The 113,353-nt window shown below is 72.4% G+C and carries 101 protein-coding genes, 1 tRNA gene and 5 pseudogenes (1 of these 107 cut by a window edge); 74 read left to right on the top strand and 33 right to left on the bottom strand.

Going from position 1 to position 113,353, the window contains the following annotated elements:
• The 3 genes from ACIPXB_RS28170 to ACIPXB_RS28160 form a co-directional block, all read left to right on the top strand.
• Nucleotides 1-890: the 3' portion of a LysR family transcriptional regulator gene (locus ACIPXB_RS28170; RefSeq protein ID WP_401454259.1), read on the top strand. The gene continues 46 nt to the left of window position 1, outside the view; only the last 890 of its 936 coding nucleotides appear in the window; its start codon lies off the left edge, out of view; the stop codon is at nt 888-890.
• A gap of 228 nt (nt 891-1,118) precedes the next feature.
• Nucleotides 1,119-2,033, top strand: coding sequence for a hypothetical protein (locus ACIPXB_RS28165; RefSeq protein WP_401454258.1), 915 nt, complete (start codon nt 1,119-1,121; stop codon nt 2,031-2,033).
• A 1-nt stretch (nt 2,034) separates the two neighbouring features.
• Nucleotides 2,035-2,958: a PadR family transcriptional regulator gene (locus ACIPXB_RS28160; protein ID WP_401454257.1), complete on the top strand. Its 924-nt coding sequence runs from the start codon at nt 2,035-2,037 to the stop codon at nt 2,956-2,958.
• Between the two features lie 288 nt (nt 2,959-3,246).
• On the opposite strand, the gene ACIPXB_RS28155 is transcribed toward ACIPXB_RS28160, so the two are convergent.
• From ACIPXB_RS28155 to ACIPXB_RS28140, 4 genes are all read right to left on the bottom strand, one after another.
• Entirely contained in the window at nt 3,247-3,807 is a 561-nt protein-coding gene (locus ACIPXB_RS28155) for a Clp protease N-terminal domain-containing protein (protein ID WP_401454255.1), read from the bottom strand.
• Complete coding sequence (locus tag ACIPXB_RS28150) at nt 3,807-4,016, bottom strand: helix-turn-helix domain-containing protein (RefSeq protein WP_401454253.1); 210 nt, start codon at nt 4,014-4,016, stop codon at nt 3,807-3,809. The genes ACIPXB_RS28155 and ACIPXB_RS28150 overlap by 1 nt, the downstream gene beginning before the upstream one ends.
• 59 nt (nt 4,017-4,075) lie before the next feature.
• Entirely contained in the window at nt 4,076-5,038 is a 963-nt protein-coding gene (locus tag ACIPXB_RS28145) for a zinc-binding dehydrogenase (RefSeq protein ID WP_401454252.1), read from the bottom strand.
• 183 nt (nt 5,039-5,221) lie between these two features.
• Entirely contained in the window at nt 5,222-6,424 is a 1,203-nt protein-coding gene (locus ACIPXB_RS28140; RefSeq protein WP_401454250.1) for an NADP-dependent malic enzyme, read from the bottom strand.
• Between the two features lie 537 nt (nt 6,425-6,961).
• On the opposite strand from ACIPXB_RS28140, the gene ACIPXB_RS28135 reads away from it, so the two are divergent.
• Genes ACIPXB_RS28135 through ACIPXB_RS28125 form a run of 3 tightly spaced genes read left to right on the top strand, consistent with a single transcriptional unit; the run spans nt 6,962 to nt 9,661 of the window.
• On the top strand, nt 6,962-7,921 hold the full coding sequence (locus tag ACIPXB_RS28135) for an ABC transporter substrate-binding protein (protein ID WP_401454249.1): 960 nt from the start codon (nt 6,962-6,964) through the stop codon (nt 7,919-7,921).
• Between the two features lie 37 nt (nt 7,922-7,958).
• Entirely contained in the window at nt 7,959-8,900 is a 942-nt protein-coding gene (locus ACIPXB_RS28130) for an amino acid ABC transporter permease (protein WP_401454248.1), read from the top strand.
• On the top strand, nt 8,900-9,661 hold the full coding sequence (locus tag ACIPXB_RS28125) for an amino acid ABC transporter ATP-binding protein (RefSeq protein ID WP_401454247.1): 762 nt from the start codon (nt 8,900-8,902) through the stop codon (nt 9,659-9,661). Before ACIPXB_RS28130 ends, ACIPXB_RS28125 begins: the two co-directional genes overlap by 1 nt.
• A 96-nt stretch (nt 9,662-9,757) precedes the next feature.
• Here ACIPXB_RS28125 and ACIPXB_RS28120 read toward each other — a convergent pair whose 3' ends face one another.
• Nucleotides 9,758-10,543, bottom strand: coding sequence for a methyltransferase domain-containing protein (locus ACIPXB_RS28120; RefSeq protein ID WP_401454246.1), 786 nt, complete (start codon nt 10,541-10,543; stop codon nt 9,758-9,760).
• A gap of 94 nt (nt 10,544-10,637) precedes the next feature.
• Here ACIPXB_RS28120 and ACIPXB_RS28115 point away from each other — a divergent pair, with 94 nt between their 5' ends.
• Nucleotides 10,638-11,267, top strand: a complete 630-nt coding sequence (locus tag ACIPXB_RS28115) for a CGNR zinc finger domain-containing protein (protein ID WP_401454244.1) — start codon at nt 10,638-10,640, stop codon at nt 11,265-11,267.
• Here the strand turns inward: ACIPXB_RS28115 and sodX are convergent.
• Nucleotides 11,171-11,578 (bottom strand): nickel-type superoxide dismutase maturation protease, encoded by a 408-nt coding sequence (gene sodX / locus ACIPXB_RS28110; RefSeq protein WP_401454243.1) that lies wholly within the window; start codon nt 11,576-11,578, stop codon nt 11,171-11,173. The genes ACIPXB_RS28115 and sodX overlap by 97 nt on opposite strands.
• 161 nt (nt 11,579-11,739) lie before the next feature.
• Here sodX and sodN point away from each other — a divergent pair, with 161 nt between their 5' ends.
• Nucleotides 11,740-12,135, top strand: a complete 396-nt coding sequence (sodN, locus tag ACIPXB_RS28105) for a superoxide dismutase, Ni (protein WP_008741558.1) — start codon at nt 11,740-11,742, stop codon at nt 12,133-12,135.
• 84 nt (nt 12,136-12,219) lie between these two features.
• Here the strand turns inward: sodN and ACIPXB_RS28100 are convergent, their stop codons facing one another.
• Entirely contained in the window at nt 12,220-12,405 is a 186-nt protein-coding gene (locus tag ACIPXB_RS28100; RefSeq protein ID WP_266382947.1) for a DUF6104 family protein, read from the bottom strand.
• A gap of 136 nt (nt 12,406-12,541) precedes the next feature.
• Here ACIPXB_RS28100 and ACIPXB_RS28095 point away from each other — a divergent pair, with 136 nt between their 5' ends.
• The 7 genes from ACIPXB_RS28095 to fxsT all read left to right on the top strand — a co-directional run bounded on the left by ACIPXB_RS28095 (nt 12,542) and on the right by fxsT (nt 25,217).
• Nucleotides 12,542-14,623, top strand: a complete 2,082-nt coding sequence (locus ACIPXB_RS28095) for a trypsin-like peptidase domain-containing protein (protein WP_401454240.1) — start codon at nt 12,542-12,544, stop codon at nt 14,621-14,623.
• A 97-nt stretch (nt 14,624-14,720) separates the two neighbouring features.
• Complete coding sequence (locus ACIPXB_RS28090) at nt 14,721-15,731, top strand: AAA family ATPase (protein ID WP_401454239.1); 1,011 nt, start codon at nt 14,721-14,723, stop codon at nt 15,729-15,731.
• 6 nt (nt 15,732-15,737) lie between these two features.
• Nucleotides 15,738-19,064, top strand: coding sequence for an SAV_2336 N-terminal domain-related protein (locus ACIPXB_RS28085; RefSeq protein ID WP_401454237.1), 3,327 nt, complete (start codon nt 15,738-15,740; stop codon nt 19,062-19,064).
• Nucleotides 19,065-19,168: 104 nt separating this feature from the next.
• Nucleotides 19,169-19,363 carry an FxSxx-COOH cyclophane-containing RiPP peptide gene (gene fxsA / locus ACIPXB_RS28080; protein WP_401454235.1) on the top strand — a complete coding sequence of 65 codons (195 nt, stop codon included), beginning with the start codon at nt 19,169-19,171 and terminating at the stop codon, nt 19,361-19,363.
• 261 nt (nt 19,364-19,624) lie between these two features.
• Nucleotides 19,625-20,908 carry an FxsB family cyclophane-forming radical SAM/SPASM peptide maturase gene (locus tag ACIPXB_RS28075; protein WP_401454234.1) on the top strand — a complete coding sequence of 428 codons (1,284 nt, stop codon included), beginning with the start codon at nt 19,625-19,627 and terminating at the stop codon, nt 20,906-20,908.
• Nucleotides 20,905-22,146 carry an aKG-HExxH-type peptide beta-hydroxylase gene (locus ACIPXB_RS28070; protein ID WP_401454233.1) on the top strand — a complete coding sequence of 414 codons (1,242 nt, stop codon included), beginning with the start codon at nt 20,905-20,907 and terminating at the stop codon, nt 22,144-22,146. Before ACIPXB_RS28075 ends, ACIPXB_RS28070 begins: the two co-directional genes overlap by 4 nt.
• A gap of 65 nt (nt 22,147-22,211) precedes the next feature.
• Nucleotides 22,212-25,217 carry an FxSxx-COOH system tetratricopeptide repeat protein gene (gene fxsT, locus ACIPXB_RS28065; RefSeq protein WP_401454231.1) on the top strand — a complete coding sequence of 1,002 codons (3,006 nt, stop codon included), beginning with the start codon at nt 22,212-22,214 and terminating at the stop codon, nt 25,215-25,217.
• Between the two features lie 131 nt (nt 25,218-25,348).
• On the opposite strand, the gene ACIPXB_RS28060 is transcribed toward fxsT, so the two are convergent.
• From ACIPXB_RS28060 to ACIPXB_RS28040, 5 genes are all read right to left on the bottom strand, one after another.
• Nucleotides 25,349-29,191 carry a multifunctional oxoglutarate decarboxylase/oxoglutarate dehydrogenase thiamine pyrophosphate-binding subunit/dihydrolipoyllysine-residue succinyltransferase subunit gene (locus tag ACIPXB_RS28060; protein WP_401454230.1) on the bottom strand — a complete coding sequence of 1,281 codons (3,843 nt, stop codon included), beginning with the start codon at nt 29,189-29,191 and terminating at the stop codon, nt 25,349-25,351.
• A 258-nt stretch (nt 29,192-29,449) separates the two neighbouring features.
• On the bottom strand, nt 29,450-30,532 hold the full coding sequence (locus tag ACIPXB_RS28055) for an ATP-binding protein (RefSeq protein WP_401454229.1): 1,083 nt from the start codon (nt 30,530-30,532) through the stop codon (nt 29,450-29,452).
• Nucleotides 30,529-31,269 carry a response regulator transcription factor gene (locus ACIPXB_RS28050; RefSeq protein ID WP_401454227.1) on the bottom strand — a complete coding sequence of 247 codons (741 nt, stop codon included), beginning with the start codon at nt 31,267-31,269 and terminating at the stop codon, nt 30,529-30,531. Before ACIPXB_RS28050 ends, ACIPXB_RS28055 begins: the two co-directional genes overlap by 4 nt.
• A 59-nt stretch (nt 31,270-31,328) precedes the next feature.
• Nucleotides 31,329-32,015 (bottom strand): spermidine synthase, encoded by a 687-nt coding sequence (locus ACIPXB_RS28045; RefSeq protein WP_401454226.1) that lies wholly within the window; start codon nt 32,013-32,015, stop codon nt 31,329-31,331.
• A gap of 77 nt (nt 32,016-32,092) precedes the next feature.
• Nucleotides 32,093-32,566, bottom strand: a complete 474-nt coding sequence (locus ACIPXB_RS28040; RefSeq protein ID WP_401454224.1) for a hypothetical protein — start codon at nt 32,564-32,566, stop codon at nt 32,093-32,095.
• A gap of 36 nt (nt 32,567-32,602) precedes the next feature.
• Here ACIPXB_RS28040 and ACIPXB_RS28035 point away from each other — a divergent pair, with 36 nt between their 5' ends.
• The 4 genes from ACIPXB_RS28035 to dnaN all read left to right on the top strand — a co-directional run bounded on the left by ACIPXB_RS28035 (nt 32,603) and on the right by dnaN (nt 37,062).
• On the top strand, nt 32,603-34,045 hold the full coding sequence (locus ACIPXB_RS28035; protein ID WP_401454223.1) for a hypothetical protein: 1,443 nt from the start codon (nt 32,603-32,605) through the stop codon (nt 34,043-34,045).
• A 102-nt stretch (nt 34,046-34,147) separates the two neighbouring features.
• Nucleotides 34,148-34,996: a sulfurtransferase gene (locus ACIPXB_RS28030; RefSeq protein ID WP_401454222.1), complete on the top strand. Its 849-nt coding sequence runs from the start codon at nt 34,148-34,150 to the stop codon at nt 34,994-34,996.
• Between the two features lie 64 nt (nt 34,997-35,060).
• Nucleotides 35,061-35,861: a DUF4097 family beta strand repeat-containing protein gene (locus ACIPXB_RS28025; RefSeq protein ID WP_401454221.1), complete on the top strand. Its 801-nt coding sequence runs from the start codon at nt 35,061-35,063 to the stop codon at nt 35,859-35,861.
• Between the two features lie 76 nt (nt 35,862-35,937).
• Entirely contained in the window at nt 35,938-37,062 is a 1,125-nt protein-coding gene (gene dnaN / locus ACIPXB_RS28020; RefSeq protein ID WP_401454220.1) for a DNA polymerase III subunit beta, read from the top strand.
• A gap of 71 nt (nt 37,063-37,133) precedes the next feature.
• Here dnaN and ACIPXB_RS28015 read toward each other — a convergent pair.
• Nucleotides 37,134-37,340 (bottom strand): annotated as a pseudogene (locus tag ACIPXB_RS28015) (DNA alkylation repair protein); the annotation flags it as partial.
• A gap of 152 nt (nt 37,341-37,492) precedes the next feature.
• Here ACIPXB_RS28015 and lon point away from each other — a divergent pair.
• Complete coding sequence (gene lon, locus ACIPXB_RS28010; protein WP_401454219.1) at nt 37,493-39,889, top strand: endopeptidase La; 2,397 nt, start codon at nt 37,493-37,495, stop codon at nt 39,887-39,889.
• Nucleotides 39,890-40,111: 222 nt separating this feature from the next.
• The gene (locus ACIPXB_RS28005; RefSeq protein ID WP_401454217.1) at nt 40,112-40,552 is read left to right on the top strand and encodes a MarR family winged helix-turn-helix transcriptional regulator; all 441 of its coding nucleotides are present in this window, start codon (nt 40,112-40,114) and stop codon (nt 40,550-40,552) included.
• A 69-nt stretch (nt 40,553-40,621) separates the two neighbouring features.
• On the opposite strand, the gene ACIPXB_RS28000 is transcribed toward ACIPXB_RS28005, so the two are convergent.
• Nucleotides 40,622-41,398, bottom strand: a complete 777-nt coding sequence (locus ACIPXB_RS28000) for a hypothetical protein (protein WP_401454216.1) — start codon at nt 41,396-41,398, stop codon at nt 40,622-40,624.
• A gap of 465 nt (nt 41,399-41,863) precedes the next feature.
• Here ACIPXB_RS28000 and ACIPXB_RS27995 point away from each other — a divergent pair, with 465 nt between their 5' ends.
• The 5 genes from ACIPXB_RS27995 to ACIPXB_RS27975 are packed head-to-tail and all read left to right on the top strand — an operon-like array spanning nt 41,864 to nt 47,644.
• Entirely contained in the window at nt 41,864-44,875 is a 3,012-nt protein-coding gene (locus ACIPXB_RS27995) for a nitrate- and nitrite sensing domain-containing protein (protein ID WP_401454215.1), read from the top strand.
• Entirely contained in the window at nt 44,872-45,366 is a 495-nt protein-coding gene (locus ACIPXB_RS27990) for a roadblock/LC7 domain-containing protein (protein ID WP_401454214.1), read from the top strand. The genes ACIPXB_RS27995 and ACIPXB_RS27990 overlap by 4 nt, the downstream gene beginning before the upstream one ends.
• Nucleotides 45,363-45,767: a DUF742 domain-containing protein gene (locus tag ACIPXB_RS27985; RefSeq protein ID WP_401454213.1), complete on the top strand. Its 405-nt coding sequence runs from the start codon at nt 45,363-45,365 to the stop codon at nt 45,765-45,767. The genes ACIPXB_RS27990 and ACIPXB_RS27985 overlap by 4 nt, the downstream gene beginning before the upstream one ends.
• Before the next feature lie 19 nt (nt 45,768-45,786).
• Nucleotides 45,787-46,377, top strand: a complete 591-nt coding sequence (locus ACIPXB_RS27980) for a GTP-binding protein (RefSeq protein ID WP_401454286.1) — start codon at nt 45,787-45,789, stop codon at nt 46,375-46,377.
• Between the two features lie 16 nt (nt 46,378-46,393).
• The gene (locus ACIPXB_RS27975; protein ID WP_401454212.1) at nt 46,394-47,644 is read left to right on the top strand and encodes a styrene monooxygenase/indole monooxygenase family protein; all 1,251 of its coding nucleotides are present in this window, start codon (nt 46,394-46,396) and stop codon (nt 47,642-47,644) included.
• Here the strand turns inward: ACIPXB_RS27975 and ACIPXB_RS27970 are convergent.
• The 3 genes from ACIPXB_RS27970 to ACIPXB_RS27960 all read right to left on the bottom strand — a co-directional run bounded on the left by ACIPXB_RS27970 (nt 47,605) and on the right by ACIPXB_RS27960 (nt 49,650).
• On the bottom strand, nt 47,605-48,744 hold the full coding sequence (locus tag ACIPXB_RS27970) for an NlpC/P60 family protein (protein WP_401454211.1): 1,140 nt from the start codon (nt 48,742-48,744) through the stop codon (nt 47,605-47,607). The two genes, ACIPXB_RS27975 and ACIPXB_RS27970, sit on opposite strands and share 40 nt — an antisense overlap.
• A gap of 109 nt (nt 48,745-48,853) precedes the next feature.
• Entirely contained in the window at nt 48,854-49,261 is a 408-nt protein-coding gene (locus tag ACIPXB_RS27965) for a hypothetical protein (RefSeq protein WP_401454210.1), read from the bottom strand.
• Nucleotides 49,261-49,650 (bottom strand): DUF6325 family protein, encoded by a 390-nt coding sequence (locus ACIPXB_RS27960; protein ID WP_401454209.1) that lies wholly within the window; start codon nt 49,648-49,650, stop codon nt 49,261-49,263. The genes ACIPXB_RS27965 and ACIPXB_RS27960 overlap by 1 nt, the downstream gene beginning before the upstream one ends.
• 96 nt (nt 49,651-49,746) lie before the next feature.
• Between ACIPXB_RS27960 and ACIPXB_RS27955 the strand changes: the two genes are divergently transcribed.
• Together ACIPXB_RS27955 and ACIPXB_RS27950 are read left to right on the top strand one after the other, a co-directional pair.
• On the top strand, nt 49,747-51,141 hold the full coding sequence (locus ACIPXB_RS27955) for an FtsW/RodA/SpoVE family cell cycle protein (RefSeq protein WP_401454207.1): 1,395 nt from the start codon (nt 49,747-49,749) through the stop codon (nt 51,139-51,141).
• A complete protein-coding gene (locus ACIPXB_RS27950; RefSeq protein ID WP_401454205.1) occupies nt 51,138-52,598 on the top strand; it encodes a penicillin-binding transpeptidase domain-containing protein in 1,461 nt (486 codons plus the stop codon). The genes ACIPXB_RS27955 and ACIPXB_RS27950 overlap by 4 nt, the downstream gene beginning before the upstream one ends.
• 67 nt (nt 52,599-52,665) lie before the next feature.
• Here ACIPXB_RS27950 and ACIPXB_RS27945 read toward each other — a convergent pair whose 3' ends face one another.
• The gene (locus tag ACIPXB_RS27945) at nt 52,666-53,778 is read right to left on the bottom strand and encodes a ferritin-like domain-containing protein (protein WP_401454204.1); all 1,113 of its coding nucleotides are present in this window, start codon (nt 53,776-53,778) and stop codon (nt 52,666-52,668) included.
• A gap of 184 nt (nt 53,779-53,962) precedes the next feature.
• Between ACIPXB_RS27945 and ACIPXB_RS27940 the strand changes: the two genes are divergently transcribed.
• Genes ACIPXB_RS27940 through ACIPXB_RS27930 form a run of 3 tightly spaced genes read left to right on the top strand, consistent with a single transcriptional unit; the run spans nt 53,963 to nt 56,031 of the window.
• Entirely contained in the window at nt 53,963-54,892 is a 930-nt protein-coding gene (locus ACIPXB_RS27940) for a diiron oxygenase (RefSeq protein WP_401454203.1), read from the top strand.
• Between the two features lie 29 nt (nt 54,893-54,921).
• Nucleotides 54,922-55,737, top strand: a complete 816-nt coding sequence (locus tag ACIPXB_RS27935) for a TetR/AcrR family transcriptional regulator (RefSeq protein ID WP_401454202.1) — start codon at nt 54,922-54,924, stop codon at nt 55,735-55,737.
• Nucleotides 55,738-55,755: 18 nt separating this feature from the next.
• Nucleotides 55,756-56,031 carry a hypothetical protein gene (locus tag ACIPXB_RS27930; RefSeq protein WP_401454200.1) on the top strand — a complete coding sequence of 92 codons (276 nt, stop codon included), beginning with the start codon at nt 55,756-55,758 and terminating at the stop codon, nt 56,029-56,031.
• Nucleotides 56,032-56,113: 82 nt separating this feature from the next.
• On the opposite strand, the gene ACIPXB_RS27925 is transcribed toward ACIPXB_RS27930, so the two are convergent.
• The 3 genes from ACIPXB_RS27925 to ACIPXB_RS27915 form a co-directional block, all read right to left on the bottom strand.
• Nucleotides 56,114-57,391, bottom strand: a complete 1,278-nt coding sequence (locus ACIPXB_RS27925; protein WP_401454199.1) for a histidine kinase dimerization/phospho-acceptor domain-containing protein — start codon at nt 57,389-57,391, stop codon at nt 56,114-56,116.
• On the bottom strand, nt 57,388-58,158 hold the full coding sequence (locus ACIPXB_RS27920) for a hypothetical protein (RefSeq protein WP_401454198.1): 771 nt from the start codon (nt 58,156-58,158) through the stop codon (nt 57,388-57,390). Before ACIPXB_RS27920 ends, ACIPXB_RS27925 begins: the two co-directional genes overlap by 4 nt.
• Before the next feature lie 189 nt (nt 58,159-58,347).
• On the bottom strand, nt 58,348-59,007 hold the full coding sequence (locus ACIPXB_RS27915) for a hypothetical protein (RefSeq protein WP_401454196.1): 660 nt from the start codon (nt 59,005-59,007) through the stop codon (nt 58,348-58,350).
• 190 nt (nt 59,008-59,197) lie between these two features.
• Here ACIPXB_RS27915 and ACIPXB_RS27910 point away from each other — a divergent pair, with 190 nt between their 5' ends.
• On the top strand, nt 59,198-59,986 hold the full coding sequence (locus ACIPXB_RS27910) for a nuclease-related domain-containing protein (RefSeq protein WP_401454194.1): 789 nt from the start codon (nt 59,198-59,200) through the stop codon (nt 59,984-59,986).
• A 283-nt stretch (nt 59,987-60,269) separates the two neighbouring features.
• Here the strand turns inward: ACIPXB_RS27910 and ACIPXB_RS27905 are convergent.
• Nucleotides 60,270-61,229, bottom strand: a pseudogene (locus tag ACIPXB_RS27905) (Ku protein); the annotation flags it as partial.
• 125 nt (nt 61,230-61,354) lie between these two features.
• Here ACIPXB_RS27905 and ACIPXB_RS27900 point away from each other — a divergent pair.
• The 3 genes from ACIPXB_RS27900 to ACIPXB_RS27890 all read left to right on the top strand — a co-directional run bounded on the left by ACIPXB_RS27900 (nt 61,355) and on the right by ACIPXB_RS27890 (nt 65,516).
• The gene (locus ACIPXB_RS27900) at nt 61,355-62,521 is read left to right on the top strand and encodes a tyrosine-type recombinase/integrase (RefSeq protein ID WP_401454192.1); all 1,167 of its coding nucleotides are present in this window, start codon (nt 61,355-61,357) and stop codon (nt 62,519-62,521) included.
• Between the two features lie 908 nt (nt 62,522-63,429).
• Nucleotides 63,430-65,004, top strand: a complete 1,575-nt coding sequence (locus ACIPXB_RS27895) for a tyrosine-type recombinase/integrase (protein WP_401454191.1) — start codon at nt 63,430-63,432, stop codon at nt 65,002-65,004.
• A gap of 5 nt (nt 65,005-65,009) precedes the next feature.
• Complete coding sequence (locus ACIPXB_RS27890; RefSeq protein WP_401454189.1) at nt 65,010-65,516, top strand: DUF6262 family protein; 507 nt, start codon at nt 65,010-65,012, stop codon at nt 65,514-65,516.
• Nucleotides 65,517-65,571: 55 nt separating this feature from the next.
• Here ACIPXB_RS27890 and ACIPXB_RS27885 read toward each other — a convergent pair whose 3' ends face one another.
• A complete protein-coding gene (locus ACIPXB_RS27885; RefSeq protein WP_401454188.1) occupies nt 65,572-65,925 on the bottom strand; it encodes a hypothetical protein in 354 nt (117 codons plus the stop codon).
• A 169-nt stretch (nt 65,926-66,094) separates the two neighbouring features.
• Between ACIPXB_RS27885 and ACIPXB_RS27880 the strand changes: the two genes are divergently transcribed.
• Complete coding sequence (locus tag ACIPXB_RS27880; RefSeq protein ID WP_401454187.1) at nt 66,095-66,652, top strand: YrhB domain-containing protein; 558 nt, start codon at nt 66,095-66,097, stop codon at nt 66,650-66,652.
• Nucleotides 66,653-66,745: 93 nt separating this feature from the next.
• On the top strand, nt 66,746-67,777 hold the full coding sequence (locus ACIPXB_RS27875; RefSeq protein ID WP_401454185.1) for a Ku protein: 1,032 nt from the start codon (nt 66,746-66,748) through the stop codon (nt 67,775-67,777).
• A 99-nt stretch (nt 67,778-67,876) separates the two neighbouring features.
• Here ACIPXB_RS27875 and ACIPXB_RS27870 read toward each other — a convergent pair.
• Nucleotides 67,877-68,002 (bottom strand): annotated as a pseudogene (locus ACIPXB_RS27870) (Ku protein); the annotation flags it as partial.
• Nucleotides 68,003-68,057: 55 nt separating this feature from the next.
• Here ACIPXB_RS27870 and ligD point away from each other — a divergent pair.
• Nucleotides 68,058-68,942: a non-homologous end-joining DNA ligase gene (gene ligD, locus ACIPXB_RS27865; RefSeq protein ID WP_401454183.1), complete on the top strand. Its 885-nt coding sequence runs from the start codon at nt 68,058-68,060 to the stop codon at nt 68,940-68,942.
• Nucleotides 68,942-69,841, top strand: coding sequence for an ATP-dependent DNA ligase (locus ACIPXB_RS27860; protein ID WP_401454285.1), 900 nt, complete (start codon nt 68,942-68,944; stop codon nt 69,839-69,841). The genes ligD and ACIPXB_RS27860 overlap by 1 nt, the downstream gene beginning before the upstream one ends.
• 113 nt (nt 69,842-69,954) lie before the next feature.
• Here ACIPXB_RS27860 and ACIPXB_RS27855 read toward each other — a convergent pair whose 3' ends face one another.
• Together ACIPXB_RS27855 and ACIPXB_RS27850 are read right to left on the bottom strand one after the other, a co-directional pair.
• Nucleotides 69,955-70,317 carry a DUF6479 family protein gene (locus ACIPXB_RS27855; RefSeq protein WP_401454181.1) on the bottom strand — a complete coding sequence of 121 codons (363 nt, stop codon included), beginning with the start codon at nt 70,315-70,317 and terminating at the stop codon, nt 69,955-69,957.
• Nucleotides 70,318-70,456: 139 nt separating this feature from the next.
• Nucleotides 70,457-71,443 carry an XdhC family protein gene (locus ACIPXB_RS27850; RefSeq protein ID WP_401454180.1) on the bottom strand — a complete coding sequence of 329 codons (987 nt, stop codon included), beginning with the start codon at nt 71,441-71,443 and terminating at the stop codon, nt 70,457-70,459.
• A 283-nt stretch (nt 71,444-71,726) separates the two neighbouring features.
• Between ACIPXB_RS27850 and ACIPXB_RS27845 the strand changes: the two genes are divergently transcribed.
• The 7 genes and pseudogenes from ACIPXB_RS27845 to ACIPXB_RS27815 form a co-directional block, all read left to right on the top strand.
• Complete coding sequence (locus ACIPXB_RS27845) at nt 71,727-73,040, top strand: phosphoribosyltransferase family protein (RefSeq protein ID WP_401454179.1); 1,314 nt, start codon at nt 71,727-71,729, stop codon at nt 73,038-73,040.
• A 156-nt stretch (nt 73,041-73,196) separates the two neighbouring features.
• Nucleotides 73,197-73,607 carry a hypothetical protein gene (locus ACIPXB_RS27840; protein ID WP_401454177.1) on the top strand — a complete coding sequence of 137 codons (411 nt, stop codon included), beginning with the start codon at nt 73,197-73,199 and terminating at the stop codon, nt 73,605-73,607.
• Entirely contained in the window at nt 73,604-74,764 is a 1,161-nt protein-coding gene (locus tag ACIPXB_RS27835; RefSeq protein ID WP_401454176.1) for a hypothetical protein, read from the top strand. The genes ACIPXB_RS27840 and ACIPXB_RS27835 overlap by 4 nt, the downstream gene beginning before the upstream one ends.
• 5 nt (nt 74,765-74,769) lie before the next feature.
• On the top strand, nt 74,770-75,087 hold the full coding sequence (locus ACIPXB_RS27830; RefSeq protein WP_401454175.1) for a hypothetical protein: 318 nt from the start codon (nt 74,770-74,772) through the stop codon (nt 75,085-75,087).
• The gene (locus ACIPXB_RS27825) at nt 75,084-75,698 is read left to right on the top strand and encodes a hypothetical protein (RefSeq protein WP_401454173.1); all 615 of its coding nucleotides are present in this window, start codon (nt 75,084-75,086) and stop codon (nt 75,696-75,698) included. Before ACIPXB_RS27830 ends, ACIPXB_RS27825 begins: the two co-directional genes overlap by 4 nt.
• Before the next feature lie 67 nt (nt 75,699-75,765).
• Nucleotides 75,766-76,764, top strand: a complete 999-nt coding sequence (locus ACIPXB_RS27820) for a sensor histidine kinase (RefSeq protein ID WP_401454171.1) — start codon at nt 75,766-75,768, stop codon at nt 76,762-76,764.
• A gap of 126 nt (nt 76,765-76,890) precedes the next feature.
• Nucleotides 76,891-77,445, top strand: a pseudogene (locus ACIPXB_RS27815) (response regulator); the annotation flags it as partial.
• 123 nt (nt 77,446-77,568) lie between these two features.
• Here the strand turns inward: ACIPXB_RS27815 and ACIPXB_RS27810 are convergent.
• Nucleotides 77,569-78,429 (bottom strand): haloalkane dehalogenase, encoded by an 861-nt coding sequence (locus tag ACIPXB_RS27810; protein ID WP_401454169.1) that lies wholly within the window; start codon nt 78,427-78,429, stop codon nt 77,569-77,571.
• Between the two features lie 243 nt (nt 78,430-78,672).
• Nucleotides 78,673-79,089, bottom strand: coding sequence for a nuclear transport factor 2 family protein (locus ACIPXB_RS27805; protein ID WP_401454167.1), 417 nt, complete (start codon nt 79,087-79,089; stop codon nt 78,673-78,675).
• 210 nt (nt 79,090-79,299) lie between these two features.
• Between ACIPXB_RS27805 and ACIPXB_RS27800 the strand changes: the two genes are divergently transcribed.
• Nucleotides 79,300-79,998 (top strand): helix-turn-helix domain-containing protein, encoded by a 699-nt coding sequence (locus ACIPXB_RS27800; protein WP_401454166.1) that lies wholly within the window; start codon nt 79,300-79,302, stop codon nt 79,996-79,998.
• Nucleotides 79,999-80,049: 51 nt separating this feature from the next.
• On the opposite strand, the gene ACIPXB_RS27795 is transcribed toward ACIPXB_RS27800, so the two are convergent.
• Both ACIPXB_RS27795 and ACIPXB_RS27790 read right to left on the bottom strand, forming a co-directional pair.
• A complete protein-coding gene (locus ACIPXB_RS27795) occupies nt 80,050-80,253 on the bottom strand; it encodes a DUF397 domain-containing protein (RefSeq protein WP_401454164.1) in 204 nt (67 codons plus the stop codon).
• Nucleotides 80,250-81,134 carry a helix-turn-helix domain-containing protein gene (locus ACIPXB_RS27790; protein ID WP_401454162.1) on the bottom strand — a complete coding sequence of 295 codons (885 nt, stop codon included), beginning with the start codon at nt 81,132-81,134 and terminating at the stop codon, nt 80,250-80,252. Before ACIPXB_RS27790 ends, ACIPXB_RS27795 begins: the two co-directional genes overlap by 4 nt.
• Nucleotides 81,135-81,300: 166 nt before the next feature.
• Here ACIPXB_RS27790 and ACIPXB_RS27785 point away from each other — a divergent pair, with 166 nt between their 5' ends.
• Nucleotides 81,301-81,924 carry an ATP-binding protein gene (locus tag ACIPXB_RS27785; RefSeq protein WP_401454160.1) on the top strand — a complete coding sequence of 208 codons (624 nt, stop codon included), beginning with the start codon at nt 81,301-81,303 and terminating at the stop codon, nt 81,922-81,924.
• A gap of 200 nt (nt 81,925-82,124) precedes the next feature.
• Here ACIPXB_RS27785 and ACIPXB_RS27780 read toward each other — a convergent pair.
• A pseudogene (locus ACIPXB_RS27780) lies at nt 82,125-82,320 on the bottom strand (transposase); the annotation flags it as partial.
• A 253-nt stretch (nt 82,321-82,573) separates the two neighbouring features.
• On the opposite strand from ACIPXB_RS27780, the gene ACIPXB_RS27775 reads away from it, so the two are divergent.
• Nucleotides 82,574-84,862 carry a collagenase gene (locus ACIPXB_RS27775; RefSeq protein ID WP_401454158.1) on the top strand — a complete coding sequence of 763 codons (2,289 nt, stop codon included), beginning with the start codon at nt 82,574-82,576 and terminating at the stop codon, nt 84,860-84,862.
• A gap of 257 nt (nt 84,863-85,119) precedes the next feature.
• On the opposite strand, the gene ACIPXB_RS27770 is transcribed toward ACIPXB_RS27775, so the two are convergent.
• Nucleotides 85,120-85,191: transfer RNA gene (locus tag ACIPXB_RS27770), tRNA-Arg, on the bottom strand.
• 107 nt (nt 85,192-85,298) lie between these two features.
• Between ACIPXB_RS27770 and ACIPXB_RS27765 the strand changes: the two genes are divergently transcribed.
• The 25 genes from ACIPXB_RS27765 to ACIPXB_RS27645 all read left to right on the top strand — a co-directional run bounded on the left by ACIPXB_RS27765 (nt 85,299) and on the right by ACIPXB_RS27645 (nt 111,154).
• On the top strand, nt 85,299-85,775 hold the full coding sequence (locus ACIPXB_RS27765) for a response regulator (RefSeq protein ID WP_401454283.1): 477 nt from the start codon (nt 85,299-85,301) through the stop codon (nt 85,773-85,775).
• A 9-nt stretch (nt 85,776-85,784) separates the two neighbouring features.
• Nucleotides 85,785-86,780, top strand: a complete 996-nt coding sequence (gene nrtL, locus ACIPXB_RS27760; RefSeq protein WP_401454157.1) for an ArgS-related anticodon-binding protein NrtL — start codon at nt 85,785-85,787, stop codon at nt 86,778-86,780.
• Between the two features lie 18 nt (nt 86,781-86,798).
• Nucleotides 86,799-88,190, top strand: coding sequence for a diaminopimelate decarboxylase (gene lysA / locus ACIPXB_RS27755; protein WP_401454155.1), 1,392 nt, complete (start codon nt 86,799-86,801; stop codon nt 88,188-88,190).
• 129 nt (nt 88,191-88,319) lie between these two features.
• Entirely contained in the window at nt 88,320-89,609 is a 1,290-nt protein-coding gene (locus ACIPXB_RS27750) for a homoserine dehydrogenase (RefSeq protein WP_401454154.1), read from the top strand.
• 6 nt (nt 89,610-89,615) lie between these two features.
• Nucleotides 89,616-90,686 (top strand): threonine synthase, encoded by a 1,071-nt coding sequence (gene thrC, locus ACIPXB_RS27745; RefSeq protein ID WP_401454152.1) that lies wholly within the window; start codon nt 89,616-89,618, stop codon nt 90,684-90,686.
• 283 nt (nt 90,687-90,969) lie between these two features.
• Nucleotides 90,970-91,896 (top strand): homoserine kinase, encoded by a 927-nt coding sequence (gene thrB / locus ACIPXB_RS27740; protein WP_401454150.1) that lies wholly within the window; start codon nt 90,970-90,972, stop codon nt 91,894-91,896.
• A 415-nt stretch (nt 91,897-92,311) separates the two neighbouring features.
• Nucleotides 92,312-94,411, top strand: a complete 2,100-nt coding sequence (gene rho / locus ACIPXB_RS27735) for a transcription termination factor Rho (protein WP_401454149.1) — start codon at nt 92,312-92,314, stop codon at nt 94,409-94,411.
• Nucleotides 94,412-94,661: 250 nt separating this feature from the next.
• Nucleotides 94,662-95,756, top strand: a complete 1,095-nt coding sequence (locus ACIPXB_RS27730) for an LCP family protein (RefSeq protein WP_401454147.1) — start codon at nt 94,662-94,664, stop codon at nt 95,754-95,756.
• 197 nt (nt 95,757-95,953) lie between these two features.
• Nucleotides 95,954-96,172 carry a 50S ribosomal protein L31 gene (rpmE, locus tag ACIPXB_RS27725; protein ID WP_046909139.1) on the top strand — a complete coding sequence of 73 codons (219 nt, stop codon included), beginning with the start codon at nt 95,954-95,956 and terminating at the stop codon, nt 96,170-96,172.
• A 122-nt stretch (nt 96,173-96,294) separates the two neighbouring features.
• Nucleotides 96,295-97,374 (top strand): peptide chain release factor 1, encoded by a 1,080-nt coding sequence (prfA, locus tag ACIPXB_RS27720; RefSeq protein ID WP_401454146.1) that lies wholly within the window; start codon nt 96,295-96,297, stop codon nt 97,372-97,374.
• 78 nt (nt 97,375-97,452) lie between these two features.
• Nucleotides 97,453-98,298: a peptide chain release factor N(5)-glutamine methyltransferase gene (gene prmC / locus ACIPXB_RS27715; RefSeq protein ID WP_401454145.1), complete on the top strand. Its 846-nt coding sequence runs from the start codon at nt 97,453-97,455 to the stop codon at nt 98,296-98,298.
• A gap of 49 nt (nt 98,299-98,347) precedes the next feature.
• Nucleotides 98,348-98,995 (top strand): L-threonylcarbamoyladenylate synthase, encoded by a 648-nt coding sequence (locus ACIPXB_RS27710; RefSeq protein ID WP_401454143.1) that lies wholly within the window; start codon nt 98,348-98,350, stop codon nt 98,993-98,995.
• A complete protein-coding gene (locus ACIPXB_RS27705; protein ID WP_401454142.1) occupies nt 98,992-99,624 on the top strand; it encodes a protein-tyrosine-phosphatase in 633 nt (210 codons plus the stop codon). Before ACIPXB_RS27710 ends, ACIPXB_RS27705 begins: the two co-directional genes overlap by 4 nt.
• Nucleotides 99,625-99,730: 106 nt before the next feature.
• The gene (gene glyA / locus ACIPXB_RS27700; protein WP_401454141.1) at nt 99,731-100,960 is read left to right on the top strand and encodes a serine hydroxymethyltransferase; all 1,230 of its coding nucleotides are present in this window, start codon (nt 99,731-99,733) and stop codon (nt 100,958-100,960) included.
• Between the two features lie 116 nt (nt 100,961-101,076).
• Entirely contained in the window at nt 101,077-102,462 is a 1,386-nt protein-coding gene (locus ACIPXB_RS27695) for an MraY family glycosyltransferase (RefSeq protein WP_401454139.1), read from the top strand.
• Nucleotides 102,463-102,726: 264 nt separating this feature from the next.
• Complete coding sequence (locus tag ACIPXB_RS27690; protein WP_401454138.1) at nt 102,727-103,173, top strand: hypothetical protein; 447 nt, start codon at nt 102,727-102,729, stop codon at nt 103,171-103,173.
• A gap of 210 nt (nt 103,174-103,383) precedes the next feature.
• A complete protein-coding gene (gene atpB, locus ACIPXB_RS27685) occupies nt 103,384-104,220 on the top strand; it encodes a F0F1 ATP synthase subunit A (protein ID WP_401454281.1) in 837 nt (278 codons plus the stop codon).
• 73 nt (nt 104,221-104,293) lie between these two features.
• Nucleotides 104,294-104,542 carry a F0F1 ATP synthase subunit C gene (locus tag ACIPXB_RS27680; RefSeq protein WP_401454137.1) on the top strand — a complete coding sequence of 83 codons (249 nt, stop codon included), beginning with the start codon at nt 104,294-104,296 and terminating at the stop codon, nt 104,540-104,542.
• A gap of 37 nt (nt 104,543-104,579) precedes the next feature.
• Complete coding sequence (locus tag ACIPXB_RS27675; RefSeq protein WP_401454135.1) at nt 104,580-105,125, top strand: F0F1 ATP synthase subunit B; 546 nt, start codon at nt 104,580-104,582, stop codon at nt 105,123-105,125.
• Nucleotides 105,122-105,937, top strand: coding sequence for a F0F1 ATP synthase subunit delta (locus tag ACIPXB_RS27670; RefSeq protein WP_401454134.1), 816 nt, complete (start codon nt 105,122-105,124; stop codon nt 105,935-105,937). Before ACIPXB_RS27675 ends, ACIPXB_RS27670 begins: the two co-directional genes overlap by 4 nt.
• A gap of 129 nt (nt 105,938-106,066) precedes the next feature.
• Nucleotides 106,067-107,662, top strand: coding sequence for a F0F1 ATP synthase subunit alpha (gene atpA / locus ACIPXB_RS27665; protein WP_401454132.1), 1,596 nt, complete (start codon nt 106,067-106,069; stop codon nt 107,660-107,662).
• Nucleotides 107,663-107,682: 20 nt separating this feature from the next.
• On the top strand, nt 107,683-108,600 hold the full coding sequence (locus ACIPXB_RS27660) for a F0F1 ATP synthase subunit gamma (RefSeq protein ID WP_401454131.1): 918 nt from the start codon (nt 107,683-107,685) through the stop codon (nt 108,598-108,600).
• Nucleotides 108,600-110,042 carry a F0F1 ATP synthase subunit beta gene (gene atpD / locus ACIPXB_RS27655; RefSeq protein ID WP_401454129.1) on the top strand — a complete coding sequence of 481 codons (1,443 nt, stop codon included), beginning with the start codon at nt 108,600-108,602 and terminating at the stop codon, nt 110,040-110,042. Before ACIPXB_RS27660 ends, atpD begins: the two co-directional genes overlap by 1 nt.
• Nucleotides 110,043-110,185: 143 nt before the next feature.
• On the top strand, nt 110,186-110,560 hold the full coding sequence (locus ACIPXB_RS27650; protein WP_401454127.1) for a F0F1 ATP synthase subunit epsilon: 375 nt from the start codon (nt 110,186-110,188) through the stop codon (nt 110,558-110,560).
• 147 nt (nt 110,561-110,707) lie between these two features.
• Nucleotides 110,708-111,154 (top strand): DUF2550 domain-containing protein, encoded by a 447-nt coding sequence (locus ACIPXB_RS27645; protein WP_401454125.1) that lies wholly within the window; start codon nt 110,708-110,710, stop codon nt 111,152-111,154.
• A gap of 87 nt (nt 111,155-111,241) precedes the next feature.
• Here the strand turns inward: ACIPXB_RS27645 and ACIPXB_RS27640 are convergent, their stop codons facing one another.
• Nucleotides 111,242-113,131, bottom strand: coding sequence for a glycosyl hydrolase family 18 protein (locus tag ACIPXB_RS27640; protein ID WP_401454124.1), 1,890 nt, complete (start codon nt 113,129-113,131; stop codon nt 111,242-111,244).
• Nucleotides 113,132-113,353: the final 222 nt, after the last annotated feature.

Raw genomic sequence — 113,353 nt, 5'->3', positions numbered from 1 at the left:
ACGCCGGCAGTCTGCACAAGGCGGCGCGGCAGCTCGGCGTGAGCCAGCCCTCCCTGACGACCCAGCTGCGCCGCATCGAACGGGCCCTGGACGGCGAGCTGTTCCTGCGCGAGCGCACCGGCTGCCGCCCCACTCCCTTCGGGCGCACCGTACTGGGCCGGGCGCGCCCTCTGGTCGCCGAGATGGCCGCACTGGTGGCCGAGGCGCGGGCGCAGGCGCGCGGGCCGCGGCTGCGCATCGGGTCGACGGCCAGCCGCGCCCTGCCCGGCTGGTTGCGCCGGTTGCACCGGCGCCTGCCGGACACCGAGACCACGCTCGTCGTCGACGTGTCGGCCAACGCGCTGCTGCGGATGGTCGCCGCCGGGCAGCTGGACGTGGCGTTCGTGCACGAGGTGGAGGGCTCGCCGCTGCGGGTCCCGGCGGGGCTGGAGGTGCGCGTCCTGGTGGAACGCGAACCGCAGTTCGTCTCCATGTCCCGCGACCATCCGGCGGCCCGGCAGGCGGTGGTGTCCCTGCGCGACCTGGCCGCCGACCGCTGGACGGTGGACCCCTCGGTCGACGGCGAGTGGGACGGCCTGCGCCGGGTCCTCGCGGGCGCGGGCCTCGATCCGCCGCTGCTGCACGCCGACTACCACACGGCGGCGTCGCTGATCGTCTCGGGCGAGGCGGTGGCGCCGTGCCAGCCGACGTCCGGCCCGCGCGAGGACATGGCCATCCGGCCGCTGGCCGGGGATCCGCTGGCGGTACGGCTGCTGCTGGCGACGCTGCCGGGGGCGTACGCGGACGTGTACGCGGACCTGAGGGCGGCGTACCGGGAGGCGGCGCTGCGGACGGGGCCGTACCGGGCGTGGCTGCGGCGTACGGGCAGCCCGCTGCTGGAGGCGGCGTAACCCGGACGGCCGGGTCCGCGCCGATCGTCCGCCCGTCCGCCCGTCCGCCCGTCCGCCCGCCGGGCCCGCCCGTCGGCCTGCCCGTTCGCGCGCCGGGCCCGCCGGTGATCTCCCCCCTCGTGACGTTCGCGTTGTATCGCGACCTCGCTTGACTTCCCCCAGCCGCGATATATCGTGTTGTTCAGAAGACGCGATATGTTGCGAGGACGTACGAGGAGGACCAGCACCATGGCAGAGCAGTCGACCTGGTCGCTAGCCGGGCCCGAGAACCTCACCTTCGAGGAGCCGGTGGCGGACCTCCGCGTCCGTATCGTCGGCGGCACCGTCAACGTGGTCGGCTCCGAGGAGGGCCCGGTCCGGCTGGAGGTGGCCGAGGTGGACGGGCCGCCGCTGCAGATCGTGCAGGAGGCGGGCGTCCTGACCATTTCCTACGAGGACCTCCCCTGGAACGGCTCCAACGGCTTCGTGAAGTGGCTGGAGGCCAAGCCCTGGAAGCAGTGGTCCGGTGGCGGCGGCCGCAAGGCCTGGGAGCGCAGCGCCGCGATCACGCTGACCGTGCCCGCCGCCACGCGCGTCCAGGTGGCCGCCGTCGGCGCCACCACCTTCGTCTCCGGCATCGCCGGCGGTACCGAGGTCGCGGGCGTGTCCGGCGACACCACGCTGGTCGGCCTGTCCGGCCAGGTCCGGGCGCACACCGTGTCCGGCGGCGTGGAGGCCCAGGCGGTCACCGGCGAGCTCGGCTTCCACTCCGTCTCCGGCGGGCTGACCGTCGTCGACGGCGCGGGCGTGCGCGTACGGGCGGACTCGGTCAGCGGGGACATGCTGCTCGACCTCGATCTGGACCCGGCGGCCGCGCGTCCGGTGGACATCGCGCTCAACTCGGTCTCCGGGCAGGTCGCGATCCGGCTGCCCCACCCGGCCGACGCCCGTGTCGAGGCCAACACCGCCACCGGCGGCGTCGCCAACTCCTTCGAGGACCTGCGGGTCTCGGGCCAGCTGGGCGCCAAGCGGATCACCGGAACCCTGGGCGCCGGCACCGGCACCCTGCGGGCCACCACCATCTCGGGTGCCATCGCCCTGCTGCGCCGCCCCCAGGACGGGGACGCCGGCGCCCCCCTCTCGCTCGACAAGAAGGTGCTCTGACATGCCGCCCGTCTTCGCCCACGGCCGCCTCCGCCTGTACCTGCTGAAGCTGCTGGACGAGGCCCCTCGGCACGGGTACGAGGTGATCCGCCTGCTGGAGGAGCGGTTCCAGGGCCTGTACGCGCCGTCCGCCGGCACCGTCTACCCGCGCCTGGCCAAGCTGGAGGCCGAGGGCCTCGTCACACATGCCAGTGAGGGCGGGCGCAAGGTCTACTCGATCACCGACGCGGGGCGGGCGGAGCTCGCCGACCGCGGGGGAGAACTCGCCGATCTGGAGCTGGAGATCCGCGACTCGGTCTCCGAACTCGCGGCGGAGATCCGCGACGACGTCCGGGGCGCCGCCGGTGACCTGCGGCGCGAGATGCGGGCGGCGGCCTCCGCCTCGCAGACGCACGTGGAGGACGAGTCCTGGCGGATCGCCAAGGAGGAGCTGCGCCGGGCCAAGCAGGAGTGGAAGGAGCAGGCCCGCCGGGCGAGGGACGAGAGCCGGCGGGCGCGCGAGGAGGCGCAGGCGGCGCGAGCGCAGGCGAAGGAGGCCCAGGACCGGGCGCGGGAGGAGGTCCAGCGGATCGCGGGGCAGCTCCAGGACCAGTTCGCGCGGTCGGGCCTGTCGGACCTGACGGACAAGCTGGGCGCATGGCTGGGCGCCACGGGCATGGGCGCCGCCACGGGCACCGGCGCCGCCACGGGCACGGGCGCTGCGGGTACGGCGTCACGGCCGGCCGCCGCCACCGACTGGGCGGCGGACGTACCGCGCGGCGAGAGCCCGGCGCGCGACCTGGACCGGCTGCTGGACCGCTTCCGCGACGAGGTCCGCGACGCCGCCCGCGACCACGGTGTCTCGGGCGCCCAGGTGGACGCGGCCCGCGACCGCCTCGCCGCCGCCTGCGCCGACGTGACGGCGATCCTGGGCACTCCGCGCTGAGCGTGGCCGCGGCTGCCGCCCCGGCATCCGCCACCCCGGGCCCCGGTAGGCGTACGGCGGCCGGCCCGACCCGGCCTCCGCGTGTCCGGCGTCCGGCGCACCGCGATCCGCCCGGCGCCCCCGCGGCGACCGCGGGCCGTTCCCGGGGGCGCGGGCCGATCGGGCCTCCGGTCCGGCGCGCCGGACCGGTACCCGGCGGGCCAGGGTGGAGTGGCGGCCGGCCGTCGCCCGCCCTGGCGGGGCTCGTGGGCGGCTCCCTCCCCCCGGCCCCGGCCGTCGGCGGGCGCGTCAGGTCAGGGTGGTCTCGGCGTGGGCGTACGTGATGCCCTGGTCCGTCAGGACATCGGCGGGGGCGCCCGGGTGGGCCAGGAGGGCCAGCAGCAGGTGCGGTGCGCCGATGACGTTGTCCTTGCGGCCCAGCGCGATCCGCAGCGAACGCTCCAGGACGTGCTTGGCCCCCGTGCCGAACGGGACGTGCCCGCCGGTCCTCGCGGCCGGCGGGCGGCCCAGCGCCGAGCGCAGCGAGGAGCCCAGCGTGCGCCGGGCCGGGCCGGCCGCCAGCGCGCCCACGCCGTGGGTCTCCTCCACCCGCGCGACGATCTCGCCGACGTCGATGCCCAGACCCGCCAGGGCCTCCTCGTCCGCCCTGGACAGCCCGCCCCGGCGCCGGGCCAGCGCCAGGCCCTCGGTCACGGCGGTCCGGTCCACGCCCAGCGGGTCCAGCACGCCCCGCGCCAGCAGCGCCAGCAGGAGGTGCTCCTCGGTGACGTACGCCGCGTCCAGCCGCCGCGCCTCCTCGACCGCGCCGTGCACCACGTCCCGGGCGCCGGCGGAGAACCGCTCGAACATCACAGCCTCCCGTACTTCTTGTGCACGGCCTGCCGGCTGACGCCCAGCTCCGCCGCGATCTCCTGCCAGGACCACCCCCGCGCGCGGGCGCTGCGCACCTGTACGGCCTCCAGCTGCTCCAGCAGCCTTCGCAGGGCCGCCACGGCGCGCAGGCCCACGCGCGGGTCGCCGTCACCGGCCCGCTCGGCCAGATCCGTTGCTTCCGTCATGCCTGTCAATTTAGGTTGACGAAAGGGGCCCGTCAACCCTGGTTGACGGGGGCGGGCTGTCAGACCGTCAGGACCACCTTCCCGAACAGGTCTCCCGTCGCGAGCTTCTCGAAGCCCTCCCGCGCCCGGTCCAGCGGCAGGGTCTCGTCGATCACCGGCCGGACCCCCGTCGCCGCGCAGAACGCCAGCAGGTCCTCCAGCTCGTCCTTCGAGCCCATCGTCGACCCGACGACCTTCAGCTCCAGGAAGAAGATCCGGGTCAGCTCCGCGTGCGCGGGCCGGTCGCCGCTCGTGGCACCCGAGATCACCAGCGTGCCGCCCGGCCGCAGCGACTTGACCGAGTGCGACCAGGTGGCGGCGCCCACGGTCTCGATCACCGCGTCCACCCGCTGCGGCAGCCGCGCCCCCGGCTCGAACGCCTCGGCCGCGCCCAGCTCCACCGCCCGCTTGCGCTTGGCCTCGTCCCGGGAGGTGGCGAACACCCGCAGGCCGGCCGCCTTGCCCAGCACGATGGCGGCGGTCGCGACACCGCCGCCGGCGCCCTGGACCAGGACGGAGTCGCCCGGCCGTACACCGGCGTTGGTGAAGAGCATCCGGTACGCCGTCAGCCACGCGGTCGGCAGGCAGGCGGCCTCCTCGAAGGACAGCCCGGCCGGCTTGCGCAGCACGTTCCACGCCGGGACGCTCACCTGCTCGGCGAAGGTCCCCTGGTAACGCTCGGTCAGGATGGACCGGGGCTCGTCCGGGCCCACCCCGTGCCCGGTGGCACCGATCACGGAGTGCAGGACGACCTCGTTGCCCTCCTGGTCGATCCCGGCGGCGTCGCAGCCGAGGATCATGGGGAGCTTGTCCTCGGCCAGGCCCACCCCGCGCAGCGACCAGAGGTCGTGGTGGTTCAGGGAGGCGGCCTTGACGTTCACGGTCACCCAGCCGGGGCGGGCCTCGGGGGCCGGGCGCTCGCCCAGCTCAAGGCCGCTCAGCGGCTGGTCACGGTCGATACGGGCGGCATAGGCAGCGAACATGCGGCGACGCTACCGCCCGGTAAGGCAGCGGTTCCAGACCTTCCGGCCCCTCCAGGGGTGAGTTCTTCGTCGCAGTGGAGCCGTCATCGTGCGGGTCCCGTGCGGCGTCCCCGTGCGGCGCCCTCGCCCCGTACGCGAGAAGGCCCGGACGGGTCCGTCCGGGCCTTCTGGCGGCAAGCGGTGTTACGGGCGGCGCGCCACGCCGTCCGCGCGGGCCGCGGCGGCGACCGCCGCGGTGACCGCCTCGGCCACGCGCTCGTCGAAGGGCGACGGGATCACGTAGTCGGCGGCGAGCTCGTCATCCACGACGCCGGCGATGGCGTCGGCGGCGGCGATCTTCATGTTCTCGGTGATCCGCGAGGCGTGGACCTTGAAGGCGCCCGCGAAGATGCCCGGGAACGCGAGCACGTTGTTGATCTGGTTCGGGAAGTCCGAGCGGCCCGTGGCCACGACGGCCGCGTACTTGTGCGCGATGTCGGGGTGGACCTCCGGGTTCGGGTTGGCCATGGCGAAGACGAAGGCGTCCTTCGCCATCGAGGCCACCGCCTCCTCCGGCACCGTGCCGCCGGAGACGCCGATGAACACGTCGGCGCCCGCCAGGGCCTGCTCCAGGGAGCCGGTCAGGCCGGTCCTGTTGGTCAGGCCCGCGATCTCCGCCTTGACGTCCGTCAGGTCGGAGCGGTCCGCGGAGACGACGCCCTTGCGGTCGGTGACGCAGACGTCGCCGATGCCCGCGTCCACCAGGATCTTGGCGATGGCGATGCCCGCCGCGCCGGCGCCCGAGATCACGGCACGCAGGTCCGCGAGCGTACGGCCGGTCAGCTTGGCCGCGTTGCGCAGGGCCGCCAGGGTGACGATGGCGGTGCCGTGCTGGTCGTCGTGGAAGATCGGGATGTCCAGCGCCTCCTGGAGGCGCCGCTCGATCTCGAAGCAGCGCGGGGCGGAGATGTCCTCCAGGTTCACCCCGCCGAAGGACGGAGCGAGACGGATGACCGTCTCGATGATCTCCTCGGTGTCCTTGGTGGCGAGCGCGATCGGGACCGCGTCCACACCGCCGAACTGCTTGAAGAGGATGGCCTTGCCCTCCATCACGGGGAGGGAGGCCTCCGGGCCGATGTCACCGAGTCCGAGCACGGCCGTGCCGTCGGTGACGACGGCGACGACGTTGGACTTCCAGGTGTAGTCGTTGACCAGGTCCGGGTTCTCGGCGATGGCGCTGCACACCTTCGCCACGCCCGGCGTGTACGCCAGGGACAGGTCGTCCTTGTTCCGGACCGGAACGGTGGCCTGCACGGCCATCTTGCCGCCCCGGTGCAGCGCGAACGCCGCGTCCGGGTTGTTGTCCGTCGCGCTGTCGCTGCGAGGATTGACGATCTCCGCTGCCACTTGATGTGACCCCTTAAGTCTTTGATTCATTGAGGGTGGCCACCTCCTGGTTAAGGGGTGGGCGGGCACCGCGTCCGTACTCCGCGTCGGCGGTTGGCCCGCCTCCGCGAAGGGGAGGTTCGTACGCGCGGGCGCGCCGCACACGCGCCCTGAGCCCCGGATGAGGGGTGTAAGGATCTGTTCTACCCGAAGAACGCTCACCCAGACGAGTCGATTCCTGCTCGACCGCCCGCCCCTTGTCCCGGTTTTGGCGAAAAGTCCAAACCTTGCTGTCCAATACGCGAGACGCGCCGCGGGCCGACCGGAGGAATTGGCGCCGAAGCCCCTGGTCACAGCAGTTTCTGCGGTCTCGAACGGGGCCACCCGCAGGCATGTTGGGCATCTCGGACGGCCCGTTATCCGATTTTGACCTGACGGGCACCCTGAATACGGCAATCCGAATGGCAAGATGCGTCAATCACACAAGGTCGTGACACTCGAAGGTGCGTGCTCGACCACTATCGGACGCTTTTCCACCCCTGTCGGAGGAACCAGCTCATGACCGCTAGCACCACCCGTCGTACGACCGCCGCCCGGTCCCGGATCGCCGCGGTCGGCGCCATCGCGGTTGCCGGCGCCCTCGTCCTCACCGGTTGTGGCGACCAGACCGACAAGGGTTCCTCGACCCCCTCGGGTGCCGCGAACAACAGCGCTCCGCTCTTCTCCAAGCTCCCGAAGAAGATCCAGGACGCCGGTGTGATCAAGGTCGGCACGGACGCGACGTACGCGCCGATGGAGTTCACCGAGGGCGGCAAGATCGTCGGCGTGGACCCGGACATCGCGGCGGCCCTGGAGAAGCAGCTCGGCGTCACGTTCAAGTTCGAGTCGGGCACCTTCGACACCCTGATCAGCAGCATGCAGACCGGCCGGAGCGACATGGTCATGTCGTCCCTGACCGACACCAAGGCCCGTCAGGACGGCCTGGACGACAAGGGCGCCAAGACCGGTGCCGGTGTCGACTTCGTCGACTACTACGCCTCCTCCACCGCCATCCTGGTCAAGAAGGGCAACCCGGAGGGCATCAAGACCCTCGACGACCTGTGCGGCAAGAAGGTGGCCGTCCAGCGCGGCACCACCTACGAGACCTCCGCCAAGACCCAGGCCGAGAAGTGCAAGGCGGACGGCAAGGGCGAGCTCACCATCGAGTCCTTCCCGACCGACGCCGAGGCCCAGACCCGCGTCAAGGCCGGCGGCGCCGTCGCCGACCTGAACGACGCCCCGGTCGCCGCGCACATCGCGAAGACGGCGGGCGGCGGCAACGACTTCGAGGCCGTCGTCACCCAGAGCGAGCCCGGCCTGTTCGGCATCGCCGTCGACAAGAAGAGCACCGACCTGCGCGACGCGCTCAAGGCGGCCATGGACGCCATCATCAAGGACGGCACCTACAAGGCCGCTCTGGACAAGTGGGGCGCGGGCTCCGGCGCCGTGACCGAGGCCAAGATCAACGCCGGTTCCTGACCCCCGGGTTCCACCGCAGCACTGAAGGGCAGTCACTGTGACTGACAAGCTCGACAAGGTCCCGGGCCCGGCGGACACCCCGCCGGCCGGGGCCGTCCCCCCCGAGGCCATCCGCGCCATCCCGGTCCGCCACTGGGGCCGCTGGGTCAGCGGCATCGTGGTCGTGGCCCTGGCCGCCGCGCTCGTGTACGCCTTCTCCCAGGGCAACGTCCGCTGGGCGACCGTGCCGGAGAAGCTGTTCGATCCCACCATCGTCACCGGCATGCTGAAGACGGTGTGGATCAGCGTCGCCTCGATGGCCCTGGGTCTCGTGCTCGGCGTGGTCTTCGCCGTCATGAGGCTCTCGAAGAACCCGGTGACCAGCACCATCGCCTGGTTCTACATCTGGTTCTTCCGGGGGACCCCGGTCTACGTCCAGCTCCTCATCTGGTTCAACCTCGCCCTGATCTTCCCGATCCTGAACCTCGGGTTCTACAAGGACGAGATGACCCAGGTCATGACGCCGTTCCTGGCCGCCCTGCTGGGCCTCGGCCTGAACGAGGGCGCGTACATGGCGGAGATCGTCCGCGCGGGCATCCAGTCCGTCGACGAGGGCCAGACCGAGGCCGCGCACGCGCTGGGCATGAAGCAGACGCAGACCATGCGCCGCGTGATCCTGCCGCAGGCGATGCGCGTGATCGTGCCGCCGACCGGCAACGAGTTCATCAACATGCTCAAGACCTCCTCGCTGGTGATCGCCGTCCAGTACGCCGACCTGCTGCGCGCCGCGCAGGACATCGCCTCGACCTCGTTCGCGGTGATGGAGATGTTCTTCGTCGCCTCGATCTGGTACCTCGCGCTGACCAGCGTCTTCTCGGTCGGCCAGTACTACCTGGAGCGCCGCTACGCCCGTGGCGCGCTGCGCACCCTGCCGCCCACCCCGCTGCAGAAGATCAAGGCGAACCTCTCCCGCTTCTCGAACCGCAAGGCGGTGGCCTGATGACTGCCATGGTGAAGGCCGAGGGCGTCCACAAGTCCTACGGTGCGGCGCACATCCTCAAGGGGATCGACCTGGAGGTCGCCCCGCGTGAGGTCTTCTGCCTGGTCGGCCCGTCCGGCTCCGGCAAGTCGACCTTCCTGCGGTGCATCAACCACCTGGAGCAGATCAACGCCGGCCGGCTGTACGTCGACGGGAACCTCGTCGGCTACCGCCAGAAGGGCGACAAGCTCTACGAGCTCAAGGCCAGCGAGGTCGCGGCGCAGCGCAAGGACATCGGCATGGTGTTCCAGCGCTTCAACCTCTTCCCGCACATGACCGCCATCGAGAACGTGATGGAAGCGCCGGTCATGGTCAAGGGCGAGTCCAAGGCGGTGGCCCGCGAGCGGGCCATGCGGCTGCTGGACCGGGTCGGTCTGGGCGACAAGGGCGGGAACTTCCCCTCCCAGCTCTCCGGCGGCCAGCAGCAGCGCGTGGCGATCGCCCGTGCGCTGGCCATGGAGCCGAAGCTGATGCTCTTCGACGAGCCCACCTCGGCGCTGGACCCGGAGCTGGTCGGTGACGTCCTGGACGTCATGCGGGACCTGGCCGAGTCGGGCATGACCATGATCGTGGTGACCCACGAGATGGGCTTCGCCCGCGAGGTCGGCGACAACCTGGTCTTCATGGACGGCGGTGTCGTGGTCGAGTCCGGCCACCCGCGCGACGTCCTGACCAACCCGCAGCACGACCGGACCAAGGCATTCCTGTCCAAGGTGCTGTAGTGCGGTGAACCGCGCGTGACGCGTCCGAAGGGGCGGTACGGAAGATCCCGTACCGCCCCTTCGGCGTACCCGCCCCGCGCCTGCTTCGGACGTCGCCTACTTCAGGGCCAGGACGAGCCCGTCGGACGGCGAGCACCACACCGTGCGGGCCTCGTCGAAGCCGGCCTCGCGCAGGGTACGGGCGTGCCAGTCGGCGGTGGGGGTGTCACCGTCGGCGTGCTCGCCGTAGATCGCGAACCGCTCGGCGGTGGGTCCGGCCAGCACCGGATCGGCGGCCGCCAGCGCCCACCAGTCGCGCCAGTCGACGGCTCCCGCGGCCCGGGCCCGGTCCATTCCGGCGTGCCGGTGGGCGTGCTCGGCGGCGTTGATGCGCGGGGTGGCCGGGTCGGGCATGTGGTCGGCGTTCATGAACACGCCGCCGGTCCGCACGAGCGGCGCGAGCCGCCCGTACAGCGCCGCGAGGTCCGCGGTGGGCAGCCAGTGCAGGGCCGTGGCCGTCAGGACGGCGTCGTAGCTCGCGTGGGGCAGGAGCGCGGGCCAGTGCGGGTCCTTGAGGTCGGCGGTGACGAAGGTGACGCGGGGGTCGCCGGCGAAGTGGCCGCGGGCGATCGTGAGCAGCGCGGGGTCCAGATCGACACCCGTACTCGTGGCATCCGGGAACCGCCGGAGCACGCGGTCCGTAATACTTCCCGTACCGCACGCCAGATCCAGCACCCGGGGGGCCGTACCCACCAGTGCCTCGACCATGTCCAGCATCACCCGGAACCGTTCCTCGCGGTCCGGCATGTACCACTCCTGCTGGCGGTCCCAGCTGTCCTGCCAGGCCTGCCAGTCGGTCGTCGTGCCCGCCGTGCCCGTCGCGTCGTTCGCCGTACCGGTCATCGCGCACCCTCCGTACGTAATACCCTCGAATACGTATCAGCCGTTACCTGATCCGCTACCGACCGACCCTAGACCGCAGCCGTAAGGACTACAAGTGGAACTGGCCCATTACTCGGACTATGCCGTGCGCCTGGTCAACACCGAGGAGCCGGCCCGCAACAAGGACACGCTCACATCCGTGGACGCCGTCCGTGCCCTCTTCGGCGCCAGCGCTCAGATGGCCCGCCGGGTCACCGACGCCGACGTCACCCGCTTCCGCAACGTGCGGGGCCGGCTGCGTTCGGTCTTCGAGGCCGCCGACTCCGGCGACCACGTGCTCGCGGTCGACCGGCTGAACTCCCTGCTCATGGAGTTCCCCGTCAGCCCGCAGATCTCCGGCCACGACTACCTCGACGACGAGGGCCGGCCCAACTGGCACATGCACCTGGCCGACCACCCCTCCAACGCCACGGCAGGGTACGCCGCCATCGCCTCCATGGGCCTGGCCTTCCACCTCACCGAGCTGGGCGCCGACCGGCTGGGCCTGTGCCAGGCACCGCCGTGCCGCAACGCCTTCCTCGACACCTCCACCAACCGCTCGCGCCGCTACTGCTCCGACCGCTGCGCCACCCGGGCGAACGTCGCCGCCTACCGGGCCCGCAAGCGACTGGAGGCCTCGGGATCCGGCCGCAGCACGCGCAGCGCGGACGCCGCCCAGGAGACGCGGGCCCTGACGGACCGCTGACCGGGTCTGCGCGGCCGGTACCGCAGCCGGGCGACGGCCAGGACCAGCTCGTCCGGCACCGTCCCGTAGTCCTCGCTGTCGCCCGTGGCGTTGAAGCCGTTGTCGCCCAGCACCCACCAGCCGCCGGGCCGCCGCTCGGCGGCGCGCTTGACCACGACGAGGTCCTGCTGGAGCGGGTGGCGCAGCAGGACGACGTCACCCGGACGCACGGGCGCGCCGTACCGGACGAACAGCCGGTCGCCCTCGTACAGCGTCGGGACCATCGACGGTCCGTACACCTCCACCACCACGAACGGCACACGCAGCCGCATCCGCCACCTCCTGATTCCGTCACGGGCGTTCCGTACGTTCGCTCACGCCGCCCGACCCGACCCTGGACTTTTGTCCCAAGCCCACGGGGGCGCTCGCGAAATCCGCCTTCTCACGGAGTAATCTCCCCCTTGAGAAGACGATCACGAGGAGGACAGGCTCAATGCTTTCCCGCCTTTTCGCCCCCAAGGCGAAGGTCAGCGCCCACTGCGACCTGCCGTGCGGCGTGTACGACCCTGCCCAGGCCCGCATCGAGGCCGAGTCGGTCAAGGCCGTCCAGGAGAAGTACCAGGCCAACGAGGACGCGGACTTCCGCGCCCGCGCCATCACCATCAAGGAGCAGCGCGCCGAGCTCGCCAAGCACCACGTCTCGGTGCTGTGGAGCGACTACTTCAAGCCCCCGCACTTCGAGAAGTACCCGCAGCTCCACACCCTGGTCAACGACACCCTCAAGGCCCTCTCGGCCGCCAAGGCGTCGAACGACCCGGCGACCGGCCAGAAGGCCCTGGAGCTCATCGCCGAGATCGACCGCATCTTCTGGGAGACCAAGGCGGCCTGACGCCAGGGTCGTCCCGCACCGCACCCGGTCCGCCCGGCGCCCGTACGGCGCCCTGGGCGGGCCGGGTGCGGTGTTTCCCGCTCCCTACTCCTCGTCGTCGTCCTCGTCGTCGAGGCGCGCCAGCCACGTGGCCAGCCGCTCGACCGGGACCTCGAAGTCCGGGTTGAGGTCGACGAAGGTGCGGAGCTGCTCGGCGAGCCACTCGAAAGTGATCTCCTCCTCGCCGCGCCGCTTCTCCAGCTCCTCGATGCCGCGATCGGTGAAGTACAAGACAGGCTCCGTAGGTCATGGGTGATTCCAGGCCAGGATAAGCCGGGCGGCTCCCGGACCTCGCCCGCCGCTGGGCCCGGCGCTAGCCTTGACTGACTCAACACGTGGGGCACAGGGGCCGGTTGGGGGGCGGGGGATGGCGGAAGGGCGCACGGGCGGGGCCGCGCGCGCCTACGAGCTCCTGGAACCCCTCGTCCTGGCCGCCACCGTACGCGTCCACGCGCCCCCGGACGGGTATGCAGACCCTGGGACCGGCCGCACCTGGGGGAGCGGTTTCTTCATCGCCCCCGGCTGGGTCCTGACGTGTGCGCACGTGGTGGGTGAAGGGGGTGCTGGGGTGCGCTTGGCGGGCCGTGAAGTCGGCATCACCTTCTCCTCCGGGGACGACGGCGCCACCGGCACCGTCGCCGGCCGCGTGGAGTGCGTCCTGCCCGAGAGCCTGGACCGGCGCCGTCCCGCAGACCGACCCGGGCGCGGGCTGTGGGAACTGCCCGACCTGGCCCTGATCCGGGTCCTCGCCCCCGTCTCGCACGCCTGCGTGTGGCTCACCGACCGGGCCAGGGCGCCGCGCTTCGAGGAGGTCGCCTACTTCGGCTGCACCGAGGACCTCGGCGTCCCCGAGATCACCGGCCGCACCACCCGGCTGCGCGGGGCCGCCGGGGCCGGGGCCGCCATCCGGCTCGGCGCCGACGACGAGATCGTGCCCGGCATGTCCGGCGGGCCGGTGGTCGACCTCGCCCGCGGCGAGGTCGTCGGCGTGGTCAAGGCACGGCGCCAGGAGGGCGGCGGCGGCCTGGCGGTCTCCGTCGTCCAGCTGCGCACCCTGCCGATGGCCGCCCGTACCCAGATCGGCCTCTACCGGCGCGTCATGCAGGCCCACGACCTGCACCACTACGACCAGCACCTCAGCGACGTCGACAGCCGCCGCACCTGGACCGACATCCACGGCGAACTCCCCGCGGGCGAGCAGTACGGCACCCGCCGCCGGCTCACCCCCGGCGAGCGCACCACCCTGTGCGGGCTGCTGGCCGAGCTGCCCGCGCCCGGCTCCTCCGAGACCGTACGCCGCCTGGTCGAGGCCGCCCGCGGCGAGGAACCCGACACCACCGCCCCCGCCCCGCTGACCTGGCGCGACGGCCTCGGCCTGCTCTACGACCCGCCGGGCGGGGTCAGCGAGGCCGCCGCCATGCTGCGCTACGCCACCGACGTCAGCGTCGCCGACCACCGCGAGCCGCCCGCGCCCGGCGCCGACGAGGAACTGTGGGACTGGGTACGGGCCACCGCCGAGCGGCTCTGGCGGCCGCTGCGCCGGGAGCTGGGCGAGCGCCACGACAAGGGGCTGGCCGCCCGCGACCGGCGACGGCGGGCCGGCGCCGGCCGGGTGGTGCCCGGCCCCGCCCGGGCCCCCGAGGCGCTGCCCAGCGGGCCCTCCGCGCTGCTGGAGATCTGGGCGCACGGCTGGGAGGACGTCTACGACTGGCGGGTCTCGGTCCTCCTCGGCCCCGACCGCCCCGAAGAGTCCACCCCGGTCGACGCCGGGGTCCGGGCCACCCGGGCCGCCCTGCCCGCGACGTTACGGGCCCCGCTCGCCGAGGCGTTCCGCCGCTGCGACTCGCTGGAGGCGGCGGCCCTCCTCGAAGTCGCCGTCGAGCCCGAACTGTTCACCCTCGACGTCGACGCCTGGGCGGCCGGCGGCGAGGTGCCGCTGGGCGTGCAGCGCCCCGTCGTCTTCCGCCACCCGGCCGGAGCGCCGCCGCCCACCGAGGCCGAGGCCCACCGGGCCGCCGACCGCTGGGCCCGGGTGATGGCCGGGCCGCTGCTGGACGAGCGGGCGGACTGCTCGCGCGGGCGGCCGCGCAGCCCGTCGTACGCCTGGCTGGACAGCCTGCCCGACAACACCGTCCCCGTGCACTGCCGGCGGGCCGACCGCGATCCGGCGCTGGGCTCGCTGCACGCCGCCCAGCGCGCCGGGTACGGGGTGGTGCTGTGCCGGCGGCCGCCGCCCGGCGAGCTGTCCTGCGCCGCCTTCCACCGCGGGCTGCGCGAGGAACTCACCGAGGCCGGCCGGGGCGGACTGCTGCCGCTGCGCCTGCAGTCGCTGCGCGGCCGGGTCCACGGCCGCGACCCGGACGCCTACTGGTCGGCCGGGCTGGGGCTGGTCTGGTCCGACCCCGCCCGCCCGCTGCCGTACGACGAGCCGCTCCAGGGGGACCTGTGACCGGCACCCCACCCGTGACGGGGGCGACGCGCCGCCCCGCGGACGCCGGACCCGCCGCAGACCGCGCCGGAAGGCGAACCGGACGAGGGAGACCCCGATGAACGAGGAGTGGCTCATCTACCGGGGCGTCGGCGAGCCCCACGACGGGATCGACGCCCTGCCGCCCGCCCCGCCCTGGCGGGACTTCGACGGCGGACCGCCCGTGGAGCCCGGCCCGGTCGCCGCCGCCCCCGACAGCGCCGCCGCCCGCCGGCTCGGCGCGCACCGGCACGCCGCCGAACTGCACCGGCCGGAGCCGGAGGAGCTGGAGGCCATCAACGCGGCCCTGTACCTGCGGCGGCCGCTGCTGGTCACCGGCTATCCCGGAACGGGCAAGTCCACCCTCGCCCACGCCGTCGCCCACGAGCTCGGGCTCGGCCGCGTCCTGCGCTGGCCGGTGGTCTCCCGCACGGTGCTCCAGGAGGGCCTCTACCGCTACGACGCCATCGCCCGCCTCCAGGACGTACAGATCGCGGCGGGCGGCGGCGCGGCCGGCGGGGCGCCCGGGATCGGGAAGTACATCCGGCTCGGGCCGCTGGGCACGGCCCTGCTGCCCACCGAGCGGCCGCGGGTGCTGCTCATCGACGAGCTCGACAAGAGCGACATAGACCTGCCCAACGACCTGCTGAACGTCCTGGAGGAGGGCGAGTACGCGCTGCCCGAGCTGGAGCGGGTCGCCGACCGCGAGCCCGAGGTGCAGGTGCTCACCGACGACGGCGCCAAGGTCACCGTCCGCGACGGCCGGGTGCGCTGCCGCGCCTTCCCGTTCATCATCCTCACCAGCAACGGCGAACGGGACTTCCCCGCCGCCCTGCTGCGCCGCTGCATCCAGCTCAAACTCGGCCAGCCCGGCGAGAAGCGGCTGGCGACGATGGTCAAGGCGCACCTGGGGGAGGAGGCGGCGCAGCTCGGCGCCGACCTGATCCGGGAGTTCCTGACCCGCTCGCAGACCGAACTGGTCGCCGCCGACCAGTTGCTCAACGCCATCTACCTCACCCACTACGCGGCGCCGCCCACCCGGGAGGACCTGGCCGACCTGCTCATCCAGCGCCTCGACCGTTCGAGGTGAGGGGCCGTGTCCACGCCCGCCCCCGGAGCCGGCCCACCGCCACCGGCGGACCCCGGCCCCGGCATCCGTGAGCTGGCCGCCGCGCTGCGGGCGGCCGGACTCGACCCGTCCGCCGAGGAACTGGCCGACGCCCTGTGGCTGGCCGGCCACGCGCACACCGCCGCCGCCCGCGGCGCCGCCGGCCCGCCACCGGCCCCGCCCGGGACCGGCCCACGGCGGGACGACACCCCCGCACGGGAGCGCGGCCGGCCCTACGGGCGGCGGCCCGCGGCCCCGGAGCCCCCGCCGGCCGCCGAGGACCCGCTGAGCCTGTACGTGCCCGGCCGCCCCGGCACCCACCCCGACCCCGAACCCGACCTGTCCAGCGGCACCGCCGTGCCCGTACGGGTGCCGGCCGCCGCCGCGCTGCCGCGCATCCTGGAGATCCAGCGGGCCCTGCGCGCCCTCCAGCGGCACCGCCCGCCCGCCCCGCCCGCCCGCGTCGTGCTCGACGAGGACGCCACCGCCGAGGCCAGCGCCCGCGCCCTGGGCCTGGCCGTCCCGGTGCTGCGGGCCGAGACCCGCCGCGAGGCCACCATGCGGCTGGTGATGGACGCCTCCCCCTCGATGGCCGTGTGGCAGGACATGTTCGAGGAACTGCGCGGCGTGTGCGAGCGGCTCGGCGCCTTCCGCGACGTCCAGGTGCACCACCTGCACCGGCTGCCCGACGGCACCCCCGCGGTCGGCCGCGGCCCCCGCCCCGAGCAGGGGCTGCGCTCCGGCGACCAGCTGCGCGACCCCACCGGCCGGGTGCTGACCATGGTCGTCAGCGACTGCGCCGGCCCGCTGTGGCGCGAGGGCGCGGCCCAGCGGCTGCTGTACCGGTGGGCCCAGTGCGCGCCCTGCGTGGTCGTCCAGCCGCTGCCGCAGCGGCTGTGGGCCCGCAGCTGGCTGCCCACCGAACGCGGCACCCTGGCCCGGGTCGAGGGCGGCGGCGGACGGCTGCGCTTCGGCCCCGACCGGCCGCCGCGCGCCGGGCGCCCCACCGGCGGCCTCACCGTGCCGGTCCTGCCGCCCAGCGCCACCGCGCTCGGCGCCTGGGCCCGGCTGGTGGCCGGGCTCGGCACCGGACCGGTGCCCGCCGAGGTCGGCCGGGTGCTGGCCGACCATCCCGCGGCGCCGCTGCCGCCGCCGCGGGCCGTACGCCCGCCGCGCGAACTGGTGCGCCGCTTCCGCTCCTCGGCCTCGCCGCGCGCCGTACAGCTGGCGGTCTACCTGTCGGCGACCCCGCTGACCCTGCCCGTCATGCGGCTGGTGCAGCGCACGATGCTGCCCGACTCGGAGCCCTCGGACCTGGCGGAGGTCCTGCTGAGCGGGCTGCTGCGGCGCGCCTCGGAGGACTGGTTCACGTTCGCGCCCGGGGTGCAGGACGTGCTGCTGGGGCCGCTGGGGCGGGACGAGGCCGCGCTCGTCCTCAAGCACTGCTCCGAGTACGTCCTCCAGCACTTCGGGCGCGGGGTCCGCAACTTCCCGGCGCTGGCCGTCTCCCAGCTCACCGGCGCCCCGCTGCCCGCGGCCACCGTCCCCGAGACCGACGAGCAGGACCCGGCGGCCGCCCGGCTGCCGGCCGCCCGGCTCCCGCAGGCGTTCGCGCAGGTCTCGGCCAAAGTCGTACGGCGCTACCTGCCCGGCCCGCCCGGCTCGGCCGACGCCGCCGAGGAGACCGGCGCGGCGCCCCCCGCCCCCTCCCGGGCCTGGGCGGTGCGCACCGCGCGGGCCCGGGTCGCGGCCCACGACCGGGACGGGGACACCCGCCCCCTGCACGAGGCGGTGGCCGTGCTGCGCCGCGCGGCCGGCGCCCCGCCCGGACCGGGCGACGCCCCGGGCGAGGCCGAGTTCGAGCTCGCCGGGACCCTGCTGCGGCTGTGGGCGCTGCAGCGCGACCCGGAACTGCTCGCCGAGGCCGAACGCACCGTCCGGGCGGTGGCCCACCTGCCCGGCATGGTCCGGGCCCGCGCCGTGCTGGGACGGGTGCTCCACGAGCGGGCCCGGGACCCCGCCGCCGAGGACGTCGAGGAGCTGCTGGCCGCCGCCGACCGGGAGTTCGCGGCCGTGGCCGCCGTACCGGACCTGGAGCGCGAGCTGCGCCTGGACTGCGCGGTCCGCAGGGCCCGCACCCTGACCCGGCTGAGCGAGCTGCGCGACGACCCGGCGCCCCTGCGCGAGGCGCTGGCCGCCCTGGAGGCCGCCGACCGGGGCGAACGCGAACGCGGCGGCAAACCGGACGCCGCCCTGCACCTGGCCCTGGGCCGGGTGCTGCTGGCCCTCACCGACCGGGCCACCGGCCCCGAGCAGCGGCTGCCGCTGGCCGAACGGGCCGCCGCCCGGCTGGAGACGGGGCTGGCGGCGCTGCTGCGCGCCCGGCCGGGGACCACCCCGGCGCGCACCCCGGCGGGTACGGATCCGGACCGGGACGGGGACCACAGCGACCGGCTGGAGCGGGCCCGGGCCCGGCTGGACCTGGCGGCCGCCCTGCGCCACCTCCCCGAACGCCTGGACGAGGCCCCCGGCCAGCTGGCCCTCGCCCTGGACGAGGCCGCCGGCGAACCGGAACTGCGGCTGGCCGGCCTGGTCTGCCTGGCCCGCGTGCACCGGGCCCGCCACGCCCGCGACCGGAACCCGGCGGCCCTGGAGGAGGCGGCGGAGGCGTACGCGCGGGCCCGGCGGCTGATCCCGCGCGACGCGGAGGCGTACGGGGAACTGCTGCCCGAGTGGGGCGACGTGCTGCTGGACCGGGCCCGGGCGGCCGACGGCCGGCGCTTCACCTCGGCCGCCGTGCGGGTGCTGCGCGACAGCCGGGCCGCCGTCCCGCAGACCGACCCGCGCGCGGGCCGGCGGCTGCTGCGGCTGGCCGTGGGACTGCGGCTGCGGTACGCGTACGAGGGCGACCTGGTGGACCTGCGGGAGGCGGAGTACCTGCTGGAACTGGCCGTCCGGCACAGCCGCTGCCCGCTGGAGCAGGCCCGCGCCTGGCGCGAGCACGGCGACGTCCAGCAGGAGATCCACGCCGCCACCCGGGCGCCGGACCGGCTGGACCGGGCCGCGGACTCCTACCGGCGGGCGTGGCGGGCCGCGCTGGCCGCCGAGCGCGAGGACCGCCGGGACACCGCGCTGGGCCTCGCGGCGCGGGTCCAGGAGCTGCGCGGCGAGGTCCTCGAACGCCTGGCCAGGCCCCGCGCGGCCCTCGACGCCTACCGGGCCGCCCTCGACCTGTGGGCCCGGCTGCCCGGTCCCGACCCGGTCCGGCGCGACGCGGTCCGGGCCCGTATCGAGGCCCTGGAGGCGGGCCTCTGAGCGGCCGCCACGACAGCCGGCGCCGCCGTTTCCCGTCCGCGGGCGCCGGGAAAGGGGAGGGGACCGTCGCACACGCGATCCAACAGGGGGCAGAGGAACAGATGGTGACGAAGTACCAGAAAGGACCGGGGGCGCGGGCCGCACAGTGCCCGGCCCCGCTGCCCGACCTGTCCGGCCTCGACCTCGCCGCGCTGCGGGGCATCGACCACCCCGTCCTCGCCGAGGTCATCGAGGGCATGGTCGAGCGCGTCACGCATCCCGCCGAGATCCTCAACGCCTTCGACTCCGGGGTCGACTGACGCGCCGCCCCGCCCGCCCGCAGGTCACGGGTTGACCACTTTCCGCCGTTAGCCGCGGCCGTCCGAAGGGCAGGGATGGACCGTCCGCTGCGGGAGGAACAGGCGATGAGGCACACGACCACACGCGATGCCGTGTTGCCCACGCCCACGTCCGCCCCCACGTCCGCCCCTGCGTCCGCCCCTGCGTCCGCCCCTGCGTCCGTGCCCACGCCCAGGTCCGCGCCCGCGTCCGGGTCCGCGTCCACGGCCGACCCGCACCGCGTGCACGCACCCTGGCCGTACGCCCGGCTCGACGTCCCCGCGTTACGGGCCGCCGGCCACCGCCCGTACCCGCTGCGGCAGTTCGTGCTCAAGACGCACAGCCGGTGCAATCTCGCCTGCACCTACTGCTACGTGTACGAGATGGCCGACCAGGGCTGGCGCGCACAGCCGCCCGTCATGGCCGCCGCGACCGTGGCCCGCACCGCCGAGCGGATCGCCGAGCACGCCGCCGCGCACGAGCTGCCGCGCGTCGACCTCGTCCTGCACGGCGGCGAACCGCTGCTCACCCCGCCCGCCACCCTCGCCGCGCCCGTCGAGGCCGTCCGGGCGGCCCTCGCCCGCACCGCCCCGCGCACCCGCGTGACCGCCACCGTGCAGACCAACGCCACCCTGCTCACCCGCTCCCGGCTGGACGCCCTGGCCGCGGCCGGCATCCGCGTCGGCGTCAGCCTCGACGGCGGACTGCCCGCGCACAACGCCCGCCGCGTCGACCGCGCGGGCCGCCCCGGCTTCCCCGCCGCCGCGCGCGGCCTGCGGCTGCTGGCCCGGCACCCGGAGAGCTACGCCGGCGTCCTGAGCGTCGTCGACCTCGCCCAGGACCCCGTGGAGACGTACGAGTCCCTGCTGGCCTTCGCCCCGCCGAGCATCGGCCTGCTGCTCCCGCTGGCCAACTGGAGCACACCGCCGCCGGGGGCCCGCCCCGGCGCCATCCCCTACGCCCACTGGCTGACCGCCGTCTTCGAGCGCTGGTGGCACGACCGGGAGCGCCGTACCCGGATCCGCCTCTTCGAGGAGATCATCGCCCTGCTGCTCGGGCTGCCCGCCGCCACCGAGACCCTGGGCCTGGCCCCCGCCACCACCGCCGTGGTCGAGACCGACGGCAGCATCGAGCAGGCCGACTCCCTGAAGTCCGCCTACGAGGGAGCCGCCCGCACCGGGCTGCACGTGGACGCCCACTCCTTCGACCGGCTGCTGGACCACCCCGGTCTCGCCGCCCGCCAGCTCGGCCGGGCCGCCCTGGCCGACGCCTGCCGGGCCTGCGAGATCGTCGAGATCTGCGGCGGCGGGCACTACCCCCACCGCTACCGGGCCCGCGAGGGCTTCCGGCAGCCCTCCGTCTACTGCGCCGACCTCCAGGCCCTGATCCGGCACATCGCGGCCGCCGTGCACCACGCCGCCGCCGGTCCCGCAGGTCCCCGGGCCGGCGCAGGTCCCCGGACGGGCGGCCGCCCCCGGACGGGCGGCGCAGGACACGGGACCGAGCGCCCGAGGGCCGCCTCGTGACCGCGCACCCCCTGCCCGGCTTCACCGTCGGCGCCCCGCTCCTCGCCGCGCTGGCCTCCACCGAGCCCTCCCCGGAGGGGACGGCGCTGGTGCGGGGCGTGCGGTGGTCCAAACGGCTCGTGCTGCTGCGCGGGGTGCTCGACGCCGCGCCCGGCGGCGAGAGCGCCGAACACTGGGCGCTGCTGGAGGAGGCCGAGCGCCGCGACCCCGCCGCCGTGCGCGACGTCCTGCACTACCCGTCCACCGGGGTGTGGGCCGAGGAGACCCTGCGCCGACTGCACGCCCGCCGCGGCCCCGCACCCGACCTCGGCCACCTCGGCGCCCTCGCGGTGGCCGCGGCCCTGCGCGCCGGACTGGAGTTCAAGGCCACCCTGCGGCCCGCCCAGGGGCGCCTGGCCCTGCCCACCCTCGGCATCCTGCGCCCGGCCCGGCCCGGACCCCAGGTCCTGACCGAGCGCTCCTGGGACCCCGAGGACCCCGCCGTCCTCGCCCTGCACACCCTGCCCGGCGGGCACGCCGCGCTCGACGACCTCGACCCGTACCGGGCGTCCGCCGCCGCCCCCGTACGCCCCGCCCGGCGGCTGACCCCGCGCGGGCACAAACGCTGGGACACCCAGTGGGCCGGCGCCCTCACCCTGCTGGAGCGCTACGACACCGTGCGCGCCGGGGAGGCCGCGGCGCTGCTGCGCAGCATCGTGCCGCTGGCCGGCGGATCCCGCTCCACCGGCGCCACCCTGCCCGCCGCGCCCGGCTCCGTCCTCGCCCGCGGCCAGGCCCCGCCCGCCCTGGCGGCCACCCTCGTCCACGAGGTCCAGCACGGCAAACTCGCCGCCCTCGGCGACCTGCTCGCCCTGCACACCGCCGACCGCACCCCCTGCTACTGGGCGCCCTGGCGCGCCGACCCGCGTCCGCTCGAGGGACTCCTGCACGGTACGTACGCCCACCTGGCCCTCGCCGGGTACTGGCAGCGGGCCGCCCTCTACGGAGCCCGCGGCGCGTGGGCCCAGCACGCCCGCTGCCGGGCCCAGGTCGCCGCCGTCCTGCCCGTGCTGCGCGCCGCACCCCAACTCACCAGGGTGGGGCGGCAGTTCATCGAGGCCATGGCGGACGCGGAGCGGGCCATGGACGAGCCCGCACCGCCCGGCGACCAGTACCTCACCGCCCGCCGCGCCGTCGCCCGGGAGCGCCGCGCCTGGTACGAGGCACACCCCGAACTCGCCGTGTCCGCACCGGGTTGAGCCGCTCCCGGCTGCGGTAAGTTCTCAACCCCGTCCACCGCCCGGATTCCCAGGGAGACGGCCGCATGACCACCAGCCGGCAGGACCGCGACGCATCCCCACCCCCCTCGCCCCAGCGCTTCACCATCAGCTTCGCGGGCTTCAACCGGCCCTGGGCCGTGTGGATCGCCCACCGCCTGGAGGAGCACGGCCACCGGGTCGCCCTGCAACGCTGGGACCCCCAGCGCAGCCCCTCGCTCACCGAGGCCCTCGACGACCTCGCCCGGGCCGGCGGCAAGATCCTCGTCGTCCTCAGCGAGCGCTACTTCTCCGTCGGCACCCACTCCGAGGACGAGTGGAACACCGCCCTGCGGCACATCACCGAAGCCCACCCCGACAAGTTCGCCGCCGTCTGCCTGACCGACTCCCCGCTGCCCACGGCCGTGGCCGTCCTGGAGAAGGCCGACCTGTGGGGCCTGGACGCGTACGAGGCCGAGTACCGGGTGCTGCGCCGGCTGGAGCTGCCCACCGAGCGGATCGGCACCGAGACCGGCCGCCGCGGCCCCCGCTTCCCCAACGACCCGCCCGAGATCTGGGGCCGCGTCCCGCGCCGCAACCCGCGCTTCACCGGCCGCAACGACGTCATCGGCACGCTGCGCGCGGCCCTCACCGACGCCCCGCCCGGCGCCGCCACCGTGACCCTGCTGGGCCTGTCCGGCGTCGGCAAGACCCAGGTCGCCACCGAGTACGCCTACCGCTTCGCCTCCGAGTACGACGTGGTGTGGTGGGTGCCCGCCGAGGACCGGCCGACCCTGCGCGAGCGGCTCGCCGAGCTCGCGGCCGCCCTGCACCTGCCGCGCGGCGCGGGCAGTTACGGCGAGCAGATCCGGGCCGTGCTCGAAGCGCTGCGGCGCGGGACGCCGTACAACCGGTGGCTGCTGGTCTTCGACGGCTGCGACAACCCCGACGACCTCACCGACCTGCTCCCCGCCGGCGCGGGCGACGTGATCATCACCTCGCGCAACCGCGAATGGGCCTCCCGCCACACCAGCCTCGTCGAGGTCCCCCTCTACGCCCGCCCCGAATCCATCACCTTCATCCGCCGCCGCGCGCTGCGGCTGACCTCCGAGGAGGCCGACCAGCTCGCCGAGGCGCTGGAGGACTACCCCCTCGCCCTCGACCAGACCGCCGGCTGGCTGGCCGACTCGCCCCTGACCGTCGGCGACTACCTGGCCCTGCTCCAGCGCCGGCTGGACTCGCGGGAGGCGGTCACCGTCTCCGACGACTACCCGCTGCCCTTCCCCACCGCGCTCGCGATACTCCTCAACAACGTGCGGGAGAACTTCCCCGACGCGCTCGCGCTGCTGCGGCTGTTCGTGTTCTTCGCACCGGGCCCGGTCCCGCTGCGGCTGCTGCGCGAGTTCCCCGCCGACGACGTGCCCGAACAGCTCGCCGGGCTGATCAACGACCAGATCCGGTGGAACGCCGCCCTCAACAAACTGGTGCAGTTCTCCGTGGTCCGCCTGGAGTACTCCGACCTCGCCGTCGAGGAGGGCGGCGGCGGCCTGGAGACCGTCCAGCTGCACCGGATGGTGCACGGCATCGTCCGCGAGAACCTCTCCGAGGAGGAGTCCGCGCCGCTCGCGCGGGCCGTACGGCAGGTGCTCGCCGCCGCCGACCCGGGCCGGTCCTCGGACTCCCGGCAGTGGCCGCGGTTCGCCGAGCTGATCCCGCACCTGGAGCCGTCGGGCGTCCTGACCAGCTCCAACCCGCGGATCCAGACGTTCCTGCTGAACTGCCTGCGCTATCTGATCCTGGCCGGGGAGTACCGCACCTGCCTGCGGCTGGCGGAGGCGACCGACCACGTCTGGCGGGCCATGCTCGGCGACGACCACGACAAGGTGCGCGAGCTCAGCTACCACTACGGCGGGGCGCTGCGCAATCTCGGACTGTTCCGGCCCGCCGAGACCCTCACCCGGGCCGTCGCGGACCGGCTCCAGGCCGAACGGGGCGACCGGGACCTGGAAACCCTGCGCGCCACCAGCGCCTACGGCGGCGTCCTGCTGTGCATCGCCAAGTTCGAACCGGCCAAGGTGCTGTTCGAGCAGGGGCTGACCACCTACCGGGAGCTGCTGGGCGAGGACCACCCCACCACGCTCAACGCCCAGAACAACCTGGCGGCGACCTACCGGCTGCTGGGCCGCTACCAGGACGCGTACGACCTGGACCTGGACACCCTGCGGCGGCGCGAGCGGGTGCTGGCCGCCCACCACATCTCGACGCTGTCCTCCGGCATCGCGTGCGCGATGGGGCTGCGGCTGATGGGCCGCTACCGGGAGGCGCAGACCCGGCAGGAGCAGGGGCTGCGGCTCAACACCCAGGTGCTGGGCCTGAACCATCCGCAGACCCTGCGCGCCGAGCACAACCTGGGCATGTGCCTGCGCCGCTCCGGGGACATCCCCGGGGCCGGGCACCGGCTGCGGACGGTGTGGGAGCGGGCGACGCGGGTGTTCGGCGCGGACTACCCGTGGACGCTGATGGTGGCCTCGGACTTCGCGACGTACCTGCGCGAGTACGGCGACATCGAGGAGGCGCGGCGGATCTCGGAACAGGTGGTCCGCGCCTACCAGTCGCAGCTGGGCCTGGCCCACCCGTACAGCATCGGGACGGTGGGCAACCTGGGGCTGGTGCTGCGGGCGCAGGGCGAGCGGGAGGCGGCGCTGAGCCTGTGCGAGCAGGCGCTGGTGGGGATGCGGGGCGCGCTGGGGGAGCGGCACCCGTGGACGCTGGGGTGCGCGCTGAACGCGGCGGGCTGCCGGAACTTCACGGAGCGGCTGGACGACGCGCTGGACCTGAGCCGGGAGACGCTGCGCACGACCGAGCGGGTGCTGGGGCCGGACCACCCCATGGCGCTGAGCGCGCAGATCTCGCTGGCGGCGGACCTGCGGGCGCGGCAGCACCTGGAGGAGGCGGCGAAGCACGAGGACCAGGCGCTGAAGGCGCTGGCGCGGACGCTGGGCACGCAGCACGTGCACACGATCTCGGCGCGGCAACGGGTGCGGCCGTACTGGGACTTCGAGCCGCAACCGTAGCGTTCCCGGTGGGCGGGGTGGGGTGGGGCGGGGGCTGCCCCGGGCCCGCGCGCCTCGGACGCCGGCGGGGCTGGAATGGGTGCCGGAAGGCCCGGCTTCCCCTTGGGGGAGCCGGGCCTTCCGGGTTTGCGTCAGGCTTCGAAGACCTCGTTGATCAGCTGGGCCTGCTCGGCCTGGTGGCGCTTGGCCGAGCCGACCGCCGGGCTGGAGCCGTGCGGGCGCGAGATGCGCCGCAGGCGCTCGCCCGCCGGGACGTCCGCGCCGACCGCCAGGTCGAGGTGGTCGATCAGGTTGAGGGCGATGAAGGGCCACGCACCCTGGTTCGCCGGCTCCTCCTGCGCCCAGATGTACTTCGCGGCGTTCGGGAACTTCGCGATCTCCGCCTGGAGCTCCGCGCCCGGCAGCGGGTACAGCCGCTCGATGCGGACGATCGCGGTGTCCGTGATGCCGCGCTTCTCGCGCTCGGCCTCCAGGTCGTAGTAGACCTTGCCCGCGCAGAAGACGACCTTGCGGACGGCCGCCGGGTCCACCGTGGTGTCACCGATGACCGGACGGAACGAACCGCTCGTGAACTCCTCCGCCTTCGACGCCGCCGCCTTCAGACGCAGCATCGACTTCGGGGTGAAGACGATCAGCGGCTTGTGGTGCGGGTTGTGGACCTGCCAGCGCAGCAGGTGGAAGTAGTTCGACGGGAGCGTCGGCATGGCCACCGTCATGTTGTTCTGCGCGCAGAGCTGGAGGAACCGCTCGGGGCGGGCCGAGGAGTGGTCCGGGCCCTGGCCCTCGTAGCCGTGCGGGAGGAGGAGCGTCACACCGCTCGTCTGGCCCCACTTCTGCTCGGCCGAGGAGATGAACTCGTCGACGACGGTCTGCGCGCCGTTGACGAAGTCACCGAACTGCGCCTCCCACAGGACCAGCGCGTCCGGACGGGCCAGCGAGTAGCCGTACTCGAAGCCCATCGCCGCGTACTCCGACAGCAGCGAGTCGTAGACGTTGAAGCGGGCCTGGTCGTCCGACAGGTACAGCAGCGGGGTGTAGTCCTCGCCGGTCTCCCGGTCGATGAGGACCGCGTGGCGCTGGCCGAAGGTGCCGCGGCGGGAGTCCTGGCCGGACAGCCGGACCGGGGTGCCCTCCATCAGCAGCGAACCGAAGGCCAGGGTCTCGCCCATGCCCCAGTCGATGGTGCCGTCGTCGATCATCGCCGCGCGGCGCTGCAGCTGCGGCAGCAGACGCGGGTGGACGGTGACGCCGTCGGGGATGCTGACCTGGGACTCGGCGATCCGCTTGACGGTCTCGACGGAGACCGCCGTGTTCACGGCCACCGGGAACTCGGCCTGCGCGGCCGGGACGGGGGCGCCGACGGCGGGCTGCGCGGCGGCCTCGCGGACCTCCGCGAAGACCTTCTCCAGCTGGCCCTGGAAGTCCTGGAGCGCCTGCTCGGCCTCTTCCAGGGTGATGTCGCCGCGACCGATGAGGGACTCGGTGTACAGCTTGCGCACCGAGCGCTTCTTGTCGATCAGGTCGTACATCAGCGGCTGCGTGAAGGCCGGGTTGTCCGACTCGTTGTGGCCGCGGCGGCGGTAGCAGATGAGGTCGATGACCACGTCCTTGTTGAACGCCTGGCGGAACTCGAAGGCCAGACGGGCAACGCGGACGACAGCCTCGGGGTCGTCGCCGTTCACGTGGAAGATCGGCGCCTCGATCATGCGGGCCACGTCGGTCGCGTACATCGAGGAACGCGAGGACTCCGGGGCGGCGGTGAAGCCGACCTGGTTGTTGATGACCACGTGCACGGTGCCGCCGGTGCGGTAGCCGCGCAGCTGCGACATGTTCAGCGTCTCGGCGACGACACCCTGGCCGGCGAAGGCCGCGTCGCCGTGGAGCGCGAGCGGGAGGACGGTGAAGTCCGTACCGCCCTTGTTGATGACGTCCTGCTTGGCGCGGGCGACACCCTCCAGGACCGGGTCGACCGCCTCCAGGTGCGAGGGGTTGGCGACCAGCGAGACCTTGATCTGCTCGCCGTCCAGGCCGGTGAAGGTGCCCTCGGCGCCCAGGTGGTACTTCACGTCGCCGGAGCCGTGCATCGACTTCGGGTCGAGGTTGCCCTCGAACTCGCGGAAGATCTGCGCGTACGACTTGCCGACGATGTTGGCGAGCACGTTCAGGCGGCCGCGGTGGGCCATGCCGATGACGACCTCTTCCAGGCGCGCCTCGGCCGCGGAGTCGATGACCGCGTCGAGCAGCGGGATGACGGACTCGCCGCCCTCCAGGGAGAAGCGCTTCTGGCCGACGTACTTCGTCTGCAGGAAGGTCTCGAAGGCCTCCGCCGCGTTCAGGCGGCGCAGGATCCGCAGCTGCTCCTCGCGCTCCGGCTTGGAGTGCGGGCGCTCGATGCGGTCCTGGATCCAGCGGCGCTGCTTGGGGTCCTGGATGTGCATGAACTCGACGCCGGTGGTGCGGCAGTACGAGTCGCGCAGCACGCCGAGGATGTCGCGCAGCTTCATCATCGACTTGCCGGAGAAGCCGCCGACCGCGAACTCGCGCTCCAGGTCCCACAGGGTGAGGCCGTGCTCGGTGATGTCGAGGTCGGGGTGCTTGCGCTGCTTGTACTCCAGCGGGTCGGTGTCGGCCATGACGTGGCCGCGGACCCGGTAGGAGTGGATCAGCTCGAAGACGCGGGCGGCCTTGGTGACGTCGTCGTCGTGGCTGGCGTCGATGTCCCGGAGCCAGCGGACCGGCTCGTACGGGATGCGCAGCGACTCGAAGACGTCGTCGTAGAAGCCGTTTTCGCCGAGCAGCAGGTTCGCGACGATCCGCAGGAACTCGCCGGAGGCCGCGCCCTGGATGACCCGGTGGTCGTACGTGGAGGTCAGGGTCATGACCTTGGAGACGGCCAGCTTGTTCAGGGTGTCCTGCGAGGTGCCCTGGAACTCGGCGGGGTAGTCCATGGAGCCGACGCCCATGATGACCGACTGTCCGGGCATCAGACGCGGCACGGAGTGGACGGTGCCCAGGCCGCCGGGGTTGGTGAGGGAGACCGTCACACCGGTGAAGTCGTCCATCGTCAGCTTGCCGACGCGGGCGCGGCGGACGATGTCCTCGTAGGCCTGCCAGAACTCGAAGAAGTTGAGGGTCTCGGCCTTCTTGATGCCGGCGACGACGAGCTGGCGGTCGCCGTTGGGCTTGACCAGGTCGATCGCGAGGCCGAAGTTCACGTGCTCCGGCTTGACCAGGGTCGGCTTGCCGTCCTTCTCCGCGAAGGAGTAGTTCATCGACGGCATGGCCTTGATCGCCTGCACCATCGCGTAGCCGATCAGGTGCGTGAAGGAGATCTTCCCGCCCCGGGCGCGCTTGAGGTGGTTGTTGATGACGATCCGGTTGTCGAACAGGAGCTTCACCGGGACGGCGCGGACGGACGTGGCCGTCGGCACCTCCAGGGACGCGTTCATGTTCTTCGCCACCGCGGCGGCCGGGCCGCGGAGCGTCACGAGCTCGGGGCCCGCGGGGGCCTCGGTCGCGGGCGCGGCCTTGGGGGCGGCGGCGGGAGCGGGGGCGGCAGCGGCCGGTGCGGCGGCCGGGGCCTGGGAGGTGACAGTCACAGCAGGGGCACCAGAGGGAGTGGCAGGAGCAGGGGCAGGAGCTGACACAGGCGAAAGGGTCGGCGCGGCGCCGGCCGCCCCCGTGGCGGCGGCGTCGGGGACCTGCGGGGCCTCGGCGGTGGCGGCCTGTGCGGAGGCGCCGTCCTTCGAGACGTCCGCGGACTTCTCGGCCGTCACCGGAGCGGCTGCGCCACCCGGCTTGTAGTCGGCGAAGAAGTCCCACCAGGCCCGGTCGACCGAATTCGGGTCCTGGAGGTACTGCTGATAGATCTCGTCGACGAGCCACTCATTGGCGCCGAAGCCTGAGGCAGGGTTCTTCCCGCCCTCTGCTGCTTCGGTCGTGGTGCTCGAGTTACTGGGGGACTGTGGCGACACGGCGGCAACCGCCCTCTTCCGCTTCACAAGGTATGGACAGCGGGAATAAAGGCTACGCCTCTCGGGCGGTGTGATGCAGGCCGGGCGGGACTTACGTCGCGCAGGTCACACCGAACGGCGGGTTTCATCGGGGGGAATGGCGGGAAACCAGCCTGGTTCGGGTAGGAGTCATCGTGGTTGCGGCCCTGTGGCTTCGCACCCCTGACGGATCCCGGGCACGTGTGGCCGAGATCATCTCCTTCCGACTCGAACCCTACGTCAACCAGCGGCCCGGGCGGTGCCGGGAAGGGTGACAAGGATTCGGCAGCCTCGTGACGATTCGGCCACGCGGATGTCACCGCCGTGCAGCCCGACCGCCCAGCGGGCGATCGCCAGGCCCAGTCCGGTGCCGCCGTCGCCGCCGCCGGCGCTGCCCCGGTTGAACCGCTCGAAGACCCGGTGCCACTGGTCCGGCGGGATGCCGGGGCCCTCGTCGAGCACCTCCAGCGTCAGGCCGCCGGGCGCCTCGCCGCCGCGGGCCCGTACGGTGACCCGGCCGTGCGGGGGGCTGTGCTTGACCGCGTTGTCGATCAGATTGGCCACCACCTGGTGCAGCCGCTCCGCGTCCGCGTGCGCGGTCAGATCGGTCGGGAAGACGTCCAGGTGCAGATGGACGTCGTTACGGGTGTGCCCGCCCGAGCCGGAGGCCAGGCCCGGCCGCCCCGCGGCCGCCAGCCCCGACTCCTTCAGCACGCCCGAGAGGTACGGCCAGACCTCGAAGCGCCGCGCCCGCAGCGGCACCACCCCGTGGTCCAGCCGGGACAGGTCCAGCAGGGTCTCCACCAGCCGGCCCAGCCGCTCGGTCTGCTTCAGGGCGGTGTGCATCGTCTCCGGATCGGCGGCCGAGACCCCGTCCACGACGTTCTCCAGTACGGCGCGCAGCGCGGCGATCGGCGTGCGCAGCTCGTGGGAGACGTTGGCGACCAGCTCCTTGCGGTGCCGGTCCACGGCCTCCAGGTCGTCGGCCATGAGGTTGATCGTGGCCGCGAGGTCGCCCAGCTCGTCCCGGCGCCCCGCGCCCCGGACGCGGCGGGTGAAGTCGCCGTGCGAGATCGCGCGGGCGACGCGGGTCATGTCGTCCAGCGGCGCCGTCAGGCTGTGCGCCACGAACTGGGTGATCAGCATCGAGGCGATCACCGAGAAGACCGTGATGAAGCGGAGCTCGGTCTCGGTGCGCAGGGCGACCAGCAGCAGCCCGGTCGTGATGAAGACCGAGACCACGACCAGCGTGCCCAGCTTGGTCTTGATCGAGAAGGGCGAGAAGGGCCGCAGCCCGGACCCGGACGGCCGCTGCCCGCTCACGGCTGCGCCGGGGTCTCCAGGGCGTACCCGACGCCGTGGACGGTGCGGATCCGCTCGGCTCCGATCTTGCGGCGCAGGGCCTTGATGTGGCTGTCGACGGTCCGGGTGCCGGAGGCGTCGGCCCAGTCCCAGACCTCGGCCAGGAGCTGCTCGCGCGAGAGCACCGCGCGCGGGGTGCCGGCCAGGCACACCAGCAGGTCGAACTCCGTGGGCGTCAGGTGCACGTCCTCGGCCTGCACCCGGACCCGGCGCTGCGCGTGGTCGATCTCCAGGTCGCCCAGGCGCAGCGTGGACCCGCGCGGGGCGGTGGCGGCGATCGTCGCCCGCTCGACCCGGCGCAGCAGCACGTGCACGCGGGCGGCGAGCTCGCGCATGGAGAACGGCTTGGTCATGTAGTCGTCCGCGCCGACGCCCAGCCCGACCAGCATGTCGGTCTCGTCGTCACGGGCAGTGAGCATGAGGACCGGTACCGGCCGCTGGGCCTGGACCCGCCGGCACACCTCCAGCCCGTCGAACCCGGGCAGCATCACGTCGAGGACGAGCAGCTCCGGCAGCCAGCTCTCGGCGGCCGCGACGGCCGCCGGGCCGTCGGCGGCCGTCTGCACCTGGAACCCCTCGGCGCGCAGCCGCGCGGCGATGGCCTCGGCGATCGTCCGGTCGTCCTCGACGACGAGCACCCGCCGCTGGGCGCCGGGTGTGGCCGCCGCGCCGACGTGCGTGGTGTGTGTCTGTTCCATCGTCCCGCCCCGGTAGTCCGCGTGATGGGGTGCAGCGTAGAGGAGGCACCGGCCAGCGGCTATGCGGGGTTCCGGCCGAGATGGATCACGTCCGGGACACCTCGGGCAACGGGCACCTCTTCCGTCCGTACCGAACTGAATCCGGCATTCCGCATGGCGTCCTCGAAGGCGTCGGACGGCTGCGCGGACCATACGGCGAGCACGCCTGCGGGCTTCAACCGGCGGCGGCAGGCGGCCAGTCCGGCGGGGGAGTACAGGGCCCGGTTGTCCTCGGTGACCGTCCAGTCGGGGCCGTTGTCGATGTCCAGACAGAGGGCGTCGTAATGGTCCGTGGTCTCGTGGAGATGAGTGACCAGATCGGTATGCAGCAGGGTGACGCGGGGGTCGGCCAGCGCCCTGCCCGTGAGCCCGGCGAGGGGGCCGGCGCGGTGCCAGTCGATGATGGCGTCCTCACGCTCGGCGACGGTGATCCGCGCCCAGCCGGGCTCCGGCCGGGCGGCGGCGTGCGCGAGGGAGAACCCGACGCCGAGCCCGCCGATCAGGAGCGCGGGGCGAGCGGCCGCGGTCTCGGCGGCGGCCACGTCGACCAGTAACCGCTCCGAGCGGCCGTCCGAGGTGTCCATCAGGAAACAGCCGTTGGCGATGATCTCGTACGTGTCGCCGCGGCGGCGCAGCACCACCTCGCCGTGCGGGCCCTGGCGGCGGTCGAGGGTGACGGGCGCGGCAGTGGGGACGGGGACTGTCATGGGCGGCTCCTCCCTGTGACCGGCCGGTCACTCGCCTTCCCAACGAAGGCCGGCGGCCGGTTGTTCCGGCCCGGTCCCTACCGGTGGCGCCGCACGGGTTCCTGCGCGGTCGCGAACGAGGGGAGCGCGTCCAGGACCGCGCGCAGCCGGACCGGGATACCGGCGGAGTCCGCCACCACCTCGTGGCCGTCGTGCACGAAGGCCCAGGTGCAGCCGTCGAAGACGGGCCGCCCGCCCAGCAGGGTGCGGGGCAGCGTGGCGAAGCCGGCGTCCCGCAGGGCCGTGCGCAGCCGGCCGAGCCCGGCGCCGCTCAGCCGGCCCTCGCCGACCGTACGGGCGCGGCCGTCCAGCCGGGTCCACGAGCCGTCCCCCTTGACCAGGAGGCTCCTCTGCTTCCCGGCGAAGCCGCCGCTGCGCGTGACGGTGACCAGGCGCTGGTCGGCCCGCGTGGCGGCGGGGGCCGGCGCCGGGCTCCCGGGCGCGGTCCCGGTCGGTGTCGGTGTCGGGCTCGGGCTCGGGGCGGCGGTCGCGGCCGGGGCGGAGCTCAGCACACCCCACCTCCGCAGAGAGCAGGCCGGACCCCGAGTATGGAGTCCCCACACCCGTACGGAAAGCACCCGGAGGCCGCGATCAGCAGGAACCGCCTGTGGCGCCCGCTGCCTCCGGTACCCGCCCCGGCCGCCGTCCTCGCCCTCGCCCTGCCCTTCGTCCTCGCGCTCGCCCTCGGCCTGTGGGGCCTGGACCGCGGGGGCAGCATGTGGCGCGACGAGTCCGTCACCTGGCAGGTGGCCCACCGGCCGGTCGGCGCGCTGGCGGAACTGCTGGGGCGGGTGGACGCGGTCCACGGCCTGTACTACCTGCTCATGCACGAGGTCTTCGCCCTCTGGGACGGCGGGCCGGCCGCCCTGCGGCTGCCGTCCGTGCTGGCCACCGCGATCGCCGCGGCCGGGGTCGCCGCGATCGGGCTCCGGCTGGCGGGGCCGCGGGCCGCGCTGTGCGCGGGCACGGTGTACGCCCTGCTGCCGCCGGTGCAGATGTACGCCCAGGAGGGCCGCTCGTACGCGCTGGTCGCGGCCGCCGTCGTGTGGGCCACCTGCCTGCTGCTGCGCGGGCGCTGGGTGGCGTACACGGTGCTGCTGGTCCTCGCGTGCTGGCTGCACGAGTTCGCCGTCCTCGCGCTGCTCGCGCACGCCGTGGCCGGCCGCCGGGTGCGGGCCTGGCGGTGGTCCGCCGCGGTCGTCGTGGCGCTGCTGGCGCCGCTGGCCTGGGTCAGCACCGGGCAGGCGGCCCAGCAGCTGGGCTGGCTGGGGCGGCCCTCGTGGGCGGACTGGGCGGCGTACGCGGTGGTCGCGGGCCTTTGCCTGCTGCTCGCCCGGGGCGCCGGCCGGGAGCTCGTCACGATCGCACTGCCGCTGGCGCTGCTGCCGCCCGGTCTGCTGCTGGTGGTCTCCCTGGTCCACCCGCTCTACGTCGACCGGTACGTCCTCTACGCGCTCGCCGGTCCCGCCCTGCTGGCCGGGGCGCGGGCGGCCCGGGTGGACCTGCGCGGGCGGGCGCGCCGGGCGTGGGCGTGGGCGGCGGTCGCGGCCCTGCTGGTGCCGCTGGGCTGGTGGTCGGTGTGGCTGCGGACGCCCGAGAGCCGCAAGGACGACGCGTACGCGGTGGCCGCCGCGGTCCGGGAGCGGGCACGGCCGGGCGACGCGGTGCTGTTCCTGCCGGCGCGCCGGCGCGAGTGGCTGCTGTCCTCGCCGGACGTGTACGGCGGGCTGCGCGACCTCGCGCTCGACCGGACCCCGACGCACTCGCGCAGCCTGTGGGGCACCGAGCTGGGCGCGGCGGAGCTGCGGGGCCGGCTGATGGCGGCACCCCGGGTGATCGCGCTGCTGGACCCCGTGGGCCAGCCGGTGGACCCGTACCCGCGGGAGGCGGTCAAACGGCAGACCCTGGCCACGCACTTCGACCTGTGTTCCGTCACCGAGGTGCGGGGGGCGCGCGTCGCGCTCTTCGCCCGGCCGGGCACCTGCCCGTAGCGGGTCCGGGGCCGGCGGGTGGTCATGGATCATCGGGGTCCTCGGGGTGAGGATGGTGCCGAGGACCGGCGACGCGGCCGGTCGACGAGGGGGAGGTGGGCGATGACGACGTCCGACGACACGGTGCCGGGGCCGCTGGTGGGGACCGACTGGCTGGCCGAGCGGCTGGGGCGGCCCGGACTGGTCGTCCTCGACGCCTCCGTCGGAGCGCACCGGGGGGCCGGGCGGCGGATCCCCGGGGCGCGGCCCTTCGACCTCGACGGGGCCCTGTCCGACCACGCCGGCGCCGTCCCGCACACCATGCCGGGCGCACAGCAGTTCGGCGAGGCGCTGCGGGCGCTCGGGGTGGACGACGCGGCCACCGTCGTCGTCTACGACGGCGCCGGGATCTACTCCAGCGCCCGCGCCTGGTGGATGCTGCGCGCGATGGGCTTCGACCGGGCCGCGGTCCTCGACGGCGGGCTGCCGGCCTGGGAGGCCGCCGCACTGCCCGTCGAGGACGTGCCCGCCGCGTACGACGGCCCGCGCGGCGACTTCACCGCCCGGCCCCGGCCCGGGCTGATCGTGGACGCCGGGGCCGTGGCGCGGGCCCTGGCCGACCCCGCCGCCCTGGTCCTGGACGCGCGGACCCGCGGCCGCTTCGAGGGCACCGCCCCCGAGCCCCGGCCCGGACTGCGCGGCGGCCACATGCCGGGAGCGGCCGGCCTGCCCTTCGGCGAGCTCCAGACCGAGGACGGCCGGATGCTGCCGCCCGACCGGCTGCGGACCGCCTTCGCCGCGCTCGCCGGGGACCGCGAGCGGCTCTACTTCAGCTGCGGCTCGGGCGTCACGGCGTGCGTCCTCGCGCTCGGTGCCGACCTCGCCGGCTACCGGGAGCTGGCCGTGTACGACGGCTCGTGGAGCGAGTGGGGCCTGCCGTCGTCCGCGCGGCCGGTGGCCACCGGGGGTTAACCCCACCCGGGGGCCGGGCACCTGCCCCATCGGCGCGGGGCGGCCGCGCGGGAACACTGGACGCATGACCACTCGTCGCGCGTCCGCGTCCGTACCCGCATCCGCATCCGGCACGGCATCCGCATCCGGCACGGCACCCTTACCCGCCACCGCCCTGGCCCTGGCCCTGGCCGGCGCCCTCACGCTGACCCTGACCGGCTGCTCCCTCCTCGACGAGCGCAAGCGGATGACGGCCGACGCGACGGTCACGGAGGCCGTCAGCGCCGTCGAGGTGACCGGCGCCCGCTCCGGCTCGGTGGAGGTGACGACGGGTACCGGACCGGGCGTCACCATCGGCCGTACGGTCCACTACTGGGGCAGCGCTCCCCGGCCCACCGAGCGGCTCGACGCCGGCACCCTGAAGCTGGCGGTCGACTGCTCCGACTGCGCCGTCGACTACCGGCTCGCGGTGCCGGCGTCCGCCAGGGTGACGGTGGACAGCGACAGCGGCCGGATCTCGGTGACCGGCGTCGCCGCGGCCGATCTGCACTCCGACTCGGGCTCGATCCGGGCCGAGGGCGTCACCGGCCCGGTCCGCCTGGACACCTCCTCGGGCTCCATCACGGGCTCCGCCCTCGCCTCCCCGTCCGCGCGGGCCACCTCCGGGTCGGGCGACATCCGGCTGGACTTCACCGCGGCCCCGTCCGCCCTGACGGCCACGGCCGGTTCGGGCGATGTGACCGTCCGGGTGCCGGGGGGCACGTACCGCGTCGACACCCGCAGCGACTCGGGCGACCGCAGCGTCTCCCTGCCCTCCGACCCCTCGGCCCCGTCCTCCCTGACGCTCCGTACGAGCTCGGGCGACATCTCCCTCGCGGCCCGCTAGCCGTCCGCGGGCCCGTTGTCAGTGGCGGGGCCTACCGTGCGAACACCGAGTGGGACGGGTCGACGGGGGTGGCGCGATGGAGTTCAGGATCGGGCGGGCGGAGCTGGCGGGGGCCGTGGGGTGGGCGGCGCGGGCGGTGCCCGCGCGCACGCCGGTGCCCGTGCTGGGCGGGCTGCTGCTGGACGCCCGCGAGGGGCGGCTGCGGGTGTCCGGGTTCGACTACGAGGCGTCCGCGCGGGTCGAGGTGCCCGCCGCCACGGCGGTGGAGGGCGGCGTGCTCGTGCTGGGGCGGCGGCTGCTCGACATCTGCAAGGTGCTGCCCGAGGGGGAGGTGACGTGCGTCCTGGACGGGGCGCGCTTCACGGTGGAGGGCGCCGAGGGCACCCGGTTCGGGCTCTCCACGCTGCCGCGGGAGGACTACCCGCCGCGGCCGGCCCTCCCGGCGGTCCGCGGCGCGGTGGACGCGGCCGCGTTCGCGGAGGCCGTCGCGCAGGTGGCGGTCGCCGCCGGACGGGACGAGGCGCTGCCCGTGCTCACGGGGATCCAGGTCCGGCTGGACGGCGCGGAGCTGACGCTGGCCGCCTCCGACCGGTACCGGTACGCCGTGCGCACGCTGGCCTGGCAGCCGGGGGACCCCGGCTCCGACGCCGTGGAGGTGGTGGTCCCGGGCCGGCGGCTCGCCGAGATCGCCCGCTCCCTGGCGAAGTCCGGGCCGGTCCGGATCGGCTGCGAGGGCGGCCTCATCGGCTTCGAGGCCGGTGGCCGGGCCGCCACCCTGCGGCTGCTGGAGGGCCGGCTGCCGCGGTACGACAAGCTGTTCGCGCTGGACGGCGCCGCCGTCGCCGTCACCGGGCGCGCGGCGCTCGCGGACGCCGTCCGCCGGGTCGCCGTGGTCGCGGAGCCGAACAGCCCCGTCCGGCTCGACTTCCGCGGCGACGGCAGTGTCCTGCTCCGGGCCGGGTACGCGGACGACGTCGCCTCACAGGCGCTCGCGGCCACCCTGACCGGCGCGGACGCCATGGCCGTGGCCTTCAACCCGGCGTACCTGCTGGACGCCCTCACCTCCTTCACCGGCCCGGACGTCCGCTTCGACCTCCAGGGCCCGGGGCAGCGCGTCCTGCTCGGCACCGGCACCGGGGACGCCGGCACCGGCGACACCGGCCACCGGCACCTGCTGATGTCCGTCCGTCAGCTCGACTGACGCCGCACCATCTCGGCGATCCAGGCGGGCGCGTACGGGGAGGTGCGGTTCGGGGGAGCCGGATAGTCCTTGAGCGCCACCAGCCGTGCCGCGCTGTCGTCCGTCGCCCACAGCTCGCGCGCCAGGTCCTGTTGCGTCTTCAGCGGCTTGGCGAGCGCACGCAGCTTGGTGAGGTTCACCCCGTGGTCGTCGCCGTGGCGCTCGTTCACCGCGCGCGTCTTCGGGTCTTCCAGCGCGGCCAGCTCGGCCCTGACCTGCGCCACCGTCGGTCCGGTCACCCCGGGCCTCCTGTCCGTCGGGCAGAGCGGTCCCTGCGCGGCCGGCCTACGACGGAGGCGTGTTCGCCGCGGGCGAACGGGGGTTGGGGAACATGGGGAGGCGCACCTGCATTGAGTCTGCATAGCTCAACTTCACTGCCGGAGGGAAGATCATGGCTTCGACGTCCGTAACGCTCACTCTGCCCGTGCTGCCGCTTGACGACGAGGTCGTGCTGCCCGGAATGGTGGTTCCGCTGGACCTGTCCGACGCCGAGGTACGGGCGGCCGTGGAGGCCGCCCAGGCGGCGGCCAGGACCGGCAAGCCGCGGGTCCTGCTCGTGCCGCGCGTCGACGGCACGTACGCCGCGACGGGCGTGCTCGGCACCGTCGAACAGGTGGGGCGGCTCTCCGACGGCGACCCGGGCGCCCTCATCCGCGGGCGCGGCCGGGTCCGTATCGGCGCCGGCACCACCGGCCCCGGCGCCGCGCTCTGGGTCGAGGGCGAGACCGTCGAGGAGCGCGATCCCGACCCGCTGCCCGGCGCGGTCACCGAGCTCGTCAAGGAGTACAAGGCACTCGCCACCAGCTGGCTCAAGAAGCGCGGCGCCTGGCAGGTCGTGGACCGGGTCCAGGGCATCGAGGGCGTCTCCGCCCTCGCCGACAACTCCGGCTACTCCCCGTTCCTCACCGTGGCCCAGAAGGTCGAACTGCTGGAGACCGCCGACCCCGTCGCCCGCCTGCGGCTCGCCGTGAAGTGGCTGGGCGAGCACCTCGCCGAGCAGGACGTCGCCGAGTCCATCGCCAAGGACGTGCAGGAGGGCGTGGACAAGCAGCAGCGCGAGTTCCTGCTCCGCCGTCAGCTGGACGCCGTACGCAAGGAACTGCGCGAGCTGAACGGCGACGCGGAGGGCGAGGAGTCCGACGACTACCGGGCCCGCGTCGAGGCCGCCGACCTCCCCGGGAAGGTCCGCGAGGCGGCCCTGAAGGAGGTCGAGAAGCTGGAGCGCGCCAGCGACCAGTCCCCCGAGGGCTCCTGGATCCGCACCTGGCTGGACACCGTCCTCGAACTGCCCTGGAACGAGCGCACCGAGGACGCCTACGACATCCAGGGCGCGCGGGCGGTGCTCGACGCCGAGCACGCGGGGCTGGAGGACGTCAAGGACCGCATCACCGAGTACCTGGCGGTGCGCAAGCGGCGCTCCGACCGCGGCCTGGGCGTCGTCGGCGGACGGCGCGGCGGCGCCGTGCTCGCCCTGGTGGGCCCGCCCGGTGTCGGCAAGACCTCGCTCGGCGAGTCCGTGGCGCACGCCATGGGCCGCACGTTCGTCCGGGTCGCCCTGGGCGGCGTACGCGACGAGGCCGAGATCCGCGGCCACCGGCGGACGTACGTCGGCGCCCTGCCCGGCCGGATCGTGCGGGCGATCAAGGAGGCCGGCTCGATGAACCCGGTCGTCCTGCTCGACGAGATCGACAAGGTCGGCTCGGACTACCGGGGCGACCCGGCGGCCGCCCTGCTGGAGGTCCTGGACCCGGCGCAGAACCACACCTTCCGCGACCACTACCTGGAGGTCGAGCTCGACCTCAGCGACGTGGTGTTCCTGGCCACGGCCAACGTGCTGGAGGCCATCCCCGAGGCACTGGCCGACCGGATGGAGCTGGTCCGGCTGGACGGGTACACGGAGGACGAGAAGGTCGTCATCGCCCGTGACCACCTGCTGCCGCGCCAGCTGGAGCGCGCGGGCCTGGGCGCCGACGAGGTGAGCCTGGGGGAGGACGCGCTGCGCAAGCTGGCCGGGGAGTACACCCGGGAGGCGGGCGTGCGCACCCTGGAGCGGACCATCGCGCGGCTCCTGCGCAAGGTGGCCTCCCAGCACGAACTGGGCGAGCGCGAGCTGCCCTTCGCCATCGGCGAGGGAGACCTGCGCGGCCTGATCGGGCGGCCGCACCACGTGCCGGAGTCCGCGCAGGACCCGGCCGAGCGGCGCACGGCGGTGCCGGGCGTGGCCACCGGCCTCGCGGTCACCGGCGCGGGCGGCGACGTGCTGTTCGTGGAGGCCTCGCTGGCGGATCCGGAGACGGGCGCGGCCGGACTGACGCTGACCGGCCAGCTGGGCGACGTGATGAAGGAGTCGGCGCAGATCGCGCTCAGCTTCCTGCGCTCGCACGGCGCCGAGCTGGAACTGCCGGTCGCCGACCTGAAGGACCGGGGCGTGCACATCCACTTCCCGGCGGGCGCGGTGCCCAAGGACGGCCCGAGCGCGGGCATCACCATGACCACGGCGCTGGCCTCGCTGCTGTCCGGACGGCAGGTCCGCACCGACGTGGCCATGACCGGCGAGGTCTCGCTGACCGGGCGGGTGCTGCCGATCGGCGGGGTCAAGCAGAAGCTGCTGGCCGCGCACCGGGCCGGGTTGACCACCGTGATCATCCCGAAGCGGAACGAGGCCGACCTGGACGACGTACCGGCCCAGGTGCTGGAGGGGCTGGAGGTGCACCCGGTGACGGACGTGCGCCAGGTGCTGGAGCTGGCGCTGACCGAGGCCGACGTGGCGGTCACCACGGCGGCCTGATCCGGCGGGCATCCGCCGCGGCCCAGGCGGTCCCCGCGCGTACGGCCACGGCGGGCGGTCCGGCGCGCGACCGCCACGGCGTGCGCGCACGGCACACCACCGGCACGGCGTGTGCGCCCGACACGGCCCGGGACCCGCGGCGGCGGGGCCCGGGCCGCGTGCTGCGAAACTGGGGCCGAGCCGGGCCGGCCGGGCCCGCACCACCACGGACGGGAGCAGGACGTGCACGGGAGCGAAGACCAGGAGTTCCTCGCGCTGGAGCGGGAGCTGTCCGTCTTCCTCCGGCGCGCCCGGGCGTCCTCGGGCGAGATGGCCCGCGAGCTCCACCCCGGGCTGGAGCCCGCGGCGTACGGCCTGCTGGTCCGCCTGGAGGCGGCCGGCCGCCAGCGCGCCACCGAACTGGCCGCCTACTTCGGCGTCGGCAAGGCCACGATGAGCCGCCAGCTGCGCGCCCTGGAGGACCTCGGCCTGATCGCCCGTGACCAGGACCCGGCGGACGGCCGGGCCTTCCTGGTCGGCCTCACGCCCGAGGGCCGCGACCGCTTCCTCGCGGTCCGCGACGCGCGCCGGGAGCGGTACATGCGCAAGCTGGCCGACTGGGACCGCGGCGAGGTCGCGGAACTGGCCCGCCTGCTCAACCAGCTCAACCAGGGCTCGGAGTAGCCCCGCGTCCGGGGGCACCTCCCAGCCGTAGCCGGGGGAGCAGGATCCGGAAGAGCCGGAAGCGACGGCCTACAGCTCCGCGTACGCCGCCGAGGCGTCGTCGTGGCGCTTGGAGCGGCCCGGCGGGCGCAGGGGGTCCGACTCGATCGTGCGGACCCGGTCGATCAGGCCCTGCGCGCCCTCCTTGCGCAGCACGCCCAGCAGTTGCGCCCAGTCGCCCTCCCCGAACGTGTCCGTCCACCGGCTCGCGCCGTCCGTCAGCGCGGCCAGCGCCCGTACCCGCGTGCGCGGGATCCGGCCGGTCACGGCGCGGGCGGCGACCGCCGGGTCGGCCGCGGCGGTGAAGAAGCCGCCCTCCGCGTTGCGCAGCGCGTCCGTGGCGGCCACCGAGCGCAGCACCTCGCGCGGGACCCGGTCGAGCCGGTCGTCGAGGACCGCGGTCACCTCGCCCTCCGGCGATTCGAGCAGCAGCACGGAGTCGGACAGGACGAGGTGCTCGACGGACACGTCGTCCCAGCGGACCATCACCACCGTTGCCTGAGGCGTGCGGACGTGAGAAAGGTCACACCCGTCCCGGTGGGTGTCGGCCGTCGCGCGGATCGCCTCGGCCAGGACCGCCGCCAGGGGCATGTCCCGTCGCGATCCGGACAGTTCGGTCAATCGGCCGCCCAGCCGGGCCGTGAACCACGGCACGCCGTGCACGCAGCCGTCGTCCCCGCGCGGTGGCGTGACGCCGTCCAGCGCGACCAGCACACCGCCGGTCCCGGACGCGGGTGTCGAGGCCGACAGCCAGTCCTGGTTGGGGTGTTCCGCGTCGCCGGGCGCGGAGGCGAGATCGATGCGCATGCGGACAGTCTGCCCGGGGATGTCCGGGCGCCGACGGGCGCGACGGGGCGCCGCAGCGGCGGGACGGACGCCGGCGCCGGCAGGTACGGACCAATGCGCCGGAACGGAGGGGTAAGGGGCCGCGCGGATGTGCGCGGGCATACTGCCAAGGGCCCCGGGATCTTTCAACCGTCGGCCCGCGGCGGGGCCCTGACGGGGGTCCGGCCGAGTTGTTCGCCAACTCATCCGTGATGTTCACTCGTTCGAGTGGCCGGGCGGGCGATGGGCGGCTCTCTCCCCAACACACTGCGAAGGTCTGAAGCGGTACGAGCGGGCAGGGGGCGTTTACTTGTTGACCGGCCGTTACCTCGGCCACACGAGTAGACGATTCACGGCACGACCACACGTACAGGATGGCGAGCACCGGTGCAGAAGAAGCGGTCTCGGAAGAACGGCACCGCGCATGCCGAAGGACGCACCGTACGGGTGCGTCGCAGGCTGGTCATCGGCGTCGCCGTCGCCGGCCTCGCCGTACTGGGGGCGGGCGCCCCGGCCGTCGTTTCGGCCACGGCCGATCTGAACGACGCCCAGGCGCTGGTCACCAGCGCCGAGCGGTCCCGCCACGCCCTCACCCTCGGCCACCTCCTCGCCGACGAGCGCGACGCCGTCACCGAGTACGCCGCCAAGGGCCGCCCCGCCGCCGGCAAGGCCGCCGTCCAGGAGCGCGCCGCGCGCGCCGACCGGCAGCTCGCCGAGGTACGGGCCGACGCCGACGAGGAGCTCGGGCAGGCCCTCGGCCGCATCCCGGCCGTACGGGCGGAAGCCGTCGACGGCAAGGGCACGCCCCTGGCCGCGCACCAGGCCTACTCCGCCGTCATCGCCGACCTGCTCGCCCCCGGCGCCCGCCTGGCCGACCGGACCCCGCCGCGCGCCGACGCTGCCCTGGCCACCGGACGGCCGCTCGGCCCGCTGGGCCAGGCCGTCGACCAGGCCTCCGCCACCCGTGGACTGCTGCTCGCCGCGCTGGCCGTGCCCCGCGCCGAGCAGCCCTCCGGCACCGCCGCCACGGACGAGCTGACCACCGCCGCCCAGCGCGCGCGGGTACGGGAGCAGGCCGCCCTCGACGACTTCACGCGGACCGCCCGGCCCGACGTACGCCAGACGCTGGCCGCGACCGTGACCGGCCCCGAGGTGAAGTCCGCCGACGACTGGCTGGGCCGCCTCACCGAGCGGCCGACGCTCTCCACCGCCGACCGCAAGGCCGACGCGGGCGCCGTCGGGAGCGCCCTGACCGCGCGCATCGACCGGATGCGCTCGGTGGAGTCCACGCTCGCCACCGAGCGCGCCGAGGCGCTGGCCCAGCTGCGCGACGACGACGTGAGCGCCCTGGAGATGCTGGTCGCCGGCCTGGGCGTGCTGTTCCTGGTGGTCGTGGGCGTCACCACGGCGGTCGCGCGGTCCCTGACCCGGCCCCTGTCGGTGCTGCGGCGCGGCGCCGCCCGGCTGGCCACTGCCGAGGGCTCGGTCGAGCCCGTGCGCTTCACCGGCCGCAACGACGAGTTCGCGGACGTGGTCCGCTCGCTGAACGCCGTGCGCGAGCAGACCGTCGCCCTGCACACGAAGATCGCCGGGATGGACGCCGACCGGCGCCGCCTGATCGGCCGCAACGAGGCGCTGAGCCAGGGCCGTACGGCGCTGGAGGCGGAGCTGGAGCAGCTGCGGACCGGGCTGGAGGAGCACCGCCGCATCATGTCCACGACCTCGGTGTCGCTCTCGCTGCGCACCCTCGGCCTGGTCGAGCGCCAGTTGACGGTCATCGAGGAGCTGGAGTCCAGGGAGCAGGACCCCGACCGGCTCGCGACGCTGTTCCGGCTGGACCACCTGGCCACGGTGATGCGCCGCCACAACGAGAACCTGCTGGTCCTGGCGGGCCAGGAGCACGGTCACGGGCACGCGGACCCGGTACCGCTGGTCGACGTCGTCCGGGCGGCGGTCAGCGAGATCGAGCGGTACGAGCGGGTCGACCTGCGGGCGCTGCCGTCGTACACGCAGGTGGCCGGGCACGCCGCGGACGACCTCTCGCACGTGCTCGCCGAACTGCTGGAGAACGCCACGACCTTCTCGCCGCCCGAGGCGAAGGTCAAGGTCACCGGACGGCTGCTGGACACCGGCGACGTCGTGCTGTCCGTCGTGGACGAGGGCATCGGCGTCACCGAGGACCGGCTGGAGTCGCTCAACGCCCGGCTGTCCTCGCCCGACGCGTACGACGCGGAGCCCGAGTCGGAGCACGGGCTGGGCCTCGGCCTGTACGTCGCGGGCCGGCTCGCCGCGCGCCACGGCGTCACCGCGGAGCTCCGGGCGGCGCGGCACGGGGGCACCGAGGCCCTGGTGGTCGTCCCGGCCGGGCTGCTCCCGGACGGCCCGCCGGTCTCCCCGGTGCACACCCTGGCGACGCCGGGCGGCACGGCGTACCGGCTGCCGGGCGTGGTGGCGGAGGCGAACGAGAACACCCTCCAGCCGAGGCTGCGCCCGCGGACGGCCCCTGCCGCCGAACCGTCGGCCACGGCGGACCCCGAAGCCACCGCCGCCATCGAGGCCGACCTCGCCGAACTCGCCGGCACCCCGGAGTCCGAGCTCCTGGCCCGGATGGTCCCGACGGCCGGGACGGCCCCGGCGGCGCAGGCGGCCGCGACGGGCACGCCCGAATCCGAAGCCGTAGGTGACGCCAGCGCCGATGCCATCGCCGGTGCCGACGTCGAGCCCGAGCCCGAGCCCGAGTCCGAGCCGGCCGCCGACGCCGCGTCCGAGGAGGGCCCCGAGGCCCGGCTCGCGCCCGAAGCCGCCGTACCCGCCGACGCCGCCGTACCCGCCTTCGCGCCGGAGCCGGACGGGCCGCTGCCGCCCGCCGAGCAGGTGTTCACGGCGGAGCCCGAGACGCACACGCGCGCTCTCGGACCCGAGGCGGGCGAGGCGGACGAGACGGACGGGACCGGCAACGCGCACGGCGCGGACGGTCAGCTGCCGCCCGCCGGCGCGGTGTTCACCGCGGGCCGTGCGGCCGGGGCCGGGATCGTCGTGGACGAGGGGCTCTCGCTGCTCGCCGCCGACCGCCGCGCCGTACCCGAGCCGGAGCCGGCCGCGCACGCCCAGGCCGGCGACGAGTCCGAGGGCTGGGTGCCCCGGCAGGGGAGCCACCCCGAGCCCGCCGAGGACGACGCCCCGCGCGCCGGTACCGTCACCGCCAAGGGACTGCCCAAGAGGACGCCCCGCGCCGTCCCCGCCGGCCGCGAGAAGCCCGTACGCCCCGAGCCGCGCAAGGTGGACGCCGAGGACCTGCGGCGCCGCCTCGGAGGCTTCGCCCGGGGGACCCGGGACGGGCGGCGCGTCGTCGAGGCCGAGCTGGCCGGGGAACGCGGCCGGCCGCCCGGCGAGGGGCAGGGGCAGACCGGCCAGGGGCAGACCGACCAGGGGGACACGGCACAGGAGGCACGCACATGACCGCGCCCAGTACGTACGGACTGAGCACCCAGGCCCGCAACCTGCAGTGGCTGCTGACCGACCTCGTCGAGGAGGTGCCAGGGATCGTCTCCGTCGCGGTCGTCTCCTCGGACGGGCTGCTGCTGCTGTCCTCCGACCCCGACCCCGTCGCGGCCGCCGGTGACGACGAGCAGGGCGCGCAGCCGCCCCGCGGGCCCCGCGGCGCCAGCGCCGACCTGGCCACCATCGTGTCCGGGCTCGGCAGCCTCACCACCGGCGCCGCCCAGCTCATGGACGGCGGGGCCGTCAAGCAGACCATGGTGGCGATGGAGCACGGCTCCGTGTTCGTCATGGTCATCAGCGACGGCTCGCTGCTCGGCGTGCACGCCACGCCCGACTGCGACATGAGCGTCGTCGCCTACCACATGTCGCTCTTCGTGGGCCGTGCCGGCCACGTCCTGACCCCCGAAGTCCGCAGTGAGCTGCGTCAGTCCATGGAGAACGCCAAGTGAGGACACCGGCTCCCGCACGCCTGCCGATACGCGGGGCGGACCGCCGCCCCGCGCGCGTCCGCCCGTACTCGCTCACCGGTGGCCGTACCCGCCTGCCCCGCGTCCTGCTCGTCGAGACCTTCGTCGCCACCCTGGACACCGAGGAGAAGAAGTCCGACCGCGTGCCCGAGATGCGGGCCATCGTCGAGGTCTGCCGCCGCATGCGCACGGTCGCCGAGATCGCCGCGCTGCTGAAGCTGCCGCTCGGCGTGGTGCGCGTCCTGGTCTGCGACCTCGCCGACCAGGGCAGGCTGCGCGTCTACGGCTACGGCTCCGGCTCCGGCTCCGGCTCCGGCCACGGCACCGGCCGCCCCGACCGCGCGCTGCTCGAAAGGGTGCTCAGTGGGCTCCGCCGTCTTTGATCCGCAGCTGCTGGCCGACATGCCCGACGAGGCCGTCCAGCCCTGGCAGTACGACCGCTCCCGCGCCCCCGTCGCCGTCAAGGTGCTGGTCGCGGGCGGCTTCGGCGTCGGCAAGACCACCTTCGTGGGCTCCGTCTCCGAGATCGCCCCGCTGCGCACCGAGGCCCTGATGACCGCGGCGAGCGCGCCCACCGACGACCTCTCCGGGACCCCGGACAAGAACACCACCACCGTCGCGATGGACTTCGGCCGCGTCACCCTCGACGACGACCTCGTCCTGTACGTGTACGGCACCCCCGGCCAGGAACGCTACTGGTTCATGTGGGACGACCTGGTGCGCGGCGCGGTCGGCGGCATCGTGCTGGCCGACACCCGCCGGCTGACCGACTGCTTCCCCGCCCTCGACTACTTCGAGGGCTGCGGGCTGCCGTACGCCGTCGCCGTCAACCACTTCGAGGGCTCCCGCTCGTACGAGCCGGAGGACGTGCGCGAGGCGCTGACCGTCCCGGACTCCGTACCCGTCGTGATCATGGACGCGCGCAGCCGGGAGACGGTCGTCGAATCCCTGCTGACCCTCGTCGGCCACGCCCTGGACCACACCCCCGAATAGAGATCTGAGTTCCGCCATGCGCACGATACTTGTCGTGGGGGCCGGCCAGTCCGGTCTCCAGCTCGCCCTCGGACTGCAGGCCAAGGGCTACGACGTCACCCTCATGTCGAACCGGACGCCGGACGAGATCCGCGCCGGCCGGGTGATGTCGACGCAGGTCATGTTCGACGCGGCGCTCCAGCACGAGCGGGACCTGGAGATCGACTTCTGGGCGGCCCACGCCCCGCGGATCGAGGGCATCGGCGTCTCCGTCGCCGCCCCCGACTGCTCCCGTGCCGTCGACTGGCTCGGCCGGCTCAAGGGGTACGCGCAGTCCGTCGACCAGCGCGTGAAGATGGCCGGCTGGCTCGACACGTTCGCGCAGCGCGGCGGACGGGTGGTGATCCACGGCGCGACCGTCTCCGACCTGGACTACTTCTCCCGTACGTACGACCTCACCCTCGTCGCCGCCGGCAAGGGCGAGCTGGTCTCCCTGTTCGAGCGGGACGCGGCCCGTTCCCCGTACGACGCCCCGCAGCGCGCGCTCGCGGTCTCCTACGTGCACGGGCTCGGCCCGCGCCCGGAGCACCCCGGTACCGAGGCGGTCCGCTGCAACCTGGTGCCCGGCATCGGCGAACTGTTCGTCATGCCGGCGCTCACCCTCTCCGGCCGCGCCGACATCCTCTTCTGGGAGGGCATCCCCGGCGGTCCGCTGGACGTGTTCGCGGGGATCAAGGACCCGGCCGAGCACCTGGCGGTGACGCTGGAGCTGATGGAGAAGTTCACGCCCTGGGAGTACGCGCGGGCCGCGGACACCGAACTGACCGACGCCGGCGCCACGCTGGCCGGCCGCTACGCGCCCGTCGTGCGCAAGCCGGTCGGGCGGCTGCCCGGCGGCGGGGTGGTGCTCGGTGTCGGGGACGTGGTCGTCGCCAACGACCCGATCACCGGGCAGGGCGCGAACGCGGCGGCCAAGTGCGCCGCGTCGTACCTCTCCTCGATCCTCATGCACGGCGACAAGCCGTTCGACGAAACGTGGATGAAGGCCACCTTCGACCGGTTCTGGTTCCAGACGGCCAAGCCCGTCACCCAGTGGACCAACGCCATGCTGGGCCCGCCGCCGGAGCACGTGACGGACCTGATCGGCGCGGCCGGGCAGCTGCAGCCGGTGGCGGACCGATTCGCGGGCGGCTTCGACAACCCGGCCGACTTCGACGACTGGTTCTACGACCCGCAGGACGCGGCGGACTACCTCGCCGAGGTGTCGGGGGCCTCCTCGGCCGAGTAGCCGTCGTCGGAGCCGGCCGAGGCGGACTCGGGCAGCACGGCAGGGGTGTAGCGGGCGAGCGGCAGCCCGTCCGGGTCGGGGCGCACCGCCCCCAGCAGCGGGTTCGCCGCGATGGGGGACACCTTGACCGCGGCCCCCGGGCGCGGCGCCTGGATGACCTTCCCGTCTCCGGCGTAGATCGCCACATGGGTGGCCTTGGGGAAGTAGACGACCAGGTCCCCGGGGCGCAGCTCGTCCAGCGGCACCCGGGGCAGCTGCGCCCACTGCTCCTGGCTGGTGCGCGGGATGGCCCGGCCGGCGGCCGCCCAGGCCTGCGAGGTCAGCCCCGAGCAGTCGAAGGCGGCCGGTCCCTCGGCGCCCCACACGTACGGCTTGCCCAGCTGCGCGACGGCGAAGCGGAGGGCGGCGCCACCGGCGGCGGTCGGGGCGCGCCGGACCGTCCCCAGCCGCCCGGAGGCCTCCAGCGCCCGCTGCGCGCCCATGGTGACGCTGCGCTCCTTCGCCGAGAGCGCCGTCAGCTGCTCGGTGGTGAGCGAGGCGAGCAGCCGCTCGACCTGGCCCAGCTGGGCGCGCGCCTCGTCGCGGTACTGCTTCTTCCGCGCCGCCAGGGTCTGCTGGGTGCCCAGTTCCCGGCGGGCCCGGGCCGCGAGCGCGTCGGCCCGCTGCTCGCCGCGCGTCAGCCGGCCGATCACGGCGGCCCGGTGCGCGGCCTCGCGGACGGCGAACCGGCGCTCGTCGAGCGCGGCCTGCGGGTCGCCGGACAGCAGGATGCGCGCGTACGGGGAGAGCCCGCGGGACGCCTGGTACTGCTCGCGGGCCAGCCGGCCGGCCGCGGCCCGCTCCCGGTCGAGCGCGGTACGGGCCGCGCCCAGCTCCGAGGTGAGCCGCCGCTCCTCGCCCGCGCGGGCGGTGAGGGCGATCTCGGTGGCCTTGTAGGCCTCGGCGGCCTCCTCGGCCCGCTGGTAGAGGCCCTGCAACTGGACCAGCAGCCGGCCGACGTCCTGGACACCCGCCCCGGGCTCGGCGGTCGCCGCGGGCACGGGGAGGGTCGCGGCCAGGGCGGCGGCGACACAGACGGCGCGCAGCGCTCGACGTGACATGTCATCACCTCCGAGCCCGGATCGTGCCATGTCCGGTACGACAAACAGCCCATCCGACCCGGCCCCGCCGCACCGCTCACCCGCCCGGCGTACGGGGTGCGGGTGCCGGTCAGCCGCGGAGCAGGCGGGTCTTGGCCGCCGCGAACTCCTCGGGGGTCAGCAGGCCCTCGCGGGCCAGGGCGGCCAGCCGGAGCAGGCGGGACGTGAAGTCGTCGCCGGCTTCCGTGCCGGTGCCGGTGCCGGCCGGCGGCGCCGGCTCCGGCGCCTCCCGCGGTCCGGCGCGGCCGGCCGACGCCCAGGGGCCGGCCGACCACACCTCCTCGTACGGGGCCTCGGGTTCCGCCGGCTCCCAGGGGGGCGGGGATCCACCCGGTCCCTCCGGCGGCTCCGGCTCCGGCTCCGCCACCTGCGCCGCGTCCCACACGTACGCGCCGCGCGCCAGCAGGCCGCGCAGCAGCGGCCGGCCGGCCGGGCGCCGGGCCGGCTGGACGACCGCGCCGACCGGGCGGATGAACATCAGGAGACCCCCAGCCGTTCGGCCGGGATGCGCACCGACCCCGCGATCCGGCCGCCCGCCGCGCGCACGGCGATCGCCGCGTCCTCGGCCCAGACGTGCTCGACCACCAGCAGCAGCGCGCAGGAGCCGCGCTCCAGCAGGTCGGAGGCCTCCTTGACGTCCTCCGGGCCGATCAGGGGAGCCGCCTCCCGGTGCGTGAGCAGCCCCTGGAGCTCCACGAACTCGTCGAACTCCGCCGCCAGTACCTCGCCCGCCGCCGTCTTGGTGGCCACCAGCCCGTCGATCAGCCGCACGTTGCCCGTCTTGCGCAGTCCCATCACGGCCGCGACCGCCGGCACCCGCAGCTGCTCCTCCGGAAAGGCGAGCACGATGAACTCCACCGGTCCCACGTCCCCGACACCCCCGTTCCCGATCGATTCTGACGACTCTTCGGCAGAGTAAGACATAACGGGGCAAAGACTACGTACGCTTGCTACGTTTCCGATATGACCGCATTGACGGCAAAGGCGGCGGATCCCGCGCCGCGGCCGGGCGACGCGCCCCGCGCCCGGCAGCGCGGCGTCGAACTGACGCTCCTCGTCGGGGCCGTCCTGATCGCCGTCCTCGGCCACCTCTCCGTCGGCCTCGCCACCGTCGGCCACATCCCCGCGCAGTCCTCCCGCTACGCCGCCGGACTCGCGGCCGCCGCCCTCCTCGCGCACCTCGCCGTACGGCTCTTCGCCCCGTACGCCGACCCGCTCGTCCTGCCCATCGCCGTCCTGCTCAACGGGCTCGGGCTGGTGCTGATCCAGCGGCTCGACCTCGCCACCCCCGGGCAGCCCGGCGCCGGCGGCCAGCTGCTCTGGTCGGGGCTCGGGGTCGCCCTGTTCGTGCTGGTCGTGAGCCTGCTGCGGGACCACCGGGTGCTCCAGCGGTACGCGTACCTGTCGGTGGCCACCGCCCTGGTGCTGATGCTGCTCCCGGTCTTCTTCCCGGCCGTCAACGGCGCCCGCATCTGGGTCCGCGTCGGCGGACTCTCCTTCCAGCCCGGCGAGTTCGCCAAGATCCTGCTCGCCGTCTACTTCGCCTCCTACCTGGCCGCCAACCGCACCGCCCTCGCCCTCACCGGCCGCCGGATCTGGTGGAAGCTGCGGCTGCTGCCCGGCCGGGTGCTCGGGCCGATCCTGGCGATCTGGCTGCTCAGCGTCGGCGTGCTGGTCCTGGAACGGGACCTGGGGACCTCGCTGCTCTTCTTCGGGCTCTTCGTGATCATGCTGTTCACCGCCACCGGGCGGATCGGCTGGATCGCGATCGGGCTGCTGCTCTCCGGCCTCGGCGCCTACGCCGTCGGCACGTTCGAGCCGCACGTCCACGGCCGGGTCGAGGACTGGCGGAATCCCTTCGCCTCCATCGAGGAGGGCCACGGTCCCAGTCAGCTCGCCCAGTCGCTGTTCGCCTTCGGGGCCGGCGGACTGCTCGGCACCGGGCTCGGCGAGGGCCAGTCCTTTCTCATCGGCTTCGCCGCCAAGTCCGACTTCATCCTGGCCACCGCCGGCGAGGAACTGGGCCTCGCCGGCCTCAGCGCCATCCTGCTGCTCTACGGGCTGCTGGTCGACCGCGGCTTCCGGGCGGGCCTGGCGCTGCGCGACCCCTTCGGGCGGCTGCTCGCCACCGGGCTCGCCTCCATCGTGGCGCTCCAGGTGTTCGTCATCGCGGGCGGGGTCACCGGACTGATCCCGCTGACCGGCATGGCCATGCCGTTCCTCGCCCAAGGCGGTTCGTCCGTCGTCACCAACTGGATCATCGTGGCGCTGCTGGTCCGGGTCAGCGACAGCGCCCGGCGGCCGCTGCCCCGGGAGACAGGTCCGCAGCCGACAGGGGAACCGGAGGGCCCGCCGTGATCCGCTACATCCGCTGGTGCGCGTACTTCTGCGCCCTCCTGCTCGCCGCGCTGCTGGTCAATGTCGCCCGCGTACAGGTCTGGGAGGCCGCCGCCCTCGACGCGAACCCGGCCAACAAGCGCGGCACCATCGCCCGGTACGCCGAGCGGCGCGGCGACATCCTGGTCGACGGCCGCCCGGTCACCGGGTCCCGGGACAGCCGGCAGCTGCTGCGCTACGAGCGCACGTACCGCGAGGGCCCCCTCTACGCCCCCGTGACCGGCTACTCCTCGCAGACGTTCGGCACCAGCTTCGTCGAGCGCGCCGAGGACGCCGTGCTGTCCGGCACCGACCCCGGCCTGACGGTCTTCCCGTTCTGGCACGACCTGGCCCGCGACCGCCCGTCCGCCGGCCGGGCCGAGACCACCATCCGGGCCGCGGTGCAGCGCGCCGCGTACACGGGACTGGCCGGCAAGCGGGGCGCGGTCGCGGCCGTCGAGCCCGCCACGGGGCGGATCCTGGCCCTGGTGAGCAGCCCCTCGTACGACCCGGGCGTGCTGTCCGGTACCGGTGCGGCGGTCAAGGAGGCCTGGGCGCGGCTGAACGCCGATCCGGCCCGGCCCATGCTCAACCGGGCGCTGCGCGAGACGTACCCGCCCGGCTCCACCTTCAAGATCGTGACCGCGGCGGCCGCGCTGGACGCGGGCGTGGTCACGGACGTGGACGCGCCGACACGGACCCCCGATCCGTACGTCCTGCCCGGCACCAGCACCCGGCTGCCCAACGCGTCCACCGGCTGCGAGGACGCCTCGATGGCCGAGGCCGTGCAGTGGTCGTGCAACACGGTGATGGCGAAGATCGGCGTCCAGGTCGGCCTGCGCCGCATGGTCGAGGCGGCCGAGCGGTTCGGCTTCAACGAGGACGGGCTGCGGGTGCCCTCGTGGGTGTCGACGTCCCACTTCGACACCGACATGAGCCGGGACCAGCTGGCGCTGTCGGCCATCGGGCAGTTCAACACCACGGCGACGCCGCTCCAGATGGCCATGGTCGCCGCCGCCGTCGCCAACGGCGGCGAGGTGATGAGCCCCTACCTGGTGGAGCGCACCACGCAGGCCGACGGCGGTCCGGTCCGGCGGGCCGGCCGTACGCCGCTGGGCCGGGCCATGAACCCGGCCACCGCGCTGCGGCTCCAGCAGCTGATGGTCAAGGTGGTCGAGGACGGCACGGGGCGCAACGCCGCCGTCCCCGGCGCGGTGGTCGGCGGCAAGACCGGCACCGCGCAGCACGGGGTCGGCAACACGGGCACGCCGTACGCCTGGTTCATCGCCTGGGCCAGGGCGGCCGACGCCCCGCTGCCGGCCGTGGCGGTCGCGGTGGTCGTCGAGGACGCCTCCGCCGTCCGCGGCGACATCAGCGGCAACGGCGCGGCGGCGCCGGTGGCCCGCGCGGTCCTGCGGGCCGCCCTGGAGCCGCGGTGAGCCGGGTGCGCCCCGTACGCCTCCTCAGGCCGTGGCCCCGTACGCCCGCCCCTCGGGCCGTGCCCCGCTACGCCTGCTCGGCCGCCCCCTGGGCGATCGCCGCCCCGACCTCGGCTATGCGCTCCGCCTCCTCCGCCGCGAAGCGCGCCCGGTCCAGCCGGTCGGCGATCTCCTCGTCCTGGGTCATCAGCAGGTCCAGGTTCGAGTCGCCCATCTCGAAGACGCCCATGTCCAGGTACGCCTTCTGCAGCCGCTCGCCCCACAGGCCGATGTCCTTCACGCACGGCACGATCCGGCTGAACAGCAGCTTGCGGAAGAGCGCGAGGAACTCCGACTGCTCGCTGTACAGCTCCGCCTCCTGCCGGGAGATGCCGAAGTTCTCCAGCACCTCCACCCCGCGCAGCCGGTCCCGCATCAGATAGCAGCCCTCGATCACGAACTCCTCGCGCTCGCGCAGCTCGGCGTCCGTCAGTTCCTTGTAGTAGTCGCGCAGCGCCATCCGCCCGAAGGCCACGTGCCGGGCCTCGTCCTGCATCACGTACGCGAGGATCTGCTGCGGCAGCGGCTTGTCGGTGGTGTCGCGGATCATCCCGAACGCCGCCAGCGCCAGGCCCTCGATCAGCACCTGCATGCCCAGGTAGGGCATGTCCCAGCGGGAGTCGCGCAGGGTGTCGCCGAGCAGCCCCTGGAGGTTGTCGTCGACCGGGTAGAGCATCCCGACCTTCTCGTGCAGGAAGCGCCCGAAGATCTCGGCGTGCCGGGCCTCGTCCATGGTCTGGGTGGCGGAGTAGAACTTCGCGTCCAGGTCCGGGACCGACTCCACGATCCGCGCCGAGCAGATCATCGCGCCCTGCTCGCCGTGCAGGAACTGGCTGAAGTTCCAGGCGGCGTAGTGCCGGCGCAGATCGCCCTTGTCCTTGTCGGTCAGCTTCGCCCAGTGCCGGGTGCCGTAGAGGGTCAGCACCTCGTCGGGGGTCCCGAGCGGGTCGTACGGATCGACCTCCAGGTCCCAGTCGATGCGCTTGGCGCCGTCCCACTGCTTGTCCTTGCCCTTCTGGTACAGCGCGAGGAGGCGGTCCCTGCCCTCCCCGTACTCCCAGGTGAAACGGGCGGATCCGGAGGCCGGGACCTCCCACGCGCCGTCACCGGGGTCCTGGGCGTAGAGCTGCTTCGTCGACACTGACGGCCTGCCTTCCCTGTCGTGCACGCACCGTGCGGGACCGGACAGTTGGCAGTGCAGCACGTTGGTAGACACAGGGTCAACAAGTCGTGCGCAAGGGATTGACGACCTTGCTGACACGCAGTCTCATAAGTGGTGACCGCCGGTAACCCGTTTCCGTCAAGCGCACGAGGTGTCCCACGCCATGACGACCGTGACCGACCGCACCGTCCTGCGGGACGCGCTCGGCCTGCTCAAGGACCGTGAGCAGATCGCCGAACGGCTGCTCGAATCCTCCGCCAAGCACTCCTTCGACCCCGACAAGGAACTCGACTGGCAGGCCCCGCCCGTCGACGGCAAGTGGTTCTGGCCGCCCGAGCTGGTCTCGCTCTACGACACCCCGCTGTGGAAGCGGATGGGCGAGGAACAGCGCATGGAGCTCGCCCGCCACGAGGCGGCGGCGCTGGCCTCCCTCGGGATCTGGTTCGAGATCATCCTCATGCAACTGCTGGTCCGGCACATCTACGACAAGCCCCTGACCAGCAATCACGTCCGCTACGCCCTCACCGAGATCGCCGACGAGTGCCGGCACTCGATGATGTTCGCCCGCATGATCCGGACCGGCGGCGCGCCCGCCTACCCCGTCTCCCGCCTCAACCACAACCTCGCGCGGGTGCTGAAGACCATCTCCACCACCCCCGGCTCCTTCGCCTGCACCCTCCTCGGCGAGGAGATCCTTGACTGGATGCAGCGGCTGACCTTCCCGGACGAGCGGGTCCAGCCGCTCGTACGCGGCGTCACCCGGATCCACGTCATCGAGGAGGCCCGCCACGTCCGTTACGCGCGCGAGGAGCTGCGCCGCCAGATGGTCACCGCCCCGCGCTGGGAACAGGAGCTGACCCGGATCAGCTGCGGCGAGGCCGCCCGGGTCTTCTCCGTCGCCTTCGTCAACCCGGCGGTGTACGACAACGTCGGCCTGGACCGGCGCGAGGCGCTCGCCCAGGTCCGCGCCAGCGGCCACCGCCGCGAGGTGATGCAGACCGGCGCCAAGCGGCTGACCGACTTCCTCGACGACATCGGTGTCCTGCGCGGGGTCGGCCGGAAGCTGTGGAAGAGCTCCGGCCTGCTCCCCTGAGGTTCCTCCGCTGGGGATACCCTGCGGGCATGACCCGGACCCCGCCGGCCGCCCCGGCAGCCCAGGCCCCGGCAGGGCAGGCCCCGGCCGCCCAGGCCCCGGCCGCCGCCGGGAGGGCTGCGCCGGCCCCGCCGGCGGCGCGCGCGTACCGCAGGCTCAGCGTCGAGGAGCGGCGCGCGCAGCTGCTGGAGGCGGCCCTGTCGCTGTTCGCGCACCGGGCCCCGGAGGACGTCTCGCTCGACGACGTCGCCGAGGCGGCCGGGGTGTCGCGCCCGCTGGTCTACCGCTACTTCCCCGGCGGCAAGCAGCAGCTGTACGAGGCCGCCCTGCGCTCGGCCGCCGACGAGCTCGCGCTCTGCTTCGCCGAACCGCAGGAGGGACCGCTGACCCGGCGGCTCTCCCGCGCCCTGGACCGCTACCTCGCCTTCGTCGACGGGCACGACACCGGATTCAGCGCGCTGCTCCAGGGCGGCAGCGTGGTGGAGACCTCCCGGACCACCGCCATCGTGGACGGGATCCGGCGCCGCGCCGCCGAGCAGATCCTGGTGCACCTGGCGGTCGCCGAACCCGGCGCGCGGCTGCGGATGATGGTCCGCACCTGGATCACGGCGGTCGAGGCCGCCTCGCTGATCTGGATCGACGAGGGCAAACAGCCCGACGTCGGGGAGCTGCGCGACTGGCTGCTCGACCACTTCGTCGCCCTGCTGACCGTCACCGCCGCCACCGACCCGCAGACCGCGGACGTCGCGCGCGCCGCGCTGGCGCTGGAACCCGCGGACGGGCCGGCCGGGATCCTGGCCCGGCGGATCGCCCCGGTGGTCGTGGAGGCGGCCCACCTGCTCTGAGCCTGTGAGACTGGTGGGGTGAAAAGCGAGAACACCCCCTTCGAGGGCGGCCCGATGGACGGCCGCGTGCTGCCGGTCCTCGTCGGCCCGACCGGCCACCCGCCCAAGTGGTACGAGATCCCGGTCCCGGACGCCGCGGGCGGCCCCCCGACGGTCCTGCTCTACAAGCGGGTCCCCGCGGGCTACTCCAAGCGGCTGGGGCTGCAGACGGGGTGGAAGTACGCGTACCAGCCGACGGGGCAGAAGCCGAAGCCGCGCTGGCCGTGGACGAAGGGCCCGGCGCCGACGGCGTGACGCGGCGCTCGCGCCCGCTGCTGCTACCCGGGCCCGCAGTCGGGCCCGCGCCCGCTCCTGCTACCCGGGCACGCTACGCGCGTCACCGCGCTCCGTCGGGCGGGGCGGGCCGGTCCGGCGGTGCCGGGAGGACCAGCACCGCCACCGCGCCGCCGTCCGCCGCGTTGTGGAACAGCAGCCGCGCCCCGATCACCTCGGCCTGGCCCAGCGCGATCGTCAGCCCCAGGCCGTGGCCCTTGGCGGCCACCCCGGACTCGGTACGGAAGCGCTGCGGGCCGTGCGCCACCAGGTAGCCGGGATAGCCGTCGCCGTGGTCGCGTACGGTCACCACCGGGCCGTCCACGGTCAAGGTCACCGGGGGACGGCCGTGCTTGTGGGCGTTGGCGACCAGGTTGCCCAGCACCCGCTCCAGGCGGCGGCGGTCGGTCTCGACGTACAGATCGCGCACCACCACGATCTCGGTGGCGGTCCCCGAGGCCCGCACCACCCGCTCCGCCAGCGGCGCCAGCCGGTGCAGGTCCGCCTCCACCTTCTCGCTGCCCGAGTCGAGCCGGGAGATCTCCAGCAGGTCCTCGGTCAGCTGCCGCATCGTGCGCACCCGCTCGCGCACCAGCTCCGTCGGGCGGCCCTCCGGCAGGAGCTCGGAGGCCGCCTGCAGACCGGTCAGCGGGGTGCGCAGCTCGTGCGCCACGTCCGCCGTGAAGCGCTGCTCGCTCAGCAGCTTCGCCTGCAGGCTCGCCGCCATCGTGTCCAGCGCGCCGGCGACGGTCGCCACCTCGTCCTGGTGCCGGGAGGGGTTCTTGGTCCGCGGATCGTCCACGCGCGCGTCCAGGTCGCCCGTGCTGATGCGGCGCGCCACCAGGGCCGTCTGGTGCAGCCGGCGCGTGACCCGGGTGACGGCGAACGCGCCGAGCAGCAGGGTGCCGCCGATGGCCAGCACGGACGAGCCGATGATCGCGTTGTCCAGGCCGCTGATGGTGCGCGCGCTCTGGCTGTAGTCGATGGCGGTGGCCAGCGCCCGGCCGTCGGCCGGGGCCGCCGCCCACATGGTGGCCCGGCCGTCGAGGTCGGCGACCATCGTGCCGCGGTGGCCGGAGACGGCGAGCGCGCGCAGCTCGCGCGGCAGGCCGGGCAGGTCCAGGCCCGTCTCGGGCGGCAGGCCCTCGCCGGCCTCGTAGGCGCGGGAGGCCTCGGTCAGTTTGCCCAGCGCCTTCTCGCGGGCGGTGGCCACGGTCTGGCGGGTCACCTCGACGTGCACGAGGGCGCCGAGCACGGCGGCCAGCGCGCAGCACATGATGACGATGAAACACGCCGACTTCCACGTCAGCGATGCCGTCCAGGCCGGCAGCCGGGGTCTCATCGGCGGCCGCTCGGGGCGGGGGACGGGGCCGGGCCGGGGGACTGGGGGACGCGGACGATCTGCTCGCGCGTGGGCAGCATCGTGCGCTGCTTCTCGTCCCAGGACCAGGCGGTGATCAGTTCGTAGCCCGGGTTGCCGCTGGGCACCCGCAGGATCACGTCCCGCCCGGCGAGCTCCACGCTGACCGGGGTGTCCTGCGTGGCCATGATCCGGTTGAGCCGGCCGTCGGCGTCGGCGGTGTAGACGCGGACCGACAGCATCCGGTCCGGCAGCTCGATACCGACGATCAGCTCGTCCTTCCCGTTGCCGGTCAGATCCCGGTAGTACGGCATCAGCACCGGGCACGGGGCCTTCTGGCGGCCCGTGTGACAGGTCCGGATCGCCTCGGCGGTCTCCTGGGGCATGCCGTCGGGGCCGACGTCCGCGCGCGCCTGACTGCTGACCTCGGCCTGGACCAGGGCCAGCGGGTCGACGCCGTGCACGTTCTCGTCCTTGACCGGCGGGATGCCCTTGACGTACTCGGGCGGCGCCCCGCCCGGGTCGGCGGGCGGCACGGTCGCGCCCTGCCGGCCCGGCCACAGGTGCACGGGCCCGCTGGCGGTCGGGACGCTACCGGCGTCGTCCAGCCCACCGGTGTCGGAGCAGGCGCAGGCCAGCAGGGCCAGCGGGAGGACGGCGGCGGCCCCGCGCGCGGCGGCCGTGCGCGCGGCGGCCCCGGGCGGGGCGGCGGCGCGCGTGGCGGTCCTGCTGGTACGGAACGGCTTCACCGGTGCCTGCGTCCTCCGTTCCCGCGTCCTGGCACCCACTGTCCTGGTGCCCTGTGTCCTGGTGTCCGTCCGGCGCGGCTGCGGCGGCGGATCTTCCCGTCCACCTTAGAGCGGGGCGCGGACGTTCCGCCGACGCAGGGCGCCCGGAACCGGGCAGGTGGGCGGGGTGCCAGGAGTGGAACGAGGGGTTCAGGACTCCGTACGGCCGCGCCGCAGCATGGCGAAGCCGAGGCCCGCGGCGCCGACGGCCGCCATGCCGCCGCCCGCGGCGAGCAGCAGCACCCCGCCGCCGGGGCCGTCGGCCAGGGTGTTCAGGCGCAGCGCCTCGGTGGTGGCAGCGGTGTCCCGGTCCTCGGAGGCACGGACGTCCGAGGACCGGACGTCGTCCGAGGTACGGACCTCCGCGGCAGGGGTCCCCGCGGTACGGACGGCGGTCTTGTGGCCGTCCTGGCCGGCCGGCTGCCCGGAGGCAGTGGCGCCGTCCCGCTCCGCGACACCGTTCTCCACCCACGAGGAGACGGCGCCGTCGGGCCGCAGCGTGATCCGCAGGGTGCCGCTGCCGGCCTGGCCGGGGGCGCCGGCGCGGCTGGTGAGCGTGGCGACCTTGGCGCCGCGGGACAGGACGTCGGCCTGGTAGGCGCCCTCGGCGATCCGGTACACGTGCGCCGTGGACACGCCGTCGGCGAGCGAGAGGGTCTTCACCAGCGTCCGCGGCGGCTCGACGGAACCGCGCGCCACGGCGGCCGGTGCCCCGTCGGCGAGGGCGGCCGCGGCGGGCAGCGCCAGCACGCCCGCGGCGCAGGCGGACACGGCGACGGCGCGGACGACAGTGCGGCGGACGGTGTTCACGAAGGTCCCTCGGCTGGTCGGGGCGTCGGTGCCCGGTTCGCTCCGGGCGGCACCACCGTAGGGGCCCGGGGTTGCGGAGGCGTCGTGGTTGTGTAACAGACACCCGGCAGGGGGGCGGCGGAGTCGTTACACAGCCGGGGGATTGCCCACGGCCGGCCGGCCTGGTCCCATGGACCGCGGGGGTGAGGGCATGAAGGTGGTTCCGACCGGCCGGCCCGGACGGGGGAGGCTCTACGTCACGCTGGCCGACGGGCGCAGCGTGGCCTGGTACGACCGCGAGGCGGGCCGGGTCAGCATCCTGATGGCCCAGCACACGGACGCGGCACTCGCGGCGTTACGCCCGTACCTGACCGGCTCCTACACGGTCGGCCCGCCGCCGGTGCCGAACGCCGCCGAGCTGCGGCGGCTCGCCCTGCACCCCGACGACGACCTGGCGCCCAACCGGCCCGGCGAGGCCCTGCTGGGCGAGCTGGACCACGGCGGCGCGGGTCAGCGGGCCCGCCACCGGATGCGCCAGGACCTCCTCGCGCAGCAGCGGATGGGCGCCGAACTCGACACGCTGGAGGGCGCCGGCTGGCGCGTCCTGCACGCGGTGCCGCTGCCGGGCGCGGGCCGCGTCGACCACCTGCTGATCGGGCCCGCGGGCGTGCTGTGCGTCCGCTCGGTCCCGGGGCGGCGGCAGCGCGCGCACGTCGGCGACCTGCTGGTCACGGTGGGCCGCACGGAACCCCGTGCCGACGTCCGCTGGGCCCGCCGCGCCGCCGAACGCGCCACCCACGCCCTGACCGCCTCGGTCCGCCCGGCCCTGGCGGTGGTCGACGCCTCCCGCGTGGAGGTGGCCCCGACCCTGCGGGACGTCCGCGTCCTGCTCCCGGGCGACGCGACGGACCTGGCCCGCGAGGGCGGCGTCCTCAAGCCGGCGGACGTCGAAGCCCTCTACACCCTGGCCCGCGACCGCCACACGTGGTCCACCGTCTGACGGCCGGTGGCCCGGCGGCCTGGTGGCCCGGCGGCCTGGTGGCCTGGTGGCCCGGTGGCCCGCCGGCCTGGCGGGCTTGCCGTGCTGACGGGCGTCGGCCCGTATCGCGCCTGCGGCTGGCGTACTGACGTGGCGGGCCGAGGTTCGCCCGGCCGGGCTGGCGGGCGGGCCGTTGCGCGTGCTGCGCCGTGGTGCCCCCGCCGCCCGCGGGCACGGGCGGTGCCGGTCGGGCAGCCCCGCAGGGGCGGGCCGGGGCGTTCGCCGCGGCGGGACCGGGGCGGGCTCAGGCCGAGCTGCGTTTGCGGGGCGTCGGCTGCTTCGCCGTCGTCTTGGCCGTTGATTTCGCCGTCGACTTGGTCGTGGACTTCGCCGCCTTCTTCGCCGCCGCCGTCTTCTTCGTGCTTGCCGCAGTCTTCGCCGCCGCCGCCGTCTTCTTCGCGGTCGTCGCCGTCGACTTCTTGCCGCCCACCGCCTTCGGCGCCGCCGGGGCCGACGTGCGCGGTGCGCGGCGGCGCATCGGGGTCACCTCGGAGTCCGCCTCCGCCGCGGCAGCCGACGGCTCCGGTTCGCCCCGCGACGCCTTCGCCGCCCGTACGCTCTTCTCCAGCGCCGCCATCAGGTCGATCACCTGCGCGTCCCCGCCCGCGGCCACCTCCGGCACCTCCGGCTCGATCGCCTCGCCCGACTTCGCCGCGATCATCGCCTCCACCGCCTCGCGGTAGTCGTCGTGCAGCGTCGACACCTCCACCTCCCCCAGCGTCGCCATCAGCGCGTCCGCCAGGTCGAGTTCGGCGTCCCGGATGGTCACCTTCGTCTCCGGAGCCACCCCCTCCGGCTCGCGGATCTCGTCCGGCCACAGCAGCCCGTGCATCGCGATCACGTCCCCGACCACCCGCAGCATGCCCAGCCGTTCCCGCCCGCGCAGCGCGAACTTCGCGATCGCCACCCGCTCGCTCCGTTTCAGCGCCTCCCGCAGCAGCGTGTACGGCTTCGCCGCGGACACCCCGTTCGCCGCCAGGTAGTACGCCGCGTCCATCTGCAGCGGATCGATCTGCGCCGCCGGTACGAACGACACGATCTCGATCGTCTTCGCGGTCGGCAGCGGCAGCTGCGCCAGATCCGCGTCCGTGATCGGGATGATCGCCCCGTCCCCCTCCTCGTACCCCTTGCCGATCTCCGCCGTCGGCACCTCCTCGCCGTCCAGCTCGCACACCTTCCGGTAGCGGATCCGGCCGCCGTTCTCTGGGGGGTCTCAGGATGTTGCGTGACGTGTTGCTGTCGTGACTCGTTGTGGAGGTCGGGACGGTTCTCCGGGGGTGTTGCTCTGTGGCGAGCCGTGGCGATCACTCACAGGGCGAGGGGACTTACATGCAGGCGTTTCGTGTACGGATGCCATCCGGTGACGCGTACTGGACCGTCGTCGACCACGATCTCCGGGTGCTCGGCGAGGCCGACCGGTTCCTGCGAGGGTTGAGGCTGAACCAGGGGCGCGCTGAGTCCACCACCAGGTCGTACGCCGGAGCCATCGCGCTGTTCCTCCGCTGGACACTGGCCACAGGGCGCGACTGGCGGACGGCAGCCCGAGACCTGAGCTCGTTCATCCTGTGGCTGAAGTGGCAGACGTCGAGGTCAGATGGGCAGGGCGCCGCACCCGGTGCCGGAACCGAACCGGCACGGGGCGCCCGGCGCATCAATGGGGTGCTGGTCGCGGTCCGAGGGTTCCTGGCCCATGCGGTGACGGAGCGCTCGGTGCCGGGCTGGGTTCTCGAACAGCTCTACCAGCTTGGTGACACCCGGGACCTCCCTGCCCAGGCCCAGACCGAGGACAGCCGGATGAGGGTCAGGGTTCGGGCCCAGCACCGGCTCCCCGAATCGGAGAGCGAGGTCGACCGGGCGAGCGACGAGGAGATCGTCGCCATGTTCAGGGCCTGCCGCTCGGCCAGGGACAGGCTGCTCGTGCTGCTGCTGTCCCGCGCGGGTCTCCGGCGAGGCCAGGCGGCGGGCCTGCGCCGCAGCGACGTGCACCTGATGGTGGACTCCGGAATGCTGGGCTGCCGGACGGAAGGCGCCCATCTTCACGTGGTCCGTCGGCAGAACCCGAACGGGGCCTGGTCGAAGTCCAAACGCGCAGTGGTCCTGCCAGTGGACTTCCTCGTCGTTCAGGCCTTCGACCAGTACGCACTGGAGCGTCATGAACGGTTGGGCTCCGAGGGGAGTGATTTCGTCCTGGTGAATCTCTTCCGCGAGCCGCTGGGGGCCCCGGTCACGCCTGACGCGGTCGGCGAGACGATCGAGAGCCTGGCCCGTCGGGCCGGCATTCAGCGGCGGGTCGCGCCGCACATGATGCGGCACGCCATGGCGAGCAACCTGGCGGATGCCGGCGGCAGCCTCGACGAGATCCAGATGCTCCTTGGGCACAAGCATGCGGAGTCCGCCCGCCCGTACCTCCACCCGGCCACGTCTCGCCTCCGTGCCGCGATCGAACGCGTCCCCTCTCCCCGAGGCTTCTCCGCCGAGGAGTCGACGTGCAACTGAAGGCTGTCCCGACTGAGCTCTCCAACCCCCACGAGGCCCACACCGACCTCGCAGCGCTCAGGGCTGCGCTGGAGCCGGAGTTCCTGGCTCTTCTCGGATGGACGTGGGAGAGGAGAGTCATGTCCTTCCCTACGGACCACCCACAGCTGGGCTCGCCATCATGCCGGGTAAAGGGATGCCTTCAGACCAGCGTTGCGAGAGGACTGTGCTCCGCCTGTCAGACCCGCTGGAGGGCGGCGGGTAAGCCACCGTTGGACGAGTTCGCAGAAGCAGAACAGGGCATCCGCCGAATCGTCGGCGTCGAGGACTGCCAGGTATCAGGCTGTGAACGCCCATTCCGTTCACGGAGTACACCTCTCTGCACGAGTCACATCGGCTACATGCAGCGCCGGAAAGTCTCATTGGAGGAGTTCCTCGATCTCGACGACGTGCTCGGCTTGGCCGACATCGGCCCCTGCGAGGTTTCCTCCTGCCATCGGAAGCGCGACAGCAAGTCCTCCCCGTACTGCCACGCGCACCGAGTTCGTTGGCACAGCTCGCTGTCGCGGGGCCTGGTTGGTGCCGACGAGGAGAGCCGATGGAGACTCATCGCAGCTCCCGTCACAGCGACCAATGAGGTCAGTCTGCGAGGTCTACCTGAGCGACTGACCGCAGAGATTCTCTACGGAGTACAGGCACGCACTTCGGCCGGCCTTCACACGCTCCACTTCACATTGCGAACCCTCACGAACAGGTTGAGGGAAGCAGAAGTGTCATCCCTCGCCTCAGTGGACTGCACACAGCTCGTGCGAGGCATTCGCGGACTGTGCAGCAGTCTTGTGACGTTGGTTGACCGTGCCGGGCGAACACCAGAGAGTGAGCGGCCGAAGGATCTGTGGGACGGCTCAGTTTTCGGCCATGCTGGCCGTTTGAACTTCACGGAGATCCGCCAGGATTGGCTGCGAAGCGCCGTGAAGGAGTGGGCATTCTTCACATTGCCCCAGCGTCGGGGCAATGTGATGGCCACTCTTCAAGATGTCGTCAACGCGTTCGCCGCTCTCTCCGAGAGCCTCGCAATCCAGCGCGCCGACAGAGGTGACGAGATTCGCGCGGTCGGTCGCCTTGACGCGGCGGCCTTCTTGAATCGCCTCGCTTACCTGCAACAGACCGGCGCAACCTCTGCCAAGCAGCGGGTGAGGATCTGTCGATACTTGGTTAATCATCTCGGCAGGATGAAGTCGTTGGGAATGACCCGGCCGGGGAGGCCCCTCCATGGACTTCCCGATGACTTCACCTTGCTCCGCGAGGACATTCCGGACGATCCGGAAGACTCCGAAGCCGGGCGGGACCTGCCGTTGCAGGTGATGCAGCAAATCTGCGATCTACTGCCGACGTTTGGCGAATTCGGACGCCACGGGATCGAGAACCGGGTTGCTGTCGAGCTGTTGATTGACACCGGCCGCAGGCCGCACGAGATCTGCAACCTGCGCTGGGACTGCCTCAAGCAGGACTCCGATGGCCAATACGTTCTGATCTACGACAACTACAAGTCCCGGCGGAACGGCCGACGACTGCCGATCTCACAGGCAACGGCACAAGCCATCATGGAGCAACAACAGCGCACAAGAACGGAATTTCCCTCCACTCCCACGAGCGAACTTGCTCTGTTGCCCACGCAGCGCGCCAATCCGCACGGCCGTAAACCGATCACATCAAGCTGGCTCTCCAGCCGCCACAAGGAATGGGTACAGTCCCTTCCCGACTTCACCGCTCCCGCCCAGGTAGAGGTGGATGGCGTCATGGTCACCAGGATGCGTCCCTTCGACAAGGCGCAAGTCTTCCTGTACGCCTACCGGCACACCTACTGCCAGCGGCATGCGGACGCCGGTGTCCCCGTTGACGTACTGCGCGTCCTCATGGATCACCGGACACTCGACACCACGCAGGGGTATTACCGCGTGACGGAGAAACGGCGGCGCGAGGCTGTGGACCGCGTGTCCACCATGCAGTTCGATCGCCATGGGAACCGTGTCTGGCGCCAGGCCAAGGCCCTCCTGGACTCAGAGCACGCCCGCCGGGCCGTCGGCGAAGTCGCCGTCCCGTACGGCGTCTGCACCGAACCCTCAAACGTTGCGGCCGGGGGGAACGACTGCCCGGTCAGATTCCGCTGCGTCGGCTGCGGGCATTTCCGTACGGACGTCTCCTACCTGCCCGACCTGGAGGCATACCTGGCCGACCTCCTCCGGAACCGTGAGCGCCTGGCGGCAGCCCTGGACGCCGACGACTGGGCCAAGGCCGAGGCCGTGCCATCCGATGAGGAGATCAGCCGGGTGCGGCGACTGATCAAACGGGTCAAGGACGGGATGGATGACCTCGATGCCGGCCAGCGGGCCGAGATCGAGGAAGCCATCACCGTTGCCCGCCGTGGACGTCAAGGCGTCATGCTGGGCATGCCGCGGGTCCGGCAGCCCATGCCCGACCTCCGTCCTGCGAGGCCCGCATGACGAGTATGAGCGAAGGCCGTTCCGAGGAGACCGCCCGGCGCCGAGAGCGGGTCCTCAAGGCGATTTCCGCAGCCGTCGGGACCGGCGAAGAGGTCACCGTCTCGGCGATCGCCCGGGCGGCCAGGGTCGACCGGTCCTTCTTCTATCGCCACCGCGACCTACTGGAGCGCATCCATGCCGCGGCCGCAGCCCCCTCGCCGGCCTCGGAGGCCGCAGCAGTCACCCGGGCGTCCCTGCAGGCGGACCTGGCGAACGCACTGGAACGCAACTCCCGGCTGTCCCTGCGGGTTCGGCAGCTGGAGCGTCGGCTCTCCGAGTCCCTGGGCGAACAGGTCTGGCGCGACTCGGGCCTCGGGGCCTCTGTCGACATTGACCAGCTGCAACGACAGATCGCCACGCTTCAACAGCAAGTAGTCGATCTGCAGGGTCAGCTCGACGAACGAACGGAGGACCTGCAGGCGGCCCGGGCGGCCAATCGGGAGCTCACCCGCGCACTGAACCGGCCTGGGTGATCGGCGTCAGTCCCGACTGGCCGGGCATCCTGAGCTCCCCGCGAGACCTGCTCTCTCAGCTTTCGGCCCAACTCGGTACCTCGGCCGTCGACGCGATCCAGGCCAGCAGGTGCCCGATGATCACATCGACTTCGGCCTGGGACTCGGGGCGAATGTCCGCCTGCCAAACCACCTCGGTCACGTCATCGATCCCCATGAGATGGCCCCAGCCCTCGGCGTACACAGCAGCGTTGCCCCAGCGGCTCCCCATTTCGGCGGTCACCCTCGCGTCGGCAATCGGCTTACGCCCCGGACGGTCAGGGGGCCCATCAGCAGGTCGAAGCCACAGCACCATCTTGGTTCCCCGTGCTCGGCACTCGGCCTCCTTCTCCGCAAACCACATCTCAAGCCATCGTGGCAGCTCGCCCACGTCGCCCCCTCACTCCGGCGTCCGGCAGAAGTCCATCCTGGCACCAGTCACCAAGGACAACTCGAACACTCGCCACCATCACAAGATCAGCGATAGAGCCCTCGCCTGTACGTCGACACCTGCTGCCAAAGCGGTTTGTCGAGTGCCCGAACCACCGCATCATGAGCGGATGATCCCCATGGAGCGCGCCATCGCGCTGGTTGAGCAGGTACTGGCGCGCGAGGACGCCAGGTCGCCACATGTCGAGGCTCTGCCCGTGGTTGTCTGGAAGACAGAGAGACATGCCCTTGGCTGGCTTGTGTTCGTCCAGTCCCCTCAGTGGGTCAGGAGTCGGGACAGCATGGACATGCTCGTCGGGATCGGTCCCTACCTCGTGGACGGCGACGATGGCAGCGTCCACACGATCTACGTCGTTGCCTATGCCATGGATGACTGGGAGGACGACTACCGATACCGCGTGAAGGGACCCCCTCGGCCCGGCGATCCGGAGGCTCTTCCCGTCGCGGTCGCTCGTGTCCTGGCAGCGGAGGGCAGGGTCGCAGCGATGCGACTGCTCCGCAAGCGGGCGCAACTCCTCACCTTGAACCAGGCCCGGGAGTACGTGGCATCCGTCAGTCGTGGCGAGGAGCCGCCCGAGGAGCTCGCGGAGATTGCCGCCGGCCCCCGTGAAGCCGTTCTCGTCCCGCCCATCACCACGGTCGCCGGACCAGCTTCTCCGCAGGCTTGACCCTGATACCGCCCGGTTGGCGGCCGGGCGGGTTCCGAGTGTCGCGGCGTCTGACCTCGGCTTAGCCTGAGGGTCCCAGGGAAGGAGCGCGGCATGAGAGCGACCTGGAAGGGGGCCATATCGTTCGGGCTGGTCACGATCCCGGTCCAGCTGTTCACCGCCACGGAGGAGCACGACATCCCGCTTCGCCAAGTGCACGAGAAAGACGGCTCCAGGGTGCGGCTGCGGCGTGTGTGTGAAGCCGAGGACGTCGAGATTCCGTACGAAGAAATCACCAAGGGCTACGAGGCCCCGGACGGCAGCATGATCATGCTCTCCGATGAAGACCTTGCCGACCTCCCCCTCCCCAGCAAGAAGCTCATCGACGTGCTGGCATTCGTCGATGCCGAGACCATCGATCCGCTGATGTTCTCCAAGGCCTACTACGTCGGCACCTCCGACCGCGCGGCAGACAAGCCTTATGCCCTGCTCAAGCAGGCTCTGACCGAGGCCGGGCAGATCGCCGTCACAAAGATCGCCATCCGGTCGAGAGAGTCACTCGCCGTGCTCCGAGTGCACGAGGACACGCTCGTGCTGCAGACCTGTCTCTGGCCCGACGAGGTCCGGCCTGCCGCCGGTGTCGCGCCGGAGGGAGAGGTCACGATCCGCCCCCAGGAACTGCAGATGGCCAGGTCCCTCATGGACATGCTGTCCCAGGACTTCGACCTGTCCACGCTCCACGACGAGTACCAGGAAGCCCTCCAGCAGGTGATCGAAGCCAGGCTCCAGGGTGTTGAGCTACCGCACGAAGAGGAAGCCGCCCCGACGGGCGGCAAGGTCATCGACCTCATGGCCGCCCTGGAGAACAGCGTCCGCGCGGCCAAGGAGTCGCGCGGGGAGCGCGGTGCTGCCGGGGAGACGGAGGCGGAGGTCCGGACCCTGCCTGTCCGCAAGACAGCGAAGAAGGCTCCGGCGAAGAAGACGGCACCGGCCAGGAAGGCAACGGGCTCCGCGGCGAAGAAGGCGGCTGCGTCACCGAAGGAGGCAGGCGGGAAGAAGACCACCACCGCCGCCACCAAGAGCACGGCCAAGGCCGCGACGAAGAAGACCGCGGCCAAGAAGACCACCAAGCGGGCCTCCGCCTGAACCCACCCCGCGCCACACCTGTTGCACGCCGACACGTTCACTGGTCGGCTCTGAGCTGGTCCGATTCTCGTCAGATCAGCGCGCGACAGCCGTGACCCCCAGAGAACCGCCGTCGGACAGGTGGATCTGCCGGAAGGAGATCGAGTGGTTCTCCGTGGCGTTCACGAGCTTGATCGGGATGCTGACCAGGCCGAAGGAGATCGCCCCGTTCCAAATGGATCGCACATGTCCTCCCGGATCGATTCGTGGCAATCTCCCCGATTCGTGGCAGTCTCATCGTATGACGCCGATCACACTCGTGGAGGGGCGTCGCATCGCGCTCAGCAACCTGGACAAGGTCATCTACCCGGAGACCGGCTTCACCAAGGGCGAGGTGCTGCACTACTACGCCACCGTCGCCGACGCCCTGCTCCCGCACATCGCCGACCGGCCGATGTCGTTCCTGCGCTATCCCGACGGCCCCGGCGGGCAGCTGTTCTTCACGAAGAATCCGCCGCCCGGCGCACCCGCCTGGGTGAGCACCACCCCCGTGCCCCGCTCGGAGGACCCCGGGGCCCGCCAGGTGGTCGTCGGCGACCTGCCCGCCCTGATGTGGGCGGCGAACCTCGTCGTCGAGTTCCACGTCCCGCAGTGGCGGGCCGGCCGCCCCGCGATCGCCGACCGCCTCGTCCTCGACCTCGACCCCGGCGCCCCCGCCACCGTCGTCGAGTGCTGCGCCGCCGCCCGCTGGCTGCGCGAGCGGCTGGCCGCCGACGGGCTGCGGGCGTACGCGAAGACCTCCGGCTCCAAGGGCCTGCACCTGTCCGTCCCCCTGGAACCCACCCCCTCCGGCGAGGTGTCGGCGTACGCCAAGCGGCTCGCCCAGGAGGCCGAGCGCGAGCTGCCGGACCTGGTCGTGCACCGCATGGCGAAGGCCCTGCGTCCGGGCAAGGTCTTCGTCGACCACAGCCAGAACGCGGCCGCCAAGACCACCGCCGCCCCCTACACGCTGCGCGCCCGCGCCCGCCCCCTGGTGTCCGCCCCCGTCGCCTGGCCGGAGGTCGACGCCTGCCGGGCCCCGGCGGACCTGGCCTTCCTCGCCGACGAGGTCGTCACCCGGCTCGCCCGGGACGGCGACCTGTTCGCCCCGCTGGCCGACCCCGCACACGCCGGGAGGCTGCCGTGATCCGCGTCGCCCTCGCCCGGACGGTCCGCGCCCTGCCGGTGGGGGACGGACTGGCGTACGAGCCCAAGTTCGACGGCCACCGGATGGTCGTCGTGCGCTCGGACGCCGGCGTGGTCCTCCAGGCCCGCTCGGGCCGGGTCGTCACGGCCGCGTTCCCCGACCTCGCGGTCGCGGCCCGGCAGCTGCCGCCGGGCACCACGCTCGACGGCGAGGTGGTGGTCTGGCACGCCGGCCGTACCGACTTCGCCCTCGTCCAGCGCCGCGCGGCGGCCACCCCGGCCCGGGCCACCGTCCTGGCCGCGCGCCTGCCCGCCTCGTACGCCGCCTTCGACGTCCTGGAGCTCGCCGGACTCGACGTGCGCGCCCGCCCGTACGAACGCCGCCGCACGCTCCTGGTCGACCTGCTCCTGCCGCTGGGGCCGCCGCTGCAGCCGGTGCCGATGACCACCGACCCGGAACTGGCGGCCACCTGGTACGAGACCCTGCCGGCCAGCGGCATCGAGGGGCTGGTGATCAAACGGCTGGACCAGTCCTACCCGGCCGGCCGGCGGATCTGGCAGAAGCTGCGCCACACCGACGTACGCGACGCGGCGGTCGTCGGCTTCACCGGGACCCCGCGCCGCCCGCTGGCGCTGGTCCTGGTGCTGCCGGGCGCGGAGGACGAGCCTCCCGTGGTCTCCAGCCCCCTCTCGCCCCCGGCCCGGGTCGCGCTGACGCGCGTCCTGGCGGCCCGCCTGCCGTCGCCGGGTGCCACCGGGGTGGCCACCGCGATCGGGCGGGGCGAGGTGCCGTACCACCTGGTGGACCCGCCGCTGTCGGCGGAAGTGCGCGCCACCGCCGGCCGGCACCCGCCACCGGAGGTGCTGCGGGTGCGGACGGACGTGACGCCGGACGCGTGACGGTGGACGCATGACGCGCGACAACGCCCGCGCCCGCACAGGGCAGCCCGCCGTGCGGGGAGGTCCGGGAGGGGGGCTCCCGGACCTCCCCGCACGGCGGGCCGCCGGGGAGGTCAGGCGTGTCGTACCGTCCCGCCCGCAGACGGTTGCTGCTGGGGTTTGCGGGGATACCCATGCCCGGGATCCCGCGCCTCGCGCACGGCCTCGGGGTGGGCGGACGTGGTGGAACCGAAGTTGCCGTAACCCTGCATCTCGTGCGGGCGCAGGCCCCCCTTGGGGATCTCGACCGGGTCGCGTTCCTCGCTGACCTCGTGGACCGCCCCGCCGGCGGGCAGGTGCGGCTGGCTCTCGGCGGTCGGCGGCGGCGGCTCCTTGTCGCGGACCCTCCTGCCCAGCACGAACATGCCGAGCAGGAATCCGGCCACGGCGATGCCGACGACCGCGAACCACGCGATATCGCTCAGGGTCGTGTTCATGACCGTCGTCTACCCGGACCGGATCACCCCATGCGCGAAACCGGAAAAAAACCTGAAAACCCGCAAAACCACCCGGCGGAGCCGCCGCAGAACCACCCGCATCCGCCTCGGAAGCCGGCAGCCGGCTTCCCGATCCGCCTCAGCCGCTGAGCGGACCGTCCGTGTCCCGCAGCGCCTTCGCCGCGTCGCGGGTGCCGAGGACGCTGAGGATCTCCGCGCAGATGGCCAGGGCCGTCTCCGCCGGCGTCCGGGCGCCCAGGTCCAGGCCGATGGGCCCGTGGATCGCGCGCAGCTCGGCCTCCGTCACGCCGGCGGCCAGCAGGCCCTCGCGGCGGCGGGCCTGGGTGCGGCGCGAGCCGAGCGCGCCGACGTAGGCGACCCCCTCGGCCAGAGCGGTCCGCAGGGTCGGCACGTCGAAGTCGGGCTCGTGGCTCAGCATCACCAGGCAGGCGGCGTCGCGCCGGTCCCGCAGCAGCTTCGCGGCCGCCGCCCCGCTCTCCACCACCACCGCGTCCCACTCCAGCAGCTCCGCCTGCCGCGCGATGATCTGCGCCAGCTCCCCGCCACCGCCGATCACCAGGCACGGCGCGGACGGGTACGCCTCGACCAGGACCAGCCCGGCGTCGCCGTACAGCGCGTCGCGCCCCACCCGGTGCGTCCCCAGGATCTCCTCCGCCCGCCGCTCGGCGTCCGATACCGGGGTACCGACGGCGCGGACGACGTGACTGACCGCCTGGTCGGCGTCCGCGTTGAGGCGGGTCACCAGCGCCACCCCGGCCCCGTCCGCCAGCAGGTCCCACCACTCGCCGGGTACCGACGTCAGCGGCTGCAGCAGCACCTCGGCCTGACCGCCGCAGGTCAGCCGGGCCTGCCCGGCCTCGGCGGCGCCCACCGACACCTCGCACACCCGCGCGGTGGCCCCGGCCGGGAACGCGGCCGCCTCGGCGGCCAGCTCGGCGTCGAACACCCCCCGGTACAGCGCCCCGACGCACTCCCCGCGCGGATCCACCAGCACCGCGCCGGAAGGGTCCCGCGGCCCGAAGCCCTGTTCCGTCACCGGCCGTGCCAGGAACCCCGTACGGCCTTCGGCGATCCAGCTCCGCGCCGTCCGTGCCAGTTCACGCATCCCGCAGCCCCGTCCTCGTCGTCGTGCTCGTCGTGCTCGTCGTGCTCGTCCGGATCGGACCCGTGGGACACCGGAAGGAGGCGCGGCGCCGCGCGGGCTGCCTCAACCCTAGGGACCCGCACCCGCACCGCCCAGCCCACGAAACACCGAGGCCGCCGGCACCGCCTCGTAGGGACCGCCCACAGCCGTCGCCCGCCGCGCGCCCCGAGTTGCGGGCCGCACCCCCATGGGGTTGCGTCGGAGGTGGAAGGGGGGACGTGGGCGGGGCGGGAGGTGGGTCACCGTGTTCTTCACCGACCGCGACGACGCGGGCCGACGACTCGCCGTGGCGCTGCGGGCGTACGCGTCCCAGAACCCCGTGGTCCTGGGGCTGCCCCGGGGCGGGGTCCCGGTGGCGTTCCACGTGGCGCGGGCGCTGGGCGCGCCCCTCGACGTGATCGTCGTGCGCAAGCTGGGGGTCCCGTACCAGCGTGAGCTGGCCTTCGGCGCGATCGGGGAGGGCGGCGTACGCGTGATCAGCGACGACATCGTCCGGCGCGGCCGGCTGCGGGAGGAGGACCTGCGGGCCGTCGAGCGCGCGGAGGAGGCGGAGCTCGTACGGCAGGCCCGGCGCTTCCGCGAGGGCCGGCCGCGACGCGAGCTGCGCGGTCGTACGGCGATCGTGGTCGACGACGGCATCGCGACGGGCGCGACGGCGGCGGCCGCCTGCGCCGTCGTACGGGCACAGGGCGCGAGCCGGGTGGTGATGGCCGCCCCCGTGGCCCCGCCGGACGCGGTCGCCCGGGTCGGCGCGGCGGCGGACGAGGTGGTGTGCCTGGACACCCCGCGGGCGTTCTCGGCGGTCGGCCAGTGGTACGAGGACTTCTCCCAGACCTCGGACGAGGAAGTGATCGCCCTCCTGACGGAGGCAGCCAAGGCCCCGCCCGCCCCCTCTGCCGCCCCCACCCCTGACCCCGAAGACGTCGAGACCGAGACCGAAATCGAAATCGAGACCGGACAGGGCCCCCTCCACCTGGCCGGAACCCTCACCCTCCCCCCGACCCCGCCGGCCGTGGTGGTGTTCGCCCACGGCTCCGGCAGCAGCCGCCTCAGCCCCCGCAACCGCTCGGTGGCCGCCGCCCTGAACCGGGCGGGCCTGGGCACCCTCCTCTTCGACCTGCTCACCCCGGCCGAGGAGACGGACCGGGCGAACGTCTTCGCCATCGACACCCTCGCCGAACGCCTGACCCGGGCCACGGACTGGCTGCGAACGCGCACCTCCGCACCCCTCGGATACTTCGGCGCGAGCACGGGCGCGGCGGCGGCGCTACGGGCCGCCGCGGCCCCCGGCGCGGACCTCGTGGCCGTGGTCTCCCGCGGCGGCCGCCCCGACCTCGCGGGCCCCGCCCTGGCATCGGTCCGCGCCCCGACCCTCCTCATCGTCGGCGGCGCCGACCCCACGGTCCTCGCCCTCAACCGCGACGCCCAGCAGGCCCTGCGCTGCGAGAACCACCTGGCGGTGATCCCGGGCGCCACCCACCTCTTCGAAGAACCGGGCGCCCTCACGGAGGTCTCCATCCTGACGACGTCCTGGTTCCTCACCCACGTTCCCCGGTGACCCCCCGGCCCCCGACGCCCCGGAACCAGCGCCGAACACCCGCATGAATGCCCCACCGTGACGCTCGCCGAGTTGGGCCTTCGGCGCTGAACGCCCTTGCTCCCATGCGTTGTTAAGGTGATCTCTTTAGCTGTGCGCACCACGGGGAGGGTTTCGGTGACGTTCGACGAGGAATGGACAGCAGCCAAGCAGAGTGCCGCCGCGACGGGTGGTTCGTCGTACGACCTCGTCGTCACCCAGGACGACCTGGGCAGCGTCGGACACGAGGCGTTCGTCGTCCACGGTGAACTCCGCAAGAAGTCGGACATCGCCGGCACCGGTGCGACCGGCCGGGCTGCTGCCGAGTGCTCGGCCAAGAATCTGGCGATGGGGCCGGAGCTCTCGGTGACCCTCTCCACCTGGGACTCACAGGTCAAAACGGTGCTGCAGATGTACGCGCACATATCCAACCATCTCGACTACTCCAAGAAGTCCCACGCACGCAACGACGAGGCCATCGCCGCCAGCCTGCGTCACCGCGACGGTTCCGCCATGTCGGTATCGGAGATACAGAAGTACGTGAAGTGACTTTCACCTGGACCGACCTCATCACCCTTGACGTCGCCAAGCTGAACGAAGCCGTCACGGAGTGGAAGACGGCAGCGGAGGAACTCGCGAAGCTGCAAGGCACTGTGCGCGACGGCCTGGTAAAGAAGTCTGAGGCGGCTCGGTGGGAGGGGGTCGATGCTTCCGTCACCCGGGAGTTCGTCCGCAGCGCGGCGAAGGAGGTGGACGACCTCCGGCGTGAGGCCAAGAGCATTCACGCGGTCCTCGCCGACGCCCAAGAGGAGCTGACGCGGATCCAGAAGCAGGCGAAGACCTTGGCCGAGGCGGCGAGGCAGGGCGACCAGAACCACGACCCCGAGCCGGATCCGGGGCTGCTGGTGTTCGACGGCGGCGGTGGCAAGGTGCGCGTGGAATCGTCCATCTGCGACGCGAAGGGGCCCAGCCAGCGCACCCAGGACATGATCCGTTGGTACGCCGACGCGCTCACCGGCCTGGTCACCCACGCGGCCGAGGTGGACGCGGCCGCCACCCGGGCTCTGCGCGCCTCCCACGGCGCCGACCCCTACAACGCCGGCCACGCCGAATACACCTCGCTGGACCAGGACCAGCTCCCGCGGGCCATGAAGCTGGCCGCGCTGGGCGAAGACGCCAAGCCGGCCCAGCAGGCCGAACTGAGAAGGCTGTGGCAGTCGCTCAGCCCGGACGCCCGCGCGCAGCTGTGGACCGCCCACCGGGACGACCTGCTCGCCGCCGGACTCTTCAACCCGTCGGTCAAGCAGGTGGCGCCCGACCGGGGGTCCGGCAAGCACGGGGCGGAGGACCCCGGCTTGGACGACTGGGGCACCAGGATGAAGATGAACCTGCTCGTCATCGGTGCCGACGGGGGCGACCTGAACGACGCCTCCCGCCACATGAAGCACTACCTGGACAACACAGGGACCCCCATGAAGCTCCCGGTCGACAAGATGCTTTCGACAACAAGGGCTTCCAGACTCACGCGGACGATTTTCTGCTCGAGAACGAGGCAGCGTGGCGCGAGCAGGCACTGGCCGAGTACGAGAGGAGTGGGGGCCGCCCGGTTGCGATGCCTGTCGAGACACAGAACAGGGACTACTACTTCACCGAGGGAGCGGACCGCAATTGGTTCTACGCGGTCGGCGGCGCACGCTCGAACGTGACGGGGGTGGTGACGGTCATACCGGGCGCCGACGGCAAGCCGGTGGTCGGGCTCGACTACCAGGTCAACGTCTGGGACCGGTACAACTGGGACGAGGGCAAGGGCGTGACCATCGGGAAGTTCGAGATACCCGACGGTGAACCGGCCCGGCAGCACAAGGTGGGGCTGGCCCAGGAGTTCAACATGGCGGGGAGCAGCTCGGTGAAGCACTACGAACTGGGCAGCGGAGCGGCGGTGCCCGCTCCTGAGGAGCCCGGGCGCGCCGGCGAACGCAGTGACCCGGGGCGCCATGCCCGGGACGGCGGAGGGGATGTCGACCGATGAACGGTCCGGCGGCTCCGCCCGGTGCCGGGAGGCGGAAGCCCTGGCAGCGGCGCCTCGCCATCGGTGCCTGGGTCTTCTCGGGCCTATGCGTCCTCGGTGTGCTCGGCGCGGTCCTGTGGGTCGTGCACGGGTTGCGGGAACCGGCCGAGCAGGAGCGGCGGGCGTGCTGTTGGGAGGAGAACGCCACGCCCGAGTGGACGGCGGGCGTGTTGGGCCTGCGGGTGCCGGAGACGGCCACCGACCGGCGTGCCGGGCTCCACACCAACGCGCAGTACGACGCAGCGCTGCTCGCCTTCACCGTGACGACCGCGGAGGCGGACGTCTTCCTGAAGCCGCTTCGGCGAGAGGGCACTCAGCTGCTTCCGAACCGGAACCCGGAAGCCCCGGGCCACACCCGCAGCGACGGCTTCACCCACCTCGGCCTCCCCGAGCCCGAAACCCTCGTCGAGGGTGTGCGCAGCACGAGTGTCTGCCCCCGTGAGGCGCAGACGCCGGAAAGCGCCGCGCTCCGCCTGTGCGCGGAGATCCACGCGCACGAGCTCCGGCCCGGCGTCACGCGCGTCTACATCTGGGCCGGCAGCGATGCGGCCCTCGCGAAGCCTCCGGCCTGATCACGGGGTTTCACGCTGACGTGACTTCTCACCCCGGTCCATCGAAGTGAACGCATACGTTCTGGGCATGGGTGAAATCGCTCGCCGGCGCCTGCTCCTGCTCGACGTGCTCGCCGCACTCGGGTTCGTACTGCTCCCTCAGGTGTCGGTCCTCAGGCCGGCCCTCGGCGGTGCGGTGGACCACACCACGGTGTGGCTGTTGTCGGCGGCCACCGCACTGCCGCTCGCCGTCCGCCGGCTCAGGCCGACGCCCGTCTTCGTGTTCGTCCTGACCGCCGCATGCGTCGCGCTGGCGGCCGGCCTCGGTCCCGTCCCGTTCCTCGCCGCCGCCTACGCCCTGTACCCGGTGGCCGTGACCCGCCCCGGGGGGACCCGGCTGTCCACGGTCGTCGTCGGCGGGGTGAGCACAGCGGGTGCGGCCGCGCTGACGTTGACGGGCGGGCAACGCTACGAGGGCGGAACCCTGGGCGTGCAACTCGTGTTCGGCCTGCTGGTACTGGGCGCCACCTGGGCCGCCGGCGCGGCGGTCCGGGAACGGCGGGAGAGCGTGCGGCGTACGGTCGAGCAGGCGGCCGAGCGGGCGAAGGTGATCGAGGACGTCAGCAAGAGGGCGCTGCGCGACATGCGGGCCACCCTCAAGGTGATGCGTCACGACGCGGCGAGCGCCGAGGACCTCAGGCGGCCGGCTCTGAGGTTGTCGGACCTGCCCGAGCTGCTCCGGACGGCCGAGGCGGCGGGCGTCCGCGTCGAGCTGCGGTCCCACTGCCCGGAGGACCTGCCGGACGGTGTGGCGCTGTCCGCGTTCCGGATCGTCCAGGAGGCACTGACCAACGTCGTCAAGCACGCCGCCCCGACCCGGTGCCGGGTCCACCTCGGTGCGCAGGACGGAGCGTTGACGATCGAGGTCGAGGACGACGGCCCTGGCTCCGGACACCGGCCGACCGTCCCCGGCGGCGGGCTGGGCCTCGTCGGCATGCGGGAGCGGGCCGCCGCCCATGGCGGCGCCCTGACCGCCGGACCACGGGAGAGGGGCGGGTTCCGGGTCTCGGCCAGACTGCCGTACTGAACCACTGCCGTACTGAACCACTGCCGTACTGGAGCGCTGCCGCACGGGCCTGCGCAGGGAACGGAACTCATCCTCAGGTAGGGGTTCCGCCGGCGCCGGACGTCCGGCAGTCCCGTCCCCGGACTGATGTGCCGGCCCCGGTGCCCCCGCCAGACTGGTCCGGTGATCAACCGGGGGAGTTTCCGCGTCCTGATCGATTCGAGCCCCGGAATGGAGTCGGTCGGCGAGGCGGGCGACGGCGCTGCCGCGGTGCACCTCGCCCGTGAACTCAAGCCGGACGTCGTCCTGATGGACCTGCGGATGCCCGTCATGGACGGGATCGCGGCCACGCGGGCGATCTGTTCCGACGAGACCATGGCGGGGGTGAGGGTCCTGGCCCTCACGATGTTCGACATGGACGAGTTCGTCTTCCCGGCCCTCCAGGCCGGTGCCAGCGGTTTCCTGCTCAAGGACGCCTCACCGGCCGACCTGGTCGCCGGCATCCGCGTCATCGCCACGGGCGAGGGCGTCCTCGCCCCCACGGTCACCCGCCGCCTGATCGCGAACTACTCCCGCCCGACCGAGACCCCTCGGCAGGCCCCCCGGCTGCTCGGCCTCACCAAGCGGGAACAGGAGGTGCTCGTGCTGATCGCGAACGGCCTGTCGAACGCCGAGATCGCCGAGCGGCTCGTGATCGGCCTGCCGACGGTCAAGATGGGCGCCCAGTCGAGCAGGAACGCCTGGACATGCCGCGGTTCCCGCAAACCCAGCCGGCGAGACGGCCGCACTGTCCGGGTCCGGGTGACGGGCGTTCGTCGATCGTCCTCACGGGAACCGCTTCGTGATCGCCGCCGTGATCGCGTCCGGTGTGTGTTCCTGGATGAAGTGCCGCGCGTGCGGCAGCTCGACTATGTCCAGATCGGTGAAGGCGGCCCGCATCCGCGGGATAGAGGTGTTCGGACGGAACACCATGTCCTGCATTCCCCACACCAACAGGGCCGGCTTGTCGCCGAGCCGGGAGGGCACGTCCCGGGCCAGCTGGTCCAGCAGTGGGCGCGCGGCGCGAATTTCCTTGGGCGTCATGGCGAGTCCGCGTCGGGCTGCCGCGGTGGGCTGCACCGCACGGTAGTGGTCGGCCTCGGCCGCGGTGAGCTTGCGCCCCAGTTCGGCGAGCAGGACGCGCTCAACGAGGAAGTTCTGTTCGAGGATTCTCCGCTGCATCGGACGGCTACTCATGATCACGCTGAAAGTCCGGTTCGCGACCGCTTCGATCGGCCAGAACGCGGTGTTGCCCAGCACAATCCCCCTCACCCGGTCCGCGCGCGCGGTGACCGCACCCAGCCCGATGGGTCCGCCCCAGTCGTGTCCCATCAGAACGAAGTCGTCGAGCCGCAGGTGGTCGATCAGCTCGCCGAGGACGGTGGTGTGCTCGGCGAGGGTGTAGCCGAAACCCGCAGGACGTTCGGACAGTCCGAAACCCAGGTTGTCGACGGCGACACACCGGTACCGGTCGCGCAGGTCCTTCACGATGTGGCGGTAGAGGAAGCTCCACGCCGGAGCGCCGTGACAGAACAGGATCGTCGGTCCGGTCCCCTCGTCGATGTAATGAACCCTGCCGGCGGACGAGTCGAACCAACGCGACTCGAAAGGGTAGAGATCCCTGTCGGGAACGAAGTCGATCAGCATGAGGCCCTCCCTCGGATGCCGGGCTGCACAGTGTCCCGGTCTCGGCGCACGCGGCGACGATCGGAGCCAACCGTTCACCTCCAGAACGACCGGCTCCGCGTCCAGTCGTATCCCGTCGGGGACCCCTCGGGGAAGAACGCCACTTGTGCACCGCCGCCAGAACGGCCTCCGGCGTGGCCACACAGCAGGCGTTGCCCATCTGCCGTGGAAGCCCGGCGCCTTCCACCGGCTGGATCGGGACACCTACCGTGGAACTTCACCGAAGACCATGCGCAGACCGCGGGCTGTGTCCACGTACTCGCGGACACGGTGGATCAGTCCGTCCCGGAGTTCGATGACGAAGCAGTAGTCGTTGCTGTAGTGGCCGCCGTTGGCGAGCGTCGCCGTCATGGCCGCCTCCACCGCCACCCGCTCGCCGTCGACGTGAACCCCGCGGAAGGTGACCGCGACGTCACGCGCGTACAAGCGGGGGAAGTCCCGGGCGAAGAAGCGCACGATCGCCTCCCTGCCCACCATGTGGTTGCTTCCCCCGAGTGCGACGGCGGTGGCGTTCCCAGGGGGCGAAAGCCATTCGGCGTCCTCGCTGAGGACCGCGGAGATCCGGTCCGGGTCGTTGCTGGCGAACGCCTGGAAGGCGCTCTGGATGATGTGTTGGCTCATGAACCCACCCTCGCCTTCCGTGCGTGCCGGCGTATTGGACAATTGTTCCCTTCGGTCGCCGCCTAGAATGGGGTCGTGCGATCTACGCGATCCCCCGTGCGCGAGCGTGAGGCGGTGGCCAGGTGGGACGTTGCGAGACCGTCACGGCCCAGCCGGACATACGGCGTCAGCCTGGCCGGATTCCGCGACCGCCACGCGGGACCGGTCGACATGCGGGTGATCCCGCACCCGGCCGTCACGCTCGTTCTGGAGCTCGGTGACGACCCGTTGACCGTGGATGCCGCCACGGGCCGGCAGCAGCTGACAAGCCTTGCCACCGGACTCCTGCACGGCGCTCTTCACGTCCGGGGAGAGAACGTCGAGTGCGTGGAGGTGCGGCTGTCGCCGGTGGCCGCGTACGCGGTGCTGGGCACCTCCCCGGCGGATCTGGAGCACGGGGCCGTCAGCCTTGAGGACCTGTGGGGCCGGAGCGCGCCGCGGATCCGGGAGGAACTCATCGAAACCCGGTCATGGCAGGACCGTTTCGCCCTCACGGACGCCCTGCTCGCCCGCCGGGGAGAGGCGGGGCCGTCCGTGGATCCCCAGGTGGCCTGGTGCTGGGACCGGATCGTCGGCAGCCACGGCCGGATCCGGGTCGAGGGACTGGCGGCCGAGGTCGGCTGGAGCCGAAAACGCCTGTGGTCCAGGTTCCGGGCGCAGGTCGGCCTCCCGCCCAAGCGCGCCGCGAAGCTGGTCCGCTTCGACCACGCCGTCCACCGCCTGGCGGCGGGCGAGGACGCGGCCCGGATCGCGGCGGAGAGCGGCTACGCCGACCAGTCCCACCTGCATCGTGACGTCCGGGAGTTCAGCGGGGTGACTCCGGCGACCGCGGCCCGCGAGCCAGGGCTTGCGGTGGACGACATCGCATAGGCGGAAACGCGTCGTCAGCTTCGTCCTTTTCGATTTCGGCCACCGGGGGCCTCAGCTGAGGTGAGTGATGAACGCCTGCCAGGCGTGGGGTGCGAAGGCGATCACGGGGCCGGCGGGCCGCTTGCTGTCCCGGACGGGGACGGCGCCGGGGACGTTGTCGGCGACCTCGACGCACTCGTTGTTGCCACCGCTGAATGTGCTGCTTCGCCACCTCGCGGCCGTCAGGTCCGGCATCGTGTGGCGTTCAGTGGTCATGGTCTGTGCTCCTTGGCCCTGCGCTGAATGAGAGTGCGGGACTCAACGGGTGACAGGGCCGACGTGCGTGCGGCGTCGAACAGGTCTCGGTATCGGGAGACCTCCGCCTCTCGCTCCAGCCAGATGGATCCGGTCGGGTTGTCCGTCAGCACTACGTCGAGTGCCCCCTCCTCGCGGAACCCCAGCACTACGTATGGGCCGAACATACTCGCATGGGCTCCGCGAGAGAACGGCAGGACCTGGATGGTGACATTGGGGAGCTCGGTGGCGGCCAGTAGGTGTTCCAGTTGCGCGTGCATGATCGCGCTGCCGCCCACCTGTTGAAGTAGCACGGCTTCCGAGAGCACAGCCCAGAGCTGGATCGGGGCTTCTCCGTTCAGTCGCTCCTGGCGGGCCAGTCGCACCTGGACGAACTGCTCGATCTCGTCGCCCGTCTGCCATTGCCGTGAGGCGACTGTCACAGCGCGGATGTACTCCGGTGTTTGGAGCAGCCCAGGCACCAGTTGGGCTTGGAACGTGCGGATGGAGCCAGCGATCGCCTCCAGGGCGATGTAGTCGCGGTACGCATCGGCGAGAACCGCACCGTACTGGTTCCACCAGCCCTCCCTGCGGCGGCGATTGGCCTTCTTGGCCAGGGCACTGAGGCGGGAGCGTACGGATGCGTCGGTCACGTCGTAGGCGTGCAGCATGGCGACGAGATCCGGCAGGCGTACGGTCACCCTGCCGTTCTCGATCCGGCTGATCTTGCCCTTGGTGCAGTCGAGGGCATCGGCTGCATCGGCGGTGGTCAGGCCGGCATCTTCGCGCAGGCGCCGCAACTCGTCCCCGAGCTGGCGGCCGAGAACGGTTGACGGGCTCGCGGGTGCGATGTGCGTCGTCATGCCGACACCTTTACCAGATCCGGTGACTTGAGGCGTGATGCTAACTCGAATTGGTGAAAGTAGCCTTCATATCGATCTGCAACGTTGCCAGTTACGTGCGCTCGCCGCCATGCTTCCAGGCATGGAGCCGGCAGGAGCCGGCTGCTCGCGACTCTTACGGGAGTGCATGTTGACCACGCTCATCGACGTCTCGTTCCGCCTCTCCCGCCGCCCCCGCAGCGTCCCCCGCGCACGTTCCGCGCTCCATGCCGTCCTCGCCGACTGGGGAGCCGGGGAGGAGCTCCGCCACACCGCCGAGCTCGTCCTCTCCGAGCTCGTCACCAACGCCCTGCGCGTACGCGCCCCCAGCGACCGCCAGGTCGGCGTACGGATCGCGTACTCCACCTCCGACGGCACCCTCCGCCTTGAGGTGAGCGACGCCGGGGCCGGGCGGCCCGAGGTCCGGCGGCCCGGCGCCGACGAGCCCGAGGGACGCGGCCTCTGGGTCGTGGAGGCGCTGAGCCTGCGCTGGGGCGTCGGCCCGCGCCCCGGCGGGATCGGCAAGACCGTATGGTCCGAGCTCAAGGCCCCGGCCCTCGACCCGGCGCCCGCGACCCGGCAGGTCGCGGCCATCGCCGTCCGCGCCGGGCAGTCCGTTCGCGTAGGGGACGCCTGGCACACCGTCCGCGCCGTCCGCACCGAGCCGCAGCCGACCGGCGGCCTGGCCGTCGTCCTCGGGCTCGACGGCCGCCCGCCCCTCCGCCTCCCGGCCGGGGAACCGCTGGCGGTCCGGGCGCCCGCCGTACAGTGAGGGGCACGCCCTGGTGCTCAGTCCGCGTTCAGGACGCAGACACCGGCACCACGGTCCTCGACCGGGCTCACGTTGAACGTGCCCACACCCCTCTGCCCACGTTGGACGAGGCCCACCCTCACGTCCGGAGGCCGTCGGCCCTTCCGGCGTTTTGCCAGTTCAGCAGTCCAGTTGACGCCATGCCAGGGGCTCGGTCTCGGCGCGGTCTTCCAGCGCATGGTCCAGCGGGCCTGACCCCGGCCGGTGGGGTCCAGCGACGTGATCGCCATGTAGACGCACTTCAGAGCGGCGGTCTCGTCTCGTTCGGGAAGTGCCCGCGGGCCTTGACCGCCCGCCGGACCCCGCGTTCACGGACTCGGTCGCGTTCGTGGTGCAGACGAGGCGGCGGCTCTCGAGCCGCCTGGTAGAGCCTGTGGCGGGTTGCGTCGGTTGTTCTGTGCGGCGTGATCAGCCCGATACGGGGTCCGCATCTTTTTTCCGCGCTGGCCGTTGGATTCGGTCAGAACCCTTCCAGAGCAATGCGACATGTGAAATTTTACACGTCACATGTCGGCAGCCCGTGTTTCCCCGCACGAGGCCCCAACGGCCCTGGAGGCCCCCACAGATGCACCCCTCCCGAATATCGCGGACCCGCGCACGAAGACTTCCCGTGCTCGGCGCGGCCGCCTTCCTGGCCCTCGGCCTCTTGACGCAGCAGAGCCAGGCCGCCCCGGTCGGCGCGGCGGCCCCGGCCGGCGGCCCGCGCGATACCGCGGTCTCGGGGCCGCGGGCGATCCCGGTCCCGAAGTCACCCCACGCCATCAGCGAGAACCCCCGCTTCCGCCTCTCCTCGCAGGACGGCACCGAGGAGTCCGGTCCGGCGGCCGCGCCCACCACCGCCAAGACCGCCAAGACGGCCGAGCAGTCCCCGCTCGCCGCCGCGGACGGGTGCGGTGACCTCTCCGGCGTCATCAACGCCACGGGCGGCGCGCTGGTCCAGCAGCTCAAGGATCTCCCCCAGATCACCTGCACCTACCCGTTGTTCAGCCTCACCGGGGAGAACGCGCGGAAGACCTTCCGCGAGGCGCAGATGGTGACCGTCGCCAACGCGCTGCGCGCCGACTCCGCCGCGTACGCGGGCGACAACCGTTCCTCCACCGGCCAGTTGGTGATGTTCCTGCGCGCCGGCTACTACGTGCAGGACAACAACGCGGACGCCGTCGGGGACTACGGCCCGGCGCTGGCGGGCGCGGCACGCGGCGCGCTCGACGCGTTCTTCGCCTCCCCGCGCAGCAAGGACATCACCGACGCCAACGGCGCGATCCTCAACGAGGTCGTCACGCTGATCGACAGCACCCACGAGGCGGGCCGGTACGCCGGTGTCGTGAAGTGGCTGCTCGGCGCCTACGACGGCACCTGGCCCGGCCAGATGAACCTCGCCATGCAACACGTCGAGTGGGTCGTCGGGAACGCCTTCAAGGCCAGGAACGACGAGCGCGGCTGGCGGGCCGCCCTCAAGGCGGACCCCGCCATCCTCGACACCTGGGCCGGCTTCGTCACCCGCAACGGCGGGCAGCTGAACCGCCTGGACGTGGTGAGCAACGTCGGCCGCTTCCTGGGCCACGCCCTCGACGTCCCCGAGCTCAGGGAGCGGGTCCGGCCGCTGCTGAGGGACCTGATCAACCGGTACCCGAACGTCGGTCCCACCGCGCCGCTCACCATGAACCTGGGCTGGGCCACCCGCCAGTACGACCGGGGCAACTGCGCGGCCTACGCCATCTGCGACCTGGGGCAGCGCGTGCTCCCCGCGATCCTTCCCCTCCAGCACACGTGCACCCCGGGCCTGAAGATCCGCGCCCAGGACATGTCGCCCGGCCAGCTGGCGAGCACCTGCACGAGCCTGGCCGAGCAGGACGCGTACTTCCACCGGATCATCGGCGACGACGGTCCGGTCCCCGACGACGTGAACACGGACCTGGACGTCGTCGCCTTCGACGACTACACCCAGTACGCGCTGTACGCCTGGGCCATCTACGACATCGACGTCGACAACGGCGGCATGTACGAGGAGGGCAACCCGGCCGTCCCCGGCAACCAGGCCCGCTTCATCGCCCACGAGGCCAGCTGGCTGCGCCCGGACTTCCAGATCTGGAACCTCAACCACGAGTACACGCACTACCTCGACGGCCGCTACAACATGTACGGCGACTTCGAGGCGGGCATGACCACGCCGACCATCTGGTGGGTCGAGGGCATCGCCGAGAACATCTCGTACGGCTACCTGGGCGAGCGCAACACCGCCGCCATCGCCGAGGCCGGCAAGCAGACGTACCGGCTCAGCGAGCTCTTCGACACCGTCTACGGCCAGGACGAGGACCCCCAGGTCAACTCGGACCGGGTCTACCGCTGGGGCTGGCTCGCCGTCCGCTACATGCTCCAGAAGCACCCCGCCGACGTACAGACCGTGCTCGGCAAGTACCGCACCGGTGACTGGGCCGGAGCCCGCGGCTTCCTGAAGCAGACCATCGGCACCACGTACGACGCGGACTTCGCGACCTGGCTGACGACCACCTGTGCGACCGACGGCTGCGGGCCGCTCCCCGACGCCCTGACCACGACACCCGCGCCGCTCTGCACCCTCGGCGACCCGCGCCAGTTCGACCAGAACTGCCGCCGGGACGGCCTCGCCGCCGCCGCCGGCGACTACAGCTACCACTTCGTGTACCTGCCGACCGGCGTCAAGCGGCTGACCATCACCAGCAGTGGCGGCACCGGCAACGCCGACCTGTACTACGGCGGCGGCAGCTGGGCCACCACCGGCAGCTACCAGGCGAAGTCGACCAACGCCGGGAACGGCGAGACCCTGACGATCGACAACCCGCCCTCGGGCTGGGTCTACTTCAGCCTCGCCGCCGCGCAGGACTTCACCGGCGTGAGCCTCTCCACACAGGCCGAGTGAACCGGTTCGCCGGGGCCCGCCAGGCCCCGGCGAACATCATCCGACCCACGGCAGGCCGGGAGCACCCCGCCCCTGGCGCGGGGCGACCTGACGGTCAGCTACTGGTACCTCGTGGGGTATGGCCCGGAGGGAGAGCAGGTTTCGGCGGGGCGACGACCGAGAGCCGTATGTCGCGATGTATACGGCAAAAAAGCCCGCCCCCTTAGAGGGGCGGGCTTAAAGGCACGCTGACCTGCGAAAACGCAGTTCTGTCAGAGTGCCCCCGGCAGGATTCGAACCTGCGCACACGGCTCCGGAGGCCGTTGCTCTATCCCCTGAGCTACGGGGGCGTGTCGTTCGCTGTGCGGCGACGGGTTGAACACTACCAGCTTCCACGGGGTGATCAGGAACCGGTTTGCGGGGGAAGGAGGGGGTGGGTCGCCCGGAGGGGGTGGAAGTGGCAAAAACCCGGACGCGGGGGCCGCGGCGGACCTACTCTCGAGTTGTGCCAGGCGTCTCGGGCCGGGTGCTTGTTGTCGACGACAACAAGGTCATCCGGCAGCTGATCAGGGTCAATCTCGAGCTGGAGGGCTTCGAGGTCGTGACCGCGAACGATGGTGCCGAGTGCCTGGACATCGTTCACCACGTGAACCCCGACGTGATCACCCTTGATGTGGTCATGCCGCGCCTTGACGGGTTCGGGACCGCCGAGCGGCTGCGATCCGATCCGCGGACCCGGCATCTGCCCGTGGCCATCGTCAGCGCCTGTACGCAGCACGAGGTGGAGACCGGGATCGCGGCCGGTGTCGACGCCTTCCTCGCCAAGCCCTTCGAGCCCGCCGAGCTCGTCCGGCTCGTCCGGCGGCTCATGGAGCGCAAGGACGGTGTTCACATGGCGAAACCGGTTCGCGTTCGGGGGGACCTCCTCCCCTAGGCTGGTCCCGTGACCCCCGCCGATCTCTCCCGTACCGTCGTGCGCGCCGTGCGCCGCGCCGTCGAGGACGGGGAGCTGGTCGCCGAGGTGCCCGCGCGCGTCGTCGTGGAGCGGAGCCGGCCCGGCGGGGTGGGGGAGTACGCCAGCCCCGTCGCGTTCCAGCTCGCCAAGGGGGGCGACCGCGCGCCCGCCGACGTGGCGCGGGTGCTGGCCCGGCGGCTCGGCGCGGAGCCCGGGATCCGGGCCGTGGAGATCACCGGCGCCGGGTTCCTCAACTTCGAGCTCGCGAGCGGCGGGTGCGGGGACCTCGTACGGGACGTGCTGGAGCAGGGGCTCCGGTACGGGTACGGGTATGGGTGTGGGTACGGGGCTGGGGGCGTTCCCGTGGAGGCCTTCCGGTGGGACGAGGGTGTCGAGCCGCGGTCGCGCGTCGTGCGCGAGGCCGTGGTGCGGCTCGTGCGGTCCCAGGGGGACGCGGACGGGCCCGGACCGCTGACCGTCGCCCCCGTGGCGCGGGGGGACGGGGACGTCTTCGCGCGGTTCGGGGCGGACGGCGCGCGGTGGGGGATGCTCACCGTGCCCGCCAGGGAGACTCCCGTCCTGTCGGCGCGACTGCTGCTCCAGGACGAGAGCAACGATCTCTTCCGCGTGCGGTACGCCCATTCCCGGGCCCGTGCGCTCCTGCGCAACGGCCCGCTGCTCGACGTCGAGGCCGAGTGCGGGGAGGTGCCCGCGTCCCCGGGCTCCCGCGAGCTGCTGCGGCTGCTCGGCGAGTATCCGCTCGTCCTGGAGACCGCCGCCCACCACCGGGCCCCCGAGCAGCTCGCCCGCCACCTCGTCCTCGTCGCCGACGCGCTCCTCGACTTCCAGCACCACGTGCTGCCCCTCGGCGACGAGAAACCCTCGGCCGCCCACCGCGCCCGGCTGGCCCTTGCCGAAGCCGCCGGGACGGTGCTGGCCGGCGGCCTGGCCCTGCTTGGTATCGGCGCACCCGAGTACCTCTGAACCAGTAAGAGAGATGTCATGAGTCGTTCCGCACACCCCGCCGGGCCCCGCCACGCCGCCGATCTCCCCGAGGGCCACTACTCGCCGCCGCCCGCCGACCTCAACCTCCTCGACGAGAAGGTCTGGGCGCGCACCGTCCGGCGCGGCGACGACGGCGTGGTCAGCGTCGGCGGGATCGAGGTCACGCGGCTCGCCGAGGAATTCGGGACCCCTGCCTATCTGCTCGACGAAGAGGACTTCCGGCAGCGCTGCCGGGCCTGGGCGAACGCCTTCGGAAAGGACGCCGACGTCTTCTACGCCGGAAAGGCGTTCCTCTCCAAGGCCATCGTGCGGTGGCTGAAGGAGGAAGGACTCAATCTCGACGTGTGCTCCGGCGGGGAACTGACCACGGCCCTCGCCGCCGAGATGCCCGCCGACCGCATCGCGTTCCACGGGAACAACAAGTCCGGCGCCGAGATCCGCCGCGCCATCGAGTCCGGCGTGGGCCGTATCGTGCTCGACTCCTTCGAGGAGATCGCCCGCGTCGCCCACATCGCCGCCGAGCTCGGGGTCCGCCAGCGCGTGCAGATCCGCGTCACCGTCGGCGTCGAGGCCCACACCCACGAGTTCATCGCCACCGCCCACGAGGACCAGAAGTTCGGCATCGCCGTCGCGGGCGGCGCCGCCGCCGAGGCCGTACGCCGCGCGCTCGGCCACGACAGCCTCGAACTGATCGGCATCCACTCCCACATCGGCTCGCAGATCTTCGACATGGCCGGCTTCGAGGTCTCCGCCAAGCGCGTCGTGCAGCTGCTGGCCGCCGTACGCGACGAGCACGGCGTCGAGCTCCCCGAGATCGACCTCGGCGGCGGCCTCGGCATCGCCTACACCTCCGACGACGACCCCCGCGAGCCCCACGAGATCGCCAAGGCGCTCACCGAGATCGTCGCCCGCGAGTGCGAGAGCGCCGGGCTGCGGGCGCCGCGCATCTCCGTCGAGCCCGGCCGCGCCATCGTCGGCCCCACCGCCTTCACCCTCTACGAGGTCGGCACTGTCAAGCCGCTGGAGGGCCTGCGGACGTACGTCAGCGTCGACGGCGGAATGTCGGACAACATCCGCACCGCGCTCTACGACGCCGAATACAGCGTCGCGCTCGTTTCGCGCCGTTCCGACGCCGAACCGATGCTTTCCCGCGTCGTCGGCAAGCACTGCGAGAGCGGTGACATCGTCGTACGCGACGCATTCCTGCCCGCGGACCTCGCTCCCGGTGACCTGATCGCCGTACCGGCCACCGGCGCGTATTGCCGCTCCATGGCCAGTAACTACAACCACGCGCTGCGCCCGCCCGTCGTGGCCGTGCGCGACGGTGCGGCCCGTGTCGTCGTCCGGCGCGAGACGGAGGAAGATCTCCTGCGACTCGACCTCGGATGATGAAATTGCCGTCTCACTCCATGGACCGAGGGTGGAAACTGGTGTCCAGTGAGTGAGACTGGTTCACACCCGGACCGCAATTCCGCGGCCCGGGGCTGATTCGTAAGATCGAAAGGCTTAGGTCGAATGATGCGTTCGCGTCCTCTGAAGGTGGCGCTGCTGGGCTGTGGAGTGGTCGGCTCAGAGGTGGCGCGCATCATGACGACGCACGCCGACGACCTCACAGCCAGGATCGGGGCGCCCGTCGAACTGGCGGGCGTCGCCGTCCGGCGGCCCTCCAAGGTCCGCGAGGGCATCGACCCCGCCCTGATCACCACCGACGCGACCGCCCTGCTCAAACGCGGTGACATCGACGTCGCCATCGAGGTGATCGGCGGCATCGAGCCCGCCCGCACCCTCATCACCACCGCCTTCGAGCACGGCATCTCCGTCGTCTCGGCCAACAAGGCGCTGCTCGCCCAGGACGGCGCCGCACTGCACGCCGCGGCCGAGCAGCACGGCCTGGACCTCTACTACGAGGCCGCCGTGGCCGGCGCCATCCCGCTGGTCCGCCCGCTGCGCGAGTCCCTCGCCGGCGACAAGATCAACCGGGTGATGGGCATCGTCAACGGCACGACGAACTTCATCCTCGACAAGATGGACTCCACCGGCGCCGGCTACCAGGAGGCGCTCGACGAGGCCACCGCCCTGGGGTACGCCGAGGCCGACCCCACCGCCGACGTCGAGGGCTACGACGCCGCCGCCAAGGCCGCGATCCTGGCCGGCATCGCCTTCCACACCCGGGTCCGCCTCGACGACGTCTACCGCGAGGGCATGACCGAGGTCAGCGCGGCCGACTTCGCCTCCGCCAAGCGCATGGGCTGCACCATCAAGCTCCTGGCCATCCTCGAGCGCGCCGCCGACGGCCAGTCCGTCACCGCCCGCGTGCACCCCGCGATGATCCCGCTCAGCCACCCGCTGGCATCGGTCCGCGAGGCGTACAACGCCGTCTTCGTCGAGGCGGAGGCCGCCGGGCGGCTCATGTTCTACGGCCCGGGCGCGGGCGGCTCGCCGACCGCCTCCGCGGTCCTCGGCGACCTCGTCGCCGTCTGCCGCAACAAGCTCGCCGAGGCAACGGGGCCCGGCGAGTCGGCGTACACCCAGCTGCCGGTCAGCCCCATGGGCGACGTCGTGACGCGGTACCACATCTCCCTCGATGTGGCCGACAAGCCGGGCGTGCTCGCCCAGGTCGCGACCACCTTCGCCGAGCACGGCGTCTCCATCGACACCGTCCGGCAGCAGGGCAAGGACGGCGAGGCCTCCCTCGTCGTCGTCACCCACCGCGCCCCCGACGCCGCCCTCTCCGGCACCGTCGAGGCCCTGCGGAAGCTCGACACCGTCCGCGGTGTCGCCAGCATCATGCGTGTTGAAGGGGAGTAAGGACCCATGACCACGAATCGCACCCACCAGTGGCGCGGCATCATCGAGGAGTACCGGGACCGCCTGCCGGTCACGGACACGACCCCCGTGGTCACGCTCCGCGAGGGCGGTACGCCGCTCGTGCCGGCGCAGGTCCTGTCCGAGCGCACGGGCTGCGAGGTGCACCTCAAGGTCGAGGGCGCGAACCCCACCGGGTCCTTCAAGGACCGCGGCATGACCATGGCGATCACCCGGGCCAAGGAGGAGGGCGCCAAGGCGGTCATCTGCGCCTCCACCGGCAACACCTCCGCCTCCGCCGCCGCCTACGCGGTGCGCGCCGGCATGGTCTCCGCCGTGCTGGTCCCGCAGGGGAAGATCGCGCTGGGCAAGATGGGCCAGGCCCTCGTCCACGGCGCCAAGATCCTCCAGGTGGACGGCAACTTCGACGACTGCCTGAACCTGGCCCGCGCGCTCTCCGACAACTACCCGGTGGCGCTGGTCAATTCGGTGAACCCGGTCCGTATCGAGGGCCAGAAGACGGCCGCGTTCGAGATCGTCGACGCGCTCGGCGACGCGCCGGACATTCACGTGCTCCCGGTCGGCAACGCGGGCAACATCACCGCGTACTGGAAGGGGTTCAAGGAGTACAAGGCCGACGGCCTTGCCTCCCGCACCCCCCGCGTCTGGGGTTTCCAGGCCTCCGGCTCCGCGCCCATCGTGCGCGGCGAGGTCGTCAAGGAGCCGCACACCATCGCCACCGCGATCCGGATCGGCAACCCGGCCTCCTGGGACCACGCGCTCGCGGCCCGGGACGAGTCGGGCGGCTTCATCGACGAGGTGACGGACCGCCAGATCCTGGCCGCCTACCGCCTGTTGGCCTCCCAGGAGGGCGTCTTCGTCGAGCCCGCCTCGGCCGCCTCCGTCGCCGGTCTGCTCAAGGCCGCCGAGCTCGGCCTGGTCGACCCGGGCCAGACGATCGTGTGCACCGTCACCGGCAACGGCCTGAAGGACCCCGACTGGGCGATCGCCGGCGCTCCGCAGCCGGTCACCGTTCCGGTGGACGCCGAGGCCGCCGCCGTACGCCTCGGCCTGGTGTGACGACGTAGCCGCCGCCGGGTTCCGGACGCCCTCCGGAACCCGGCAACTCGGCCCGTACGACGACAAAAGCGGGTGCGGGCCCCGCGACACGCATCGTGCGCCTCCTGTGCGCCCTATGTCGCGACAGAACCTTCCTTCGATACGCTGTACTTACACCCACCACCGCGCAGCATGACGCGGTGCTGCCCCGTGGGCCTTCGGGTGTCGTACGTTCTCCAGTACATTCGCAGCGAAAGATCTCCCAGCGAAGATCTCGCACAGTCACAAGGAGTGTCATCGAGCGATGGCCGGTCCAGCGTTCCGCGCCGCCGCCGTACGGGTGCGCGTCCCCGCCAGCAGTGCCAACCTCGGCCCGGGCTTCGACGCCCTGGGCCTGGCCCTGGGGCTCTACGACGACGTGGTCGTCCGGGTGGCCGATTCCGGCCTGAACATCGACATCGCGGGCGAGGGCGCCGACACCCTGCCGCGCGACGAGAGCCACCTCCTCGTACGTTCCATGCGCACCGCCTTCGACCTGCTGGGCGGACAGCCGCGCGGCCTGGAGGTCGTCTGCGCCAACCGCATCCCGCACGGCCGGGGCCTGGGTTCCTCCTCCGCCGCGATCTGCGCCGGCATCGTGGCCGCCCGCGCCGTGACCATAGGCGGCGAGGCCAAGCTCGACGACGCCGCGCTGCTGGAGCTGGCCACCGAGATCGAGGGACACCCCGACAACGTCGCCGCCTGTCTCCTCGGCGGGTTCACGCTCGCCTGGATGGACGGCGGCAGCGCCAAGGCGATCCGGATGGAGCCGGCGGATTCCATCGTTCCGGTGGTCTTCGTCCCCTCGCGGCCCGTGCTCACCGAGACCGCGCGCGGCCTGCTGCCGCGTACGGTCCCGCACGTGGACGCGGCCGTCAACGCGGGCCGCGCGGCCCTGCTCGTGGAGGCCCTGACCAGGCGCCCGGAGCTGCTGCTGCCCGCCACCGAGGACCGGCTGCACCAGGAATACCGCTCTCCGGCCATGCCCGAGAGCGTGGCACTTGTGAACCGACTGCGGGCGGACGGAGTGCCCGCGGTCATCTCCGGCGCGGGACCCACGGTCCTCGCGCTGGTCGACAACGGTGCGGCCGACAAGGTCGCGCAGCTCGCGGGCGAGGGATGGGCGGCCAACCGGCTCGCACTCGACGCCGCGGGCGCCAGCGTGCTTCCGCTGGGAACCCAGGGCGGCTGAGCCGTCCGGGAACGGGCGGCCGGGCAGGCCGCCCGCGCGGAAGCGCGCGATTGCCGGTGAGTGAGAGGGGGAATGTCTGTTGGATCCGGTAGTGTTAACCTCAAGTACGCATCAGAAGCCGCAAGGGCTTGATGCTCAGTGTCCCCATCAGGGACCACCCTTCTTCCGGGAGCCTCCCCAACTGCTTTGATCGCTGCCAGGCAGTTTCGAGCACGCTCCGGAATCGGCGTGTCACATTCCCACGCTTCTTGAGCTGGGGGCTTCGCGCCGGAACCCATGCACGTATTTTTCCGCCGTATTGCACATATCCGGCGGACCACCGCCCCGGCACGGTCCACACCTAGGACCGAGGTCGGACAGCACAACCGGTCGCCGAGCCAGACAGGCCGACGTCCGCTCCAGGGAAGGACCCTTCGTGAGCGACACCACCGATCTGATGGGCGTTGCCGACACCTCTGTCGACACCAGCGCCCCCGCTGCGGGCGCCGCCGCACCCAAGCGCCGCCGTTCCGGCACCGGCCTCGAGGGCATGGTTCTCGCCGAGCTGCAGCAGGTCGCGTCCGGCCTCGGTATCAGGGGCACCGCGCGCATGCGCAAGAGCCAGCTGATCGAGGTCATCAAGGAGGCGCAGGCCGGTGGCGGCAGCGCCCCGAAGGCCGCGGACTCCGCCGCCACCGCCGAGGCCAAGCCGAAGCGACGCGCCACCAGCAAGGCCCGTACGGGCGAGTCCGCCGAGGCGCCCGCCGCCGAGAAGCCGGCCGCCGTCGCCCAGCAGCAGATCGACATCCCCGGCCAGCCGGCCGGGGGCGCCTCCCGCACCGGCGAGGCCGAGCGCGGGGCGGACGAGGCCCCGGCCGGCGAGCGCCGCCGCCGGCGCGCCACCGCGCCCGTCGGCAGCCCGGAGTCCGCGGCCGCCGCGGCCACCACGGTCGTCGAGCCCAAGACCGAGGCCGCCGTCGTGGCCCAGCCCGAGGCCAAGGCCGAGGCCGCCACCGCCGTTTCCGCCCCTGCGGAGACCGGCGAGGCCCGTACCCGCCGCGACCGCCGCGACCGCGGTGAGCGGGGCGAGCGCGGGGACCGCCAGCGCGACCGCCGCGACCGCAAGGGCGACGACCAGGCCCAGGGCGGCCAGGGTGGCCAGGCCGGCCAGAGCGGCCAGGGCGGCGACCGCCAGGGCCGCCAGGACCGTCAGGACCGCCAGCAGCAGGGCGGCGGCCGCGGTCAGGGCCAGGGGCAGCAGCAGCGTGACAACGGTCCGCAGGACGACTTCGACGACGAGGGCGGCCGCCGCGGCCGGCGCGGCCGCTACCGCGACCGCCGCGGGCGTCGCGGGCGCGAGGAGTTCGGCCCGGCGGAGCCGCAGGTCGCCGACGACGACGTGCTGATCCCCGTCGCGGGCATCCTCGACATCCTCGACAACTACGCGTTCATCCGGACCTCCGGCTACCTGCCCGGCCCGAACGACGTGTACGTCTCCCTCGCCCAGGTCCGCAAGAACGGCCTGCGCAAGGGCGACCACGTCACCGGTGCCGTGCGCCAGCCCAAGGACGGCGAGCGCCGCGAGAAGTTCAACGCCCTGGTGCGCCTGGACTCCGTCAACGGCATGGCGCCCGAATCGGGCCGCGGCCGCCCGGAGTTCAACAAGCTCACCCCGCTCTACCCGCAGGACCGGCTCCGTCTGGAGACCGACCCGGGCGTGCTGACCACCCGCATCATCGACCTCGTGTCGCCGATCGGCAAGGGCCAGCGAGGCCTGATCGTGGCCCCGCCGAAGACCGGCAAGACCATGATCATGCAGGCGATCGCCAACGCGATCACCACCAACAACCCCGAGTGCCACCTGATGGTCGTCCTGGTCGACGAGCGTCCGGAAGAGGTCACCGACATGCAGCGGTCGGTCAAGGGCGAGGTCATCTCCTCGACCTTCGACCGCCCGGCCGAGGACCACACCACCGTCGCCGAGCTGGCCATCGAGCGCGCCAAGCGCCTCGTCGAGCTGGGTCACGACGTGGTCGTCCTGCTGGACTCCATCACCCGTCTGGGCCGCGCGTACAACCTCGCGGCGCCCGCCTCCGGCCGCATCCTGTCCGGTGGTGTCGACTCGACCGCGCTGTACCCGCCGAAGCGCTTCTTCGGTGCCGCGCGCAACATCGAGGACGGCGGCTCGCTGACCATCCTGGCCACCGCGCTCGTCGAGACCGGCTCGCGCATGGACGAGGTGATCTTCGAGGAGTTCAAGGGCACCGGCAACATGGAGCTCAAGCTCGACCGGAAGCTCGCCGACAAGCGCATCTTCCCGGCCGTCGACGTCGACCCGTCGGGCACCCGCAAGGAGGAGATCCTCCTCAACAGCGAGGAGCTGAGCATCGTCTGGAAGCTGCGCCGGGTGCTGCACGCGCTCGACTCGCAGCAGGCCATCGAGCTGCTGCTCGACAAGATGAAGCAGACGAAGTCGAACGCCGAGTTCCTGATGCAGATCGCCAAGACGACCCCGTCGGCCGTCAACAACGACTGACCGGTCCGCCTCGGCGCCGTACGCCCGTGCGCCTGTACGTCCGTACGGCTCGTCGTACGGAGACCGCCCCCACCGCAGCCGCGGCGGGGGCGGTTTCCGCGTTACGGGGGCGCGCGCCGTCCTCGCCCGCCCGCCGGTGAAGGTCACAAAGTCACAACGGAACCTTTGCCGGGCTTGTGCCGTCTGTCTGAGAGACGACCGGGGGCCATGGGCCGTCGGCCCGGAACCAGGGACGGGGACTGAGGAGAGCATGAGCGAGGACAGCACGGGCCGTGGCCGCCGCGCCGCGGGCCACCGCCGCAAACCGCCCCGGCGCCGGGCGCTGCGCGTGGTCGCATGGACGGCGGCGGGGGTGGTGGTCCTGGGCGGAGCGGGCCTCGGCTACTTCTACGTGAAGCTGAACGGCAACCTCAAGAGCGTCGACATCGACGCCGCCCTCGGCAAGGACCGCCCGGAGAACGTCGACAACGGTTCCCTGGACATCCTGGTCCTCGGCTCCGACTCCCGCGACGGCGCGAACGCCCAGTACGGCGCGGACGACGGCGGCTCGGCCCGCTCCGACACCGCGATGGTCGTCCACGTCTACGAGGGCCACAAGGCGGCGAGCATCGTCTCCATACCCCGGGACACCCTCGTCACCCGCCCCGCCTGCACCATGGCGAACGGCAGGACGAACGCCGGCGGCACGCGCCAGATGTTCAACGAGTCGTTCACCATCGGCGGCGCCGCCTGCGCGGTCAAGACCGTCGAGAAGATGTCGGGGATCCGCATGGACCACTACATCGAGGTCGACTTCACGGGCTTCAAGCACATCATCGACAAGCTCGGCGGCGTCCGGGTGACCACCACCAAGCCGATCAAGGACTACGGCAGCCACCTCGACCTCCCGGCGGGCACCCACACCCTGAACGGCGAGCAGTCCCTGGGCCTGGTCCGCACCCGCAAGACCATCGGCGACGGCAGCGACCTGGGCCGAATACAGGTCCAGCAGGCCTTCATCAAGGCGCTGATCAAGCAGGTCAAGAGCGTCGGGGTCTTCGAGGACCCCAAGCGGCTGCTCGACCTCGCCGACACCTCCACCAAGGCGATCACCACCGACAGCAAGCTCGGCGACGTGAAGTCGCTGATGAGCTTCGCCGCGGGCCTCAAGGGCATCGACTCCTCCAACATGCACATGATCACGCTGCCGGTGGGCCCCGACCGGATCGACCGCGACCGCGTCGCCCCCCTCGCCAAGGAGGGGGCCCTGGTCTGGGACGCGCTCCTCAAGGACCAGCCGATCCCGCCCGCCGCCACCGAGAACTCCGCGGGCGACAAGGGCAGCACCGCCGGCCTGGTGCAGTAGCCCCGGGGAGGGCGGGAGGTCGCGGAGCCGGGCGTCGGGGGATCGCGGAATAGATGCCGGCCCCGCCCGGTTGACAGGGGCGTCCCGGAATTTTGTAAGGCGGCCCGGTCCTGGCAGACTGGTACGTCGGCCCCGGTTCACGCATAGAGCAATTCCGCGTCCTGCGACCCGGCGCCCTCCCGAAACTAGGAGACACCTTGAAGCGCGAGATCCACCCCGAGTACGTCGAGACCCAGGTCAGCTGCACCTGCGGCGCGTCGTTCACCACCCGTAGCACCCTGACCGAGGGCACCATCCGTGCCGAGGTCTGCTCCGAGTGCCACCCGTTCTACACGGGCAAGCAGAAGATCCTCGACACCGGTGGCCGCGTGGCCCGCTTCGAGGCCCGCTTCGGCAAGGCCGCGGCCAAGAAGTAGCGCGACCCTGGCGCCGGTCACCGGCCGCCCCCTGTCCATCCGGGGGCGGCGGGACCGGCGCCTTTGTCGTCCCGCAGCCACGCCAGCAAGCCCGCACCCACTTTTCACCCCAGGAGCCCCCGATGTTCGAGGCGGTCGAGGAACTGGTCGGCGAACACGCCGACCTCGAGAAGAAGCTCGCCGACCCTTCGGTCCACTCCGACCAGGCCAACGCGCGCAAGCTCAACAAGCGCTACGCGGAGCTGACCCCGATCATCGCGACCTTCCGGGCGTGGAAGCAGTCGGCCGACGACATCGAGACGGCCAAGGAGCTGGCAGCCGACGACCCCGACTTCGCGGCCGAGGTCAAGGAGCTCACCGCCCAGCGCGAGGAGCTCACGGAGAAGCTGCGCCTGCTGCTGGTCCCCCGCGACCCCAGCGACGACAAGGACGTGCTCCTGGAGATCAAGGCGGGCGCGGGCGGCGACGAGTCCGCCCTGTTCGCCGGCGACCTGCTGCGCATGTACCTGCGCTACGCCGAGCGCGTGGGCTGGAAGACCGAGATCATCGACTCCACCGAGTCCGAGCTCGGCGGCTACAAGGACGTCCAGGTCTCCGTCCGCACCAAGGGCGGCAACGGCGCCACCGAGCCCGGCCAGGGCGTCTGGGCCCGGCTGAAGTACGAGGGCGGCGTGCACCGCGTCCAGCGCGTGCCGGCCACCGAGTCGCAGGGCCGTATCCACACCTCCGCCGCGGGCGTGCTCGTCACCCCCGAGGCCGAGGAGGTCGAGGTCGAGATCAACGCCAACGACCTGCGCATCGACGTCTACCGCTCGTCGGGCCCCGGCGGCCAGTCCGTCAACACCACCGACTCGGCCGTCCGCATCACCCACCTGCCCACCGGTGTGGTCGCGTCCTGCCAGAACGAGAAGAGCCAGCTCCAGAACAAGGAGCAGGCCATGCGTATCCTTCGTTCGCGACTGCTCGCGGCCGCCCAGGAAGCCGCCGAGCAGGAGGCCGCCGACGCCCGCCGCAGCCAGGTGCGCACCGTGGACCGGTCCGAGAAGATCCGTACGTACAACTTCCCGGAGAACCGGATCTCGGACCACCGGGTCGGCTTCAAGGCGTACAACCTGGACCAGGTGCTCGACGGTGAGCTCGACCCGGTGATCCAGGCGTGCGTCGACGCGGACTCGGCTGCCAAGCTGGCGTCCGCCCAGTAGGACCCGGCACGGCCGTACGATCGCGTACGGCCGTGACCCCCGCACCACCCCCGTACGACAGCAGCCCGGAGGACCAGCGTGAACTTGCTGCTTGCCGAGGTGGCCCAGGCCACCCAGCGGCTGGCCGCCGCCGGCGTGCCCTCACCGCGCTTCGACGCGGAGGAGCTCGCGGCCTTCGTGCACGGCGTCAAGCGGGGGGAACTGCACCACGTCAAGGACGCGGACTTCGACGCCCGCTACTGGGAGGCCGTCGCCCGCCGCGAGGCCCGCGAGCCGCTCCAGCACATCACCGGGCGGGCCTTCTTCCGCTACCTGGAGCTCCAGGTCGGTCCCGGCGTCTTCGTGCCCCGTCCCGAGACCGAGTCGGTCGTGGACTGGGCCATACAGGCCGTACGGGCCATGGATGTGGTCGAGCCGCTGATCGTGGACCTGTGCACCGGATCCGGCGCGATCGCCCTGGCCATGGCCCAGGAGGTGCCGCGCAGCCGCGTGCACGCGGTGGAGCTCTCCGAGGACGCGCTGCGCTGGACCCGCAAGAACGCCGAGGGCTCGCGCGTCACCGTCCACCAGGGCGACGCGCTCAGCGCCCTGCCGGAGCTGGACGGCCAGGTCGACCTGGTCATCTCCAACCCGCCGTACATCCCGCTCACCGAGTGGGAGTACGTCGCTCCGGAGGCCCGCGACCACGACCCCGAGATGGCGCTGTTCTCCGGCGAGGACGGCCTGGACACCATCCGCGGCCTCGAGCGCACCGCCCACCGGCTGCTGCGGCCCGGCGGCATCGTCGTCATCGAGCACGCCGACACCCAGGGCGGCCAGGTGCCCTGGATCTTCGCGGAGGAGCGGGGCTGGGCCGACGCGGCCGACCACCCGGACCTCAACAACCGCCCGCGCTTCGCGACCGCCCGCAAGGCCATGCCGTGACCCGCGCGACCCTGCCCGCCACCCCCCTGCTGCACGAGGAGAACCGCTGATGGCCCGGCGATACGACTGCAACGACGCGACGGACCGCACGACGGGTCTGCGTGAAGCGGCATCGGCCGTGCGCCGCGGCGAGCTCGTCGTCCTGCCGACGGACACGCTGTACGGGATCGGCGCGGACGCCTTCAGCCCGGAGGCCGTCCACGACCTCCTCGCCGCCAAGGGCCGCGGCCGCGGGATGCCCACCCCGGTGCTCATCGGCTCCCCGAACACCCTGCACGGCCTGGTCACCGACTTCTCCGAGCAGGCCTGGGAGCTCGTCGACGCGTTCTGGCCGGGCGCGCTGACGCTGGTCGCCAAGCACCAGCCGTCGCTGGCGTGGGACCTCGGCGACACCGGCGGCACCGTGGCCGTCCGTATGCCCCTGCACCCCGTGGCGATCGAGCTGCTGACCGAGGTCGGCCCGATGGCGGTGTCCTCGGCGAACCTGACCGGGCAGCCGGCGCCGGAGGACTGCGACGCGGCCCGCGAGATGCTCGGCGACTCCGTCTCCGTGTACCTGGACGGCGGGCCGACGCCCGGCATCCAGCCGTCGTCGATCGTCGACGTCACGGGCAAGGTTCCGGTCCTGCTGCGTGAGGGAGCGCTGTCCGCCGCACAGCTGCGGGAGGTCGTACCCGACCTCGAGGTGGCCCCGTGAGCCCTCAGGGGCGTGGCATAGCTGGGGGAGACGCCTTCCGCATCCTCCACGTCAGCACCGGCAACGTGTGCCGCTCGCCGATCACCGAGCGGCTGACGCGGCATGCCCTGAGCCACCGGCTGGGCGGTGCGACCACCAGCGACCTGATCGTGGAGAGCGCGGGCACCTGGGGCCACGAGGGCGCTCCGATGGAGGCGAACGCCGCGGCCGTCCTGGCGGACTTCGGCGCGGACGCCACCGGCTTCACCGGCCGCGAGCTGCTGGACGAGCACGTCATCCGGGCCGACCTGGTCCTGACGGCCACCCGTGACCACCGCGCCCAGGTCATCTCGATGGGCCACTCGGCCGGCTTGCGGACCTTCACGCTGAAGGAGTTCACGCGGCTGGTGCGCGCCATAGATCCGGCCACCCTGCCGCCCCTGGACGACGGCATGGCCGAACGCGCGCGGGCCCTGGTCCGCGCCGCGGCCGCCCTGCGCGGCTGGCTGCTGGCCCCGAACGCCGACGCCGACGAGGTCTACGACCCGTACGGCGCCCCGATCACGTTCTTCCGCTCGATCGGCGACGAGATCAACCAGGCCCTGGACCCGGTGGTCACGGCCCTGACGGGTGTGACGGCCTCGCGCTGACGGGCGTCACGGCGCCCCGCCGAGCCGGTCGCGTCCCGTCGGGCGGGGCGCGGGGCACGGGCCTACAGTGGGCGTACCCCCGTAACCCCGGACCGGGAGTCGCGCCATGACCGTTGTCAGCGAGCCGGCGGAGCTGCTCAGGCGGCAGGATCCGCAGATGGCCGACGTGCTCGCGGGGGAGGCCGAGCGGCAGGCGAGCTCCCTGCAGCTGATCGCCGCCGAGAACTTCACCTCCCGGGCCGTCCTCGCCGCCCTCGGTTCCGTGCTCACCAACAAGTACGCCGAGGGCTACCCCGGCGCCCGCTACCACGGCGGCTGTGAGTACGCCGACCTCGCCGAGCGCACCGCCGTCGAGCGGGCGTGCGCCCTGTTCGGAGCCGAGCACGCCAACGTGCAGCCGCATTCCGGTTCCGCCGCCGTCTTCGCGGCGTACGCGGCCCTGCTCAAGCCCGGGGACACCGTCCTGGCCATGGGGCTGCCCTACGGCGGGCACCTCACCCACGGCTCGCCGGCCAATTTCTCCGGGCGCTGGTTCGATTTCGTGGGCTACGGGGTGGACGCCGAGACCGGGCTCATCGACTACCAGCAGGTCCAGCAGCTGGCGCACACCCACCGTCCGAAGGCCATCGTGTGCGGCTCGATCTCCTATCCGCGTCACCCGGAGTATTCCGCTTTCCGGGAGATCGCCGACGAGGTCGGCGCCTATCTCATCGCCGACGCCGCCCACCCCATCGGTCTCGTCGCGGGCGGCGCGGCCCCCAGCCCGCTGCCGTACGCGGACGTCGTGTGCGCCACCACCCACAAGGTGCTGCGCGGCCCCCGCGGCGGCATGATCCTGTGCGGCGCCGAGCTCGCCGAGCGCGTGGACCGCGCGGTGTTCCCCTTCACCCAGGGCGGCGCCCAGATGCACACCATCGCCGCCAAGGCCGTCGCGTTCGGCGAGGCGGCCCGGCCCGCGTTCGCGACGTACGCGCACCGCGTCGTCGCCAACGCGCGCACCCTCGCCGACGCGCTCGCCGACCGCGGTTTCGCCATCACCACCGGCGGTACCGACACCCACCTGATCACCGCCGACCCGGCGCCGCTGGGCATCGACGGCCCCACCGCCCGCGGCCGGCTCGCCGCCGCCGGGCTGGTCCTGGACACCTGCGCCCTGCCGTACGGCGAGCAGCGCGGCATCCGCCTGGGGACGGCCGCCGTCACCACCCAGGGCATGGGCGAGCAGGAGATGGCCAGGATCGCCGCCCTGTTCACCGCGGCCCTGCGCAAGGACGCGGCCCAGACCCGTAAGGAGGTGGCCGAGCTCGCCCAGGAATTTCCCCCGTACGGGGTGTAATCAGGTCAAGAGGGGCGTTCAGGAACCGGGTGGAGGCCTCCTCGCGTCCTCGCCCAGGGGGACATCGCAGCTAATGTGTGGGGCTGAGATGGCCGGCGATACATCTGGGGCAGCCCGTGCGTGAATACCTGCTGACGCTCTGCGTCACGGCCGCGGTGACCTACCTGCTGACCGGACCGGTGCGCAAGTTCGCCATCGCGGCCGGTGCGATGCCGGAGATCCGCGCCCGCGACGTGCACCGCGAGCCCACTCCGCGGCTCGGGGGCATCGCCATGTTCGGCGGCCTGTGCGCCGGCCTGCTGGTCGCCGACCACCTGGACAACCTCAACGGCGTCTTCGCGCTCAACGAGCCGCGCGCGCTGATCTCGGGCGCGGCGCTGATCTGGCTGGTGGGCGTTCTCGACGACAAGTTCGAGATCGACGCCCTGATCAAGCTCGGCGCCCAGATGATCGCCGCCGGCGTGATGGTCATGCAGGGCCTGACGATCCTGTTCATCCCGATCCCCGGCATCGGCACCGTCTCGCTCACCCAGTGGCAGGGCACCCTGCTCACCGTCGCCCTGGTCGTCATCACCATCAACGCGGTCAACTTCGTCGACGGCCTCGACGGGCTCGCCGCCGGCCTGGTCTGCATTGCCGCCGCCGCGTTCTTCATGTACTCGTACCGGATCTGGTACGGCTACGCGATCGAGGCCGCCGCCCCGGCCACCCTCTTCGCCGCGATCCTGATGGGCATGTGCCTGGGTTTCCTGCCGCACAACATGCATCCCGCCCGGATCTTCATGGGCGACTCCGGCTCGATGCTCATCGGCCTGGTGCTGGCCGCCTCCGCCATCTCCATCACCGGCCAGGTGGACCCGGACGCGCTGGCCCTCTTCGCGGGCGGCGAGCGCAACGCCACGCACGCGATGTTCCCGGTCTTCATCCCGCTGCTGCTGCCGCTGACCATCATCGCCATCCCGGTCGCCGACCTGGTCCTGGCCATCGTCCGGCGCACCTGGAAGGGGCAGTCGCCCTTCGCGGCCGACCGCGGGCACCTGCACCACCGGCTGCTGGAGATCGGCCACTCGCACAGCCGGGCCGTCCTGATCATGTACTTCTGGTCGGCGCTGATCGCCTTCGGCGCGGTGGCGTACTCGGTGAACTCGGCCTCGATGTGGATCGTGCTCGCGATCGTCGCCCTCAGCGCCGTGGGCCTGCTCCTGCTCCTGCTGCCGCGCTTCACCCCCCGCGTCCCGCACTGGGCCCAGGGCCTGGTGCCGCCGCGCTACCGGTACGCCCGGCGGGCCGCGGAGGCCGCCGCGGAGGCCGCCGCCCAGGACACCTCGGGCCGGGAGCCGGAGCCCCGCACGGCCGCCGTCACGGGCGCCACAGGGGCCTCCGGGGTCGCGGGCACCCCGGCCGGCACGGGTCCGGTCGGGGTGCACGGCGTCAACGGCGCGACCGCCCTGGGCGCCCGTTCGCGCTTTCCCGACCGGCGGAAGGCCGAATCGGCACGCTGACGATTCGGACGCCGGGCCTCATTAGCAGACAAAGCGGTGGCGTGTCGTGCACACACGGGCGGGTTAGCCCTCATGTGTGACAGTCAGCACACCTGCCAGGTAAAGCTCTCATCAAATACTTTGTGATACCGTTCACTAAACCCGGCGACAGAGCCGAAGGACCGTAGTGCGACGGTCCATTGGCCCGAGGCGACACCTCGTACCGGGCTTACGCTCGTCCCGACGAGTCCCGTAGACCCCCACCATCACGCGGAGCAATGCGCCATGCTGTCTGATGACGCCCGGTCCCTTCTGCATACCGCGGTACCCACCGCCGCCGTCGGCCTCGTGGCCGCGGTCGTGTGCGGTGTCGTCGCGGGCGGGAAGGGTGCCATCGGGGCGGTCGTGGCGACGCTCGTCGTGATCGTGTTCATGGGGATCGGCTTCGTCATCCTGCAGCGCACGGCGCGATCGCTCCCGAATCTGTTCCAGATGATGGGTCTGGCGCTCTACACGACCCAGATCCTCCTGCTCTTCGTCTTCGTCGCCGTGTTCAAGAACACGACGCTGTTCAACCCACGAGCATTCGCGATCACCATCGTCGCGGCGACCCTCGCCTGGATCGCCGCGCAGACGCGCGCGCACATGAAGGCCAAGACCCTTTACGTCGAACCCGAGTCCGCCCAGCGTGACAAGGGTGAGAAGCCCAAAAACACGGGGTCCTCGTCGTGAACGGTAGGGGCGGAATAAGTGCTCGTTCGAGATGCTGCTATCGTCCGGTGCCAACTGCGGCATCGCGGGCGCGGGCATCTGAGCTGACGCCTGCCCAATCGCGAGGCTCAATGCCTGCAAGCCGCCCCCACATCCGTAAGACCAGTCCCGTGCCGAACCGCGGCTGTGCGCCGCGCCGACACAACGAGGTTGCCGTACCTATGCGCCACGCTGAAGGAGCCCGCGGTGAGTGCTGACCCGACGCAGGTGCTCGCCTTCGAGACCGATTGCCACATCTTCGACGGCTGTGGCTTCCCGGCTCCTGGCCTGCACTCGTTCCTGTTCGAGCCGATCTTCGGCGACGCGAACAGCAACGTCTACTTCAACAAGACGATGCTGCTCGCTCTGCTCGGGAGCGTCATCATCGTCGGCTTCTTCTGGGCGGCTTTCCGCAAGCCGAAGATGGTGCCCGGAAAGCTCCAGATGGTCGCCGAGGCCGGCTACGACTTCGTCCGCCGCGGCATCGTCTACGAGACGCTGGGCAAGAAGGAGGGCGAGAAGTACGTCCCCTTCATGGTCGCGACGTTCTTCTTCGTCTGGATCATGAACCTGTGGTCGATCATCCCGATCGCCCAGTTCCCGGTGACCTCGGTCATCGCGTACCCGGCCGCCCTGGCCCTGATCGTCTACGTCATGTGGATGTCGGTCACCTTCAAGCGCCACGGCTTCGTCGGCGGCCTGAAGAACCTCACGGGCTACGACAAGTCGCTCGGCGGGATCCTTCCGCTGGTCATGCTGATCGAGTTCTTCTCGAACGTGATCGTCCGCCCCTTCACCCACGCGGTCCGACTGTTCGCGAACATGTTCGCCGGTCACACCCTGCTGCTGCTCTTCACGATCGCCAGCTGGTACCTCCTGAACGGGATCGGCATCGCCTACGCGGGCGTCTCGTTCGTGATGGTCGTCGTGATGACCGCGTTCGAGCTCTTCATCCAGGCTGTCCAGGCCTACGTCTTCGTGCTGCTGGCCTGCAGCTTCCTCCAGGGCGCCGTCGCCGAGCACCACTGACCGCCCACCCCCAAACCAAGTGTCGTCCGGTGGCCAACCCCCATCGGTCCATGAAAGAGAAGGAAGAACCGGCATGTCCGCTCTCCAGACCCTCGCTGCTGGCGTCGAAATCAAGGGCAACCTCGGCTCCATCGGTTACGGCCTCGCGGCCATCGGCCCCGGCGTCGGCGTCGGCATCATCTTCGGTAACGGCACCTCGGCCCTGGCCCGCCAGCCCGAGGCCGCCGGCCTGATCCGCGCCAACCAGATCCTCGGCTTCGCCTTCTGTGAGGCGCTCGCCCTCATCGGTCTGGTCATGCCGTTCGTCTACCCGACCTCCTGATCGCGGTAGCGAAACCTTTTAGACGGAAGGCACTGATGTGAACCCTCTGGTTCAGCTTGCGGCCGAGGAGGCTCAGAGCCCCCTCATCCCGCCGATTCCCGAGCTGGTCATCGGTCTGATCGCCTTCGTCATCGTCTTCGGCATCCTCGCCAAGAAGCTCCTCCCGAACATCAACAAGGTTCTGGACGAGCGCCGCGAGGCCATCGAAGGCGGTATCGAGAAGGCGGAAGCGGCTCAGACCGAGGCCCAGAGCGTGCTGGAGCAGTACAAGGCCCAGCTCGCCGAGGCCCGTCACGAGGCCGCTCGCCTGCGCCAGGATGCGCTGGAGCAGGGCACTGCGCTCAAGGAAGAACTGCGCGCAGAGGGCCAGCGGCAGCGCGAGGAGATCATCGCTGCCGGCCACGCCCAGATCGAGGCCGACCGCAAGGCCGCCTCGCAGGCGCTGCGCCAGGACGTCGGCAAGCTCGCCGTCGACCTGGCCGGCAAGCTGGTCGGCGAGTCCCTCGAGGACTCCGCCCGCCAGAGCCGCACGATCGACCGGTTCCTCGACGAGCTCGAGGCGAAGGCCGAGGCCGCCCGATGAACGGAGCGAGCCGCGAGGCGCTGGCCGCCGCGCGCGAGCGTCTCGACGCGCTGACGGACAACACGTCCGTCGACGCGGCGAAGCTCGCCGGCGAGCTGGCTTCCGTCACCGCGCTGCTCGACCGCGAGGTCTCGCTGCGTCGGGTCCTCACCGACCCGGCGCAGGCCGGCGAGGCCAGGGCCGAGCTGGTGGCCCGCCTGCTGAACGGCCAGGTGAGCGGGGAAACCCTCGACCTGGTGTCCGGCATGGTGCGGTCCCGCTGGTCGCAGTCGCGCGACCTGGTGGACTCGCTGGAGGAGCTGGCGAACCTCGCCGACCTCTCCGCGGCCCAGCAGGGCGACACGCTCGACGACGTCGAGGACGAGCTGTTCCGGTTCGGACGGATCCTCGCCTCGCACACCGAGCTGCGTTCCGCGCTGACCGACAAGGCGGCCTCCGCCGCCGCCAAGGGCGAGCTGCTGCGCCGCCTGCTCGGCGGCAAGGCCGACGCTGTCACCGAGCGGCTGATCGTCCGGCTCGTCACGCACCCGCGTGGACGTAGCCTGGAGGGGGGACTCGAGTCCCTCTCCAAGCTCGCCGCCGAGCGTCGTAACCGCATGGTCGCCACGGTGATCACCTCGGTGCCGCTCAGCGACGCGCAGAAGCAGCGTCTCGGCGCGGTGCTGGCCAAGCTGTACGGCCGCCCGATGCACCTGAACCTCGACGTGGACCCTGAGGTCCTCGGCGGGATCCTGGTGCGGGTCGGCGACGAGGTCATCGACGGGACCATCGCGGACCGTCTGACCGAGGCAGCCCGTCGCCTGGCCGGCTGACCGAGCCACAACGTAAAGAAGCATTTCCAGCGGCCCGGTTGGGCCGTGCAGAACTTGCAGAAGATTCCTGGGGGTCACCCCCAGACCCCTAAGAAGCTTCAGGCCCAACAAGGAGAGCAGGGAACCCAGATGGCGGAGCTCACGATCCGGCCGGAGGAGATCCGGGACGCGCTGGAGACCTTTGTCCAGTCGTACAAGCCGGACGCGGCCTCGCGCGAGGAGGTCGGTACGGTCAGCGTTGCCGGCGACGGCATCGCGAAGGTGGAGGGCCTGCCCTCCGCCATGGCGAACGAGCTGCTGAAGTTCGAGGACGGCACCCTCGGTCTCGCCCTCAACCTCGAGGAGCGCGAGATCGGTGCGATCGTCCTCGGCGAGTTCAGCGGCATCGAGGAGGGCCAGCCGGTGCAGCGCACCGGTGAGGTTCTCTCCGTCGGCGTCGGCGAGGGCTACCTCGGCCGCGTTGTCGACCCGCTCGGCAACCCGATCGACGGTCTCGGTGAGATCGCGACCGAGGGCCGCCGCGCCCTCGAGCTGCAGGCCCCGGGCGTCATGGTCCGTAAGTCGGTGCACGAGCCCATGCAGACCGGCTACAAGGCCGTCGACGCCATGGTGCCGATCGGCCGCGGCCAGCGTCAGCTGATCATTGGTGACCGTCAGACCGGCAAGACCGCTCTGGCCGTCGACACGATCATCAACCAGCGCGACAACTGGCGCTCGGGCGACGTGAACAAGCAGGTCCGCTGCATCTACGTCGCCATCGGCCAGAAGGGCTCGACCATCGCCTCCGTGCGTGGCGCCCTGGAAGAGGCCGGCGCGCTCGAGTACACGACGATCGTCGCCGCCCCGGCGTCCGACCCGGCCGGCTTCAAGTACCTGGCGCCCTACACCGGTTCCGCCATCGGCCAGCACTGGATGTACGCCGGCAAGCACGTCCTGATCATCTTCGACGACCTGTCGAAGCAGGCCGACGCCTACCGCGCCGTGTCGCTGCTGCTGCGCCGCCCGCCGGGCCGTGAGGCCTACCCGGGTGACGTCTTCTACCTGCACTCGCGTCTGCTGGAGCGCTGCGCCAAGCTCTCCGACGACATGGGCGCCGGTTCGATGACCGGTCTGCCGATCGTCGAGACCAAGGCCAACGACGTCTCGGCGTTCATCCCGACCAACGTCATCTCCATCACCGACGGCCAGTGCTTCCTGGAGTCCGACCTGTTCAACGCGGGCCAGCGCCCGGCGCTGAACGTCGGTATCTCGGTCTCCCGCGTCGGTGGCTCGGCCCAGCACAAGGCGATGCGCCAGGTGTCCGGCCGTCTCCGCGTCGACCTGGCCCAGTACCGCGAGCTGGAGGCGTTCGCCGCCTTCGGTTCCGACCTGGACGCCGCGTCGAAGTCCGCGCTGGAGCGCGGCAAGCGCATGGTCGAGCTGCTCAAGCAGGGCCAGTACCAGCCCATGCCCGTCGAGGAGCAGGTCGTCTCCGTCTGGGCCGGCACCACCGGCAAGATGGACGACGTCCCGGTGGGCGACATCCGCCGCTTCGAGTCGGAGCTGCTGGAGCACCTGCGCCGCGAGCGCAAGGACCTCCTGACCTCCATCCGCGAGGGCGCGAAGATGTCGGACGACACCATCACCGCGATCGGTGACGCCGTTGCCGCCTTCAAGCGGCAGTTCGAGACCTCGGACGGCAAGCTCCTGGGCGAGGACGCGCCGGCCGTCAACGTCTCCAAGTGACGACGGAAGGGACCTGACTCATGGGAGCGCAGCTCCGGGTCTACAAGCGTCGCATCCGTGCCGTCACGGCGACCAAGAAGATCACCAAGGCGATGGAGATGATCGCCGCCTCGCGCATCGTCAAGGCGCAGCGCAAGGTGGCGGCGTCGATGCCGTACGCGACCGAGCTCACCCGTGCGGTGACCGCGGTGGCGACCGGTTCGAACACCAAGCACGCCCTGACCACCGAGGCCGACACCCCGACCCGCGCCGCGGTCCTGCTCATCACGAGCGACCGCGGTCTGGCCGGCGGCTACTCCTCGAACGCCATCAAGCAGGCCGACCGGCTCACCGAGCGGCTGCGCGCTGAGGGCAAGGACGTCGACACGTACATCGTCGGCCGCAAGGGTGTCGCCTACTACGGCTTCCGCGAGCGCAAGGTCGCGGACTCGTGGACCGGCTTCACCGACAGCCCGGACTACGCCGACGCCAAGCGCGTCGCGGCGCCGCTGATCGAGGCCATCTCTGCCGACACGGCCGAGGGTGGCGTCGACGAGCTGCACATCGTCTTCACGGAATTCGTGTCGATGATGACGCAGAACGCGGTCGACGGCCGGATGCTGCCGCTCAGCCTCGACAAGGCCGCGGAGGAGACCAGCGCGAAGGGCGAGATCCTTCCGCTGTTCGACTTCGAGCCGTCGGCGGAGGACGTCCTCGACGCCCTGCTGCCGCGCTACGTCGAGAGCCGTGTCTACAACGCACTGCTGCAGTCGGCCGCTTCCGAGCACGCCGCCCGCCGCCGCGCGATGAAGTCGGCGACCGACAACGCCGGAGACCTCATCAAGAGCCTCTCCCGGCTTGCCAACGCGGCCCGCCAGGCCGAAATCACCCAGGAAATCAGCGAGATCGTCGGTGGCGCGAGCGCCATGGCCGACGCGACCGCGGGGAGTGACAAGTAATGACGACCTCTGTTGAGACGGCCGCCGCCACGGGCCGCGTCGCCCGGGTCATCGGCCCGGTCGTCGACGTGGAGTTCCCCGTCGACGCGATGCCCGACATCTACAACGCGCTGACCGTGCAGGTCGCCGACCCGGCCGAGGAGGGCGCGCTCAAGACGCTGACCCTCGAGGTCGCCCAGCACCTGGGTGACGGCCTGGTCCGCACGATCTCCATGCAGCCCACCGACGGTCTGGTCCGCCAGGCCGCAGTGACCGACACGGGCACGGGCATCACCGTCCCGGTCGGCGACTTCACCAAGGGCAAGGTGTTCAACACCCTGGGTGAGGTGCTCAACTACCCGGAGGCCAACTCCGAGGTGACCGAGCGCTGGGCTATCCACCGCAAGGCCCCGAACTTCGACGAGCTCGAGTCGAAGACCGAGATGTTCGAGACCGGCGTCAAGGTCATCGACCTCCTCACCCCGTACGTCAAGGGTGGAAAGATCGGTCTGTTCGGTGGTGCCGGTGTCGGCAAGACCGTTCTGATCCAGGAAATGATCTACCGCGTCGCCAACAACCACGACGGTGTGTCGGTGTTCGCGGGTGTCGGTGAGCGTACCCGTGAGGGCAACGACCTCATCGAGGAGATGTCGGACTCCGGCGTTCTGGACAAGACCGCGCTGGTCTTCGGCCAGATGGACGAGCCCCCGGGCACCCGTCTGCGCGTCGCCCTGGCCGGTCTGACCATGGCGGAGTACTTCCGCGATGTGCAGAAGCAGGACGTCCTCTTCTTCATCGACAACATCTTCCGGTACACCCAGGCCGGTTCCGAGGTGTCGACCCTGCTCGGCCGTATGCCCTCCGCGGTGGGTTACCAGCCGAACCTGGCCGACGAGATGGGTCTCCTCCAGGAGCGCATCACCTCGACCCGTGGTCACTCGATCACCTCGATGCAGGCGATCTACGTCCCCGCGGACGACCTGACCGACCCGGCGCCGGCGACCACCTTCGCCCACCTCGACGCGACGACGGTTCTCTCCCGTCCGATCTCCGAGAAGGGCATCTACCCGGCCGTGGACCCGCTGGACTCCACGTCCCGGATCCTGGACCCGCGCTACATCGCCGCGGACCACTACTCGGCCGCGATGCGCGTCAAGGGGATCCTGCAGAAGTACAAGGACCTCCAGGACATCATCGCGATCCTCGGTATCGACGAGCTGGGCGAGGAGGACAAGCTCGTTGTCCACCGTGCCCGTCGTGTCGAGCGCTTCCTGTCGCAGAACACCCACGTCGCCAAGCAGTTCACCGGCGTGGACGGTTCGGACGTGCCGCTCGACGAGTCGATCGCCGCGTTCAACGCGATCTGCGACGGTGAGTACGACCACTTCCCCGAGCAGGCGTTCTTCATGTGCGGTGGCATCGAGGACCTGAAGGCCAACGCCAAGGAGCTGGGCGTCTCCTGATCCGGCGCGCTCCCCCACGGGAGTGCATGCCGTATCGACGTTGTCGGGAGAGGGACGGGTGCGTCCCGTCCCTCTCCCCACGCCCATTAGAATTTGACCCAACACCCGGCGGATGTGCCGGGTGGTGACCCGAGGAGCCAACCTTGGCTGCTGAGCTGCACGTCGAGCTGGTGGCGGCGGACCGGAGCGTCTGGTCCGGCGAGGCCACGCTCGTTGTCGCGCGCACCACGTCCGGCGACATCGGCGTCATGCCCGGTCACCAGCCGCTTCTCGGTGTGCTGGAATCGGGCCCGGTGACCATCCGTACCAGCGAGGGCAACACGGTCGTCGCCGCGGTGCACGGCGGTTTCATCTCGTTCGCGGACAACAAGCTGTCCCTGCTGGCCGAGATCGCCGAGCTCGCGGACGAGATCGACGTCCAGCGCGCGGAGCGGGCACTGGAGCGCGCCAAGACGGAGACGGACGCGGCCGCCGAGCGGCGCGCCGAAGTCCGGCTGCGCGCGGTCGCGGGGCACTGAGCCCCGTAGCCGACGAGAGCTTTACCCCTCAGCCGCGGTCCGCGCCGGAATTTTCCGGGGCGGGTCGCGGCTGAGGCGATGCAGGTGCGGGTTTGCTTGATGCTGTATTCGTTGCTGTGACTTGGATGAGCGAGGAGGTCGGTGAAGATGCTCCTCGCTCTGCTTGTGAGCGGCCTGGTCGTCGCCCTGGTGGTGATCGGGCTCTTCGTGTTCGGACTGCGCCGGCGGCTCATCCAGCGATCCGGCGGCACCTTCGACTGCTCCCTGCGCTGGGGGGTCGCCGAGGCGCCCGACCTGTCCGGCAAGGGCTGGGTGTACGGGGTGGCCCGCTACAGCGGTGACCGGATCGAGTGGTTCCGCGTCTTCAGCTACTCGCCGCGCCCGCGCCGGCTGCTGGAGCGGAGCTCGATCGAGGTACTGGCCCGCCGTGCCCCGGAGGGCGAGGAGGAGCTGGCGCTGCTGTCCGACGCCGTCGTGCTCGGCTGTCTCCACCGCGGGACGCGCCTGGAGCTGGCGATGAGCGAGGACGCTCTGACCGGTTTCCTGGCGTGGCTGGAGGCGGCGCCGCCCGGACAGAGGGTGAATGTGGCCTGATCCGTCAGGACGTGGAGAAGCCGGGGTGACGGGGGCGGACCCGTCACCCCGGCTTCGGTCTTTCGCCGGTGCTCGCGTACGTGGGGGTTACTGGAGACCGGTGTGGATCGCGTCGGCGAGCTCACCGTTGGCGGTGTCGCCGCTGAACTCCCAGAAGAAGGCGCCCTTCAGGCCCTGGTTCTTGGCCCAGGTCATCTTCCCGGCGATGGTGGCGGGGGTGTCGTAGCTCCACCAGTTGCTGCCGCACTTGGCGTAGGCGGTGCCGGCGACGGTGCCGGTCGCCGGGCAGCTGTTCTTCAGGACCTTGTAGTCCTCGATGCCCTGCTCGTACGTGCCCGGGGCCGGGCCGGTGGCGGTGCCGCCGGGGGCGGCCTGGGTGACGCCGGTCCAGCCGCGGCCGTAGAAGCCGATGCCGAGGTTGAGCTTGGAGCCGGGGATGCCCTTGCCCTTGAGCTTGGTGATCGCGGCCTCGGAGTTGAAGCCGTCCTGCGGGATGCCGGCGTACGCCGTGAGCGGGGAGTGCGGGGCCGTCGGGCCCTGGGCCGCCCAGCCGCCGAAGAAGTCGTACGTCATGACGTTGTAGAAGTCGACGTACTGGGCCGCGCCCGCGTAGTCGGCCGCGTCGAGCTTGCCACCGTTGGAGCCGTCGGCGGAGATGGCGGCGGTGACCAGGTTGTTCGCGCCGAACTTGGCGCGCATGGCCTGCATCATGTTCTTCAGGGCGGCGGGGCCGCTGGTGTCGCAGGACAGGCCGCAGGCGTTGGGGTACTCCCAGTCCAGGTCGATCCCGTCGAAGACGTCGGCCCAGCGCGGGTCCTCGACCAGGTCGTAGCAGGACTGGGCGAAGGCGGCCGGGTTCTGCGCGGCCTGGCCGAAGCCGCCGGACCAGGTCCAGCCGCCGAAGGACCACAGCACCTTGATGTTCGGGTACTGGGCCTTCAGCTTGCGCAGCTGGTTGAAGTTGCCGCGCAGCGGCTGGTCCCAGGTGTCGGCCTTGCCGTCGACGCTCTGGTCGGCGGTGTAGGCCTTGTCGTAGTCGGCGTAGGCGTCACCGATGGTGCACCGGCCGCCCTGGACGTTGCCGAAGGCGTAGTTGATGTGGGTGATCTTCGCGGCGGAGCCGGAGGTGACCAGGTTCTTCACGTGGTAGTTGCGCCCGTAGACGCCCCACTCGGTGAAGTAGCCGAGCTTGACCTTGCCGCCCGGGTCCGGGGGATTGACGCCGCCGGATGTGGTGACCGACACGTGGACGGACGGGGCGCCGGTCTGGTCGGCGGTGTCGCGGGCGACCACGTGGTAGTCGTACGTGGTGCCCTTGGTCAGGCCGGTCTCGTGGTGCGTGGTGCCGGTGACCGTGGCGACCTTGGCGCCGTTGCGGTGGACGTCGTAGTTCTTGACGCCCTTGTCGTCGGTGGCGGCGGCCCAGCTCAGGTTCAGTGAGGTCTCGGTGACGTTGGAGGCCTGGGGGGCGCCGGGGGCGGAGGGGGGTGCGTCGCCCGGCTGGCTGCCGTCGCAGGAGGCTCCGTTGATCTTGCAGCCGGTGGGGGCGCCGGGGCCGGCGCCGTTGAAGCCGAAGCTGATGGTGGCGCCCGGTGCGAGGGTGCCGTTCCAGCCGACGTTCCTACCGGTCCAGTGGTTGCCGGAGTTGGTGACGGTCGCGTCCCAGGCCGAGGTCACCCGGGTGCCGGAGGGGTAGTCCCACTCGACGGTCCAGCTGGTGAGGGTGGTGGTCCCGGTGTTCTTGATCGTCCACTTGCCCTCGAAGCCGGAGCCCCAGTCGGAGACCTTGGTGTACGTCGCGGAGGCGGAGGCGGCGGCCTCGGCGGGGCCGGCCAGGGCCACGAGTCCGGCGACGGGGAGGGAGAGGGCGGCCACGGTGGCCGCCAGTCTTCTGAGGAATCGGGTGCGTAGCGGGAGTGCTGTGCTCAAGGGTGCTCCTCCGTAGGTCCGTCGCAGCCGCGGGGACGACGTCGACATGGGGGTGGGACCTGCGCCGCCCGTGAGCACGCTGTGTCATGGCACGCTCACCACAGTGTTGGTGGTGAGCGTAGAAAGGTCTGGACCAACCGTCAAGAGGTCCAGACCTCGCTGCCCGGTGCCGTGCCTAGAAGGCTGCTGAAAATCTGCTGTTCTGGCCCCGGCTCGGTGGAGCTGGGGCCAGTCTTGTTGGCATGCAGGGGGAATGGGCCGGGGAGACGG

The organism is Streptomyces sp. NPDC090022, assembly GCF_044748145.1.
In the GTDB taxonomy this organism is placed as follows: Bacteria; Actinomycetota; Actinomycetes; order Streptomycetales; family Streptomycetaceae; genus Streptomyces.
Note: the sequence above shows the minus strand (reverse complement) of the source record. Positions and strands in the feature narration are given on the sequence as shown.

Bases quoted from the DNA above. Each gene is read 5' to 3' on its own strand.
- atpA (WP_401454132.1), top strand. From the start codon at position 106,067: ATGGCGGAGCTCACGATCCGGCCGGAGGAGATCCGGGACGCGCTGGAG.
- ACIPXB_RS27750 (WP_401454154.1), top strand. From the start codon at position 88,320: ATGCGTTCGCGTCCTCTGAAGGTGGCGCTGCTGGGCTGTGGAGTGGTC.
- ACIPXB_RS28135 (WP_401454249.1), top strand. From the start codon at position 6,962: ATGACCGCTAGCACCACCCGTCGTACGACCGCCGCCCGGTCCCGGATC.
- lysA (WP_401454155.1), top strand. From the start codon at position 86,799: ATGAGTCGTTCCGCACACCCCGCCGGGCCCCGCCACGCCGCCGATCTC.
- ACIPXB_RS28090 (WP_401454239.1), top strand. From the start codon at position 14,721: ATGAACGAGGAGTGGCTCATCTACCGGGGCGTCGGCGAGCCCCACGAC.
- ACIPXB_RS27690 (WP_401454138.1), top strand. From the start codon at position 102,727: ATGCTGTCTGATGACGCCCGGTCCCTTCTGCATACCGCGGTACCCACC.
- ACIPXB_RS28120 (WP_401454246.1), bottom strand. From the start codon at position 10,543: ATGACCGGTACGGCGAACGACGCGACGGGCACGGCGGGCACGACGACC.
- ACIPXB_RS28095 (WP_401454240.1), top strand. From the start codon at position 12,542: ATGGCGGAAGGGCGCACGGGCGGGGCCGCGCGCGCCTACGAGCTCCTG.
- ACIPXB_RS27670 (WP_401454134.1), top strand. From the start codon at position 105,122: ATGAACGGAGCGAGCCGCGAGGCGCTGGCCGCCGCGCGCGAGCGTCTC.
- ACIPXB_RS28030 (WP_401454222.1), top strand. From the start codon at position 34,148: ATGACGACGTCCGACGACACGGTGCCGGGGCCGCTGGTGGGGACCGAC.
- ACIPXB_RS27800 (WP_401454166.1), top strand. From the start codon at position 79,300: ATGCGGGTGATCCCGCACCCGGCCGTCACGCTCGTTCTGGAGCTCGGT.
- ACIPXB_RS27730 (WP_401454147.1), top strand. From the start codon at position 94,662: ATGAGCGAGGACAGCACGGGCCGTGGCCGCCGCGCCGCGGGCCACCGC.
- prfA (WP_401454146.1), top strand. From the start codon at position 96,295: ATGTTCGAGGCGGTCGAGGAACTGGTCGGCGAACACGCCGACCTCGAG.
- ACIPXB_RS27640 (WP_401454124.1), bottom strand. From the start codon at position 113,131: ATGTCGACGTCGTCCCCGCGGCTGCGACGGACCTACGGAGGAGCACCC.
- ACIPXB_RS27910 (WP_401454194.1), top strand. From the start codon at position 59,198: ATGAAGGTGGTTCCGACCGGCCGGCCCGGACGGGGGAGGCTCTACGTC.
- ACIPXB_RS27810 (WP_401454169.1), bottom strand. From the start codon at position 78,429: ATGCTGATCGACTTCGTTCCCGACAGGGATCTCTACCCTTTCGAGTCG.
- ACIPXB_RS27660 (WP_401454131.1), top strand. From the start codon at position 107,683: ATGGGAGCGCAGCTCCGGGTCTACAAGCGTCGCATCCGTGCCGTCACG.
- ACIPXB_RS28125 (WP_401454247.1), top strand. From the start codon at position 8,900: ATGACTGCCATGGTGAAGGCCGAGGGCGTCCACAAGTCCTACGGTGCG.
- fxsT (WP_401454231.1), top strand. From the start codon at position 22,212: ATGACCACCAGCCGGCAGGACCGCGACGCATCCCCACCCCCCTCGCCC.
- sodX (WP_401454243.1), bottom strand. From the start codon at position 11,578: ATGCGGCTGCGTGTGCCGTTCGTGGTGGTGGAGGTGTACGGACCGTCG.
- ACIPXB_RS27795 (WP_401454164.1), bottom strand. From the start codon at position 80,253: ATGACCACTGAACGCCACACGATGCCGGACCTGACGGCCGCGAGGTGG.
- ACIPXB_RS27680 (WP_401454137.1), top strand. From the start codon at position 104,294: ATGTCCGCTCTCCAGACCCTCGCTGCTGGCGTCGAAATCAAGGGCAAC.
- ACIPXB_RS28025 (WP_401454221.1), top strand. From the start codon at position 35,061: ATGACCACTCGTCGCGCGTCCGCGTCCGTACCCGCATCCGCATCCGGC.
- ACIPXB_RS27880 (WP_401454187.1), top strand. From the start codon at position 66,095: ATGATCCCCATGGAGCGCGCCATCGCGCTGGTTGAGCAGGTACTGGCG.
- ACIPXB_RS27965 (WP_401454210.1), bottom strand. From the start codon at position 49,261: ATGTTCATCCGCCCGGTCGGCGCGGTCGTCCAGCCGGCCCGGCGCCCG.
- ACIPXB_RS27820 (WP_401454171.1), top strand. From the start codon at position 75,766: ATGGGTGAAATCGCTCGCCGGCGCCTGCTCCTGCTCGACGTGCTCGCC.
- ACIPXB_RS27970 (WP_401454211.1), bottom strand. From the start codon at position 48,744: ATGTCACGTCGAGCGCTGCGCGCCGTCTGTGTCGCCGCCGCCCTGGCC.
- ACIPXB_RS27855 (WP_401454181.1), bottom strand. From the start codon at position 70,317: ATGAACACGACCCTGAGCGATATCGCGTGGTTCGCGGTCGTCGGCATC.
- ACIPXB_RS27900 (WP_401454192.1), top strand. From the start codon at position 61,355: ATGCAGGCGTTTCGTGTACGGATGCCATCCGGTGACGCGTACTGGACC.
- ACIPXB_RS27790 (WP_401454162.1), bottom strand. From the start codon at position 81,134: ATGACGACGCACATCGCACCCGCGAGCCCGTCAACCGTTCTCGGCCGC.
- glyA (WP_401454141.1), top strand. From the start codon at position 99,731: ATGACCGTTGTCAGCGAGCCGGCGGAGCTGCTCAGGCGGCAGGATCCG.
- ACIPXB_RS27785 (WP_401454160.1), top strand. From the start codon at position 81,301: ATGTTGACCACGCTCATCGACGTCTCGTTCCGCCTCTCCCGCCGCCCC.
- lon (WP_401454219.1), top strand. From the start codon at position 37,493: ATGGCTTCGACGTCCGTAACGCTCACTCTGCCCGTGCTGCCGCTTGAC.
- thrB (WP_401454150.1), top strand. From the start codon at position 90,970: ATGGCCGGTCCAGCGTTCCGCGCCGCCGCCGTACGGGTGCGCGTCCCC.
- ACIPXB_RS27980 (WP_401454286.1), top strand. From the start codon at position 45,787: ATGCCCGACGAGGCCGTCCAGCCCTGGCAGTACGACCGCTCCCGCGCC.
- ACIPXB_RS28160 (WP_401454257.1), top strand. From the start codon at position 2,035: ATGCCGCCCGTCTTCGCCCACGGCCGCCTCCGCCTGTACCTGCTGAAG.
- sodN (WP_008741558.1), top strand. From the start codon at position 11,740: ATGCTTTCCCGCCTTTTCGCCCCCAAGGCGAAGGTCAGCGCCCACTGC.
- ACIPXB_RS27975 (WP_401454212.1), top strand. From the start codon at position 46,394: ATGCGCACGATACTTGTCGTGGGGGCCGGCCAGTCCGGTCTCCAGCTC.
- ACIPXB_RS27990 (WP_401454214.1), top strand. From the start codon at position 44,872: ATGACCGCGCCCAGTACGTACGGACTGAGCACCCAGGCCCGCAACCTG.
- ACIPXB_RS27645 (WP_401454125.1), top strand. From the start codon at position 110,708: ATGCTCCTCGCTCTGCTTGTGAGCGGCCTGGTCGTCGCCCTGGTGGTG.
- atpD (WP_401454129.1), top strand. From the start codon at position 108,600: ATGACGACCTCTGTTGAGACGGCCGCCGCCACGGGCCGCGTCGCCCGG.
- ACIPXB_RS27710 (WP_401454143.1), top strand. From the start codon at position 98,348: ATGGCCCGGCGATACGACTGCAACGACGCGACGGACCGCACGACGGGT.
- ACIPXB_RS27805 (WP_401454167.1), bottom strand. From the start codon at position 79,089: ATGAGCCAACACATCATCCAGAGCGCCTTCCAGGCGTTCGCCAGCAAC.
- ACIPXB_RS27925 (WP_401454199.1), bottom strand. From the start codon at position 57,391: ATGAGACCCCGGCTGCCGGCCTGGACGGCATCGCTGACGTGGAAGTCG.
- ACIPXB_RS28035 (WP_401454223.1), top strand. From the start codon at position 32,603: ATGGAGTCCCCACACCCGTACGGAAAGCACCCGGAGGCCGCGATCAGC.
- thrC (WP_401454152.1), top strand. From the start codon at position 89,616: ATGACCACGAATCGCACCCACCAGTGGCGCGGCATCATCGAGGAGTAC.
- ACIPXB_RS27935 (WP_401454202.1), top strand. From the start codon at position 54,922: ATGACCCGGACCCCGCCGGCCGCCCCGGCAGCCCAGGCCCCGGCAGGG.
- ACIPXB_RS27875 (WP_401454185.1), top strand. From the start codon at position 66,746: ATGAGAGCGACCTGGAAGGGGGCCATATCGTTCGGGCTGGTCACGATC.
- dnaN (WP_401454220.1), top strand. From the start codon at position 35,938: ATGGAGTTCAGGATCGGGCGGGCGGAGCTGGCGGGGGCCGTGGGGTGG.
- ACIPXB_RS28150 (WP_401454253.1), bottom strand. From the start codon at position 4,016: ATGACGGAAGCAACGGATCTGGCCGAGCGGGCCGGTGACGGCGACCCG.
- ACIPXB_RS27850 (WP_401454180.1), bottom strand. From the start codon at position 71,443: ATGCGTGAACTGGCACGGACGGCGCGGAGCTGGATCGCCGAAGGCCGT.
- ACIPXB_RS28145 (WP_401454252.1), bottom strand. From the start codon at position 5,038: ATGTTCGCTGCCTATGCCGCCCGTATCGACCGTGACCAGCCGCTGAGC.
- ACIPXB_RS27890 (WP_401454189.1), top strand. From the start codon at position 65,010: ATGAGCGAAGGCCGTTCCGAGGAGACCGCCCGGCGCCGAGAGCGGGTC.
- ACIPXB_RS27825 (WP_401454173.1), top strand. From the start codon at position 75,084: ATGAACGGTCCGGCGGCTCCGCCCGGTGCCGGGAGGCGGAAGCCCTGG.
- ligD (WP_401454183.1), top strand. From the start codon at position 68,058: ATGACGCCGATCACACTCGTGGAGGGGCGTCGCATCGCGCTCAGCAAC.
- ACIPXB_RS28000 (WP_401454216.1), bottom strand. From the start codon at position 41,398: ATGCGCATCGATCTCGCCTCCGCGCCCGGCGACGCGGAACACCCCAAC.
- ACIPXB_RS28050 (WP_401454227.1), bottom strand. From the start codon at position 31,269: ATGGAACAGACACACACCACGCACGTCGGCGCGGCGGCCACACCCGGC.
- ACIPXB_RS27955 (WP_401454207.1), top strand. From the start codon at position 49,747: ATGACCGCATTGACGGCAAAGGCGGCGGATCCCGCGCCGCGGCCGGGC.
- ACIPXB_RS28045 (WP_401454226.1), bottom strand. From the start codon at position 32,015: ATGACAGTCCCCGTCCCCACTGCCGCGCCCGTCACCCTCGACCGCCGC.
- ACIPXB_RS27940 (WP_401454203.1), top strand. From the start codon at position 53,963: ATGACGACCGTGACCGACCGCACCGTCCTGCGGGACGCGCTCGGCCTG.
- ACIPXB_RS28155 (WP_401454255.1), bottom strand. From the start codon at position 3,807: ATGTTCGAGCGGTTCTCCGCCGGCGCCCGGGACGTGGTGCACGGCGCG.
- ACIPXB_RS28165 (WP_401454258.1), top strand. From the start codon at position 1,119: ATGGCAGAGCAGTCGACCTGGTCGCTAGCCGGGCCCGAGAACCTCACC.